This window comes from Massilia sp. Masssp94 (genome assembly GCF_059491305.1).
Genome location: NZ_CP168501.1, coordinates 5465139 through 5578895 on the forward strand (window position 1 = coordinate 5465139; position 113757 = coordinate 5578895).

Here is a 113757-nt window from a genome sequence, read left to right on the forward strand (position 1 = left end):
CTTGATCATCCGTTCGTACTTGACCTCGTCGCGCACCTCGCGCCATTTCGGGTGGTAGCGGTACTGCTTGCGTCCGCGCGCGTCGCGGCCCGTCGCCTGCAGATGGCCGTTGGCCTGGGGGCAGATCCACACGTCCGTCCACGCGGGAGGGATCGCCAGCGACTTGATGCGCTTGAGGGTGGCCTCGTCCTCGACGGGTTCGCCCTTCGCGTCGAGGTAGCGAAAGCCGTCCTTGACCGGCTCGCGCAAGATGCCCGGACGGTCGTCGTGGACGTAGCGCAGGCCCGCGGCCCTGGCGGCGGCAGGCGGATCGGTGTTCGGCACCGGGTCGTGCAAGGCGTGGTCTTCGCTCTTCATCGGGGACTCGTCGTTCGCAGTGAGGCTGCCGCCAGTCTACGCCGGCCTTCGTCGCGCACCGTTCGCGAACTAACGTAGTGCAGGCCCGTTAGAATGGCGCCATGCCCAGCAAATCACCCATCTTCCCCGGCCCGCGCACCGCGCGCGGCATGGTGCTTGCCATCCTGCTGTCCAACGCCGACCAGGCGGGCGCCGAGCCGCTGCGCGGCCGCGTGACGCTGGCCGCCATCGTCCGCGCGCTCAAGCGCAAGTACCACTGGCCGATCGAGACGACGAGCTTCCCGTCCAACGCGCCGGACGGCCGCGCGACGTGGGCCACCGTGTACAGCCTGCCGCCCGACGTCATCGCGAAAGCGCTGGACGGGCGGGGGCGCGACTGGTTGCGCAGCAGCCTGGGAACCGCCGACTAGTCCTGTTGCTCAGTTTTGTTGATACCGCGCCTCCAGCAAGTCGATCTGGCGCAGCAGCCTGCGTGCCGTCTCGTCCGAGATATCCATGCGGCGCGCGAGGCGCAGTACCGTGTCCCGCTCCGCATTCAGCGCGAGCAGCCGGTAGCTGTGCTCCGTGCGCTTGAGTGCCTGTGCGTCGCCATTGCCGCCCGCGGTGTCGGTCGCGTTCAGGCGGTGCCGGTACAGCCGCAGCACGTGGGCCACGGCCCGGTTGTCGTCCTGGCCGTCGGCCTGCTGCGCGCGTTCCAGCGCGGCGATGGCCGCCAGCGTGGCCGCGTGGCGCGCATCGTCCTCGCTGCATTTCGCATCCGGCTCGGCCGGCATCTCCAGGCCGCGCAGCAGGGCGGGCAGCGCGGCGCTGGCGAGCAGCAGCGACACCACGATCACGCTGCTGGCCAGGAAGATCGCCAGGTGACGCGCGGGGAACGGATCGCCGTTCGGCAGCGCGAGCGGCAGGGTCAGCACGCCGGCCATCGTCAGCGCGCCGCGTACGCCCGCCACCGACGTGGCCAGCATCACGCGCAGTTTCGGCTTGAAGACCTGGCGGCCCAGGCGCTTGCGGTTCAGGATCGTCAGCTGCAGCGAAATCCATACCCACGCGAAGCGCAGCAGCACGAGCCCCAGGCTGAACGCGAGCGCGCGGCTGACGAGCCACCACAGATCGTACGGCGTGCCGCCGGCCGGGTGCAGCGCGCCGCGTACGATGTCGGGCAGTTGTTCGCCCAGCAGCACGAACATGGTGCCGTTCAACGTGAATTGCAGGGCATCCCAGATGACGTTGCGGCGGATGCGCGTGCCCGGCGTCGCCCCGCCCGACAATTCCAGGTAGCTCATCGTGATGCCGGCCGCCACGGCCGCGAGGATGCCCGATGCCTCCAGGCGTTCGGCCACGAGGTAGGCGCCGAACGGCGTCAGGAGGTTGATCAGCACCGGGACGCCGTCCTCCTCGCCGAAGCGGCGCTGCAGGATGCCGTGCGCGCGGGTGATGGCGAACGTGATCGCGATGCCGGCCGCGACGCCCGCCAGCGCCACCCACAAGAACGTCAGGCTCGCCTGCGCCAGCGAGAAGTGTCCGGTCACGGCCGCGGCGACGGCGAAGCGGAAGCACACGAGACCACTCGCATCGTTGAGCAGGCTCTCGCCCTCGACGATGTGCATGAGCCGCGGCGGCATCGGCACGCGCGCGGTGATCGACGAGACGGCGACGGGGTCCGTCGGCGCGACGATGGCCGCCAGCGCGAAAGCCACGGCCAGCGGCATCGCGGGGATCATCCAGTGCAGCAGGTAGCCGGCACCGACGACGGTGAACAGCACGAGGCCCAGCGCGAGTTCCAGGATCGTCGCCTTGTCGCGGAACAGGCCGATCTTGGGGATGCGCCAGCCGTCCACGAACAGCAGCGGGGGCAGGAAGAGCAGGAAGAAGATGTCCGGCTCCAGCGCGATGCCATGGCGGAAAACGCCCGAGATGACGGCGCCCGCGGCGACCTGGATCAGCGGCAGGGGCAGGGCGATGGGCAGCACCCGCGCCACGTAGCCGCTGGCGATCACGGCGAGCAGCATCGCCAGGATGACTTCGATGGTCTCCATATCATCTCCTTTCACGGTCGATGATAAGGGATGGTGCGGATGACCACGGTACGGTTGCGCGTGCCTACACGTTCAACCAACCCGCCGTGGCCTGATTATTCGTCGGCAGGCGGGAAAGCGTCGGCCCGGCATCTCGGACAATACAGGTATAAGGTTTGACCGTTGCCCAGTTTAAGCGAGCCGGCACGATACTGCTGGATTGCCCAGATACCCCTGGCGCCGTTCTTGAAGGTGACTTCTCCGCTCGCATAGCAGGGCGACCAGTCGAGCATATGAAAGTAATCGTGTTCTGAGACTTCGCCCGCTTTGCCGATGTACTCGCGGATTTCCTGATCGCTGAGCTTGAAACCAGAGCATTGCGCCGCAGGTTCACCTGCCGCTGGAGAGATCGCGCCGCTGTTCCGACTGGTGACTGCGCTGATCGGCGGAAGATGTGTCTTGCGCATTATTGGTTCGGTACCAGAACCATCGCCCATTGCTATGGACGCGCTTGCCGTCACGGCCAAGAGGAGTGCAGCGACTACCATGATGCGCTTTCGGCTTCCGTCGGGTTCTTGCGGGAGACGACCGGGTGCCGGAAGATTTCACTCATCGGCACGCCGAAAGTCGAGGTGAGCTCGGCGATCAGCCACTGAAGCGACGCGTTTTGCTGTTCATTCACCGTTTCGTAGACTCCCTGCTCGGCCGCGTTCCGACCTTTGCCGGCTACCACGGCACCAACGATCTCAATCCCGATGCTGTCCTCGTTCGAGGGATAACGCTGAGGCGTGGGCTTCGCCATTTCCATCCGGTGTTCGGTCTTTGGACTGAAGTGTTTCAGCGTATGAAGGTCGGTCGGGCTACAACGATGCTCAGCGAGACACCGCGCTCGAAGTCTACCCACATGCCAGGTCTGCCGGAATAACGATGCGGTCTGATGGATCGTTCCATCCTTGTCGATCAAAAAATGAGCGCCGTTCGCGTTTTGCATCGTGTAGCTATTCAAGGTCGAGGCGCCAGACCCGCCGCCGGTCTGGTGAACGATGATCCCATTGACCCGCTGTAAAACGCCGCGCTCGATCAGTGGACGCGGCGCCCGCTGTACACGTGCATTGACGATGTAGCCTTGCGTGTCCACATGGAGCATGAGGTCACCTCATCCTGTCAGGCGGCGGTCTTGTTCGCTGCCAGATCCCATCCGCCGGACGTGTTTCCGCCGGCACCGCCGCCTATTTTCTGCTGGGTGTATTTCTCGGCGATCTTGGCGTAGTGCAGTGTGAACTGGTCAAGCACCAAGCCAGATCCGCCCCAGGATTTTTTACTGCTGGACACCAGCACGCTTTCCAGCATGACCTCGTAATACTTGAGCGCGCCGGAGCCGTCCGCGCGGAAGAATTCGAGCTTGGCTTTCGGGATCGTCTTGCCCTGGGCCGCCAGTTCCATCAGTTTTGGAGAAGCGAGATCAATCGCCTTCGTAATCCGGATCGCATCGAAGACAGCGCGCCCGACTGTGTGGCCTCCAGCGGTCGACACGGTGCCGGCAGTCGGTTGGGTGACACCCCAGTCAACGGCCACGATCTCGATCCATCCCTTGTGCCTGTCGTCGTTCGATTCCCCGTTGACGCCATCAATTTGCAAATAGACATCAGCTGCCATGTTTCTCTCCTCGGTTGCCCATCCGCGATTCTCGACCGGAAGGCACGAGTACATTTATGCGAGATCAGTATTCGCAGATGTTGAGAGAAACCACGTGGCGATAGTTTTGCAGCATCGTAAGATGGGTTTCCCAGTCCATCAACGCGATACGCAGACGCGTTAACGCCGGATGTTCGCCTCGGCGGCCGCGGCGAGGATGTCCGCCAGCTGCATCGTATTCACCGGCTTGACGAGGTAGTGGTCGAACCCGGCCGCCATCGACGTCTCGCGGTCCTGCTGGCGGCCGTAGCCCGTCATCGCGATCAGCGTGGCACCGGCCGCCTGCGGCAGCATGCGCAGGCGCCGCGCCAGTTCGTTGCCGTCGAAGTCGGGCAGGCCGATGTCGAGCAGGCAGACTTCCGGCACGAACGATTTCGCCAGTTCCAGCGCGTCCGTGGCGGAGTACGCGACTTCCACGCGGTGTCCGCCGGAGCGCAGGAACAGCTGCAAGGTGTGGACGGCGTCGACGTTGTCGTCCACGAGCAGGATGCGCAGCGGTACGCCGCCGTCGCGGTGTTCTTCGCCGACGACGGGCGCCGGCGCCAGCACGACGTCCTGCGTGTAGCGGGGCAGGCGTACCGTGAACGTCGAGCCCTTGCCGAGGCCCGCGCTGTAGGCCTTCACTTCGCCGCCGTGCAGCTCGACGAGGCTTTTCACGAGGGCGAGGCCGAGACCGAGGCCGCCCTGCGAGCGGTCCGGCGTGCGCTCGGCCTGCGTGAACAGGTCGAACACGCGTTCGACGAGGACCGGCTCCATGCCGATGCCGTCGTCGGCCACGGTCAGCACGTAGTCGTTGCCGTCCGCGTCCACGCGCAGGTGGATGGTGCCGCCTTCCGGCGTGTACTTGGTTGCGTTGTTGAGCAGGTTCGCACACACCTGCACGAGCCGCTTGTGGTCGCCCTTGACGTACGCGGGCGCGGGCGGCAGCTCGATCACGACGCGGTGGCGCCGCGCCGCGATCAGCGGGCGGATCTGCTCGGCCGCATCGTCGACGACGCGCTTGAAGTCCAGCACCTGCGTCGCCAGCGACACGAGGCCGCGCGTCACGCGCGATACGTCGAGCAGGTCGTCGACGAGGCTCGTCATGTGATCGACCTGGCGCACGATGATGGAACAGGTCTGCGTGATCTGGGCGTTATCGGAGTGCAGCAGCTTGAGCAGGTGTGCGCCCGTGCTGATCGGCGCCAGCGGGTTGCGCAGCTCGTGCGCGAGCATCGCGAGGAATTCGTCCTTGCGCTGGTCGGCGGCGCGCAGTTCGCGCTCGGCCAGCGAGCGGGCCGTTTCTTTCTTCTGCAGCGCGGCCGCCATGCGGTCCAGCGCCTGGGCCAGGTTGCCGATCTCTTCGTGGCCGTAGGCGATGCCGGAGCGGGCTTCCAGGTCGCCGGCCGCGATGCGCTCGGCGGTGCCCATCAGCTTGCGCACGCGCTGGACGATCAGCACGTCGCCCACGAGCCACGCGGCCAGCATGGCGAGCAGCGTGGTCGCCGCAAGGCCCAGCAGGGACATGATCTGGTCGTGGCGCGCGGCGGACAGGATCGTCTCGGTGGGGATGCCGATCGTGACCGTGTAGTCGGTCAGCGCGGGCGCGCCCACGCGCGCGAACGTGTGCAGGCGCTCGACGCCGTCGTCGCCGCGGACCGTCACCGCGCGCTGCCCGGCCGTGTTCAGCGCTTCCTGCATCGCCGGCGACAGCCTGGTGCCGAAGAATCGTTCCGGATCGGGGCGGCGCGAAATGATGGTACCGCGCGCGTCCGCCGTCGCCAGCACGGAACCGGGCGGCAGGTTGATGTCGTTGATGAAGGTGTCGAGCCCTTCCAGGTCCATCGCCGCGAACACGACGGCGAGGACTTTCCCGCTGCGGTCGATGACGGGATAGGTGAGGTTGATCGTGTGCTTCTTGATGACGCGGCCGAACACGTAGTCGCCGGCAATGAACCTGCGTTCCGACATGGCGCGGCGGAAGTGGCTGCGGTCGCCCAGGTTGACGGGGTGAAGCAGCGGGACGGCGCTGCAGGTGACGTCGCCGTTGAGCTGGATGAGGCCGAAGTTGACGAAGCCCTCGTTGCGGTCGAGGACGTCGGACAGCAGCGACGTGCATTTCGCCGTGTCGCCCATCAGGTCCGGGACGCTGGCCAGGTCGACGAGGATCTGGCGCGCACCCTCGATCGACTGGGCTTCGTTGGCGGCCGCCATGCCCGTCAGACGGCGCAGGTTTTCTTCCGATGCCTTGATGGCATGTTCGCGTTCGCGGATCCCGGACAGGATCGTCATCACCGCCAGCGGCGTGATCGCCAGCGCGACCAGCAACATGAGCCGGCTGCGCAGGCTGTTCAGCCGGAAGCGGCTCAAGCCAGATGTCATTTGTCTATCTTCAATCTGCCGCCTTTTGGGCAACAAACGCATTCCCAAATTCGATGATCCTGCGGATGCCTTCGCGCAAGGTCGTCACGTCGTCCGAAATATAGCCGAGCCGGATGTAGCCGGGCACGCCCAGCGCCTCGCCCGGCATGACCGCCACCCTCTGTTCCTCGAGCAACGCTTCGGCAAAGCCGACCGTGTCCAGCGTCAGGCTGCGCACGTCTCCCCACAGGTACGGACCGGAGGCCGGCGCGTGCATGACGATCCAGGGGACCTCGGCAAACAGCCGCACCGCCAGGTCGCGCCGGTCACGGTAGTCCGCCATCATCGCGCGCGGCGCACCGGTCGCGAACGCGACGTGGGCGGCTACCTGCGACAAATGCGGCGCGGCCGCCGTGATCGGGCCTTGCAACGTCTGCATCGCGTTGACCACTTCGGCGGGCGCCAGCGCGAAGCCGACCCGCCAGCCCATCATGGCGTAGCTCTGCGAGGCCGAAAACAGCGTTACCACGCCGATGTTCCGCCAGTCGCACAAGGCCGCCAGGCTGGTGTGTCCGCCATCGAAGATCAGGTGTTCGTAGCTTTCGTCGACGATCACCCGGGCCCCGATGCGCTCCACCCATGCACGAAGGTGTTCCAGTTCCCGGCGAGTGTACACCTTGCCGGTGGGATTGTGCGGGTTATTGATGATGACGATGTCCGGCTTGCCGAGGCCGTCGAGCAGTGCCGGCGTGATTTCCTCAGGGAGATCGGCCAGGATCGTCCGCAGGCCCAATAGTTGTGACGTAGCAACATACGCCGGCCAGTGGGGCTTGAAGATCAGGACGGTGTCGTACGGATCGCTCAACGCATACAGCGCTTCGTACAACCCCTGCTTGGCGCCGTTGGTGACGATGATCTCGTCCGTGCCCGCGTCGATGTCGTTTTCCTTTTTCAGCTTGGCCGCCAGCCGGGTCCGCACGTCCAGTGCACCGACCACGCTCGTGTACGGCATGATCCGTTCGCGCTCGATCGCCGCCGCCACCGCGTCCAGCACCGGCCGCGGCGCCGGGAAGTGCGAGATGGCGATGGAGAAGTCGATCACGGTCTCGCCCTGGCTGCGCAAGGTTTCCACGCGGCCGTGCATGGCGGTGGTGGCGAGCGGGCGGGAGGAAGCAATCCGGGCAGAAATTTTCATTTTTTGTTCTCTTGGGATGGTGTTATTGAAAAGTTATGACGCACGGTGCAACGGCTGGGTGTTGCCTGATTGTACTAAATCGGCAGAACGATGCCGCACTGGTGGAAAATAGCGCGGAGGAAACGGGGGAGCGGCGGGCGCCGCGCGGCGCGGGATTCTGGTACGGTGATTGCAAAGTGAACCATTCGGGAGAACACCATGCAGCAAGCCATCGTACGCACCTTCAAGCACGTGACGGCCGCCGAACTGGCGCGTGCCGAACTGCTGGACGCGGGCATCGCGGCCGACGACGTCGCGATCGACGTCCGCATCGACGAGACCGGTCCCGTGCAGGGCAATTTCACCGTCGGCGATGCGCCCGCGGTGACGGGCAAGACGGCCTATTCGCACACGTACGCACCGGTGGCGCAGGACGACGTGCGCGACTGCCAGGTCACTGTGAACGCCGCCGACGCCGCGCTGGCCGAGCGGGCCGCCGCGATCCTCGACCGGCACGGCGGGCACGATCCCGATCCGGCCCATGCCGCCGCCATCGCCGCCCGCGAGACGCGCCATTGAGTTTGCGCGACAATAAGGCATCGCGGTCCGCGACCGCTTCCAGGAGAGTTCAATGAGTGCCATCCACCTCGACAAGCAGGATGCCCTGCTGATCATCGACATGCAGGTCGACTTCCTGCCCGGCGGGGCGCTCGGCGTGGCGGGCGGCCATGAAGTGGTCGCGCCGATCAACCACCTGATCGAGCTGTACCAGGCACAAGCCCTGCCGATCTTCGCGTCGCGCGACTGGCACCCGCAGGACCACTGCTCGTTCGGGGCCCAGGGCGGGCCGTGGCCGCCGCATTGCGTGGCCGGCACGCCGGGCGCCGCATTCGCGGCCGAGCTGGCGCTGCCCGACGAGGCCATCGTGATTTCGAAGGCCGACACGGCGGCCGTGGACGCCTATTCCGCGTTCGGCGGCACCGACCTCGCGGCGCAGCTGCGCGCGCGCGGTGTGGAGCGCGTGACGGTAGTGGGTCTCGCGACCGATTACTGCGTGCTGAACACCGTCACGGATGCGCTGGAAGAAGGCTTCGACACACTTGTCGTGCCGGAAGCGATGCGCGCCGTCGACGTGAATCCGGGCGACGGCCGCCGCGCGCTCGACCGCATGGTCGCGCGCGGGGCGGTGCCGGTGCGGCTGGGCGAGATCGGGATGGTCGCACTCTCCGTCGCCTGATTCAGACGCCGATGCGCGTGGACGGCGTGGTGCGGCTGTGCGTGAGCGACAGCGGCCCGGGCGTGCCAACTGCCTGATTACGCCGCGCGCAGCAGCACGAGGTGGCCGGCGATGTCGCGGCCGTGATCCTTGCGCAATACCGCGTGCTCCGCCGCGAGGACGTCGAACCCGGCCGCCTGCGCGGTGCGCTGCACGTAATCGAGCGCATGCGCGAACCGGTTCGACGGCTGGAGCGCGTAACCACGATCGTCCTCGTCGAGTGCCTCGCACGACAGCGCGAACAGCCCGCGCGCACGCAGCGCGCGCCGCACCCGCGCGAACAGCGGCGCGAGGTCGCCGAGGTACACGAGCACGTCGGCCGCGACGGCGAGGTCGCACGAGGCGGGGCGCTCCGCCAGCCAGTCGGCGATGTCGGCGCAGGCCAGGTCATCGTACAGGTCCAGTTCCGCCGCCTTGTCCAGCATGCGCTGCGACAGGTCGATGCCGGTGACGTGCCGCGCCAGCGGCCGCAGGAAAGTCGCGCACAGTCCCGTGCCGCAGCCGAGGTCCAGCGCCGCCTGCACGGGTGGCGCGGCCAGGTGCGGGCGGAGCAGGGCGTCCAGCAGCGCCGGCGTGCGGTAGCCGAGGACGTCGACGAGGTGGCGGTCGAACCGGCCGGCATATTGGTCGAACAGGTGTTTCACGTAGTCGGCCGGCGCCGCATCCGGCTGCTCCGCCTCGCCCAGCGCCGCCAGTGAAAACCGGATCTCGTCCGCATCCGCGCCCAGGTCGAGCGCGCGCCGGTACGACGCCACGGCCGCGTCGTGCTGCCCCAGTCCGCGCAGCGTGTTCGCCCGATAGTGTTCGGCCAGCGCGTAGTCGGGCCGCACGGCCAGCGCCTGTTCGTAGCTGTGCAGGGCGCCGGCAAGGTCGCCCGATTTCTTCAGCGCCGCGCCGCGAGCGCACCAGGTGTCGGCCCGCGGGGCCAGCGCGAGCGCGCTGTCGTACGCATCGACGCTGTCCGCGTGGTGGTCCAGCGCCTGCAGTGCATGGCCCAGCGCGACGAAGGCGTCCGCATACGCGGGCCGCATGGCGAGCGCTTGTTCGGCGCTCGCGACGGCATCCGCATGGCGTCCCAGGTCGTGCAGCGCGATGGCGCGGTGGCACCATGCGTCGGCCAGCGCCGGGGCGATGCCGAGGGCGCGTTCGTAGCTGTCCAGGGCGTCGGCCAGGCGGCCGAGCCGGCGCAGCGTGTTGCCGCGGTTGTCCCAGGCGAGCGCATAGCCCGGATCGAGGCGCAGCGCCGCTTCGTAGCTGGCCAGCGCGGCACCGGTGCGGCCGAGATCCTGCAGCGCGGCGCCCAGGTTGCAATGGGCGCGCGCCTGCTGCGGGTCGATCCGCAGCGCTTCCTCGATCAGCGCCACGGCGCGGCCGGGATGCCCGTGCTGGCGCTCGATCACGCCCAGCAGGTGCAGCGCGTCGAACTGGCAAGGGTCGAGGTCCAGCACGCGCCGGTACAAGGCCTGCGCCTGCTCGAGCCGGCCCTGCTGGTGCAGGCGGACGGCCTGGCCCAGCAGGTCGGACGCGTCTTCCACCGTCACCGGATCAGCTCCAGGACAGGTCCGCCTTGGCCAGCGGCAGCTCGCGCACGCGCTTGCCGGTGGCGGCGAAGATGGCATTGCAGACGGCCGGCGCCAGCGGCGGGAACACGGGTTCGCCCAGGCCCGTGACGGGGTAGTCGGTCTTGAGGAAGTGCGTCTCGATCGTGGTCGGCGTGTCCGGCATGCGCAGCAGGGCGTAGTCGTGGAAGTTGCTCTGCACGATGCGGCCCTTGTCGATGTCGAGCGCCGGGTACATCAGCGTGGACAGGCCGTCGATGACGGAGCCCTGCACCTGGTTCTCGGCGCCGGACAGGTTGACGATCTGCGCGCCGATGTCGGCGACGACGACGACGCGGTCCACGCGCAGCCGGCCTTCCTTCGACACCGTCACCTCCGCCACTTCGGCCACGTAGCCGCGGTGGCTGAAGTGGAAGGCGATGCCGGCCCCCTGGCCGCGCGCGAACTTGCGCTGGCCCCAGCCGGATTTTTCGGCGACGGCCTTCAGCACGTTGCGCATGCGGCCCACGTTGTACGGCACGCCGCGCTCGCCCGTACCGGCCACGAGGTCATTGTCGCCGAGGAGGTCGAGGCGGAACGCGAGGGGATCGCGCCCGGCCGCATGGGCCAGTTCGTCGATGAAGCTGTGGAACACCCACGCGAACACGTTGCTGCCCGGCGCGCGCCACGGTCCCATCGGGATGCGGCATTCGAGCGGCGTCTGCTCGATCAGGCAATTGGCGAGCCAGCGGCCCGGGAATTCATCGCCCGACAGGTTGCCGCCGCTGCCCGGCTGCAGCACGCTCGCGCTGCCGCCGTCGCTTTCCTTCTTCTCGACGCGGTTCGCGAACGTGACGAAGTGGTCGTGCCACGCGACGACCTTGCCATGGTCGTCCACGCCGCCGCGCAGGAAGTGGAAGCCGCCGGCGCGGAAGTGGTCGTGCTGCAGGTCGTCCTCGCGCATCCACGTCAGCTTGACGGGCGCCTTCACTTTCTGCGCGATCGCCGCCGCCTCGACGATGAAGTCGGACGACAGCCGGCGCCCGAAGCCGCCGCCGCTGCGTGTGATGTGGAGCAGGATCTTGTCTTTCGGGATGTTGAATGTCGTGGAGACGAGCGCCTGGCCGGCGCCCGGATTCTGCGTGGGCGCCCACAGTTCGAGGGTGCCCTCCCGCGGCTTGAACCACGCCGTGCAGTTCTGCGGTTCCATGCTCGCGTGCGAGATGAACGGGTAGACGTAGTTCGCTTCGACCGTGCGCGCGGCGCCGGCGAGGGCCGCATCGACGTCGCCGTCCTTGCGCATCACGGCGGCGCCGGGTTGCCCGCTCGCGGCCTGCGCGGCGGCGAGGAAGCCGGACCAGCTATGGCGCGCGCCTTCGCCTTCGTCCCACGTCACCTTCAGGTTCTTGCGGGCGCGGAAGGCGTTCCACGTCGAGTCGGCGACGATCGCGACGCCGGGCCGCAGGCCGTTCAGGTTTTCCGTGCCTTCGACGAGGAACGCGGCCTTCACGCCGGGCATGCGCTTGATGGCGTCCAGGTTCGCCTCGACGGGACGGCCGCCCGGCACCGGGCACTTCACGTACGTGGCGTACAGCATGCCGGGCAGGCGCGTGTCGATGCCGAACAGCGGCTGGCCGCTGACGACGAGCGCGTTGTCCACGCCGCCCACGCGCGTGCCGAGCAGGCGATAGGTCGCCGGAACCTTCGGCACGACCTCTTTCGCATCCGGCACGGGCAGCGCGGACGCCGCGTGCACGAGCGCGCCGTAGCCCAGCTTGCGGCCGCTGGCGCCGTGCACGACGGCGCCGTCCGCGGCGCGGCACTCCGCTACCGGCACGTTCCACGTCTGCGCGGCGGCGCGTACGAGCATCGTGCGCGCGGTGGCGCCGAGGCGGTGGAAGTTGTCGTAGTTGGTCGGCGTCGACGTCGAGCCGCCGGCGCCCTGCGACCCGTAGATCGGGTTCAGGTCGCCCTGCACGACACGGACCGATTTCCAGTCGACCTCGAGTTCTTCGGCCAGCACCATCGGCAGCGACGTCTTGATGCCCTGGCCGATTTCCGGCTGCTTGGAGACGAGCGTCACGCGGCCGTCCGTGCCGATGCGGATGAACGCGTTCGGGACGAAGTCGCCCGCCGCGGGTTCTTGCGCCCCGTTGTCGGCCAGCGCCGCGATGGCGCCGCTCGCCTGCACGCCCAGCAGCAGGGCGACGCCCGCCGACTGGCCGAGGAAGCGGCGGCGCGCGGGGGAGGCGGGGCGGCTCATGCTTTCCCCTTGGCGCCGGTCGCGGCAATGTCCGCGGCCCGGTGGATGCCGGCGCGGATACGGACATACGTCGCGCAGCGGCACAGGTTGCCGGCCATCGCGTCGTCGATCTGGGCGTCGGTCGGCTTCGGATGCTGTTTCAGGAGGGCGCAAGCCGTCATGATCTGGCCGGCCTGGCAATAGCCGCATTGCGGCACGTCCAGCTCGGTCCAGGCCTGCTGCAGCGGATGCATGGCGCGGGCATCGAGGCCCTCGATCGTGGTGATGCGGCGCTTGCCGATGCTGCTCACCGGCAATTGGCAGGCGCGGGCCGGCTGGCCGTCCACGTGCACGGTGCAGGCGCCGCAGGCACCGATGCCGCAACCGTATTTCGTGCCGACGAGGCCGAGGGTATCGCGCAGCGCCCACAGCAGCGGGGTATCCGCTTCGACGTTAACGGCCTGGGCCTTGCCGTTGACGTTCAGTGTGTATTTACTCATGTCCTCGTGGGATGGGTTTGGATTGCCAGATCGGAACTGTGCAATGCTAAACCAAACTGCCCCGTCAAGACCAAGGGATTTGATCTTTTACGTGGCAATAGTAGAAACCCGGGGGCTATGACATACTGGAGCGGCCCGATGCGCAGCATCGCACGCCCCATTTACATGCGACGACCGATCACTTTTCCGACCAACCTGCGCAGCCGCCTCGCCGGTGCCGTCGGCGTGCTCGTGCTGGGCGCCACGATGCTCGCCGGCCCGCTGGCCGTGGACGTGGCCGAGCACGACCTGCGCGCCGTGCTGGGCGCGCAGCAGTATGCGTCGCTGTCCGGGGCCGCCGCCTTCCTCGACGACCTGCTGGAAGCGCGGCTGCGCCAGATGGCCGCGCTGGCCGCGGCGATGCCGCTCGACGCCCGCCACGATCCGCGCCGCCTGCAGGCCTGGCTCGCGAACCGCACGGCCGACGTCGGCGACGAGTTCGTCAACATCGCCGTCTTTGCCCGTAGTGGCGAACTGGTGGCGTCGGGCGCTTCCATGCCGACCGCCCAGCCGCTGACGGCCACGGGCCGCCCGTACTTCGAAGAAACGCTGCTGCGCGGCCACGGTATCGTGTCCGATCCGTTCCAGAGCCGCCTGTCGGGCGCGAACATGGTGCTGGTGACGGCGCCCGTGTTCGACGACCACGGCGAGATCGTCTACGTGCTCGCGGGCCGCATCGACCTGCAGCATGCGCGCTTCCTGCGCCAGGTCGACGCCCTGCGGCCGGGCAGCACCGGCTATCTGTTCCTGATGTCGGCCGACGGCACGCTGATCGATTCGCCGGCGAAGGAACGCCAGACCGCGACGGCGCCGCCCGCCGACCAGCCGGGCATCGCGCGCGCCCTGCACGGCTTCGAGGGCTGGCTGATCGGCGGCGACCGCGAAGGTCCCGCCATCGTCACCTATAAACGCCTGGCGACGACCGGCTGGATCCTCGGCGCGCGCTATCCGGAGGAAGAGGCGTTCGCGCCGCTCGCCCGGGTCCGGCGCACCGTGCTGGTCGTGGCGGGCATCCTCGCGCTGGTCGCGGGCCTGCTTGCGTGGTGGCTCGTGCGCCGTGGCCTGCGCCCGCTGGCCGAGTTGCGCCGCAATGTGGCCGCCGTGCGCCACGAGGGCGTCGACAGCGAGGTGCTGGCGCTCGCCCGCAACGACGAGATCGGCGAACTGGGCCGTGCCTTCCACGACCTCGTGCAGGCGCGCGGGCGCGCGGCCGCCCGCATGCGCGCGATCGCCGACAATGTCCCGGCCGTGATCGCCTACGTCGACCGCGACGAGCGCTTCGAATTCACCAACGCCGGCTTCGACCGCATGATCGGATCCGAGCCGGACGTATTCATCGGGCGCACGGTGAGCGAGGCGCTGGGAGAAGCCGGCTACGCGCGCCTGGAACCGCTGATCCGTGCCGCGCTGCGGGGCGAGCACGGCCACGTGGAAGACGTGCGCAGCGACGACGCCAGGCGCCACCAGATGATCGACACGATTCCCGACATCGATGCCGACGGCCGCGTCGCCGGCTTCTTCGTGATGGCGATGGACATCAGCGAGCGCAAGGAAGCGGAACTGGCGCAGGCCGCGAGCGAGCAGCGCCTGCGCCTGATCGCCGACAACCTGCCCGTGCTGATCTGCTACATCGACCGCAACCACCGCCTGGGCTTCGGCAACGCGACGTTCCAGGCGTGGCTGGGCCTGGAACCGGTCCGCCTGCCGGGCATGCATTTGCAGGAAGTGCTGGGCAAGCCGGCCTACGACGCGGCGCGGCCGCGCCTGAAGCAGGCGTTCGAAGGCGTCGGCGCCACGTTCGAGATGCCGCTGCAGGCGCAGGGCCGGCACCGCATCCTGGAATGGACGTTCGTGCCGGACGTGCAGGCGCAGGGCAGGGTGAACGTCGCCGTCGCGGGTGTGTACGCGCTCGCGCACGACATGACGCGGGTGAAGGAGGCGGAAAGCCGGCTCGTGCAGATGGCGCGCTTCGACAGCCTGACCGGCATCGCCAACCGCCGCCTGTTCGGCGAACTGCTGGGCCAGGCGCTGGAACGGGTGCGCCGCCAGCGCCAGGTGATGGGCCTGGCCTACCTGGACATCGACCACTTCAAGGCCATCAACGACACGTGGGGCCACGGCGTCGGCGACGAGGTGCTGAAGGAATTTGCGCAGCGCCTGGCCGCCTGCGTGCGCGTCACGGACACGCCCGCGCGCCTGGCCGGCGACGAGTTCGTCGTCCTGCTGGAAGACGTGAAGGGCGTCGACGAGGCGGAGCGGATCGGCGCCAAGATCGTGGAGGCCATCCGGAAGCCCATTGCGACCGGGGCCGGTCCGCTGGAGGTCACGGCCAGCGTGGGCATCGCGCTCGTGCACGGCGCGGACGGCCCGCTGCCCACGCAGGACCAGGTGCTGGGCTGGGCCGACACGGCGCTGTATGCCGCCAAGCACGGCGGCCGCAACCGCTGCGTCGTGCGCGTGGCGGAGGAGGCGGCCGGCGTGCCGGTGAAGTAATTACTGCGGCGCGGGCTGCGTGGCCACCAGCGTGCGCTGCACCCAGCCGCCGGAGACGTTCTCGCCGTCGATCTTGACGAAGCCGTCGCGCTCTTCGCCGGTGGCGATCGCTTCTTCCGACCGCTTCAACGTCCCCATCACCTTGCTGCCGGCGCGCGGTTCCGTGTACACCTTGACGGTCGCGAGGCGCGCGTACACGCTGGCGCCGGCCGTCACGGGCACGCCCTCGCGGGCGGATGCCTGCGCATTCACCTTGCTGGCCGCGCTGCTGGTACGCACGAGGCTCGGCTCGTTGCGGATGCGCGCCACGATGCGGTTGTAGTTGTCGAGCAGGCTGGCCGCGACCATCTTGCCTTCCGGCGTGTTCGTATAGCCGCCCAGGCGCGAGTAATCGCCGCCGCCCCAGCTCCAGCCGGAAATGCCGAAGTCCGTCTTCGTCGCGACGCCTTCTTCCGCCGCCACCTGGATGCCGGACCGGACGTCCGCGATCAGGAGGCTCGTCTGCGCTTCCTTGAACTTGAGGTTGCCCGCGATGCCGCCCGCGATGCGGCCCAGGCCGCCCAGCAGGCGGCCACCGTAATCCGAGATCGCGCCGCCGATGCCGCCCGTGTTGGCGGCGGCGAACTGCACGTTCGGCGTCATCACGAAGTCGGCCGCCTGCAGCTGGCCCTTGCCGACGTTGCTGCCCGACAGCGTCTCGCCATTCGCGGCGAGCGCGCGTTCCTGCTGCAGATTGGCCATCGCCGCCCCGCGCTCGACCACCTGGAAGCAGTTCGATTGCTGGATCATGATGCGCAGCAGCGCGACTGGCGACCCGAGCCCGTAGCTCTGCAGCGCGTGGGCGCTCTCGCTCTGGGCTTCCGTGACGGCGATGGTGCCGAGCGGGCGGTCGCAGCGCTCGACTTTGGACGTGGTTTCCTGGGCGTGCAGGGAGGTGGCGCCCGCGAGCAGGGCGGCAATGATCGAAATCCGGATTGGCTTCATGACCTTGTAAGTGAACAGTGAGAAGGAAAGCACGCGGAGCGTGCCTTACACCTTTGTTCATTTTACAAGTCTGTATGGGGTTGCAATCTCACCAACTTTCACAGTTCCCCGTTTTTCGGACACAATGGTCAGATACCTGTGGGATAAGTCTCCGGTGGTTCCTCCGCATGCCAGCCGCCGCCCCGATCGAGCGGATGCACGGCCGTCGTGTGGTCGATGTGGATCACGGCATCGAACTGGCGCGCCATGCGGGCGGCAAAATAATGGCTGTGGCGCTCCGTGCGCGGCAGGTAGATGACGCCGATGGCCCGTTCCAGCCGCCGTTCCTCCATCGTGGCGCGCACGTCCTGGTCGATGCCGTCCCGAAGCGGTAGCAGGAAGCGGGGGATGCCCGTCTCGTGCAGCAACTCCTCATAGCTGCCCGGCATGCCCGGCCGGACGCGCTTGTGCTCGGCCGGCGCGTCCCATTCCGAGGCGGCCGTGACGAAGCCGTCGTACGTGGAAAACCCGATCAGCCGGGTCTGTCCATCGTATTCCTTGCGCGCCAGTTCGCCGACGTTCCACTCGCCCATTTCTCCCATTTCTGTCGCGCGCGCGTCGCCGATGTGGGAATTGTGTTCCCAGACGACGATTTTGGACGGCTCGCCATCCTTCGACAGGTGGCGGGCAAGCGCATCCAGGGTCTCCGCCATGTGGCTGTCGCGTAAATTCCATGACGACACGCGGCCCCGGAACATCGTCCGGTAGTATTCCTCGGCATTCTTGACGAGGCGCGCGTTCTGCTCGGCGTAGAAGAACGCTTCCTCGTCGCCGTCCCGGTACATGTAGTCGGCGGCCCGCTGCTGTAGCTGGCGTAACTGCTCGAGGACGCCTTGTTCGCACGACGCGGACAGGTCGAGGCTCGCGGTATAGCCGTAGTGCTGGCTGTCCTCGTGGTAATGGTCGAAGCAGGCGTAACGCTCGCGCGCCTGGCGTGCCGCGTTCGGGTCGACCTGGTCGAGGTAGCGCAGCACTTCCTCCATCGACGTGAACAGGCTGTACAGGTCGAGGCCATAGAAGCCGACCCGCGGTCCGGCCGTCTTCTCGTTGTGATGCCGCAGCCATTGGACGAACGCGGCGACGTCCGTGTTCCGCCACATCCAGTTCGGAAAGCGCTGGAAGCCGGACAGGGCTTCGTCGGCATTGCGGTCATCGCCGCGGCCGCGCACGTAGCGGTTGACGCGGTAGGCGTCCGGCCAGTCCGCCTCGACCGCGACCGCGTGGAAACCCTTGTCCTCGATCAGGCGCTGCGTGATGCGCGCCCGCTCCTCGTAGAACTCGTGGGTGCCGTGCGTCGCCTCGCCCAGCAGCACGAAGCGGGCATCGCCCACGAGGTCGAGCAGGGCGTCGTAGTCGCGGTCGCCGCCCGTCAACGGACGCGCGGCGTTGCGCAGCGCCGAGATGGTGTGCTGCGGGGTCTGCGGCGTCGCCATGACCACCTCAGTGCAGCCAGCGGCTGCTGGTGCGTGGACGAGCGGCATCGCGCGGCACGGCGCCCCGTTCGATGAACGCCTTCATGCGCGCGAGGTCGTCGTCCATCTGCGTCTTCGGATCGGACCCGAGCAGGGTCGCGAGACCGTGGCCGACGACGCCCGCCGGCGGCGCGTACGACATGTGCACGGTGACGCGGGTGCCGCCGCGATGCGGTTCGAACTGGATGGAGCCGCTCTGCGGGATCTCGGCGCCGGCTTCGCTGCGCCACGCCAGGCGGTGCGGCCGGGTCTGCTCGGTGAGCACGGCATTCCATTCGAACTCGCTGCCGCCGGGGCCGCGCACGACCCAGTGCGAGCGGCCGCGGCCGAGGTCGCGCACCTCGACGACGTGGGACATGAAGTGCGGGAAGTTCTCGTAATGGGTCCACAGGTCGTAGACGTCGTCCGGCGCGGCGTCGATGTGGATAGCCTTGCTGAAGTCGATGGTCTGGTCCATGCCGACGCCGCGGCCGCGCAGCATGCCCAGCAGCGGCTGGTTGGTGGCGCCGCGGGCCAGCAGTGCGGCGCCGGCCAGGCCCAGCATCCATGCCAGCGGCGAGCGCCGGCTCAGCGCATACAGGGCCAGCAGGCCGCCGCCGGCCAGGGCGGAATTGCGCGCGGTGGGCGTCCATTCGCCGCCGGGGCCCGCCTGCAGGGTGTCGCGCACCCGGGTGCGGACGTCGTGCGCCATGGCGCGGGCCTTGTCCATGCCGTTGCCGACCTCGTGTCCGCCCCCGTCGGCCGCACTGCCCAGCGCATGCCGTGCCTTGTCCATGCCGCTGCCGACGGCGCCGCTCGCGCGGGCCAGCGTGTCCTTCGCCTTGTCGATGCCGGCGTCGAGCGCTTCGCTTGCCGCGTGCCCCATGCGCTCCAGTGCCGAGCCCGACCTGGCCCCGGCACTGCCGCCACTGTCGGCCATATCGGCCGCGCGGTCGCGCAGCTCGTCGCCGGCGGCGCCGATGCGTTCGCCCGCGCCGCGCCAGACGTTGCCCAGTGCGCTGGACGTGCGCGCGCCCGCGTTGCGCACGGCCGCGGCCGATTGCGCGCGCCGCGCCCCGCCGCGGTCCGGGTCGAGCATGTACATCAGCAGGGCGCCGGCAGCGGCACCGCCGATCCACTTCGCGATTTCATAGCCTGTGTCCGTCGTGTTTTTCATGATTGGCTCCTCCGGTTGGTCTGGCCCTGGCCGCCGCCTCGTCATGCCAGGCGGTGGCCAGCAAATCCTGCACTTCCTCGTCGCTGGTCTGTTCGAATGCGTCGTACCACTGGCCGACGGCGCGGAAGTGGGGCGGGGTCGACAGGCAGACGAGTTCGTCGACGCGTGCCTCGAGCGCGGCCGCCGTGTCGGGCGGCGCGACGGGGATCGCCAGCACCAGCTCGCGCGGACCCAGCCGGCGCGCGACTTCGATGGCGGCCAGCATCGAGGAACCCGTGGCGACGCCGTCGTCGACGAGGATCGCGCTGCGGCCGGCGAGGTCGAGGGGCGGCCGGCCGCCGCGATAGGCGCGCTCGCGCCGCTGCAGTTCGGCCAGCTCGCGCGCCGTCACCGCGTCGACGTCCTGCGCGGTGACGCCCATCAGGCCGGGCACGCCGGGCTGGAGCACGCGGACGCCGCCGCTGCCCACGGCGCCCATCGCGAATTCCTCGTGGCGGGGCATGCCGAGCTTGCGCACGAGCAGGACGTCGAGGGCGATGCCGAGCCGCTGTGCGATGGCGAACCCGACCGGGACGCCGCCGCGCGGCAGTGCCAGCACGATGGCGTCCGGATGCCGGGTATGGGCGGCGAGCCGCTGCGCCAGCAGCCGGCCCGCTTCGGTGCGATTCTTGAAATGACGGATGTCGGCCATGATGCGCACGCTTTCAGAGTCCTTCCCTGATCTCGAACCGGGCGCGGCGTGAGCGCGGTCGCGGGCGGCCCGCGGGCCGTCCGCTCGCGTGCCTCGCCGTGCGGCTCATCGACCCTACTGGATCGTCAGCTGGCGCGCCGTGCCGCCCTGTTTCTTCGGCAGCGAGAGCATCAGGACGCCGTCCTCGAGCCGCGCCTGCGCGCTGGCATCGTCGACTTCGGAGGGCAGCGTGAAGCTGCGCTGGTACTTGCGCGTCGAGCGCTCAGAATACACCACCTGCTCACCCTGGCGCTGTTCGTTTGCCTGCTGACACTCGCCTTCGATGGTGACGCGCTGGCCGTCGATCGAAACGTGCACGTCCTCCTTCTTGACGCCGGGCAGCTCGGCCTTCACCTCGAAGGTTTTGTCCGTCTCGCTGACGTCCAGGCGCGGCATGCCGACGTCCTCGCCGGCCCAGCGCCCCTGGGCGAGCGGCGCGAAGAAGTCCTGGAACATGTTTTCGACCATGCGTCCGAACTGGTCTTCCATGGCGCCGGGACGGAGTGTGGAAAGCGTGGAAAGCGGCGTCGTGCCTCTTCTGATCAGGTTCATGATAGACCTCCCTTTTAAGAATGATGTCCCGCGGCGCGCAGGGCGCCGCAACACCATTTATAGGGCGGTCGAAAAGGGTTTGCAAGAGTCGTCTCGAACCGTGCGCGGGAACCCGGACGGACCTTTGAGGCAGGACAGCAGGCGAACGAAAGCGGGGAATTTTTGCGAAACCGCCCCGGTCAATGACAGTGCGGACCGGGGCAGATGCGGGCGTCAGCCGAGGTTGCGCCGGTGGAAGCGCAGGTGGTCTTCGACGAAGGTGGAGATGAAGTAATAGCCGTGGTCATAGCCCGGATGGCGGCGCAGTTCGAGCGGCTGGCCGACGGCGCGGCAGGCTTCCTCGAACGCCTCCGGGTACAGTTGTTCGGCCAGGAACTTGTCGCCCAGGCCCTGGTCGATCAGGATCCCCTTGGGGAAGGGCGGGGCGCCGGCACAGGCCATCAGCTCGGTCGCATCGTAGACGCGCCACGCGTCGCGATCGGTGCCGAGATAGCCGCCGAACGCCTTCTCGCCCCACGGGCAGCGGGACGGCGCGGCGATGGGGGCGAAGGCCGACACGGAGCGGAACAGGTCGGGGTTGCGCAGCGCCAGCATCAGCGCGCCGTGGCCGCCCATGGAGTGGCCGAAGATGCCCACGCGCGCCGGATCGGCCGGCAAGGTGGCGAGCACCAGTTCGCGCAGTTCGAGGATGTGGCTGTACATGCGGTAGTGGGTCGACCACGGTTCGCGGGTGGCGTCCACGTAGAAACCGGCGCCGGCGCCGAAGTCCCAGTTGTCGGTCTCGCCGGGCACGCCGGCGCCGCGCGGGCTCGTGTCGGGCGCGACCAGGATCAGGCCTTCCTGCGCCGCCACGCGCTGGGCGCCGGCCTTGATCATGAAGGTCTCTTCGGTGCACGTCAGGCCGGCGAGGTAGAACAGGACGGGCAGGCGCTTGCCGCGCGCGCCGGGAGGGAGGTACACGGAAAAACGCATCGGCAGGCCGATGGCGGCGGAATCGTATTTGTAGAAGCGCTGGACGCCGTCGAAACAAACGTGTTCGCTGAGGAGTTCGGGCATGGCTCGGTCCATCGGATGGTTGACTGATCGAAAGCGCAAGTATGCCCGGTCCGCAGGCAGGCCGCCACTGCGCTTCAGATCAGGCCGAGCGCCCCCAGCACGGCGCCGGCAGCGAGCAGCCACAGCAGGTGAATGCGCGTGCGCCAGATGATCAGGCCGCTGACGATCGCGGCGAGCCACAGGGGCCAGTTCGCCAGGACGGCGGACGCGGTCGGGGCACCTGCACCGGCACTCGCACCGGTACCGGCGGAACTGGCCATGATCCAGGCGGTGGACAGCAGCAGCGCGATCACGATGGGCGCCATGCCCTGCTTGAAGGCCCGGACGGCGCGCAGGTCGCGGTTGCGGTGGCCCCAGCGGGCGGCTGTGTACGTGATGATGGTGGACGGCGTCATGATGCCGACCATCGTCACGAGCACGCCGAACAGCGCGGCGGCCGTGCTGCCGGCGTTCATGCCGACGTGCCACCCCATCAGGGCGACGAACAGGACGTTCGGCCCCGGTGCGGCCTGGGCCAGCGCGATGGACTGGTTGAACTGTTCCTGGGTCAGCCAGTGGTGCTGCTCGACGAGGAAGCGGTGCATCTCCGACGACGTCGAGATGGCCCCGCCGACCGACATCAGCGACATCAGGAGGAAATGGCCGAACAAATTGAGCCAGTCGGCCCAGTCCAGCGCGAGGTGCAGGGGCGCCGTCATGATGCGAGCCGGCGGTACGCGAGGACGCAGCCCAGGCCGCCGAGGCCGAACAGCACCCAGGGGAGCGGACATTTGAGGAACGCGACGAGGATGAAGCCGGCCGCCGCGATGGCCAGGCACCAGGACAGGGGCAGCGGGCTTTTCTTCAGCGCGCTCGCCAGGCGCAGGCCGGCCGCGCCGATCAGGCCGGCACAGACGGCGGCCATGCCGTGCAGCGCGCCGGCCACGACGGGGCTGTCGGCGAAGCGGTCGTGCAGCACGGCCAGCCCGATGACGAGGATCAGGGGCACGGTCAGCAGGCCGGCCAGTGCGGCGAGCGCGCCGGCGATGCCGAAATAGCGGCCGCCGATCATCAGTGACAGGTTCACGACGTTCGGTCCGGGCATGATCTGGGCGACGGCCCAGTCTTCGATGAATTCTTCCTGGGTCAGCCAGCGCTTGCGGTCGACGATCTCGCGCTGGACGATGGCCAGCACGCCGCCGAAGCCCTGCAGGGCCAGCAAGGTGAAGGAAATGAACAGGTCGGCGAGGGAGCGGGGGCGGTGGGCGCTTTCGGACGGCGCGGTCGTGCCGGAGGGCGGGGAGCTGGGCGATGCATTCATGCCCCGATTATCGCGCCGCTCCCGGCATCCTGTCCATGTGGCGGTCCGGCGGTCCGGCGGTCCGGCGATCAGCCGCCTCCGATGCCCCGCATCACGCGTCCCGTGCCTTCGCATTCGGGACAGGTCTTGCCGTCGGCCAGCTTGCCGCTGCCGCCGCAGGTTTCGCACAGGTCTTCGCCGGCGCCTGGCGTGCCGGGTTCGGCTTCGTCGCCGGGTTTCAGGTCGGGATCGGGCATTGCGCTCATGGCGTCCTCGTGGTGGTTGGATAGACGAGGCCATTCTAGGCGCAGCGAAAACGGCGCGGCGCGCGCATGCGGCGCGGGTTTGTCATGAGGAATTCACAAACGAATGCCACATTGGATAAAAATTAATCTTGACTTTGGCCAAAGGTGGGAAATACTCGTTAGGCAGCAATCCCTTCAATCCATCAAAGTCAGGAACTGCGATGAACCAAGACACCCTCGAGCTCGAAGACGGTCAGGTGACCGTCCCTTACCAGCGGCGCGATACGCAACAGAAGGATATCGTCGACCTGGGCATTGCGCTCCAGCAGCGCAGCAATACGATGTCGGCCGTGGAATACCTGCGTTCGCAGAACGTCGGCAACGACGTCATCGAACGCGTGCTGACGGAGCCGGGCCGCAGGCGCTCCTGGTGCAGGTAAGGGTGCAGGCAGGCGACAAGCTCGACGGTTATGCACAGTCTTGCTCGCGTGCATCTTGCGAATATTCTCGATTCGTGTGTCACTTGACTTGGTAACTCATTGATTTTGTGAAGATTGAGTTTTGCCCGCGCAACGGGCAAATTGTTGAAACCCGCATTCCTGCTTGGTTTTGGCATGTCAAGAGGGTGTTTTTCCACAAACTTATACACAGTTTTTGTGGATATCTGATCAAGCCTTGTTGAAGAGGCAAGCGAGGCGGGCAGGGCCGTGAGCGGCCGCGTCCGCTGACGCTGGTTTGCTACATTGCCATCTGCGCTTGCATAAAGATACTGGACAAATGTACAGTTGAGCATCTATCCTCAACCGCCATGTCCGTCGCCACCGCCACCCCCGTTTCCCAGCCCGCCGCGCCCGCCGATCCGTTCGCCGGCCTGAATCCCGAGCAGCGCGCCGCCGTCGAGCACGACGTGGGTGCGGGGATGGTCCGGCCGCTGCTGGTGGTCGCGGGCGCCGGCTCGGGCAAGACGAATACGCTGGCGCACCGGGTGGCGAAGCTGATCCTGGCGGGGAGCGACCCGCAGCGCATCCTGCTGCTGACGTTTTCGCGCCGGGCGGCCAATGAAATGGGCCAGCGCGCCGCCGGCGTGCTGCAGCGCGTGCTGGGCATGTCGACGGCCGTGGGCAGCCTGCCGTGGGCCGGCACATTCCACAGCATCGGGGCCCGCCTGCTGCGCGAGTACGCGGGCCGGATCGGGCTGGAAGCCTCGTTCACGATCCACGACCGCGCCGACTCCGAAGACTTGATGGGCCTCGTGCGCCAGGACGTGGGCCTGGGCGCCGCCACCGGCCAGAAACGCTTTCCGCTGAAGGGCACGTGCCTCGCGATCTACTCGCGCGTCGTCAATTCCCGCGAGCCGCTGGCCGACGTGCTGCAGTCGACCTTCCCGTGGTGCAGCGAATGGGAAGAGCAGCTCAAGCGCCTGTTCGGCGCCTACGTCGACGCCAAGCAGGAACAGAACGTCCTCGACTACGACGACCTGCTGCTGTTCTGGGCCGAGATGGCGTCCGATCCGGAACTCGGGCCGGAACTGGGCGCGCTGTTCGACCACGTGCTCGTCGACGAATACCAGGACACGAACCGCCTGCAGGCCGCGATCCTGCAAGGCATGAAGCCGGACGGGCGGGGCGTGATGGTCGTCGGCGACGATGCGCAGTCGATCTATTCGTTCCGCGGCGCGACGGTGCGCAACATCCTCGACTTTCCGAAGCAGTTCGGCGAGCACACGACGATGATTACGCTGGACCGCAACTACCGCTCGACGCAGCCCATCCTCGACGCGTCGAACGCCGTCATCGCCGCCGCGCTGGAACGCCATGCGAAGACCTTGTGGACCGATAAGGTCGCCACCGGCAAGCCGCAGCTCGTGCTGATCCCGGACGAGGCCGAGCAGGCCCGCTGGGTGTGCAACCGCGTGCTGGAACAGCGCGAGGCGGGCATCAAGCTGACGCAGCAGGCCGTGCTGTTCCGCGCCGCCAGCCACAGCGCCGCGCTGGAGCTCGAACTCGTGCGGCGCAATATCCCCTTCGTAAAATTCGGCGGCCTCAAATTCCTGGAAGCGGCGCATATCAAGGACGTGCTCGCCATGCTGCGCTTCGCCCAGAATCCGGCGGGCCGCGTGGCCGGCTTCCGCGTCGTGCAACTGATTCCGGGAATCGGCCCGGCGACGGCGGCCCGCCTGCTCGATGCGGTGGCGGAGGCGCTCGACCCCGTCGCGGCCGTCGACGCGTTTCCCGCGCCTCCGCGCGCGCAAGGGGAGTGGGACCAATTTACCGCGCTGTTCCGCACCCTGCGCACGACGGGCCTGCGCTGGCCGCTGGAAATCGAACTCGTCCGCGACTGGTATCTGCCGCACCTCGAGCGCCTGCACGACGACGCAGTGGTCCGTGCCGCCGACCTCGACCAGCTGGTGGCGCTGGCGGGCGGTTATGGCTCGCGCGAGAACTTTCTCACCGAACTGACGCTCGACCCGCCGGAAGCAACGAGTGACCGCGCCGGCCCGCCGCTGCTGGACGAGGATTATCTGATCCTGTCGACGATCCACTCGTCCAAAGGGCAGGAGTGGAAGGCCGTGCACGTACTGAACGTCGTCGACGGCTGCATCCCGTCCGACATGGCGACGGGCAGCGCGGAGGACATCGAGGAAGAGCGCCGCCTGCTGTACGTGGCGATGACGCGCGCGAAAGAACACCTGCACCTCATCGTCCCGAACCGTTTCTTCATCAAGCAGCAGGCGCAGATGGGCGACCGGCACGTCTATGCGCAGCGCACCCGCTTCGTCACGCCCGTCATGCTCAAGCACTTCGAGGAATGCGTCTGGACGAATGCCGAAACGTTGCATGTGCGCAAACCGATGCCGGACAGCGTGCGAATGATGGTGCGCGAACGGGCCCGCAATGCCTGGAAATGAAAATAACGGCAAGATGACGGCAAAAGTGGGCAGAATCGGAACACTGTGACAAAGTTATCCACGCTGGGTCGATTTTGTAGGAATTTGCCTCATTTCCAGTGCCTGCTTAAAACACGAGCAACCGTAAGTCTTTGATTTAATTGGGTTTAGATTTTGCCCGTTCAATGGGCAGTTTGTTGAAACCCGCACCAATACTGGGCTTCCGGCTTGTCAAGAGGCGCTTGTCCACACAGTTATCCACATTTCTTGTGGATATTAAAATTAATCCAGTCGAATCAATACCTTAGGTCGCGGACTTGATGCGGCATCGAGCATTTTCGGGTCGATTAGGATCAAGTCAACCGAGCGCTGCACGGAGTGCCGCCAGGGCGTCCAGCGCACCCAGCGCCACCCCGACGCCCCGGCCGGGACGCACGTCGGGCTCGCGCGGATTGATCCGCACGAGCGGCGCACCCTGCGCTTCGCACATGTGCCGCACGGAAGGCACGTCCGTGCCGGCCCCCAGTTCGATGACGACGAGGTTCGACACCTGCGCGCGCCAGCGGTCGAGGCGGGCGTACTGCGCTTCGCTGCGGGCGTCCACCCAACGGCCGTCGCCGAACATCAGGATGTTGGGCCGCGCCAGCGCGCCGCAGTGCGGACAACGGGGCAGCGGCGGCGTCATCAGGCAGGTCGCGGGATCGATGAGCGGATCGACGGCATCGGCCGGCCAGATCGCATCGCCGCACGGGCGCGTGCATTGCAGGTGGTGGATCGAACCGTGGCATTCCACGACACGGTCCTGGCCGAAGCCGGCGCGCTGGAACTGCCCGTCGACGTTGCTCGTGAAGACGAAGGCGCCGTGCTTCAGGCGCGCACCGAGGTCGCGCAGGATCGCGAAGCCCGCATGCGGGACCGTGGCGCGATACAGCGCGAGGCGGTGGCCGTAGAAGCCCCAGGCCAGTTCGGGATTGCTGTCGAAGTTGCGCGGATTCGCGATCTCGACGAAGCGGATGCCCAGCGCGGCCAGCGGCGGATAGGCGCGCCAGAAGCCGTGGTCGCTGCGGAAGTCGGGCAGGCCGGAATCGACGCCGATGCCGGCCCCGGCGCCGATCAGGAGACCGTCGGCATCGCGCAGCAGCGCGGCGGCCCGCGCAAGTTCGGCGGCGCTCACGCGGCGTCCCCTTCGTCGATGCGGCGCTGCAGCTGTTCCAGCGCGGCCAGGAAGCGTTCGGCGGCGACGCCCGGCGGCCACGGTTCCCACGGTGCGCAGCCATACACGTCGACCAGCGGATCGTGCGCCAGCACGGCGGAGCGGATCTTCAGCGTCGTGCGCACTTCCTGCGCAGACCAGCCCGCCACGTGCACGGCTTCGCTGGCGGCGGCCAGGCGGTCGGCGCGCTTGTGGAGCTGGTGCTCGGCCGGCGTCCACGCGGGCAGGCGGTAGCGCAGGAACACGGCCTGTTCCAGGCGCCGCGTGAGGGCGCGAAAACCCTCGCCGAGGAACGGCTTGATCGGCGCGACGGCGTCGAAGCCGAGCAGGCCTTCTTCCGCGTCGTGCAACAGCTCGCGCAATTCGACGACGGCGGCGAGCGGCGTGGGCGACGCCGCGCGCCGCAGCAGCATCACGGCGATCGAATGCTGGGCCACGGACAGCGGCAGGGGCCACGCCGAGTGGCCGCCCCAGCGGTAGGTGCGCGCGAGGCCGAGGGCGAGGTCGCTGTCGTCCCAGTCGAACGGTGTCGGATTCAGCAGGTCGAGGCGCTTGCCGGACGGCATGCGGACCCAGGCGCGCATGTCGGGCGCCATGTCAGCGGTGGTATGAAACGGTGGACATGGCCCGATTCTACACGGCCGCGCCGGCCGACCCCGGCCGGATTGACGTGGCCGAACACGGGGCCCCGTTCGCGGTGTAGAGTAGGCTGCGGCCGGGCGGGGGCCCGGCAATCCGGAGTGCGGCTTCATGGGTGAACACGGCAAACGAATCGAGTGCGACGTTCTCGTCGTGGGCGGCGGCATCAACGGCGCCGGCATCGCGCGCGACGCGGCCGGGCGCGGCCTGCGCGTCGTGCTGTGCGAAAAGGACGACCTCGCGCAGCACACGTCGTCCGCGTCGAGCAAGCTGATCCACGGTGGCCTGCGCTATCTGGAGCAATACCATTTCGGGCTCGTGCGCAAGGCGCTGGCGGAGCGCGAAGTGCTGCTCAAGAGCGCGCCGCACATCATCCGGCCGCTGCGCTTCCTGATGCCCCACGCGCCGGGCCAGCGTCCGGCATGGATGATCCGCGCCGGCCTGTTCCTGTACGACCACCTGGCGCGGCGCGACTTCCTGCCGGCGTCAGACACGGTCGCGTTGCGCGAACTCCCGGCCGGTGCCGCGCTGCAGCCCCGCTTCACGCAGGCGTTCGCGTATTCCGATGCGTGGGTCGACGATGCGCGCCTCGTCGTGCTGGCGGCGCTCGATGCGCGCGAACGGGGCGCGACGATCTTCACGCGCACGCGCTGCGCACGGGTGCGGCGCGACGCGAAGCGGTGGGACGCCGACCTGGAGGGTCCGGACGGCACCGCCCACGTGCACGCGCGCTGCCTCGTCAACGCGGCCGGGCCGTGGGCGGGCAGCTTCCTGCAGGCGACGGGTGCCGGCCCGGCACGCCCCCTGCGGCTCGTGAAGGGCAGCCACATCGTCGTGCCGCGCCTGTTCGACGGCGACCAGGCGTTCCTGCTGCAGCAGCCGGACGGCCGCATCGTGTTCGCGCTGCCGTACGAGGGCGCGTTCACCCTGGTGGGCACGACGGACGTCGACCACGACGCGCAGGACGTCGACCGCGTCGCCATCAGCCCCGCGGAGACGGCGTACCTGTGCGACGCCGTGAACCGCTGCTTCGAGCGGCGCATCGGGCCGGACGATGTGGTGTGGAGTTATGCGGGCGTGCGGCCGCTGATCGCGGACGATGGCGGCGGCAGCGCATCGTCCGCCAGCCGCGACTACCGCTTCGAGCACGACACGGCCGGCGGCGCGCCGCTGCTGTCCGTGTTCGGCGGGAAGGTGACGACGTTCCGCAAGCTCGCGGAACAGGCCGTCGACTGGATCGGGCCCGTGCTGGGCCGCCAGGTGCCGGCGTGGACGGCGCATGCCTGCCTGCCGGGCGGCGACCTGTATGGCAAGGAGCCGGTCGCGCGTGCGGTGCTCGAGTACGACGCGTGGGTGCGCACACGCCGCCAGCAATTCGCCTGGCTGCCCGACGGCCTGCTGGCGCGCTATGCCCGCAGCTACGGCACGCGCCTGGCCACGCTGCTGGCGCATTGCCGCGCGCGTGCCGACCTGGGCGAGGAAATCGTGGCCGGCCTGTACGAGGTCGAGGCGGACTACCTCGTGCGCCAGGAATGGGCGATGGCGGCCGACGACATCCTGTGGCGCCGCACGAAGCTGGGCCTGCACGTGGCGCCGGGCGCGGCCCAGCGCCTCGATGCGTGGCTGACGGCGCGGCGCCGCGGCACGGTCGCCGCGCAATAGCGCGCTTTACTGCGCGTTCTTCGCCAGCCAGGCGTCGATCTCGGGCAGGCGCGCCGCGTTCACCTGGATGCGGTCCTTGATGGCCGCGATGGCCGCCTCGACGTCGCCGCGCGAGCTCGGTGCCAGGTTCGCCTGTGCGTACGCGCCCAGTTTGTCGACCATCGCCGGATCCGACGATCCCGTCGCGAGGCGCGCCAGGTAGCGGCTGCGCGAGCTCGCGTCCACGCGGTCGTTGATCTGCGCGAGGTTCGCGATCGCGAAGTCGAACGCCATGTCCGGATAACGCAGCGCCACTTCGGAGATCATCTCGGCGCCGATCGTGAGGCCCGGTTCGTCCGTCAGCGCGAGTTGCAGCGCGCGCATGGCGAGCGCGCGGTCTTCGGTCGCGGCCAGCAGGGTGTAGCGCTGGTCGCGCACGAGCGGCGTCGTCTCGTTGCGCGCGGCTTGCTGCAACTGGTCCCACGTGGCGGCGTCCGCGTGCTGGGCGACGACGCCCATCACCGTCTTGCGCAGCGGTCCCGGCACGGCGCTGGCGTCCGTCGCCAGCGCGGCGTAGCGGCGGCGCGCTTCGGCGATGACGTTGGCGTCGCCGAGGTTGCTCAGCACATTGACCAGCTCTTCGCGCAGGTTGGCGACGGACGACGCTTCGCCCGGCCGCGCAGTCCAGCCGACCTGCGCCATCAGCGGTGCCAGGCGCGCGATCGCGAACGTGTCGAAACGCTTCTGGCGGGTCGCGTCGCCGCCGCGGGCCTGTTCGCGGTAGCGGTTGTGGACGCCGTCGAGCAGTGCGGCGATGCGCGTCCACACGGCCGGATCGGCGCCGGCGGGCGTCGCCTGCACGAGGTCCAGCACGTCGGACGCGGGCTGCAGGCCGGCCTGGCCCAGGGCGCTGCTGTCGGCCAGCAGGCCGATCTGGTCGATCGGCGCCAGGCTGGCGAAGCGCGTGGCCAGCTGGGCGAAATCGGCGGAGGAGTACAGCGTGCGGTAGTAGCCGCTCTGGCCCGCGTTGACGATGACGGCGCCGCAGCCGGGGATCGTGATCGTGCCTTTGCCGCCCGTGACGAGCGTGCTCGCCTGCTTCGTGGTCCCCCTTGTGCTGCCGGCGATCTGCGCGATCACGGGCACGCGCCAGGCCAGTGGCACCTTGTCGGCGCGGTCGCGCGTGAATTCGGCCTGCGTCAGCGCCACCGTGGTCGCATTGTTCCGGCACGCCGGCTCGCCCACCTTGATCAGCGGGACGCCCGGCTGCAACGTGAAATCGTGGGCGATCGCGGTGACGGGCTTGCCGGCCGCCTTCTCGATCTGCTTCCACAGGTCGTCCGACACCGTGTTGCCGTACGCGTGCGCCTTCATGTACGCGCGCACGCCGTTGCGCCACGCGTTCGTGCCCACATACGCTTCCAGCATGCGGATGACGGATTCGCCTTTGGAGTACGTGATCTCGTCGAAGGCCTGGTTGGCCTGTTCGACCGTCTCCACGTGCTGCACGACGGGGTGCGTGCCGGCGACGGAGTCGCGCCGCATCGCGCTTTCGCGCACGCCGACGGCGCCCAGGTGCGTGTTCCATTCCGGATGCAGGCGCGCGGTCGTGCGGCTCTCCATCCACGATGCGAAGCCTTCGTTGAGCCACAGGTCGTCCCACCAGCGCATCGTCACGAGGTCGCCGAACCACTGGTGCGCCATCTCGTGCGCGGCGGTGGCGAAGATCTCTTCGCGGTCGTGCTGCGTGGCGATCGCGGGGTCGAGCAGCAGCGCGTATTCGAACGTGAAGATCGCGCCCCAGTTTTCCATCGCGCTGAAGAACTGGCTGCGGCCCGCGCCGGCCACGTTGTCCAGCTTCGGCAGCGGGTAGCGTACGCCGAAATAATCGTTGTATTCGCGCAGGATGGCCTGCGACGCATCGAGCGCGAACTTCGCCTGCGGCACCGCGCCGCGGCGGGTGACGACGCCGATCTCCGTGCCGTCCACCTTCGCGGCCGCGCGCTCGAAGTCGCCGAGCGCGAAGAACAGCAGGTAGGTCGACATCTTCGGCGTGGTCGCGAAACTCACGCGCTTGCGGCCGTCCGGCAGGGTCTCCGTCTTCGTCGCCGGCATGTTACTGACCGCCATCTGGGCGGCCGGCACGACCACGTCCAGCGCGAAGCTGGCTTTGTACGCGGGCTCGTCCCAGGATGGGATCATGCGGCGCGCGTCCGAGTTCTCGAACTGCGTGTACAGCGCGCGCTGCTGCTTGCCGTCCGCGCCGGGATAGTCCAGCGAGAACAGGCCGACGGCCTGCGTGCCGATCGCGCCCGTGTAGTCCATCGCCAGGCGGTACATGCCGGGTGCGATCGGCTGGGCGAACGTGAACGTGGCGGTCTGGGCATCGTTGTCGACGGCGACCGAGGCTTCGCGTCCGGCGCCGCCGGCCGCCGGTGCCAGCGTCACTTTCGAGAATTTCAGCTCGGCCGCGTTCAGCGTGATCGTGCTGGTGGCCTTGGCCACGTTGATCGTGACGACGGCGCGGGCGCCGAACGAGGCGTTGGCGGCGTCCGGCGTCAGCGCGACCTGGTAATGCGTCGGGACGACGCCGCGCGGCAGTTGCGTGGTGGTGTCGGCGTTCGCCGTCGCGCTTGCGCGGGTAGGCGCGGCGCCGACGTGAAAGGGTGCGGTCGCCAGAGCAAGGGTAAAAGCTGGGGCGACGGCGGCGGAAAGCAGCTTGCGGTGCATGGAAATCCTGTCGTGTATGTATGTCGGACCCGCGCGTGATGTCGGATGGACGCGCGCGGCCAAGCCGGGAATCTACGGTTAAACGGCGCACGCTGTCAAATGAGCAAAAGGACAGGATGCGTTATGATCGGCGGCGCCAATCGAATGAGGAGACGCTGGATGAAACTGTACACGAGCACCCGCGCGCCGAGCCCGCGCCGCGTCCTGATGTTCATGGCCGAGAAGGGCATCACCGACATCGCCACGGTGCAGATCGACCTGGGCAAGGCCGAGCACCGCAGCGAGGCGTTCGCCCAGCTCAATCCGATGGCGCAGGTGCCCGTGCTGGAACTGCCCGACGGGCGCACGCTGGCGGAGACGCGCGCCATCTGTACTTACCTGGAGGGGAAGTATCCGAACCCGAACCTGATGGGCGAGGACTTCGAGGAACGCGCGTTCATCGAGATGATGGACCGCCGCTGCGAGCTGCAGCTGTTCCTGCGCATCGCCAACTGCGTGCGCCACACGCATCCGGGCCTCGCGCCGCTGGAACAGCCGCAGTTTCCCGACTTCGGCGCGGCGCAGGGCGCCAAGGTGCGCGAGACTGCGCGCTGGCTCGACGGCGTGCTGTCGGACCGCGATTTCCTGGCGGGCGAGCGCTTCACGATCGCCGACATCACGGGGTTCTGCGCGCTGGAGTTTGCGCGCGGGCTGATGAAGTTCAGGCCCTCGGACGAGGGGCTGACGAATTTGCAGGCGTGGCGGGACAGGATTGCGGAGCGGCCGAGCGCCCGGATCGTATGAGTCGTCGTTCCCGCGGAAGCGGGAACCCATACTGAGCTTCAGGGTTCGATATCTTTGCGACTTCGGAACCTCAGCATGGATCCCCGCTTTCGCGGGGATGACGCCAGTCTGCTATCCAACCCGCTTGTACCACGGCCGATCCCCCTCGATCGCCTGGTACGTCCCCGCATACGCATCCGACACGGCCAGCGGCCGGTCCAGGCACAGCACGCCGAAGCGCGCGAGGCTGTCGTGGAACAGCCGCAGCACGCGCTGGCGCAGCACGGGCCCGAAGTCGGACAGCGCGCCGCAGCACAGGATCGCCTGGAATTCGTTGAACGACGCATCCGTCACGAGGTTGTACTGCGACCACGTGATGCGCCGGCGCAGCTGCGGCTGCAGGCGCGCCTGGCCGTCGCGCACTTCGAAGTACGTCGACAGCGCGGCATGGCCGCCCCTCGCGGCGTAGCGGGTCTGCGCGGCGTCCAGCTCGGCCACGGGCAGCCACGCGTCCTGCATCTCGGCCACGAGTTCCTCGTTGGCGAGGGTCGCGTGGATGTCCAGCTTGCCCAGCACGCCTTCTTCCGCCAGCACGATGGCGAGACCCCACGCTTCGCCGACGCCCGCGCATTCCGCCAGCCATACGCGCGGCACGGGCCACGCGCGCAGCGACGGCGCCAGCACGGTGCGCAGGCGCTGCGTGTGGCCCGTGTTCTCGAACAGGTCGACGGGCTGCGGCGCCAGCATGCGCAGCAGCGCGGACGCAGCAAGCGGGGCGTGCAATACCTTTTCCTGCAGGCCGGACAAGGTGGCGGCGCCATGACCGCGCATCGCGTCGCCCAGCCGCCGGCGCAGGTACGCCCGGTCGTAGCCGCGGAACTCGTGGCCGTAGCGCTGGAACAGTGCCTCCAGCAGCAGCTCCGTTTCCAGCTCCTCGACCGCCAGCCCGGCCGCGAGGCCGGTCCAGGTATTCGCTACGGACGTCATCAGTGCAACCAGACGCGCATCATCGACAGCAGCTGGGCGACGTCGACCGGCTTGGTGATGTAGTCGGACGCACCCGCGGCGATGCACTTGTCGCGGTCACCCTTCATCGCTTTCGCGGTCAGCGTGATGATCGGCAGCGACTTGAACTTCGGGATGCGGCGGATGGCGCGCATCGTGTCGTAGCCGTCCATCTCCGGCATCATGATGTCCATGAGGACGATCTCGATGGCCGGGTCCTTTTCCAGCACCTCGATGCCGTCGCGGCCGTTCTCGGCGAACAGCACCTGCATCTGCTGGCGCTCCAGCAGCGACGACAGCGCGAAGATGTTGCGCAGGTCATCGTCGACGATGAGGACCTTGCGGCCCGCGAGGCCGCCGTCCGCCGCGTGGATCTCTTCCAGCATGCGGCGCTGCGTCTCCGGCAGGCTGGCCTGCGAGCGGTGCAGGAACAGCGCGGTCTCGTCGAGCAGGCGTTCCGGCGAGCGCGCATCCTTGACGACGATGGTCTTGGCATAGCGCTTCAGCTTCGTGACCTCCTTGCGCGACAGTTCCTGCGCCGTGTAGATCACGATCGGCAGGTCGCGCAACGCTTGCTGCTTGCCGATCTGGTCGAGCAGGTCGAAGCCGGAGATGTCGGGCAGCGTGAGGTCCAGCACCATGCAATCGAAGTGCTGCTGCGCCAGCGCCTCCAGCGCCGCCTTGCCGTCTTCCGCCGTCACGATGCGCACGTCGGAATCGCCGATCAGGCCGACGATCGATTCGCGCTGCGCCATGTCGTCCTCGACGACGAGCAGCGAACGCTTGCCGCCCATGAGGAATTTCTGGATGCGCTTGAATTCTTCCTGCAGCATCTCGCGGCTCACGGGCTTGTTGATGTACGAGATCGCGCCCTGGCGCAGGGCGCGCTCGCGCTCGCGCAGCGACGACATCACGTGCACGGGGATGTGGCGTGTGCTCGGGTCGCGTTTCAGGCGGTCGAGCACCGTGAAGCCGTCGATGTCCGGCAGGTCGATGTCGAGCAGGATCGCGGACGGCAGGTAGTCGCGGGCGAGGGACAGCGCGGAATCGCCGCGGTGCGTGACGATGCTCTTGAAGTTCTTTTCGCGCGCGAATTCGAGCAGCGTCTTGGCGAAACGCTCGTCGTCCTCGACGATCAGCACGGACGGGTCGCCCGGCACGATCAGGCCGCGGTCGTCCAGCATGGCCGCGTATTCGACCAGGCTGTTCGACGGGTCGGGCAGGGTGACGCTGGTGACGGGTTCCGGCTCCACTTCCAGCAGCATCGTGGGTGCCGGCAGGGCCGACGGTTGCGGCTGCGGCGGCGCGAGGCGTGCCGGTTGCGGCTGGCGGGTCTGTTCGTAGTTGATGAAGCCCGCGCGGTTGTACGGCAGGTACAGCGTGAACGTGGAACCGATGTTCACGGTGGACTCCACGCGGATTTCGCCGCCCAGCAGACGCGCCAGTTCGCGCGAGATCGACAGGCCCAGGCCCGTGCCGCCGTATTTGCGGGCGGTGGAGCCGTCGGCCTGCTGGAATGCCTCGAAGATCAGCTGCAGCTTGTCGGCCGGGATGCCGACGCCCGTGTCGCGCACGGAGAACGCCAGCACGGCGTCCGCATGCAGCAGGTGCGGGTGGTCGGCCGTCCAGCCGCTCGTCACGAGGCTGATCGTCAGCGACACGTTGCCGTGGCTCGTGAACTTGAACGCGTTCGACAGCAGGTTCTTCAGGACCTGCTGCAGGCGCGTCGTGTCGGTCATGACCGCGGTCGGCAGGTTGTCCGCCAGCTCCACCGAGAAGCCGAGATGCTTCGCCTCGGCCATGTGGCGGAACGTGCGGTCCACGTAGTTGCGCAGGTTCGAGAAGCGGTATTCCGACACGTCCAGCGTGACCGTACCCGACTCGATCTTCGACAGGTCGAGAATGTCATTAATCAGGGTCAGCAGGTCGGAGCCGGAGCCGTGGATCGTCTTCGCGAATTCGACCTGCTTGGACGACAGGTTGCCTTCCGGGTTGTCGGACAGCTGCTGCGCGAGGATCAGCAGCGAGTTCAACGGCGTGCGCAGCTCGTGCGACATATTGGCCAGGAACTCGGATTTATATTTCGACGACAGCGCCAGCTGCGTGGCCTTTTCTTCCAGCGCCAGCTTCGCCTGTTCCACCTCGCGGTTCTTGCGTTCCACCTCGATGTTCTGCTCGGACAGCAGGCGCGCCTTTTCCGCCAGCTCCTGGTTCGTCTGCTGCAGTTCCTGCGCCAGCGACTGCGACTGGGTCAGCAGCGATTCCGTCCGGCTGTTCGCCTCGATCGTGTTCAGCACGACGCCGATCGATTCCATCAGCTGGTCGAGGAAGGAGAGGTGGGTTTCCGTGAAGCGATCCAGCGACGCGATCTCGATGACGGCCTTGACCTGCTGTTCGAACAGGATCGGCAGCACGACGATGTTCGTCGGCGGCGCGGAACCGAGGCCGGACGACACGACGATGTAGTCACGCGGGACGTCCGTCAGCCAGATGCGGGTCTTCTCCAGCGCGCACTGGCCCACGAGGCCTTCGCCCGGCAGGAACGACGTCGGCAGTTTTCTGCTCGAACGGTAGCCGTACGACGCGATCATGCGCAGGCGCGCGTCGGCTTCCTGCGAATCCATCATGTAGAACACGCCGTGGTGCGCGGAGACCAGCGGCGCCAGCTCGGACAGGATCAGCTTCGTCACGGCCTGCAGGTCGCGCTGGCCCTGCAGCAGTCGGGTGAAGCGCGCCAGGTTGGTCTTCAGCCAGTCCTGCTGCGCGTTCTTCTGCGTCGTCTCCTTCAGGTTGCGGATCATCTCGTTGATGTTGTCCTTCAGGTAGGACACCTCGCCGCGCGCTTCCACCTGGATGGAACGCGAGAGGTCGCCGCGCGTCACCGCCGTCGCCACTTCACCGATCGCGCGCATCTGGTTCGTCAGGTTGGCCGCCAGCTGGTTGACGTTCTCCGTCAAGTCCTTCCACGTACCCGCGACACCGGACACGTTGGCCTGGCCACCCAGCTTGCCCTCGGTACCCACCTCGCGCGCCACGCGGGTCACCTCGGAGGCGAATGACGACAGCTGGTCCACCATCACGTTGATGGTGTCCTTCAGTTCGAGAATCTCGCCCTTCACGTCCACCGTGATCTTCTTCGACAGGTCGCCGCGCGCCACGGCGGTGGTCACCGCCGCGATGTTACGCACCTGGCCCGTCAGGTTCGATGCCATGAAGTTCACGTTATCCGTCAGGTCTTTCCAGGTACCGCCGACGCCCGGCACGTACGCCTGGCCGCCCAGCTTGCCCTCGGTACCCACCTCGCGCGCCACGCGGGTCACCTCCGATGCGAACGAGGACAGCTGGTCCACCATCACGTTGATGGTGTTCTTCAGTTCCAGGATCTCGCCCTTCACGTCCACCGTGATCTTCTTCGACAGGTCGCCGTTCGCCACGGCGGTCGTCACGTCGGCGATGTTACGCACCTGCGCCGTCAGGTTACCCGCCATCGAGTTCACGCCGTCCGTCAGGTCTTTCCACGTACCCGCGACACCCGGCACGTTCGCCTGGCCGCCGAGCTTGCCTTCCGTACCCACTTCACGCGCCACGCGGGTCACCTCGGACGCGAAGGAGTTCAGCTGGTCGACCATCACGTTGATGGTGTTCTTCAGTTCGAGAATCTCGCCCTTCACGTCCACCGTGATCTTCTTCGACAGGTCGCCGTTCGCCACGGCGGTCGTCACGTCCGCGATGTTACGCACCTGGCCCGTGAGGTTACCTGCCATCGAGTTCACGGAGTCCGTCAAGTCCTTCCACGTGCCCGCGACGCCTTTCACCATTGCCTGGCCGCCGAGCTTGCCTTCCGTGCCGACCTCCCTGGCGACGCGGGTCACCTCCGATGCGAACGAGGACAGCTGGTCCACCATCACGTTGATGGTGTTCTTCAGCTCGAGGATCTCGCCCTTCACGTCCACGGTAATCTTTTTACCGAGGTCGCCGTTCGCCACCGCGGTCGTCACGGCCGCGATGTTACGCACCTGGCCCGTGAGGTTGGACGCCATGAAGTTCACGTTGTCGGTCAAGTCCTTCCACGTGCCCGCGACGCCAGGCACGTAGGCCTGGCCGCCGAGCTTGCCTTCCGTACCGACCTCCCTCGCCACGCGGGTCACCTCGGACGCGAAGGAGCGGAGCTGGTCCACCATCACGTTGATGGTGTCCTTCAGCTGCAGGATCTCGCCGCGCACGTCCACCGTGATCTTCTTCGACAAGTCGCCGTTCGCCACGGCGGTGGTCACCTCCGCGATGTTACGCACCTGCGACGTCAGGTTGCCCGCCATCGAGTTCACGGAGTCCGTCAAGTCCTTCCACGTGCCCGCGACGCCGGGGACGTACGCCTGGCCGCCCAGCTTGCCCTCGGTACCGACCTCGCGCGCCACGCGCGTCACCTCGGACGAGAACGACGACAGCTGTTCCACCATCGTGTTCGCGGTCGTCGCCGCGCGCAGGTACTGGCCTTTCAGCGGGTGGCCGTCCACTTCCAGCGCCATCGTCTGCGACAAATCGCCCTTCGCGACGGCGCCGATGACGCGCGCCATTTCCGTCGTCGGGCGCACGAGGTCGTCGATCAGGGTATTGACCGAGCTGATGATGGTGGACCAGCCGCCCACGACGCCGGGCACGGAGGCGCGCTGCGTCAGATGACCTTCGCGGCCCACGACGCGCGACACTTCGGTGACCGCCTCGACCATTTTTTCCTTGGTCTCGATGATGTCGTTCAAGGTATCGGCGATCTTGCCGGACACGCCGGTCCAGTCGGACGGCATGCGCACCGAGAAGTCGCCTTTTTTCAGCGCCATCAGCGTGGACAGCAGCAGCTTGACATCGAGCTGTTCAGCCATGTCGGTCATGTTATTCATTGACTAAAGATCCTCGAAGAGAAAGCGGAAGGGGGCTGGCGCGCATGGTCTTCAGACAACGCGCATTGTTAAATGCTAAGGAAACGCAACGATACACCCGTGTCCGGTCAAGTCAAGCATGCATATGGCCTGACAGACAGGATTGTTACGAATCCACCATAAACTTGCATTTTTGAAATTTTAAATGGACAATTCGCGCGAGGATATTCGAAAGTCGTAAAGACTGGCGCACGATTCGATGGAGGGCGTTGTTCAACATGTATCGGAACGACAACTGATCCAATGTCATGGCTCTGCCATAATGAATAAAAGACCAATTTTTCGTGCTTTTTGGTTACAACTCAACTAGCATAGCGGGGTGTCATTACACCCCATTCAAACAGCGCGAGGCATCCATGAAGACCGTCGATTTAGACGAGTTGTTACATACCGACACCGCGTCCAGTTGGGGCGAAGCGCTGTTCGCCCTCGGCCGCCACTATGGATTCGAGAAGGTCTTGTTCGGCATGTCGGGCTCGCGCCACGCGCGGCTCGAGAACGCATTTATACAGAGCAATTACCCGACAAAATGGCGCGAACGCTATGACGCCGAGCGGTTCGCCTATGTCGATCCCGTCGTCAGCCATTGCCTCGCCACCACCTTGCCGTTGATCTGGCAGCCGGAAATCTTCCGCAGCCCGGCCCAGCGCGCGCTGTATGAAGAAGCGTGCACGTACGGCATCCGCGCCGGCGTGACGTTTCCGATCCATGGTCCGAACGGGGAGTTTGGCCTGCTGAGTTTTGCCGTCGACACGGCGGCGGATAATGCGTTCCTGCGCGACGTCACGAGCATGCTGCCCGATCTGGCGCTGGTGCGGGATTATGCGTACGCGTCGGGCGTGCGTTTCTGTCCGCCGCCTGTGCAGGAGGCGGCGCCGCGCCTGACCCCGCGCGAGCTGGAGGTGCTCAACTGGGTCATGGTGGGCAAATCGTCGTGGGAAATTTCAAAAATCACCGGCTGTTCCGAGGCGACGGTGAACTTCCATATGGGCAATATTCGCCAGAAGTTCAACGTCAACACCCGGCAACAGGCGGTCGTGAGGGCCATCTCGCTGGGGTTGATTACCCCAGAAGATCACCATCGTTGAGCTTGCCGTTGACATAGAGTTTCAACAGCAACGCGACCGGGGCCGGAATGGCCAGGCCCGTTTCGAAGCGGCTGCCGCTGGATTGCGTGACGCCAAATCGGCCCCAGAATTTCTCCTGGCTCTCGCGCTTGCTTATCCGGTATTTTTTCAGATCGCTGATGGAGGGCGCCAGGGATGCGGGCGTTTTCATCATCAGGTTGCCTGCCGACGGTTCCCGCAGGCTTGCTTCGGTAACGAAATCATTAGCCATCGCCGCTCCTCCATGGAAAGATGTGTGAGAAACAAGTATTCCATGCAACATTCATTTAGCGTCCTAGCAACCCTGCTAGTTTCTTATCGAATGTGCCGGTTGCGTTAGCTTGCTAACTGATGGTTACCACCGAAATAGGTCACGTCCAGCGTTTTCTGAGTGCAATTACTTGAGTTTCCTCAAAAGAAAAGCATAGGTCAGCGCCCACATCGTCGCCGTCTGCTCGTTGTTCGCCGCGCCGGCATGGCCGCCCTCCGTGTTTTCCCAGTACAGGACGTCGTGCCCCTGGTCGCGCATCCGCGCCGCCATCTTGCGCGCGTGGCCCGGGTGGACGCGGTCGTCGCGGGTGGACGTCGTGAACAGCACGCGCGGATACTGCTTGTCCGGCGAGACGTTGTGGTACGGCGAGTAGCGGGCAATGTAGTCCCATTCGTCGGGATCGTCGGGGTCGCCGTACTCGCCGATCCACGACGCGCCGGCCAGCAGCTCGTGATAGCGGCGCATGTCCAGCAGCGGCACCTGGCAGGCGACGGCGCCGAACAGGTCCGGCCGCTGCGTCAGGGCCGCGCCCACGAGCAATCCGCCATTGCTGCCACCCATGATGCCCAGGTGGGGCGGGGTCGTGATGCCGCGCCGGATGACGTCCCCGGCGACCGCGAGGAAATCGTCGAACGCCTTTTGCCGGTTTTCCTTCAGCGCCGCCTGGTGCCAGCGCGGCCCGAACTCGCCGCCGCCGCGGATGTTCGCGAGGACATATGCGCCGCCCTGCGCCAGCCATGCCTCGCCCGTCGTGCCGCTGTAGAACGGCGTCAGCGACACTTCGAAGCCGCCGTAGCCGTACAGCAGGGTCGGATGCGTGCCGTCCAGCGGCGCGTCCTTGCGCATCACGACGAAATACGGGACGTGCGTGCCGTCCGGCGACTCCGCCGTGAACTGGCTGACGGCATATGGCGACGCATCGAAGAACGCCGGCATCGACTTCAATAGTTCGCGCCCGTCGCGGCCGGCCTCGATCAGGTACAGGCTGCTCGGCGTGAGGAAGTCGGTCACGGTGAGAAACGCCTGGTCCGAGTCGTACTCGTCGACGGCGGAGACGTGCAGCGCGCCCATGCCGGGTGCGTCGACGTCGCGGCGTTGCCAGTGGCCATCCACGTGCTGCCATTCGATGATCCGGTTCTTGACGTTGTCGAGGATCGTGAGGAAAAGTGCTCCTGGCGTGGCCGCGATGCCGTCCAGCGACGTCGTCGGCGTGGGTTCGAACAGCACGTCGAAATCGCGGCTTCCTGCGAGGAAACGGTCGAACCCGATGGCGAGCAGGGCGCCCTGCGGCCACGTGCGGTCCCCAAGCGTCCAGTCCGAGCGCAGTTCGACGATGAACTGGTCGCGCAGCGCGAACGCGTTCGCGTCCAGCGGTTTGTCGATGGGCTCAAGCTGGCCGCTCGCGGGATCGCGCATGAACAGCTCGCTGCTGTAGAAATCGATCTGGCGCAGCACGAACTGGCGCTCGTGGCCCGGGGTCGGGTCGTGCCAGGCGGAGACGGACAAATCGTCTTCCCGCGCTGCGTAGACGAGCGTGGCCTCACTGAGCGACGTGCCGCGCTTCCACGCCTTGACGATGCGCGGGTAGCCGGATTCGGTCATTGAGTCGGGGCCGAAGTCGGTGGCGACGAACAGCGTGTCCGCGTCGACCCAGCCGACGCTCGACTTCGCTTCCGGCAAGGTGAAGCCGCCGTCGACGAAGGACAGCGTCGCCACGTCGAATTCGCGCACGACGTGGGCATCGCCGCCGCCGCGCGACAGCGAGACGAGGCAGCGCGTGCCGTGCGGCTCCAGGAAGGTCACGCCCGCCCACACCCAGTTCTCGCTTTCAAGGCGGGCGAGGACGTCCAGGTCCAGCACCGTTTCCCAGGCGGGCGCCGGCTTGCGGTACTCGTCCAGCGTCGTGCGGCGCCAGATCCCGCGTTCGTGGTCGGCGTCGCGCCAGAAGTTGTAGAAGCGGCCGGCGTGGTGGCCGGCGTAGGGGATGCGGTCGCGCGAATCGAGGATCGTCTTCAGCCGCGTGCGCAAGGCCGCGTAGCCGGGAAGGGCGGTGAGTTCGCGCTCCGTCTCCGCGTTGCGTTCGGCCACCCAGCCGAGCGCGCGGTCGGAATCGACGTCTTCCAGCCACAACCAGGGGTCGAGATGTCCATTATCCGCTTCACGCATATGCATTCCTTATTGTTGAGCTCGCCATTTCGGCCTGATTCGGACATACTAGCAAACATCTAAAAATTTCCGTACGGCAATTAAGCCATGGGTGACATCACGACGCGCAACACGGGAAAGACGGCCGCGCTTTGGGCCGGCGGGGTCGCATTGGCCCTGCTGGCCGGCGCCGGGCTGTACCTGGGCGCGGCGCACACGGTCGACATCGAGACGCAGGCCCGCTTCGACCACCTGGCGCGCACCGGCCGCCAGCAACTGGCCGGCGCCGTGCATTCGTATGCGGACGTCGTGCGGGGCCTGGCCGGCCTGTTCCAGGCAAGCGGCGCCGTCACGCGGCTGGAATTCCACCGTTACGTCCAGGCGCTGGGCGTGGCCGAGCACTATCCGGCGCTCGAATCGGTCAACTACGCGGCGTACGTGGAGGCGGGCGCGCGCGATGCGTTCGTCGCGGGCGTGCGCGCGGACCGCAGCCTCGACCCGGCCGGCTATCCCGGCTTCACGATCCGGCCCGCCGTGCGGCGTCCCGCGCACACCGTGCTGACTTACCTGGAGCCTTGGCTGGCGGAAAAGGCCGGTGCGGACCTGGCGGGCGGCGCGCCCGCGGTCGCGCAGGCGCTCGAGCGGGCGCGCGACAGCGGCCGCATGACGGCATCCGGCAAGCCCATCGTCGTGGAGCACCCCGTGCGCCATCTCGGCCTGGGCCTGCGCATGCCCGTCTACCGCACGGACGGCGCCGTGCCGCCCGACGTCGCAGGCCGGCGCGCCGCGTATGCGGGCTCCGTCGGCATCGGCTTTTCCGTGCCGGCCCTCGTGCGCGGCGCGCTGCCGGGCGGCGACCAGCCGGTCGCGCTGCAGCTGTATGCCGCCGCCGACAGCCGGGCGGCCGGCCCGCTGCACGTCAACGAGGCGGACAACCTGCTGTACGACGGCGCCGGTGCGGCGCTGAAGAATGCCGGCGACCTGATGGAAACCGTGCTGCCCGTGCGCTTCGACGACAACCTGTGGAAGGCCCGCTTCGTCGCCCGCCGCGCCGACCTCGTCGACGGTTTCGGCCGCGTCTTCCCCTGGCTGGCCGGCGCGGGCGGCTTTGGCGCGACACTCCTCGCGTTTGCGCTGTTCCTGAACCTGGCCCGCTCGCGCAAGACGGCCGTGGACCAGCGCCGGCTGCTCGACCTCGTGCTGGACAACGTCGACGCCTACGTCTACCTGAAGGACCGCGACCGCCGCTACCGCTACGTCAACGCGAAGATGGCCGCCGCCTGCGGCCTGCCGGCGCACGAGATCGTGGGACGGCGCGACCGCGAGGTGATGCCGCCCGCGCAGGCCGACGCGCTGTGGGCGCTGGACCGGCCCGTGCTGGAACTGGGCGAAAAGCGCGCGGTGCAGAACGCCTTTGCCGGCAGCGACGGCGTCCCGCGCCAGTTGTGGAGCGTGAAGGTGCCCGTGCGCTTCGCCGGCGATGGCGACGCCGGGGCGGTGCTGTGCGTGTCGACGGACGTGACGGAACTGCACGCGCTGAAGGCGCAGGCCGACGCGGCGAGCCGCGCCAAGAGCGACTTCCTGTCCAACATGAGCCACGAGATCCGCACGCCGATGAACAGCATCATCGGCATGGCCTACCTGGCCGGGAAGCGCGCGGAAGACCCGAAGCAGCGCGACTACCTGGGCAAGATCCAGCATTCGGCGCAGCACCTGCTGGGCATCATCAACCACATCCTCGACTTTTCCAAGATCGAGGCCGGCAAGGTCGAGCTGGAACTGCGCGACTTCACGTTCGACGCGCTGAAGCGCAACGTCGAGAGCCAGTTGGGCGCGCAGGCGTCGGCGCGCGGCCTCGAACTCGTGTTCGACGTGGCGCCCGAGCTGAAGTGGCCCGTCCGCGGCGATCCGCTGCGGCTGGAACAGGTGCTGCTGAATTTTGTCGGCAACGCCATCAAGTTTTCCGATCACGGCACCATCCAGGTGCGGGCCCGCGTCGAACGGACGGTGGGGGGCGACGTGCTCGTGCGCTTCGAGGTCGAGGATCACGGCATCGGCATCGCGGCGGACGACCTGGCGCAGCTGTTCACGCCGTTCCACCAGGCCGACCCGTCGTCGACGCGCGTGCACGGCGGCACGGGCCTGGGCCTCGTCATCAGCAAGCAGCTGGCGGAGTTGATGGGCGGCGAGGTCGGCGCGACGAGCGTACCGGGGCAGGGCAGCACGTTCTGGTTCACGGCGCGCCTGCAGCCGTTGACGGCCCCGCGTCCCGCGGCGCCGGCGCCGCCGTCGGAACCGGGGGTTCTGGCCGGCTGCACGGTCCTGCTCGTCGAGGACAATGCGTTCAACCAGCTGGTGGCGCGCGAGCTGCTGGAGGATGCCGGCGCGCGCGTCGTCGTCGCGGACGATGGCGCCCAGGCGTTGGACCGGCTGGCGGAAGGGCCTGTCGACTGCGTCCTGATGGACGTGCAGATGCCCGTGATGGACGGCTGCGAGGCCACGCGCCGCATCCGCGCGGATGCCCGGCTGGCCGGCCTGAAAGTGATCGCGATGACGGCGAATGCCGGGATCGAGGACCAGGCCCGCTGCCTGGCGGCCGGCATGGATGAATTCCTGACGAAGCCGGCGGCGCCCGAGATGCTGATTGCGACGATCGCGCGTGCGCTCGGCCGCGGCGTACAGCTGCCGGACGTCCCGGATGCCCCGAGGGTGGTCACGCTGCTCGACCTGGGCGTGCTGTCCGATGCGTTCGGCGGCCAGCCGGAGTGCATGCGCAAATACGCGTTCCTGTTCCTGGACACGGCCCGCGACGGCATGCACGAGATCGACCGCGCGCTGGTGGCGCAGGAGCCGGCCCGGGCGGCGGCCGTGGCGCACCGCCTCAAATCGGCGGCGCGCACGGTCGGGGCGCTGAATTTCGCCAACGTCTGCGGCGACCTGTGCGCCGATCTGGAACGCCAGGTCGAGCCGGCCGCGCTGGGCCAGGCCCGCACGCTGGCGGCCCGGCTGCGCGGCCTGCTGCCGCGGCTCGAACGCCACATCCTCGCCGAACTGGGCGCGCGCCGGCAGGATCACCGGGCCTGAGCTCTACCGCCGGAGCCCCGGAAGTAGTATGCTGCGCGAGTCTCTTCGCCACGTCCCGTCATGCCATCCCCGATCCGCCCCGGCCTCCTCATCCTGCACGGCAACCAGATGGAGCTGTTGCGCGCCGCCGTCTTCGACTGGCTGCGCGACAATCCGCTCGGTCCGCTGGAAGAAGAGATCATGCTCGTCCAGTCGAACGGCGTCGCCGAGTGGCTCAAGATCGCCCTGGCGGAGGAGCTGGGCGTGTGCGCGGCCACGCGCGTGGCGCTGCCGGCCCGCTTCCAGTGGGAAGCCTACCGCGGCATGCTGGGGCCGGAACGGGTGCCGCGCCGTTCGCCGTTCGACAAGGATGCGCTCACGTGGCGCCTCATGCGCCTGCTGCCCGAGCTGCTGGAAAAGGATAAATTCGAACCGCTGCGCCATTTCCTCTCCGACGGCGACGCCGAGCGCCGCCTGCAGCTGGCCGAGCGTCTCGCCGACCTGTACGACCAGTACCAGGTCTACCGCGCCGACTGGCTCACGGATTGGGCCGAAGACCGCGACCAGCTGCGCCGCCCCGGCGGCGAGCCGATCCCGCTGACACCGGACCAGTGCTGGCAGGCGCAGCTCTGGCGCGAGATCCACGCGAGCCTGCCGCCAGAGCGCCGCTGGTCCGGCCGCGCGACGATCCACCAGCAATTCATGGCGGCGGTGACGGAAGACCGCGAACCCGTGCTGCGCCTGCCGCGCCGCGTGATCCTGTTCGGCATGTCGACCCTGCCGTACCAGACGATCCAGGCGATGGCGGGCCTGTCGCGCCACACGCAGGTGCTGATCGCGGTGCCGAACCCGTGCCGGTTCTACTGGGGCGACATCATCGAAGGCCGCGAACTGCTGCGCGCGGCCTATAAACGGCAACAGCACCGCAACGGCAGCGACCTGTCCGAGATCCCCGTCGAGCAGCTGCACGCGCACAGCCATCCGCTGCTCGCGAGCTGGGGACGGCAGGGCCGCGATTTCGTGCGCATGCTCGACGAATTCGACAATGGCGAGGGCGCGCAATTCGGCAACCTGCGCATCGACCTGTTCTCCGACGAAGACGGCGAGACCTTGCTGGGCCAGGTGCAGGCCGCCGTGCGCGACCTGCTGCCGCTCTCGGAGCATCCGCACACGCCGCCGCCGGCGGAAGACCGGTCGATCGAATTCCACATCGCGCACAGCGCCCAGCGCGAAGTCGAAGTGCTGCACGACCAGCTGCTGTCGTGGTTCGCGGAAGAGCGGGAAGGTAACGAGAGAGGCGCCTTGCGCCCGCGCGACGTCGTCGTGATGGTGCCGGACATCGAGACCTTCTCGGCCGCCGTCCACGCCGTGTTCGACCAGCACAAGCGCAGCGATCCGCGCTACATCCCGTTCGAGATCGGGGACGTGAAGGACCGCAGCGTGAATCCGCTGCTCGTGGCGCTGGAATGGCTGCTCCGCCTGCCGCAGCAGCGCTGCCGCCAGAGCGAGGTGCGCGACCTGCTCGACGTGCCCGCGCTGGCCGCCCGCTTCGGCCTGGAGGAAGCCGACCTGCCCATCCTCGGGCACTGGATCGAAGGCGCCAGCGTGCGCTGGGGCCTGGACCAGCGCCACCGCGCGGGACTCGGCCTCGGCTCGGCCGGCGAACAGAATTCCTGGCTGTTCGGCGTACGGCGCATGCTGCTCGGCTATGCGACCGGCCACGGCGCGAGCTTCCGCGACATCGAGCCGTATCCGGAAGTGGGCGGCCTCGATGCCGCGCTGGCGGGCTCGCTGGCGGAACTGGTCGAAGCGCTGCTCGCGTGGCGCGAAGACCTCGACCGCGTCCAGACGCCGATGGAGTGGGGCGATTGCGCCCGCGCGCTGCTGGCCAGGTTCTTCCGCGCGACGAACGAGGAAGACCGCCTGATGCTGCACCAGCTGGAAGAAGCGCTGCAATGCTGGCTGGAGATCTGCGAGAACGCGCTGTTCGACGAACCCGTGCCGCTGGCAGTCCTGCGCGAAGCGTGGCTCGGCCAGCTGGACCAGCCGGCGCTGTCGCACCAGTTCGTGTCCGGCGGCGTCACGTTCTGCACGCTGATGCCGATGCGCGCCGTGCCGTTCCGCGTCGTCTGCCTGCTCGGCATGAACGATGGCGATTTCCCGCGCCGCGGCCACCAGTCCGACTTCGACCTGCTGGCGCTGCCGGGCTTGGGCCGCCCGGGCGACCGCTCGCGCCGCGACGACGACCGCTACCTGATGCTGGAAGCGGTGCTGGCCGCGCGCGACAAACTGTACGTGAGCTGGGTCGGCCGCAACGTGCGCGACAACACGGAGCAGCCGGCGTCCGTGCTCGTGTCGCAGCTGCGCGATTATCTCGCCGCCGGTTGGGACCTCGACCTGGCCGAGCGCACGACGGTGCACGCGCTGCAGCCGTTCTCGCGCCGCTACTTCGAGCGCGGCGGCCTGCTGACGTATGCGGGCGAGTGGCGGTCGGCGCACGGTGCCGACGCTTCCGGTGTCGGCGACGACGTGCTGCCGCCGTTCGAACTGGATGCCGACTACCGGCTCACGCTGGGCGAGCTGGCGAGCTTCCTGCGCCAGCCCGCGCGCTACTTTTTCCGCCGCCGCCTCGGCGTGACGTTCGCGGACCTGGAAGTCGTTGGCGAGGACGAGGAACCGTTCTCGCTCGATGCGCTCGACCGCTACTTCCTGGAAGACACGCTGCTGGACGACAGCGGCACGCCGGAAGCACCGCACGAGGTGCGCCAGGTGCTGGAGACGCGCGCCGCGCGGCTCGCGCGCGAAGGCGTCCTGCCGATCGGCCTCGTGGGCCGGCAATGGCAGCAGCAGCTCGTCGACGACCTCGTGCCCGTGCGCCGCGCCTGGCTCGCGCAGGGCGCGCGCTATCCGAAGCCGGCGCCGAAACTGGTCGTTGGCGTGGAGGCGGGCGGCCTGCGCGTCGACGACTGGATCGACCGGCTGCGCAGCAACGACGAGGACACCGTGTGGCTGCTGCAGATCTCGTCCAAGGTGCTGGACCGCAAGGGCGAGCCGCGCGGCGACAAACTGATCGGCCCGTGGCTGCGCCAGCTGGCCGCCGCCGCGATGGGCGAGCGCGTGGGCGGCGTGCTCGTCGCGCGCGACGCGAGCCTCGCGATGGCGCCGCTGGAACGTGGCCAGGCGCTCGCGCAACTGGAGACGCTGGTGGCGCTGTGGCGCGCCAATCTCGACCGGCCGCTGCCCGTCGCGTGCAAGACGGCGCTCGCGCACTTCTCCGGCGGCGATGCGCGCGAGACGTATGACGGCGGCTTCGAGATCGACGGCGAAGTCACCGACCCGTGCCTCGCGCGCCTGTGGCCGGAATTCGCGCTGCTGCGCGCGGCCGGCGGCTGGCCGCTCGTGGCCGAAGCGTTGTACGGCCCGTTGGTCGCGTGGCTGAAGGACGGCGTGACCGTGACCCGCTTCGACGGAGGCGAGCAATGAGCCAGCTGCTCGACGCCCTGGGCTTCCCGCTGCACGGTTCGCGCCTCATCGAGGCCAGCGCCGGTACGGGTAAAACGTGGACCATCGCCGCGCTGTACCTGCGCCTGGTGCTGGGCCACGGCGGCGACGACGGTTTTGCCCGTCCGCTGATGCCGCCCGAGATCCTCGTCATGACTTTTACGCGCGCCGCCACGCGCGAGCTGTCGAACCGCGTGCGCGAGCGCCTCGTGCAGGCGGCGGCGTGCTTCCGCGGCGAGATCGAGCCGGACGATCCCTATCTGGAAGCGCTGGCCGACGCGTACGACGACGAGGCATCCCGGCTCGTGGCCGCGCACCGGCTGGTGCTCGCGGCCGAGACGATGGACGAGGCGGCGATCTTCACGATCGACGCGTGGTGCCAGCGCATGCTGCGCGAGCACGCGTTCGACAGCGGCAGCCTGTTCGACGAAGAGCTCGTCAGCGACGAGCGCGCGCTGTTCGAGGATGCCGCGCACGACTACTGGCGCCAGCACGTGTACCCGCTGTCCGGCGCGGCGCTGACGAGCCTCCTGTCCTGCTGGAGCGACGTCGACGCGCTGAAACGGACCGTGCGCGAGCTGGTGCAGCGCGCGGGCCGCATCGACGACCGCATCGGCAACCTGGGCGAGCGGCCGCTGGGCGCCGTCATCGCCGAGGCGGAACGCGAGCAGCGCGATGCGTTGAAGCGGCTGAAGGACGGCTGGCAGGCGCGCGCCGATGCGATGGAGTCATGGATCGCGGCGCAGCGCAGCGTGAATCCGAAGGCGTTCAACGGCAACAAGATGCGACCGGATTCGCTGGCGAAAGCGTTCGATGCGCTGCGCGGCTGGGCGGATGACCCGCAAGCCCACTATCCGCAACTCACCGACGCATCGTGGACCCGCCTGACACCCGACGGCATCCTCGACGCGTTCAGCAAGGATTACAGCGCGCCGATCCCCGAGTGCTTCGAGCACACCAAGGCGTTGAAAGAGGGGCTCGACGCCATCGCCCCCGTGTCGCACGCGCTGCTGCGCCACGCCGCCTGCGCCATCGCGCACCGCATGGCGGAGCTGAAGCGCCGCAACCGCCAGTTCGGTTTCGCCGACATGCTGGCGCGCCTGAAGGATGCGCTGGAGGGACCGAACGGCGAAGCGCTACGCCGCCGCATCCTCGACCAGTATCCGGTGGCGATGGTCGATGAATTCCAGGACACGTCGCCCGACCAGTACCGCATCTTCGACCTGCTGTACCGCGTGGCCGACAACGATCCGGCGCGCGGCCTGTTCCTCATCGGCGATCCTAAGCAGTCGATCTACGGCTTCCGCGGCGCCGACATCCACAGCTATCTTTCGGCGCGCCGCGCCACGCACGGCCGCCACTACCAGCTGGGCACGAACTACCGGTCGACGCGCCAGCTCGTCGCCGCCGTCAACCAGCTGTTCCGCCACGCGGAAGGGAATTACGCGGCGGGCGCCTTCCGCTTCCGCAAGGGGGAGGAAAATCCGCTGCCGTTCGACGCCGTCGACGCGGCGGGCCGCAAGCAGCAGCTGGTCGGCGTCGACGGCCCGTTCCAGGCGCTGGCGGTCGGCGTGGCGGAGGTCGAGGACCTGCGCGCGGATGACTACCGCGAATTCTTCGCGCAGCACTGCGCCGAACACATCGTCCGGCTGCTGAACGATCCGCGCGTCGGCTTCGCGGACGATGCCGGGCGGTTTGCCCGCCTGATGCCGGCCGATATCGCGATCCTCGTGCGCGACCGGCGCGAGGCGGCGGCCGTCCGGCGCGCGCTCGTGCAGCGCAAGGTCGCGAGCGTGTACCTGTCCGACCAGGATTCCGTCGTCGAAAGCATTGAAGCGCGCGACGTGCTGCGCTGGTTGCAGGCGGTGGCGAATCCGCTCGACGTCACGCTCGCGCGCGCCGCGTTCGCGACTGCGACGTGCGCGCTGCCGCTGGCGGAACTGGCGCAGCTCGCGAGCGACGAACTGGCGTGGGAAGTCCGCGTCGAACAACTGAAATCGCTGCACCAGGCGTGGCAGCGGCAAGGCGTGCTGGCGATGCTGCGCCGCTTCATCCACGAACTGGGCCTGCCCGCCAAGCTGCTGGCGGCGCCGGGCGGCGAGCGGCGCCTGACGAATTTGCTGCACCTCGCGGAACTGCTGCAGGAAGCGAGCCGCGAACTGGATGGCGAACAGGCGCTGATCCGCTGGTTCGCCGAACAGGTGGAAGGCGTGGGCGAGGGCGGCGACGAAAGAGTGCTGCGGCTGGAGTCGGATGCGGAACTGGTGAAAGTCGTCACGGTGCACAAATCGAAGGGCCTGGAATATCCGCTCGTGTACCTGCCGTTCGCCGTCACCGCGCGCAAGACGGACCGCCGCAACCGCGCATTCTTCGAATACGTGGAAGACGATGGCGAGCGCCGCATCGACCTGGCGCTGTCCGACGCGGCGATGGAAGCCGTCGACCGCGCGCGCCTGGAAGAAGACCTGCGCCTGCTGTACGTCGCGCTGACGCGGGCGCGCCATTTCCTGTGGCTGGGTGTCGCCGCCGTCGCGGCGCGCAGGAAGGGCGAGAACCAGCTGCACGAATCGGCGCTGGGCTATCTGCTGACGGGCGGCGCACCCGTGCCCGCGACCGCCGTGCGCGAGCGCTGGGAACACTTGCGCGGCGACGTCGACGGCATCGAACTCCATGCGCTGGCGAGCCCGGACGGCTGTACGCGGCTGGCAAGGCAGGACGTGCGGCCGGAGCTCGTCGAGCCGCCCCGGTTCGAGGCGCGCTTCGAACGCAACTGGGCCGTGGGCTCCTTCACGTCGCTGACGAAAAACACGGTGGCCGTCGCGCCGCCCACGCGGCCGCAGGAAGAGAATTTGCTGGAGGAAGACGACCCGGGCGTCGTGCCCGTCACGCACAGCGAGGACGCGCCGTGGCACCGCTTCCCGCGCGGCGCCGGCCCCGGTAACTTCCTGCACGAGCAGCTGGAATGGATGGCCAGGGAAGGCTTCGGCCGGGTCGACGATGAAGAGTTCCGCGTCCGCCTCGCGCAGCGCATCCAGCGCGCCGGCTGGGGCAACCGCGTCGACGATGCGCTGGCCTGGCTGCGCATGGTCGCCGTCACGCCGCTGCCGCCCGTCGGCTGCGCGCTGGCGGACCTCGATTCTCCGCTGGCCGAGATGGAATTCTGGTTCCCCAGCCGCCAGCTGGACGTCGCCGCGCTCGACCGCCTGTGCCGCCAGCGCATGCTGGGGAACACACCGCGTCCGATCCTGCCGGAGCGCCAGCTGCACGGCATGCTGAAGGGCTTTACGGACCTCGTGTTCGAATGCCACGGCCGCTACTGGGTGCTGGACTACAAATCGAATGCGCTGGGACCGGGCGACGCCGCGTACACGCAGGCCGCGATGGCGGCCGGCATGGCCGGGCACCGCTACGACATCCAGGGCGCCATCTACATGCTGGCCGTGCACCGCCTGCTGCGCGCGCGCCTCGGCGCCGACTATTCGCCGCACGAGCACCTGGGCGGCGCCGTGTTCCTGTTCCTGCGCGGGATCGGCAACCCGGCCACGCACGGCTGCTACCTGATCGAGCCGGACGTGGAGCTGCTGGACGGCCTCGATCGCCTGCTGGGAAAGGAGACGCATGAAGCCTGACGTCATCGATACCAGCGCCTTTTGGGCCGAGGTGGAGCGCCTGACGGAGGCGGGCGAACTGCGCCGCCTGTCCGGCGTGTTCGCGCGCTTCGTCGCGAGCCTGGGCGAGGCCGCGTGCGCGAAATCGACGCCGCTGCTGCTGGCGGCCCTCGTGCTGTCGGAACTGGAAGGACGGGGTCACAGCTGCCTGCTGCTGGACGACCTGGTGGGCGATCCGGCCGCGCTGCTCGGCTGGGCCGACGAGGATTGGAAGGCGCTGGCGAAGGCCGCGAAACCGCTGCCGCGCGGCGTGAAGGGGTGGATGTCGCAACTGGCCACGTGCGACCAGGTGTGGCGGGTGGGCGATCTCGATTACGACCAGCCGCTCGTGCTGGACGACACGCGGCTGTACCTGCGCCGCTACTGGCGCGACGAGACGCTGGTCGCCACGTGCGTGCGCACGCGTGCGCAGGAGCGCCGCGACGTCGACATCGACCAGGCGCACACGTGGCTGGAAGCGCTGTTCGGCGCCCAGCGTGCGGGCGAGACGCCCGACTGGCAGCGCATCGCCTGCGCCGTCGCCCTGCGGGGCGCGTTCGCCATCATCACGGGCGGCCCGGGCACCGGTAAAACGTACACGGTGGCGCGGCTGCTGGCGCTGCTGTTCGCGACGGCGCCGGACGCCGCGCGCCAGCGCATCGCGCTCGCCGCCCCGACGGGCAAGGCCGCGGCGCGCCTGAAACAGTCGATCGACAAGGCGCTGACCGACCTGGCCGACCGCGTCGGCGGCGCCTTGCCGCTGCGCGAGCTGACGACGCGCATGGGCGCCGCGCGCACGCTGCACAGCCTCCTGGGCGCGCGTCCGGACACGCGCAGCTTCGCGCATCATCGCGGCAATCCGCTCGACGTCGACGTGCTGATCGTCGACGAGGCGTCGATGGTGCACCTGGAGATGATGGCGTCGCTGCTGGACGCGCTGCCCGCCGGCGCCACCTTGATCCTGCTGGGCGACAAGGACCAATTGGCGTCGGTGGAAGCGGGCGCCGTGCTGGGCGACCTGTGCCACGACGCACAGGCCGGGCGCTACGACGCGGACACGCTCGCGTACGTGCGGGCCGCGAGCGGCGAGACGATCCCCGCCGGGTATGAAGGCCATGGCGGCCCGCTCGCCCAGCAGACGGTGATGCTGCGCCACAGCCGCCGCTTCGGCGGCCCGATCGGCAAGCTGGCGCTGGCCGTCAACGCGGGCGACGTCGACGGCGCGGCCGCCGCGCTGCGCGCACCCGACGCGGCCGGCGTGCTGCGCTGGATCGACCACGCGCACCAGCACCACGTGATCCAGCTGGCGAACGAGGGTTATCGCCCGTATCTCGAACTGCTGCGCGCCGGCAGTGCAGGCCATGGAAGCCACGAAGGCTGGGTACGCGCCGTGCTGCAGCGCTTCGAAGCGTTCCGCGTGCTGTGCGCCGTGCGCGAAGGCGAGTGGGGCGTCGAAGGCCTGAACGAGGCCATCGAACTGCGCCTCGCGCAGGCGGGCCTGATCGTGCGCGGCGACTGGTACGTGGGCCGCCCCGTCATGGTCACCCGCAACGACTACCCGACGGGCACGTTCAACGGCGACATCGGCCTCGCGCTGCCGGACCCGGCGCGTCCCGGTTCGCTGCGCGTGTGGTTCCTGGAAGGCGACAACGTGCGCAGCGTGCTGGCCACGCGCCTGCGCCACGTGGAGACGGCGTACGCGATGACGGTCCATAAATCGCAGGGCTCGGAATTCGCGCACACGGTGCTGGCCCTGCCGAAAGAGGGGGGCGCCGTGCTGGCGCGCGAGCTAGTCTATACGGGCATCACGCGCGCGAGCCGCCAGTTCACCCTGACGACGCCGGGGCCGGCCGTGCTGGGCGAAGCCATCCTGCGCCGCACGCACCGGGCGAGCGGATTGCGGGGAATGATCGAGAAATAAGGAGGTGGCATGAGCAACGACTGCACGCACTTTCATCACATCGTGACCCGCGAGGGCAATACCGACGGTTGCGAGGAGTGCCTTCGGATGGGCGACACGTGGGTGCACCTGCGCGTGTGCCTGACGTGCGGCCACGTCGGCTGTTGCGACCAGTCGAAGAACCAGCACGCCACGAAGCACTTCCATGCGACGAACCACCCGGTGATCCGCTCGAAGGAGCCGGGGGAGACGTGGGGCTGGTGCTACGTCGACCGGGTCGTCAAGGATCCGGTGTAGCGGCATGTTTGCGGACGAGCCGGACGACCGTGTTCCACACCCGGGTCGTCGCCGGCACGTCCAGCGTGCGTTCGACGAACGCGTTCGGACTGCCGGCACTGGCGCCGAGCTTGTACGTCAGCGACAGCAGCATCCCGTCATGCCAGCTCACCACGCGCACATCGCCCCTCGGGTTGGATGACGGCAGCGCCACGCCGGCGACAGCGCCCGCATCCGCAAATGCCGCCTCGAACACGGCACGGGTCGGCGCCGGCGGGTGGCCCAGATTAAGATTGCGAAAGAACGCGACAAATTTCGTTGGCATTCCGACATCCTGCCATATCGCAACCTATCGACCAACTCTCAGCACAACCTTTGCTTTCTCAGTGGCAACAATGTTAAAGTTGCGTTCTGGGAATAGTTATCGGGGCATTATCATGTTGATCGTCGCGGGTTTCATCATCGTGCTGCTGGCCGTGTTCGGCGGCTTCGTGCTGCAGGACGGGCACCTTGCCGCGCTGTTCCAGCCCTACGAACTCTTGATGATCTTCGGTGGCGCGCTGGGCGCGTTCGTCATCGCCAACGACCGCAAGGCGATCGGCCTCACGTGGCAGAGCCTGCCGATGCTGTTCCACGGCTCGCGCTACACCCGCGAGCTGTACATGGCGCTGATGGCCCTGATGTTCGACCTGTTGACGAAGGTGCGCCGGGAAGGGCTGATGGCGCTCGAGAACGAGATCGACGCGCCGTACGAAAGCGCCGTCTTCACGAAGTACCGCATCATCCTGCTCGACGATCACCTGATGGAATTCATTACGGACTACCTGCGCCTGATGGTGTCCGGCACGATGAACAGCTACCAGCTGGAAAACCTGATGGACAACGAGATCGCCACGTACCAGGAAGACGCCGACATCCCCGTGCAGGCAATCCACAAGCTGGCCGATGGCATGCCCGCGTTCGGCATCGTCGCCGCGGTGATGGGTGTCGTGCACACGATGGGGTCCATCGGCCGGCCGCCGGCGGAGCTGGGCGGCTTGATCGCGGCCGCGCTCGTGGGGACGTTCCTCGGCATCCTGCTGTCGTACGGCCTCGTCGCGCCGCTCGGGAGCCTGCTGCACCGGCGCCACCAGGAAGTCGTCAAGGCGCTGCAATGTGTAAAAGTGACGCTGCTGGCCTCGATGAACGGCTATGCGCCGACGATCGCCGTGGAATTCGGCCGCAAGGTCATCTCGGCCACGGAGCGCCCGACCTTCGCCGAACTGGAAGGCCATGTGCGCCAGCTGAAGTCGCGCTGAGTTCTCAGTTGCGCGGCAACTCGATCCCCGCCAGCTTCCAGCTCCACAGGCCGTCGCGCCGGAACACGAAGCTGCCGCCGTCGTCCGCCGTGACGGCGAAATGGCGCCAGCCGCGGTAGTGCAGCGCATAATGCGGCTCGTGCTGCGGCGGCTTGTCCCGTGGCGGCTCCGCGGCGGGCGTCCCGGCGTCCCGGGTGGGTTTGCCGATCGATACCTTGCCGTGTTCGACCATGGCGGCGACACCGGCCGGCGACACGATCGCGTCCACGAGCGGATCCGCGACGGCCCGTGCGAAGGCCTGGCCGATCGCGGCGAAGGCATTGGTGTCCGCGTCGCGGGCGATCGACCCGAGCAACTGGCTCTTCACGCTGTCGCGCGGGCAGGAAAGTCGACCTGGGCGGAGACGCCCTCGGCATCATGGCGCTCCACGGCCGCGCGCAGGCGGTTCAGTGTCCACCAGGGGCTGGCGAAGCTCGTGGCGGCCACGACGAGGAGGGCGCCGCCGGCGCCGGCGGCGAGGATTCGGGTACGGTTCATGAGCATCGCAAATGACAAGGCCGGAACAGTCGCCCGGCCCGGCCTTCGGTATTGATATCGGTCGCCCGCTCAGCGATGGCGGCGGTGACGCGTGACGGTCACGTGCTTGTGGCTGCGGCGCGTGGTGCCGCCCGCGGTTGCACGGATGCGCGGACCGCCGGCCGTGGCGCGGATGCGCGGGCCGCGTGCGGAAGCGCGCACGCGCGGGGACCCGTCGGCCGTCGCCACGGCGCGCGTGGCCACGGGGCCGGCGTCGCCCAGCACGTGGCGGCGGATGTTCAGGGCGTCCAGGATGCGGACGGACGAGGCGCCCGCGTTCAGCAGCACCATCGTCGCGTTCTTGCCGGCCGCCTTCACGCGCATGATCAGGCAGCGGCCCGCTTCCTGCGTGTAGCCCGTCTTCGACAGGCCGATGTCCCAGCCCTTGGCGCCAACGAGGCGGTTGGTATTGTGGTATTCGACGTCGCGGCCCTTGATGTTGATCAGGTCCTTCGACGACGTCGTGATGCGGGTGATCTCCGCATAGTTCGATGCCGCGGTCGCCATCTTGACGAGGTCGGCGGCGGTCGAGCGGTTGTTCGGCGAGAGGCCCGTCGGTTCCTCGATGACCGTCTGGGTCATGCCCAGCGCGGCGATCTTGCGCTTGACGGCGGCGCGGAAGGCGTCGATGCCGCCCGGGTACGTGCGGGCCAGCGCGGCGGCGGCGCGGTTGTCCGACGACATCAGGGCCAGCTGCAGCACGTCACGGCGCGGAATGGTGGCGCCGACGGGCACGCGCGACGAGCTGTGCTTCAGCATGTCGACGTCCTGTTTTTCGATCTCGATCGGCTCGTTCATGTCCTGGTGGGCATCGAGCACGACCATGGCGGTCATGAGCTTGGTCAGCGAAGCGATCGGCGCGACGGTGCTGGCGTTCTTTTCGAACAGCACCTTGCCGGTGTCGTCTTCGACCACCAGCACCGATTGCGATCCGAACGGCACGGCGAAGGCCGCTGCACTGGAGATCGTCATCACTACGGCAGCGAGGAATTTTTTGATCATGGATGGTTGTCTGGGTACGGTTAATGGTCGGGCGCCGGACGGCGGCGGAGCATCAAAACGTCGGGTTGGCAGATAGCGACATGCTATGCAGCAACAAAATTGAACGATAGCACCAAAGATTGACACATGTCTATGTCCGTCAGTGAAATATCGAGTCCAACGGCAAGATTCTACAAGAAAAAAAGCCCCGCGTTTCCGCAGGGCCTTCTTTTTGAACAGATTTTTGTGAAATGTCTTATTTCGAGGTGTAAATCTTATCGAATTCTCCACCATCGTCGAAGTGACGTTTCTGCGCGGCACGCCATCCACCGAATACATCATCCACCGTGAACAGCTTGATCGGCTTGTAGTTCGCGGCGAACTGCTTCATGACTTTTTCGTTGCGCACGCGCATATAGTGCTTGGCGCCGATCGCCTGGCCCGTTTCCGAGTACAGGAAGTTGAGGTAGCCCGTCGCCTGCTTGCGGATGCCCTTGCGGTCGACGACCTTGTCCACGACGGCCACCGGCGACTCGGCCAGCACGGAGATGGACGGGTACACGACTTCGAAGTCGTTGCCGAACTCGGCGCGCACGAGGTTCACTTCGTTCTCGAAGGTAACGAGGGCGTCGCCGATCTGGCGCTGCGTGAAGGTGGTCGTGGCGGCGCGGCCGCCGGCGTCCAGCACGGGCACGTTCTTGAAGATCTTGCCGACGAGGTCGCGCGCCTGCGCTTCGTTGCCGCCTTTCTTGATCACCGAGCCCCAGGCCGCCAGGTAGGTATAGCGGCCGTTGCCGGCGGTCTTAGGATTCGGGATGACGACTTTCACGTCCGGCTTGGCGAGGTCGGCCCAGTCCTTGATGCCTTTCGGATTGCCCTTGCGGACCAGGAACACCATGGTCGAGTAATAGGGCGCCGCATTGTCCGGGAATTTCCTGGCCCAGTCCTTCGCGACGAGGCCGCGGTCGGCCAGCATGTCGATGTCGTTGGCCTGGTTCATCGTCACGACGGACGCTTCGAGACCGTCGGCGACGGCGCGGGCCTGCTTGCTGGAGCCGCCATGCGATTGCTTGATCGTGACGGTTTCGCCCGTCGACTTCTTCCATTCGGCGACGAAGGCCGGGTTGATGTCCTTGTACAGCTCGCGTGCCACGTCGTAGGACACGTTCAGCAGTTCCACGCCGGCGGCCTGTGCGGCAAACGGAACCACGGCACTGCCGAGCGCCAGCGCCAGCAGTGCGCGGCGCAGCGAGGAAACGGATGGGATCGCCATATTGTTTTTCCTTGTAAAGACTCTCTAGGGGTGGTCGATGATCCGTTAAAAAATAGCAAAACAAAAGAACATTTTTATCATATGCTTAGACGGCGTATGTGGCATGCATACGCTACGGACCGCTTCAAAGCAGCCGCGTCGCGTTTGGGGTATAGTCCGGCCTTCGCTGAAACATCGTTTTTTCCAGGTTTGATGCTGAAAACAATGGGTATCGAAATTCGCCAGGCAACACCGAATGACGCGCCGGCCGCATGCCGCCTGCTGCGCCATTCGATCGAAGAGGGCTGCGTGCCCGACCACGGCGGCCGTCCCGACATCCTGCAAGCCTGGCTCGGCAACAAGACGACCCAGAACGTGCTGGGCTGGCTGTCGTCGCCCAGCAACTTCGCCGTCGTGGCGGAGCGTGATGGGGACGTGGTTGGCTTCGCACTCCTGAACCAGGCTGGCAAGGTGCCCCTGTGTTATGTCCGCCCGGATCTGTTGCGCCAGGGCGTCGGGCGCGCGCTGCTGCGGGCGCTGGAAACGCAGGCGCGCGCGTGGAACATCAGCAAGGTGCACATGCAGAGCCCGGAGTCGGCCAGCGGTTTCTTCGAGCGCCAGGGCTATGTCAACGCGGGCAAGGACAAGGCCTGTTTCGGCCTCGAATGCGACTTCCTGTGGAAGCAGCTCGATGCTGAAACGGTGCCGGCACGCAAGAGATTTTGCAATTGCAGCCAATGAGCCGCGTCACGCTTTGATCACTGTGTAACATTACGCAACGTGAACTCATCTTCTTTCCTGTTGGCGCTTGCGCTATAGTAGTCGGGTTTCAATGATGAGTTCGTTATGGCTTCCCGTAGAGATTTTCTTCACCACGGCTTGCGCCTGACCGCGCTGGGACTCGTCGCCGTCCCGCTGGTCGATGCGCAGGCAGCCCGTTCCCAGACCGACGCCCCGAGTACGGAGCTGGAACCACCTCCCGATCTGTTCGATGCCCAGGTCGTCGACATCGACTTCTGGGTCAAGCCGCGCACGTTGTCCGTGATCCGTCCGCAAAGCGGCGAACGCGCCAATGTCCTGTACTGGAAGGACGGCGAGGTGATCGATTCCGCCTACCAGGAACTGTGCCATCTGCTGCGCGACGTGAACGGCAAGGCGTCGATCGCCATCGACCCGAAGCTGATCGAGACGCTGTGGGCGTCCCAGGCGTTCGTTGCGCGCTATGGCCTCGAACGGCCGCTGGAGATCCTGTCCGGCTACCGCACCCCCGCGTCCAACAACCGCCTGATCGAACAGGGCGTGCCGGCCGCGCGCCAGTCGCTGCACATGTCGGGCAAGGCGGCGGACGTACGCATCGCCGGCCTCACCGAGGAAGTGCTGGGCGGGCTCGTGAAGAGCTTCCGCAAGGGCGGCGTCGGCTTCTACTACCGCTCCGGCCCGAAAGGCGGCTGGATCCACACGGACACGGGCCTCAACCGTACCTGGAAAGGCTGAGCGGGGCGCGCCGCCGCCGGATTCCCGAACGGATAGGCGGCGCACGCGTTCGCGCGTTTTTGCTATCGTGGTTGTACCAACCTTTCCGCAAGGAGGACATGATGGCAACCATGAACGCACCGACAATGGAACGCCGGCACCTGCCCGAACGACGCGCTGCCGTGCGCGAAGGCACGACCGCGATGTCCGGGATCGACTACGCCGCAATGGCGCTCCTGATCATCGGCGGCCTGAACTGGGCGACGGTGGGCCTGTTCGACGTCGACGTCGTCGCCACGCTGTTCGGTCCGGGCAGCCCGGCCAGCCGTGTCGTGTATGTCGTCGTCGGCCTCGCGGCCCTGTATTCGATCTACACGGCGATCAAGATGAGCCGCCACCATCCCCACTGAACCGATGCGGGTCGGCCTGATTTCCGACACGCACGGCCTGCTGCGGCCCGAGGCGCTCGATTTTCTCGCCGGGTCCGACCATATCGTCCACGGCGGCGACATCGGCAACCCGGAGATCCTTGTGCGCCTGGCGGCCATTGCGCCGCTGACGGTGGTTCGCGGCAACAACGACACCGCGCCGTGGGCGCGCGCGATTCCGGCGACGGCCCGCGTCGACTTCGGGACGGTGGCGCTGTACGCGATCCACGACCTGAAGGCGCTCGACATCGATCCGCGCGCGGCCGGCGTGCGGGTCGTCGTGTCCGGCCACTCGCACAAGCCCGCATGCAGCGAGCGCGACGGCGTGCTGTACGTGAACCCGGGCAGCGCCGGGCGGCGCCGTTTCAGCCTGCCGATCGCGGCCGCCGAGCTGGTCATCGAGGGCGATGCCGTCGCAGTAAAGCTGGTGACGCTCCGCGAAATGCCGTAGCATACGCGCCGTCCTCAAGCCTGATCGATTGCCATATGACGCCTGACACCAACGACACTGAACGTCCCCGTTTCCGCCCCGTCCCGTGGACGTCGCTGGAAACCCCGCAGGACGTCGAACTGTGGATCGAGGAGCACAATCGCACGATGCAGGAGCTCGTCAAGCCGCAGGAGACGGGCGTCGGCGTGCGCTTCCGTCTCGCGCCCGGCGGCGACGTCTACATGCAGACGGCGGCGGATGCCGTCATCCTCGACGTCGAGCCGGACGCCAGCTGGATCGCCCCCCTGATCATGGCCGCGACCGGGGCCGAGCAGCCGGCCGGGTCCATCTGGGTGCTGCCGGACGACAAGCTCGTGCAATTGCTGCTGGGCCTGTCGACGCTGGTCGAGAGCTCGCTGATCGTCACGGGCCACAACTTCGGCAGGCACGGCCGGCGACAGTTTTAGCATATATTTACGACAATATTTCCTTTGCGCGTAGTCAAGATTCGGTGTTAAATCAGCGCTGTCTCGTACGATGAGCTGAGCCGATGCCCACCCGATTTCCGACTGCCACGCGGCGCGCGCTGCTGTTGTCCATGGTTCTCGCGGCCGCCGCGCTGCCGGCCCGCGCGGCTGACTTGCTCGACACCGTCAAGACGCGCGGCACCTTGCGCATCGCGCTGGAAGGCACCTATCCTCCGTTCAATTTCAAGGATCCGAAGACGGGCCAACTGGCCGGCTACGACGTCGACGTCGCGAAGATCGTTTGCGCCAGACTGGGCGTGAAACCGGAATTCGTCACGACGGAGTGGGCCGCCATCCTCGCGGGCCTGGGTGCGGGCAAATACGACATGATCGTCAGCCAGGTCGGCATCACGCCGCGGCGCCAGCAGGCGTTCGATTTCTCCCGGCCTTACACGTATTCGGCGCCGCAACTGATCGTGCGCCGCAACGAGAACACGACGTATCGGAGCCTTGCCGACCTGAAGGGACGCAAGGTCGGCGTGGGGCAGGGCAGCGTGTTCGAGCAGCAGGTGCGCGCCGTGTCCGGCATCGAGGTCAAGAGTTACCCGGCCGCGCCGGAAAACCTGCAGGACCTCGCGTTCGGCCGCATCGACGCGGCCCTCAACGACAGCCTGATGGTGGCCTACCTGCTCAAGAATTCGCAATTGCCCATCCGCGCCGGCGCGCGCGTGGGCGACGTCGAGCGCATGGGCATCGCGCTCCGCAAGGGCAATCCGGCATTCCATGCGGCCGTCGACAAGGCCCTCGATGACGCGCGCGCCGACGGCAGCCTGAAGCAGGCGTCGCTCAAGTGGTTCGGCGTCGACGCGACCCGCGCTCCGTGACCGAACTGTTCGACCTGTTGCGCGAGGCCGCGCCCGTTCGTGACGAAGGAACTGATCTCGGTGACGTTCCGGCCGTTGCCGCTGTACGTGGCGGCGGCCGTCGTGTACTGGCTGCTGAGTTTATTTTTCGAAGCCGTGCAGCGGCGCGCGGAGCGTAATTTCAACCGCGCGCACAAGTAGAAACGGCGCCGCGGCGCCGTTTGTTCGTTACATGTTCGGATAGTTCGGCCCGCCGCCGCCTTCCGGCGTGACCCACACGATGTTCTGCGTCGGGTCCTTGATGTCGCAGGTCTTGCAGTGTACGCAGTTCTGCGCGTTGATCTGCAGGCGATCCTTGCCTTCGTCCGTCTTCACGAATTCGTACACGCCGGCCGGGCAGTATCTCTGTTCCGGACCCGCGAACCTGGCCAGGTTGATCTCGACCGGCACGTTCGGGTTCTTCAGCGTGAGGTGCACGGGCTGGTCTTCCGCGTGGTTCGTGTTCGAGATGAACACGGACGACAGGCGGTCGAAGGTCAGCTTGCCGTCTGGCTTCGGATACGCGATGGGCTTGAAGTCGGACGCCGGGCGCAGGCATTCGTGGTCCGCATGGTTGTGATGCAGCGTCCACGGCGCCTTGCCCTTGAACAGGATCTGGTCGATGCCGGTCATGATCGTACCGACGACGAGGCCCTTGCTCATCCACGGCTTGAAGTTGCGCGCGACGTGCAGTTCCTCGTGCAGCCACGATTGTTCGAACGCGACCGGATAGCTCAGCAGCTCGTCGTGCTGGCGGCCCGCGCCCAGTGCGGCGTAGGCGGCGTCGGCCGCGAGCATGCCCGTCTTGATGGCGGCGTGGCTACCCTTGATGCGGCTCGTGTTGAGGAAGCCCGCGTCGCAGCCGATCAGCGCGCCGCCCGGGAACACCGTCTTCGGCAGCGACTGCAGGCCGCCCGCCGTGATCGCGCGCGCGCCATACGAGATGCGCTTGCCGCCTTCGAAGAAATGGCGGATCGCCGGGTGCGTTTTATAGCGCTGGAATTCCTCGTACGGCGACAGGTACGGGTTCTGGTACGACAGGCCGACGATGAAGCCGACGGCGACCTGGTTGTTTTCCAGGTGGTACAGGAACGAGCCGCCATACGTGTCGTTGTCCAGCGGCCAGCCGGCCGTGTGGACCACGAGGCCCGGCTGGTGCTTGGCAGGATCGATTTCCCACAGCTCCTTGATGCCGATGCCGTAGGTTTGCGGATCCTTGCCCTTGTTCAGGTCGTACTTCGCCATCAGCTGCTTGCCGAGGTGGCCGCGCGAGCCCTCGGCGAACAGCGTGTATTTCGCGTGCAGTTCCATCCCCAGCTGGAACGCGTCGGTCGGCTGGCCGTGGCGGTTGACGCCCATGTTGCCCGTCGCGACGCCCTGCACCGAGCCGTCGTCGTTGTACAGGATTTCGGCGGCCGGGAAACCCGGGAAGATCTCGACGCCCAGCGCTTCCGCCTGCTGGCCCAGCCAGCGCACGACGTTGGCCAGCGAGATCACGTAGTTGCCGTGATTCGTCAACATCTTCGGCATCATGAACGACGGCGTCTGGTAAGCCTTCGTCTCGGAGAGGAACAGCATGCGGTCTTCCGTCACGGGCGTGTTCAGCGGTGCGCCCAATTCCTTCCAGTTCGGGAACAGTTCGTCCAGTGCGCGCGGATCCATCACGGCGCCCGACAGGATGTGCGCGCCCAGCTCGCCGCCTTTTTCCAGCACGCAGACCGACACGTCCTGGCCCTTTTCCGCCGCCAATTGCTTCAGGCGGATCGCGGCCGACAGGCCTGCGGGGCCGCCGCCGACGATGACCACGTCGTATTCCATTGCTTCGCGCGGGCCGTATTCTTCGAGGAGGGAGTTGGTCTGAGTCATGTCTTATGGGAGTTATAAAAATTTAAGCACGAGTGTGCACTTTTTTGCGCTCGTTGGCAACGCCGAGCGCCATTGTAGGGCAACTATTAGACGCGGCAATCTAATCAGTGCGAAATAGGTGAAGTGTGTAATCATTATGACTTCGCAACAGACAAAGTTCGGAGACAGGGGGCGTAACGTGGGGATTGAAGTCAATTTCGAAGGAAAGATCGCGATGGTCACGGGTGCATCCAGCGGGTTGGGTGCGCGGTTCGCCAAGGCGCTGGCCGGTGCCGGGGCCCAGGTCGTGCTCGCATCGCGCCGCATCGAACGCCTGAAGGAATTGCGAGCCGAGATCGAAGCGGACGGCGGTGCGGCGCACGTCGTGGCGCTGGACGTGACGGACCTCGCCAGCATCAAGGCCGCGATCGCCCACGCCGAGACGGAAGCGGGTCCGATCGACATCCTCGTCAACAACTCGGGCGTGTCGACGACGCAGCGCCTGCTCGACGTGAGCGAGGAAGACTACGGCTACGTCATGGACACGAATCTGCGTGGCGCGTTCTTCATGGCCCAGCAGACCGCGAAGCGGATGATCCAGCGCGCGAAGGGCGATCCGAAGAAGCAGCATCGCATCGTCAACATCGCGTCCGTCGCGGGCCTGCGCGTGCTGCCGCAGATCGGCGTGTACTGCATGAGCAAGGCCGGCGTCGTGCAGATGACGAAGGCGATGGCCGTCGAGTGGGGCCGCTACGGCATCAACGTGAACGCCATCTGCCCGGGCTATATCGCCACCGAGATGAACGAGGATTACTTCGACACGGAGCAGGGCAGGAAGCTGATCGAGATGCTGCCGCGCCGCCGCACGGGCAAGCCGGAAGACCTCGACGGCCTGCTGTTGCTGCTCGCCGCGGAGGAAGCCCATTTCATCAACGGCGCCATCATCACGGCCGACGACGGCATGACGGCGCAATGACGGCGTCTCGCCCGCGGCTCCTCTTGATCCACGGCCTGCTGGGTTCGCTGGATTACTTCGAGCCACGGCGCTACCTGCCTGGCGTCGACCTCTTCACGCCCGACCTGATCGGCTACGGCCAGCGCCGCGGCGAAGACGCCCACATCACCCTGGCCGACCAGGCCGCCATGCTGGCCCGCTTCCTGCACGACGAGATCGGCGGTCCCGCCTGGGTGCTGGGCCACAGCGTGGGTGGCATCGCCGCGATGCTGCTGGCCGACCTCGTGCCGGAACTCGTGCGCGGCGTCATCAATGTCGAGGGCAATTTCACGTTGAAGGACGCGTTCTGGACGGGCCGCATCGCCGCCTTGCCCGACGCCGAGTGGGCCGCGGAATACGGCGCGATGGAAGCGGCGCCGGCCGCGTGGCTGGAAAAGAGCGGCATCGAGGCGAGCGACGAGCGCGTCGCGTGGGCGCAGGACATCCTTGCGAACCAGCCGTACACGGCCGTGCAACAGATGGCGCAATCGGTGCTCGACACGACCGGCGCACCGGACTACCTGGGCTGTGTCGGCCGCGTGCTGGCGCGCGCGACGCCGCTGTACCTCGTCGGCGGTGAACAGTCCAGCGCGGGATGGGACGTGCCCGACTGGGTATTGTCGCAGGCGCGCCGCGTCTGCGTGCAGCCGAAGACGGGGCACATGATGATGCTCGAAGATCCGGGGAATTTTTGCCGGATCGTGGAGTCCATCCTCTACGACGAGGGCTGCCTTTCCGGCACCTGAGGCCGTATCATGCCGGCTTTTGGCAACGACGTAGAGCAACGATGAGCAACAAGAAACAGGTTCACACCATGCGCCAGGCGATCCGCTGGGGCGACATGGATGCATTCGGCCACGTGAACAACACGGTGTATTTCCGGTACATGGAGAGCGGGCGCATCGCCTTCCTCGAACAGGCGGCGGGCGACCTCGAGATCAAGGGCGAAGGCCCGGTGATCGTCACGGCCTACTGCAACTTCATCAGGCAGCTGAAGTATCCGGGCGAGATCGAGATCCGCACGTTCGCCGGTCCGGCGGGCCGGTCCAGTTTCGAGGTGACCCACGAGATCCGCATGGTCGATGCGGACGGCAATGCCGACGTCGTGGCCGCGGAGGGCGGCGGCAAGGTCGTCTGGATCGATTTCGCGGCAGAGAAGTCGGTGCCGTTGCCGGCGCGGGTGCGGGAGCTGCTGCCGGAGGGGTGATTGATGCCGGGGGCATCAATCACGAGTCAGCGCGACATCCCGACCAGCTTGTGCACGAGTTCCGACGACGTCGACGCCGAGAACTTGCGCATGAGCTTGGCACGGTGCATCTCCACCGTGCGCGGCGACAAGTCCGTCTCGCGCGCGATCACCTTGCTCGTCTTGCCTTCGACGAGCAGCGCCGCGATCTCGCGTTCGCGCGGGGTCAGCTCGGCCGTCACGGGGCGCTTCTCGCTGACGTCTTCGAACGTCCAGACGCCGGCGCCCAGCGGCTCGGCCGGGTCGAGCGCGCGGCCCGTCACGTGGCACCAGAACAATTCCCCATTTCCTCGCCGCATGATGCGCTCGTCCGAGTAGCGGCCCTTCGCGTTCATGATCGGAATGATGCGGTCGCCCGTGCGCAGGAACTCGTCCATGGTCGGGTAGAGTACCGAGAACGACTGGCCGTCGAGCTGTGTCCGCTGGTAGCCGAACATGGCCGCCAGGGCGTGGTTGCACGACTGGATCACGCGGTTCACCGAAATGCACATGCCGACGGGCGCGTGCTGGAAAATCATCTCGTAATCGATGGCGTATGATGCGTTCATTTGATGGTAGTCGCCGCAGGAGGGCCTTGCCGGTATTTCTACGGTATTGTGCTTAGCAGGGCGCTATTTTATTCTGCAATTCTACTCTGCTGTACAGAACCTCATTATTAAAGGGACGGGTATGAACAAAGTGTATCCTGATGCGCGCTCGGCGCTCGAAGGGGTGGTTGCGGACGGCCAGACGATCGCCGTGGGCGGTTTCGGCCTGTGTGGTATTCCCGAGGCGCTCATCGCCGCGCTGCGCGATTCCGGCGTCAAGGGCCTGACGGCCATCTCGAACAACGCCGGCGTCGACGACTTCGGCCTGGGCCAGCTGCTCACCACGCGCCAGATCAGGAAGATGATCTCGTCCTACGTGGGCGAAAACAAGGAATTCGCGCGCCAGTACCTGGCCGGCGAACTGGAACTGGAATTCACGCCGCAGGGCACGCTGGCCGAGAAGCTGCGCGCCGGCGGCGCCGGCATCCCCGCCTTCTTCACCAAGACCGGCTACGGCACCATCGTCGCGGAAGGCAAGGAAACCCGCGAATTCGACGGCGAGATGTACGTGATGGAACGCTCGCTCGTTCCGGATGTCTCGCTCGTGAAAGCCTGGAAGGCCGACCGCGCCGGCAACCTCGTGTTCCGCAAGACGGCACGCAACTTCAATCCGAACGTGGCCACCGCAGGCAAGGTCTGCATCGTGGAAGTCGAGCAGCTGGTCGAGATCGGCGAGATCGATCCGGACCAGGTGCATACCCCGAGCATCTTCGTGCACCGCATCGTTCACAACCCGACACCGGAAAAGCGCATCGAACAGCGCACCGTGCGTCAAGCATAAGACCAGGGGAGACAGACATGGCATGGACTCGTGATGAAATGGCCGCGCGCGCGGCCAAGGAACTGCAGGACGGTTTTTACGTGAACCTGGGCATCGGCCTGCCCACGCTGGTGGCCAACTACGTCCCGAACGATATCGAAGTGTTCCTGCAGTCGGAAAACGGCTTGCTGGGCATCGGCCCGTTCCCGACCGACGCCGAAGTGGACGCCGACCTGATCAACGCCGGCAAGCAGACCGTCACCGCGCTGCCGGGCGCCGCCTATTTCAGCTCGGCCGATTCGTTCGGCATGATCCGCGGCGGCAAGATCAACCTGGCGATCCTCGGCGCAATGCAGGTATCGGAAAAGGGCGACCTCGCCAACTGGATGATCCCGGGCAAGATGGTCAAGGGCATGGGCGGCGCGATGGACCTCGTGGCCGGCGTCAAGCGTGTCGTCGTCGTGATGGAACATGTGGCGACGGCCAAGGATGGCTCGACGAGCCACAAGATCCTCAAGAAGTGCGATCTGCCGCTGACGGGTGTCGGCGTCGTCGACCGCATCATCACCGACCTGGGCGTCATCGACGTCACCGACACCGGCCTGAAGCTCGTCGAGCTGGCGCCGGGCGTCACCAAGGATGAAGTCGTGGCCGCGACGTCGGCCGAGCTGGACGTCTCCAGCGTGTGATGTCCTTCCGGGCGGCACTGGGGTGCCGCCCGTCATCTCCGTCCTTCAGCGCAGCTCCCACACGTACTGGACCGGTTGCCAGGAAGACACTGGCTGGCCGTTGCGTAGTGCCGGTGCGAACCGGCAGCGGTGCAGGGCGTCGCGGGCCGCCTCGTCCATGCTGGCGTAGCCGCTGGAGCGCAGGATGGTCGAGTCCGTGACGAAGCCGGACGCGTTCACGCGGAAGCTCACCGTGACCGTACCCTCGTGGCCCGCCGCGATGTCGGCCTGCGGGTATTGCGGTTTCTTGCAGCTGGAGAAATCCGCAACCGCGGACCGCGTCAGGCCGGCCGTCGCGGTGGCAATCGGGCCATCCCGGGTCGACAGCGCGTGGGCGCTCGCCGCGCACGCCAGGGCGAGGCCGAGCACGGGAATCGCGGCGCGCCAGTCCAGCGCCTGCGGATCCGGACGGACCAGGCGGCGGATGCGCGCCATCAGGTCGCCGCCGGCCGCGGCCTGGGCCAGGTGGTGCCCCGAAAACTGCAGGCGCTCCAGTTCCGACAGTGCCCGGGCCAGGCGGCGCGGTTCGCCCAGCCGGCGCGCGGCGAAATCGTCGGCGATCTGCTCGCGCTCGTTGCGGATGCGGCGCGAGATCCACCACACGGCCGGGTGATAGAACAGCAGGGCCTCGATCACGTTCTGCACGAGATTGACGAGGTAGTCGTGGCGCCGGACATGGCCCAGCTCATGCGCCAGCAGCGCTTCCAGCAATTGCGGCGGCATGCCCGTCACGAGGGCGGCCGGCACGAGCACGACGGGCCGCCAGAAGCCGGCCGTGACCGGACTCGCCAGTCTGTCGACGATGCGCAGGCGCACGGTGCGGTCGATGCCGCAGCGGGCGGCCAGTTGGGCCAGCCTCGATTGCCACACGCGTTCCGCGGCGCTGCCAGCCTGTGCCGGCGTGGCGCGTCCACCCGTGGCGCGTCGCACCCATACCAGCCCCATCGCCATGCGCAGCCCGAGCGCCGCCGCGCAGGCCGCCCATGCGCCGACGACCCAGTCGAGATGCCGCTGCAGCTGGCCGAGCAGGCCGGCCGCGTCGCGCAGCACCGCCGCCGATGCCGGCGCCAGCGGCAGGGCGTGCGCGGCCTGCGCGTCGTGCCCGGCCTGCAGCATCATGACGAAGTCGGCGGCCGGCCACGCGAAGCACAGCAGCAGCGCGCCGCATGCGACGGCATAACGGCGTTCCGGCCGGGCGTTGCGCAGCGCCACGAGCAGCACTGCCGTCGTGCAGCCGATCAGCGCGCCTTGCCACACGAAGTGCAGCAACGCCCATCCGAGGCTGGGCACGAACGACTGCGACAGCGTGGACGGGAATCTGGTCACCACGTCAGGCAGGTGCGACGGCAGTGGCGCGAGCGGACTCGTCGGCAGCAATACCGATAACAGCCCGGTGACGAGCCCGGCGCTCATTGTTCGTCTCCGTCTTTCAGCAGTTGTTCGATCTCATCGCGCTCCTTTTTCGAGATGCCGCTCTTGAGTGCGGCCAGCACCAGCGCCTTGGCCGACCCGGCGAAGGCGCGCTGCATCAGGTCCTTCAGCAAATTCGTCTGCAGCGATTCCTGCGCGTGGGCCGGTGCGTACACGTGAGACCGTTCGCTCTCGTCGCGGATCAGCAAACCTTTACCGTGCATGATCTGCATCAGGCGGAGCACGGTCGCGTACGTCACCTCCGGACGTTCCTTGACGATGTCTTCGTGAACCCGGCGCGCCGTGGCCGCGCCCAGCGGCCAGAGTACCTGCAGCAGGTCGAGTTCGGCGGGCGTCGGCTTGGGCGGGGCGGGGGATTTGGCCATGGCGGTGTCTCGGAACGTCGTCGATAAATCTAGACTAACTCGTCTAGATCAAGTTGTCTACAAGTTTATTTTCCATGCGCTGGCTTGTTTCCGCAGACCGTCCGGCACTAACATAGAAATCACTGTCTACATAAAAAAGGGAGTGTCCATGCTGAAAACCCGTCTGCGCGCGAGCGCCCTCGTCCTGCTGCTGGCTTCGAGTGGCGCCGGCGCGTCGTCCGTCCCCGATTATCCGTTCGTGCACGTCACCGGGAGTTCGTTCCAGGCCGTCGTACCCGACCTCGCCAGCCTCGATTTCGAGATCGTCGCGCCCGATGCCGACCCGGCCGCGGCGCGCGCCGTCGTCGAGGCGCGCGTGGGCGAGGTGCGCGACCTGGCGCGGCAGTTCGGCATCGAGGCCGACGATGTCGTCGTGCGCGAGGTGCGGCAAGGCATCCGCAAGGAGGAAAAGGCCGCGAACGGCGGGCCGCTGTACGAGCTGCGCTGCGACGTCCACATCAACGTCCGCAACGTCGCCAACTGGGCCGCGCTGGCCGGCGGCCTGCTCGGCAAACCGAACCTCGACGGCTTCGCGTCCGCTTTTGACCGCACCGACATGGACACCATCCACGACGAACTCGTGACCCAGGCCATCCAGGACGCGCGCCGCCAGGCCGAGGTGATGGCGGCCGCGGGCGGACGGCGCGTCGGCGGCCTCATGGGCGCGACGCCGGAAGCGCTGAAGAACCTCAGCACGGCGATGGGCCTGGAACGGGGCGACTTCCGGCGCGACGGCGGTGCGGACCGGGCGCGCGCCCAGGACGTCGATCGCGAGCAATTGCTGGCCGTGCCGGCGCTGAAGCTGCGCCAACCCGTCGATGTCATCTTCCGCCTGGAAAACCTGCCACGCCGCACACACTGACCGCATGAATGCTTGAGGCAGCACAGGCGCCGGACGGGAGCCTTGCGCCGCCGCGACGGTCAAACCCGGCATGACCGCCGACACCGCCGCCGACCGTGCCGCCCGCCGCCGCTTCGCGGCCGAGCTGTGGGGCGTGATGCGCGCCAACCGCGGGCGGGTGGCGGTGTCCATCGTCCTGCTGCTGGCCGCGAAAGTGGCGACGGTGGCCGTGCCGCTGCTGCTCAAGCGCATCATCGACGCGTTTTCGCAGGCGACGCTGCCGGCGCTGCTGCCCTGGTATCTGCTGGTGGGCTATGCGCTGCTGCGCTTCGCGAGCACGCTGTTCAACGAATGGCGCGACCTGCTGTTCGCGCGCGTGACGCTGAGCACGGTCTCGGCGTATGCGGGCAAGACGTTCGCGCACCTGCATGCGCTCGGGCCGCGCTTCCATGCCCGGCGCCAGGTCGGCAGCCTGTTGCCGGACATCGACCGCGGCACCAGCGGCATCGCCTACCTGCTGGGCGTCGGGCTGTTCACGATCGTGCCGACGCTCGTCGAGATCGGCCTCGTGCTCGCCATCATGCTGCGCCGCTATCCGGCGGGCTACGCCGCCATCATCGTCGCGACCTTCCTCCTGTACGCGGGCTTCACGCTCGTGTTCACGGCGCGGCGCGTCGTCTACCAGCGGCGCGTGAACAAGCTCGATTCACGCGCCAAGGGCCAGCTGGCGGACAGCGTGCTGAACTACGATACCGTGAAGTACTTCACGAACGAGGGCCACGAGGCGGCGAAGTTCGCGGCCACGATGGACCGGTGGCGCGACGCGGGTGTCAAGAACCAGCGCGCGCTGTTCCTGCTGCACGTGGGGCAGAGCGGCGTGATTGCGCTGGGCGTCGCCGCCATCATGCTGCTGGCCGGGCAGGACGTCCTGGCGGGCCGGATGCGCGTGGGCGACCTCGTGCTGATCAATGCGTACGCGCTGCAGGTCTGCCTGCCGTTGAACGCCCTCGGCTTCGTGTACCGCGAATCGCGCGACGCATGGGTCAACGCGGAGCGCCTGTTCGCCCTGCTGGGCGAGCAGCCGGAGATGCCGGACCTGCCGGGGCAGCCCGCGCTCGTGCCCGGCGCGGGCGAGGTGGTGTTCGAGCACGTGGGCTTCGACTACGAGCCGGGCCGCACCGCGCTCGACGACGTCAGCCTGCGCATCCCGCCCGGCACCACGCTGGCCGTCGTCGGACGCAGCGGTTCGGGCAAGTCGACGCTGGCGCGGCTGCTGTTGCGTTTCTACGACCCCGACCGGGGACGCATCCTCATCGACGGGCAGGATATCCGCCGCTGCAGCCCCGCCAGCGTGCGCCGCGCGATCGGCGTCGTGCCGCAGGATGCCGCGCTCTTCAACGACACGGTGGCCAGCAACATCGGCTACGCGCGCGCTGGCGCGGGGCGCGAGGAGATCGTGGCGGCGGCGCGGGCGGCGCAACTGCACGAGACGATCGCCGCGCTGCCGGACGGCTACGACAGTCCGGTCGGCGAGCGGGGCGTGAATTTTTCCGGCGGGGAGCGCCAGCGCATCGGCATCGCGCGCGCGATCCTCAAGCAGCCCGTGATCCTCGTGTTCGACGAGGCGACGTCGGCGCTCGATGCCGTGTCCGAACATGCGATCGTGAAGGAGCTGGAGCGCCTGTCGGCGCAGCGCACGACGCTCGTCATCGCGCACCGGCTGTCGACCATCGTGCATGCGCACGCGATCATCGTCATGGACCAGGGCCGCGTCGTGGAGCAGGGCACGCACGAGGAACTGTTGCGGAGGAACGGCGTGTATGCGCGGTTGTGGCTGTTGCAAAAAAAAACGCCGGGCGAACCCGGCGTCTGAACGAGGAATCGTTCCCTGTCCTGGCTTAGGCGGCTTCGCGGACCGGGTGCAGGTCGCCGGTCGCGTCGTCCGGGCTCGGATTCTTCAGCTCGGCGGTCAGGCGCTCTTTGTCCAGCTCGCCTTCCCATTTCGACACGACGACCGTGGCGACACCGTTGCCGATGATGTTGGTCAGCGCGCGGCATTCGCTCATGAATTTGTCGATGCCGAGGATCAGGGTCATGCCGGCCACCGGAATGGTCGGGACGACGGCCAGCGTGGCGGCCAGCGTGATGAAGCCGGCGCCGGTGATGCCCGAGGCACCTTTCGAGGTCAGCATCGCCACGCCCAGGATCGTCAGTTCCTGCGTCAGGGTCAGTTCCGTGTTCGTGGCCTGGGCGACGAACAGGGCGGCCATCGTCATGTAGATGTTGGTGCCGTCCAGGTTGAACGAGTAGCCGGTCGGCACGACGAGGCCCACGACCGATTTCGGGCAACCCATTTTTTCCAGCTTGCGCATCAGGGCCGGCAGGGCGCTTTCCGACGAGCTCGTACCGAGGACGATAAGCAGCTCTTCCTTGATGTAGGCGAGGAAGCGGAAGATCGAGAAGCCGGTCAGGCGGGCGATGGTGCCGAGGACGATGGCGACGAACAGGAAGCAGGTCAGGTAGAACGAACCGACGAGCGAGGCCAGCGGGATCAGCGACTTGACGCCGTATTTGCCGATGGTGAAGGCCATGGCGCCGAATGCACCGATCGGGGCGACTTTCATGATGATGTTCACGACGCCGAAGATGGCGTGCGACATGTCGTCGATGAAGCGGGTCAGCGGACGGCCTCGTTCACCCAGCATCGACAGCGCGAAGCCGAACAGGATCGCGATCAGCAGGACTTGCAGGATTTCCCCTTTGGCGAACGCATCCACGAACGTGTTCGGGATGATGTTCATGAGGAAGTCGGTCGTGGTCAGCGCCTTGGTCTTCTCGGTGTACTGGGCGATCGAGTGCGTGTCCAGTGTGGCCGGGTTGACGTTGAAGCCGGCGCCCGGCTTGATCACGTTGGCGACGAGCAGGCCGATGGCCAGTGCGAACGTCGACACGATCTCGAAGTAGAGCAGCGCCTTGCCGCCGACGCGGCCGACCTTTTTCATGTCCTGCATGCCGGCGATACCGGCGACGACGGTACAGAAAATCACCGGGGCGATGATCATCTTGATCAGTTTGACGAAGCCGTCTCCCAAAGGCTTCATCGCGGTTGCGATGCCCGGATCGTAGATACCCAGCAGGACGCCCACGATAATCGCAAACAATACCTGGACATAAAGGACTTTATAGAATGGTTTTTTCATGGCTAGGCTTCATGCGCTATTAGTAACACCGTCATCATCACGCAAAATATCTGCATCGGCTATTGTGGAAAACCGCAACGCCGCAGCGGATATCAGGAATGCCGATCGGTGAATGACGCTCATTGAATCCCTGGCTGATTCCGGTACACCATTCCGCCCTTCATCACGAATCCCACCTTGCGCAGCGCAGCAATATCCGCCGTCGGATCGCCGTCGACCGCGACGACGTCCGCCAGCATGCCGTTGCGGATCGCGCCCAGGTCCTTGCGGTCGAGGATGCCGGCGGCGACGACCGTCGCGGCGCGCAACGCTTCCGTCGGGCTCATGCCCAGGCGGACCATCCACTCCAGTTCGCGCTCGTTCGTGCCGTGCGCAAACACGCCGACGTCGCTGCCGTTGCCGATGGTCACGCCCAGCTTGCGGGCGAGGCGGAAGGCGCGCTCGGCCTGCTGCATCGCGGGCGTGGGCGCGCCGCCGCGGACGTGGCGCTGGAAGTATTCGCCGATCGCTTCCGGCGCCGTCAACGTGGGCACGTACGCCACCTTGCGTTCCAGCATCAGCCTGAACGTCGCTTCACTGGCGCCGTAGCCGTGTTCGATCGTGTCGACGCCGGCCAGCACGGCCAGGCGGATCGCGTCGTCGCTGCTCGCGTGCGCCGCCACCTTGCGGCCACCGGCGTGCGCGGCCGCGACGATCGCCTTCATTTCCTCGAGCGTGAACGTGGGGCGCGTGCCGCCGTCCGGACCCGTGCGGTAGTCGGCATAGAACTTGATCCAGTCGGCGCCGTGGGCGGCCTGCTCGCGCACGGCCTTCGTCGCCTCGTCCGCGCCCGTCGCCTGCTGGGCGCCGTACGGGATGTCCATGTCCGGCCGATAGCTGCGCTCGGCCGGGCCGTAGCTCGCCGTGGCGACGATGGCGCGCGTGGCGACGAGCAGGCGCGGGCCGGGGATCTGTCCTTCCTCGATGGCGCGCCTGATGCCGACGTCCGCGTAGCCCGCGCCTTCCGTGCCGAGGTCGCGCAATGTCGTGAAGCCGGCCTGCAGGGTGTCGGCCGCGTGGCGCACGGCCAGCGCGACGCGGTAGGCCGGCGCTTCCTTCAGCACCTGGTCGTCCCACGTCGTTTCGTTGTAGGGGTGGAGCAGGACGTGCGAGTGCAGGTCGATGAGCCCCGGGATCAGGGTCTTGCCGGGCAGCGCGATGCGGTCGACGTCGGCGGGGACGGGCAGGGTCGAGGCCGGGCCCACGCCCTGGATGCGGCCCTGCGCGACGAGCACGCTCCAGCCGGCGTGCGGCGCGCCGTCGCCGGTCCAGACTTTATCCGGCGTGAGCAGCACGGGACGCCGGTCGGCGGCGTGCGCGCCCTGCATCGTGCAGCCCAGCAGGGCCAGCGTCGCCAGGAGTGCTCGCATCATGTGTCCTTTCTCGTCGTGTGAAGCGAAAAGGCGATCATAGCCGAGGCGGGACGATCACGCCCGGCAAGGCGCCAGGCGAGGCGGATGTGCCGTACCAGGCCGAGGACGTCATCGAGATCGTGCCCTACGATGCCGATCACGTGTACGTGCGCGCCCACCTCGATTTCTACAACGGCCACATGTGCGACATCGCCGGCATGGGCCGGTATGAACAGGGTGCGTTCGTCTACCACGATCCGGCGCCGTCGCCGCTGCCGGAAGCGCCGCAGTGCGCGTTGCGGGTGCGCGTGGCGCACGGCCAGCTGACGCTCACCGACCGTGCCACGCCCGACGCCGTCTCGAGCTGCCGGGCGTACTGCGGCGTGCGCGGCAGCCTGGAGTATTCGATTGGCCTGGACAAGCGCCGCCCGGTCCGCTACCTGGACCGGCTGAAGGCGTCGCGTGAATACCGGAAGGCGATCGACGACCTGCACGCGACCGAGCCGCGGACGGCGCCCTGACCGGACAGTATCATTCGAGATCCTGCATCGATTGCGCGATACCGGTCTCGACGTCATGCAGGAACGCCGCGCCCTTGGCCGACAGCGCGATGCCGGGCACGGCCAGTTCGACGAGGCAGGCGAGGGCCTGCCGGAACCATTCCATGTCGGTGCCCATCAGCGGCAGCGCGTGGGCGTCGACGAGGTAGTGCACGGCGCGGGCCAGCAGCGCCGTGTCGCGGCCGGCGTTGGCGACGAGCAGCGCGAAGTCGGCCGCTTCGCGTTCGAAGCGGTCGGCCAGCGTTTCGAGGATGTCGCGCGACACCTGCGGCTGGCCTGACGCGAGCACGACGTGCGCGAGTTCCAGGCAGGCGTCGTGCAGGCCCGGAATCTCCAGGGGTTCGTCGATGGGCATTTATTGCGCGACCCAGCCGCCGTCCATGTTCCACGCGACGCCGCGCACCTGGTTCGCGGCCGGGCTGCAGAAGAACACGGCCAGCGCGCCCAGTTCTTCCGGCGTGACGAATTCGCCCGACGGCTGTTTTTCCAGCAGCAGGTTTTTCTTCGCCTGCTCGTTGCTGATGCCCTCGCGCGCGGCGCGGTCGTCGACCTGTTTCTGCACGAGCGGGGTCAGCACCCAGCCCGGGCAGATCGCGTTGGCGGTGACGCCGGTCGGGGCCGTCTCCAGCGCCGTCGATTTCGTCAGGCCGACGAGACCGTGCTTGGCGGCGACGTACGCCGACTTCTGCGCCGATGCAACGAGGCCGTGGGCCGACGCGAGATTGATGATGCGGCCCCAGTTCTTCTGCTTCATGTAGGGCAGCGCGAGGCGCGTGGTGTGGAAGGCCGAGCTGAGGTTGATGGCGATGATCGCATCCCATTTCTCGACGGGGAAATCCTCGACGTTCGCGACGTACTGGATGCCGGCGTTGTTGACGAGGATGTCGACGCCGCCGAATTTCTCAAGCGCGAAGGTCATCATCGCCTGGATCTGGTCCGGCTTGGACATGTCGGCGTTGTGGTAAGCGGTCTGTACGCCGAATTCCTGGCCGATGTCGGTGTACAGCTTTTCGATCTGCTGCGCGTCGCCGAAGCCGTTGAAGACGATGTTGGCGCCTTGCTCGGCCAGCGCGCGGGCGATGCCGAGGCCGATGCCCGAGGTCGAGCCGGTGACGAGTGCAGTCTTGCCGCTTAACATGGTGGATTTCATTCGTTCCTCTTTCTCGTGGACAGTTTCTATGAGAGCCGGGTGGTCCCGGGCCAGACTTGGTAGAATTCTAATCGCTCCACCGGGTAAAATGTTGGCGGCCGCCTGGTCGTTGATGTTTCCGGCGGATGCATGGTGATCGTCGGAACTTTTGAAAATGAGCGAACCGAAGCTGAAATCCGTGCTGTGCAGTTCGCCCGTCGGCCTGCACCGCATGGCATACAAGGAGTGGGGCGACCCCGCCAACACGAACGTGCTCGTCTGCGTGCATGGCGTGACGCGCGTGGCGGACGATTTCGACGCGCTGGCGCGGGCCATGAGCGACCGCTACCGCGTCGTCTGCCCGGACGTCGTCGGCCGCGGCCGGTCCGGCCGGCTGCGCGACCCGGCGCATTACGTCATTCCGCAATACGTGGCCGACATGGTGACCCTGATCGCCCGCGTCACGGCCGGGGATGAAGGCGTCGAGTGGTTCGGCACGTCGATGGGCGGCCTGATCGGCATTGCCCTCGCGTCGCTGCCGGGCAGCCCGGTCCGCCGCATGGTGCTGAACGACATCGGGCCCGTGCTGGACCCGGTGGCGCTGGCGCGCATCGGCGACTACATCGGCCAGGCCATCCGCTTCGCGACCTTCGCGGAAGGGGCCGCGTACGTGCGGACGGTGTCGACGCCGTTCGGGCCGCACAGCGACGCCCAGTGGGACAAGCTGGCGCGCGACGTGCTCGTGCAGCAGCCGGACGGGCAATGGGCGCTGCACTACGACCTCGGGCTCGCGCAGCCGTTCAAGGCCATGACGCCGCAGAAGGTGGCGCAGGACGAGGCGCAGCTGTGGGCCGCGTACGACGCGATCCGCTGCCCCACGCTGCTCGTGCGGGGCGAGCACTCCGACCTGCTGGCGCGCGCGACGGCGGAAGAGATGACGCGGCGCGGACCGAAACCGCGCCTGGCGGAGATCGCGGGCGTGGGCCATGCGCCCACGTTCCTGCAGCCGGAGCAGATCGCGATCGCACGGGAATTTTTGACCGGCTGAGCAAGCCGGAGGTGTTCGGCTCCACGGCCGGGCGAAACGGCCGCAAGGCCTGGTTTTATTACTAGAGAAAAGCATGGAAATCAAACGACTGCACGTAGGCAAACGACTGTCCGAAGTCGCCATCCACAATGGCACGGTGTACCTGGCCGGCCAGGTCGCCAGCGACACGACGCAGGACATCCTCGGCCAGACGCGCGAAGTGCTGGGTCACATCGACCGCCTGCTGGCGGAAGCCGGCAGCGACAAGAGCCGCATCATCTCGACCCAGATCTACATCACCGACATGGCCAACTTCCCGGCCATGAACACCGTGTGGGAAGCGTGGGTCGTGCCGGGCCAGACGCCGCCGCGCGCCACCGTCGAAGCCAAGCTGGCCGATCCGGCCGGCCTGGTCGAAATCGTCGTCGTGGCCGCCCAGGCGTAAGCACACGCGATGGTATCGATTGTCGCGCTCGGCGACGCCACCTCCCAGCTGGTCCATGGCCTCGGCCCCGACGACTGCGCGCGCGTAAAGGGCGCGCTCGACTTCGCGGCCGAGCGCTATGTCGAACGCACGGCCGGCACCGGCCAGAGCGCGTTCGAGTTCTCGCTGGGCGTGGCCGGCACGCTGGCGTTGTTGCGCAGCGATGCCGAGACCCGCATCGCCGGCCTGCTGTTCGAGCTGGCGATCGTGGACCCGGGCGTGGCCGAGGCGCTCGAGGAGCGCTTCGGCAAGGAAGTGGCGGACATGGTGCGCGGCGTGCACCAGCTGATCCGCCTGCGCGACCTGACGGCGGCCCAGGCCCCCGTCGGGCGCGGCAAGAATGCGGCCCAGGAGGCCATGGCGCAGGTCGAAACCCTGCGCAAGATGCTGCTGGCGATGGCCAGCGACATGCGCGTCGTGCTGATCCGCCTCGCCTCGTGCGTGACCACGCTGCGCTACTTCGCGGAGCACAAGCGCTTCGACGACGTCACGCGCAACTACGGCCGCGAGGTGCTCGACCTGTACGCACCGCTCGCCAACCGGCTCGGCATCTTCCAGCTGAAGTGGGAACTGGAAGACCTGTCGTTCCGGATGATGGAGCCGGACACCTATAAACGCATCGCCAAGATGCTCGAAGAGAAGCGCATGCTGCGCGAGAGCTTCGTGGCGTCGTCGATCGAGCGCCTGCAGAAGGAACTCGCGGCCGCCGGCATCGAGGCCGAAGTGTTCGGCCGCCCGAAGCACATCTACAGCATCTGGAAGAAGATGCGCGGCAAGGAGCTCGATTTCTCCGAGCTGTACGACGTGCGCGCGTTCCGCGTGATCGTCGGCGACATCAAGACCTGCTACACGGTGCTGGGCGTCGTCCACAACATCTGGACGCCGATCCCGAAGGAATTCGACGACTACATCTCGCGCCCGAAGGCGAACGGCTACCAGTCGCTGCACACGGTCGTCACCGCGGAGGACGGGCGCCCGCTGGAAGTGCAGATCCGCACGCAGGAGATGCACAACTTCGCCGAGTACGGCGTCGCGGCGCACTGGCGCTACAAGGAAGAAGGCGGCTCGAATTTCAAGAGCCAGGAATACGACGAGAAGATCGCGTGGCTGCGCCAGCTGCTGGCGTGGAAGACGGAAGTCGCGAGCGCCGTCACGGGACAGGAAGAGCTGCAGCGCGAGTGGGTCGAGAAGCTGAAATCGACGACCCTCGACGACCGCATCTTCGTGCTGACGCCGCAGGCGCGCGTGCTCGAGCTGCCGGTGGGCGCGACGCCGATCGACTTCGCCTACCACCTGCACAGCGAGGTGGGCAACCGCTGCCGCGGCGCCAAGATCGACAACGTGATGGTGCCGCTGAATACGCCGCTGAAAAACGGCCAGACGTGCGAGATCATCACCGCGAAGGGGCCGGCCGGCAGCCAGGGGCCGTCGCGCGACTGGCTCAGCCCCGGCTACACGGTCAGCAGCCGCACGCGCTCGAAGATCCGCGCCTGGTTCCACGCGCTGGAACTGGCGGAGACGCTGGCCCACGGCCGCGCGCTCGTCGAAAAGTCGCTGCAGCGCGAAGGCAAGACCGCGGTCAACCTGGATACGCTGGCGCACAAGCTGGGCTTCGCCAAGGTCGACGATTTGTTCATCGCGGTGGGCAAGGAGAAATTCAGCCTGCGCCACGTGGAAGCCGCACTGCACGACGCGGCGCCGGCGGCCCCGATGCCGGACGAAGCCGTCGTCAACAAGAGCCGCGCGTCGAGCGTGGAGCAGGGCGCCAAGTCGGGCGTGCTGGTCGTCGGCACGGAAGGCCTCATGACGCAGCTGGCGCGCTGCTGCAAGCCGGCGCCGCCGGACCCGATCATGGGCTTCGTCACGCGCGGCAAGGGCGTGTCGATCCACCGCGCGAGCTGCAAGAACTTCGCCGAGATGGCCGCGCGCAATCCGGAACGCGTGCTCGAGACGGAATGGGGCACGACGGGCCTGGAGACCGTGTTCCCGGTCGATATCTTCATCCTCGCGGCCGACCGCCAGGGCCTGCTCCGCGACATCTCGGAAGTGCTCGCGATCTCGAAGATCAACGTGATCGGCGTGAACACGCAGAGCAGCAAGGGGACCGCGAAGATGGTGTTCACGGCGGAGATCAGCTCGACCGGGCAGCTGCAGAAGGCGCTTGCGGCGATCGCCGAGGTGAAGGGTGTCCAGGAAGCCCGGAGGACATAGGTGCCCATCACCTCCCTCCTGTACGTCAAGCCGCGCCTCTGGGGCCACCTGGCCGCGCGCTACGTCGCCAGCTGGTGGTCGATGCTGCACCTGGGCGCCGTGGCGCTCGTGATGGCGCTGACGCCGTCCACTTACCACCGCGCCAACCGCCTCGCCACGTCGCGCTACATCTACGCGAGCACCTGGCAGGTGCTGCCCTGGTTCACCGTGCTGACGGCGCTCGTCAGCCTCGTCATCATCCGCATCGTGCTCGTCACGGCGCAGAGCTACGGCCTGTCGCGCTATGCGCTGGAAATGGTCGTGCGCGTGCTCGTGCTGGAACTGCTGCCGCTGTCGGCCGCGATGTTCGCCGCGCTGCGGGCCGGCATGGCCTTCGATGCCGGTGCCATGGGCCTCGCGCGCAGCGGCGTGCCCGCCGGCGAAGCGACGGCCGAGACGTTGCGTCGCCTGCGCCGCGACCTCGTGCCGCAGGTGATCGCCAACGCGTTTTCCGTGCTGAGCCTCGCGATGGTCAGCAGCGTCATCGTGCTCGTGCTGGCGTACCTGAACGTGTACGGCCTGTCGCCATGGGGCCTGCCGGACTACACGCGCACGGTGGGCCGCGTGTTCGACCCGACGGTGACGCTCGGCTTCGTGTTCAAGACGGTGCTGTTCGGGCTCGCGGTGGCGGTGATCCCGAGCGCCGCCATCCTGGAACTGCTGCGCCGTCCGCGCCGCTTGCACACGAACGTGCAGCCGGGCGCGCTGCGGCTGCTGTTCGTGCTGCTGCTGATCGAGGCCAGTTCGCTGGCCGTCAAATACATCTAACGACATTCAAACGATGAGCGACAAAGACACCCCTCCCGACGAACCGAAACACGTGGAAGCGAAGGCGCTGTTCCTGCTCGTGCTGATCGGCGCGCTGATCGTGGCGTTCTTCCTGTACGTGATGTATGCCCGCGGCGTGTTCGAGAAGACGCAGGAACTGGTGCTCGTCGCCGACGATTCCTCGGGCGTCATCCCGGGCATGGACATGACGTTCGCCGGCTTCCCCATCGGGCGCGTGCGCCAGGTGGAGCTGGGCAAGGACGGCAAGGTCAACATCCTCGTCGACATCGCGCAGAACGATGCGAAATGGCTGCGCACGACGAGCGTGTTCACGCTCGAGAGCAGCGTCGTCGGCGAGACGCGGCTGCGCGCGTACAGCGGCGTGCTGACGGATCCGCCGCTGCCGGACCACGCCCAGCGGCCCGTGCTGCGGGGCGACGCGGCGGCCGAGATCCCGCGCCTGATGGCGACGGCGCGTACCTTGCTGGAAAACCTCGAGACGATGACGCGCGCCGATTCCCACATCGGCAACACGCTGGCCAACGTCGATGCGCTGTCCGGCCGCCTGTCCGGCCGCTACGGCGTGCTGGGCACGGCGCTGGGCGGCGACGCGGAGGCGGAAAAGCTGCTGCAGACCCTGCACCGCGTGGACGCGCTGCTCGCGAAGACCGACCAGCGCGTGTTCGGCAAGAAGGGCGTGATGGACGATGCGCAAGGTGCGATCCGCGAATTGAACGGCCTGCTGGCCGACGCGCGCGGGACACTCCAAAAGGCCGACGGCGTGCTGGCCGAGGCGCAGGCCGTCGCGAAGAACGCGCACACGGCCACCGACGACCTGGGCCGGCTGCGCGGCGAGGTCGATGCGAGCCTGCGCAAGGTGAACCGCCTCGTCGACGAGATCAACCGCAAATGGCCGTTCAAGCAGGACACGGAGATCAAGCTGCCATGATGACCAAGCCTCTTATCGCTGCCGCGCTCGTCGTCCTGTCCGGCTGCGCCAGCAAGCCGCAGCCGCCCGCCTGGGAAGGCGATGCGAAGAGTTCCCTGGACGGTTACACGGACGATTTCCTGCGCGGGGACTCTGGCGCCGCCGACGCCGAGTTCGCGCGCGCCCGCCGCGCGAGCGCCAGCACGGGGCGGTTCGACATCGTCGCCCAGGCGGAACTGGTACGCTGCGGCGTGAAGGCGGCGGCGCTCGACTACGAGTGCCCCGGCTTCGCGGCGGTCGCGCACGATGCGACGCCGGCCCAGCGCGCGTATGCCGCCTACCTGGACGGCCGGTGGCAGGGACTGGAAACGAACCTGCTGCCGGAGCAGCACCGCGCCGTCGTCGCGAGCGGCTCGCTGGCCGGCGTCGCCGATCCGCTGGCGCGGCTCGTCGCGGCCGGGGCGCTGCTGAAGGCGGGGCGCATCACGCCCGCGGACATCGGCGCCGCGGTCGACACGGCATCGAGCCAGGGCTGGCGCCGGCCGCTGCTGGCGTGGCTGGGCGTGCAGGAACAGCGTGCCCGCGCGGCAGGCGACACGGCCGCGGCGGAAGGCATCCGCCGCCGCATCGAACTGGCCCAGTAGGCTGGGCACCCCTGTGCCCACGCGTGACGCCAGCATACGGCAAGCATTGGCGTGGGCACGGGACGCCTACCCTACGCGCTGGTCCCCGGCGCCGCTTCCAGGTGCGGGCGAGCGGGCCGCAGCGCCGGCGGCAACTGGTTGTGGATGCGCACGGCCGCGCGCGCCGCCTGGCCCGCCGCCACGGCGATCTGGTTCAGGCCCACGACGACGTCGCCGATCGCGTACAGGCCGGGCACGGTCGTTTGCTGGTGGTCGTCGACGACGATCTCGTCGCACTGCGCCGTGCGCGCGCCCAGCTTCGCGGCGAGGCCCGATCTGGCATTCTCGCCCAGCATCGGGTAGAACACGTCGGCCTCGTGGTCCTGTCCATCTTCCGTGTGCAGCACCGGTTTCATCGATGCGTCCAGCGTGACGGACAGCAGCGGCGAATCGACGATGCGCACGCCGGCCGCGTCGAGGCGGCGCCGGTCGTCAGCGCCCAGCATCGACGGGGAGCCCCGTTCGAACAGGGTGACGTCCGCGCTGAACGTGCGCATGAACAGCGCGTGGCCGACCGGGTTCACGTCGGACGTCGCGACGGCGATGCGCTTGTCGATCACGTCGAAGCCGTCGCACACGGGGCACAGGCGCACGGACCCGAACGCGACGGCCTCGCGCCAGTTCTCGATCGGGAGGCCCGCGTCCGCGACGCCCGTCGCCAGCAGCACCGTGTGGGCGCGGATCTGCACGATGTCATCGATGCCTTCGGGCTGGTAGTCGCCGACGAACAGGCCGTCCTCGATGCGCAGGTCGACGATCTCGCCCGGCATCACGCTGCCGCCGTAGCGCTGCAGCTGCGACGCGAGGTTGCCCAGCAGGATGTGGCCGGGCACGCCTTCGGGAAAGCCGGGATAGTTGTGCGAGACGGGAATCAGGCGCAGGCGGCTGTTGCCCTTGTCGACGAGGGCGACGTTGCGCGTGAAGCGGCGCAGGTAGATGGCGGCGGTGAGGCCGCCCGGGCCGCCGCCCACGATCAGCGTGTCGTAGACGTGTGCGGTGGCGAGTTCGGTGGAGGTAGGCATGTGCCGATTATCCGCAGCGGGACTGCGGCTGGGCTATCGGCGCGTGACCCGAGGCCGGGTCGGAACCCGCTTACAGGGTGTCGGAGCAGTCGCGCAGTTCGGGCTGCAAGGTGACGTGGTCGATGCCGTGCTTGTCGAGCAGCATGATCTTGACCGCGCGCAGCACGTCGGGCCAGGCGTTCAGGTCGTCGATTTCCAGGTGGCCGATCAGCGCGGGTTCTCCTGGCGACATGTCCCACACGTGCAGGTCGTGCACGGAGCGCACGCCCGGAATGCCCGCCAGGTCGGCGCCGATTTTCAGGTAGTCGATCTGGTGCGGCACGCCTTCCATCAGGAAGTGATAGGACTCGCGCAGCACGCTCACGGTCGACTTGAGGATCAGCAGCGACACGAAGATCGACAGGATCGGGTCGATGCGCACCCAGCCGGTGAAATGGATGACGGCGCCCGCGGCGATGGCGGCGATGGAGCCGAGCAGGTCCCCCAGCACATTGACGAGGGCCGCGCGCGTGTTGATGCTCTGCTCGTCGCGCGACAGCACCCACGCGACGGCGATATTGATGCAGGCGCCGATCGCGGCGACGATCAGCACGGTCTTGCCGCCTACGTGCTCCGGATGCGCGAGGCGCTGGACGGCTTCGTAGACGATCCAGCCGACGAGCAGCAGCATCGCGAGGCTGTTCACGAAGGCGGCGAGCGCCTCCGCGCGCACGAAGCCGAACGAATGGCGCGCGGACGGCGGCCGCCGCGCGATCAGCTGGGCCAGCAGGGCGAGGCCAAGGGCGGCGGCGTCGGTGACCATGTGGCCGGCGTCCGAGATCAGTGCGAGCGAATTCGACAGGAAGCCGCTGACGACCTCCACCAGCGCATACAGCAGGGTCAGCCCGAGCGCGATGGCCATCGCCCATTGGCTGCGGCCTTCGATCGTGTGGGCGTGGCGGGCGTCGCCGTCGAGGTGGGCGTGGAGGTGGGCGGAGGAGCCGGCTTGGTCGGACATGAAAGTGAGGGAATCGGAAAACAGGCGGCAGTATACCCGGCGTCCTTGCAGAATAGTGTCCGATCCCCTTATAATAGCGGCATACGGGCGGTTAGTTCAGCTGGTTAGAATACTTGGTCGACATCCAAGGGGTCGCAGATTCGAATTCTGCACCGCCCACCAGAACACCAAAGACAAGCGCGGGGAACTTCGGTTTTCCGCTCTTGTCGTCAGTAAGAGCGAGAAAGGCATAATCGGTTATGACACCGCGAACTACAACGACGTTGTGGGGGAATCGCTAGACGCGGTAGGGTGTCATATTGTCTTTCGCAGCAACTCGACGACACTGAAAGAAACGCGCCTGGTGCGCGTTTTTTTTCGTCCAAAATTTCTTGGTTTCAAACTGCTAATCAACGGGCGCATGGCGCCGATGGAGCTCACAATGTTGAATGTTCGCCTCCCGGACGGCTCGAGCCGTCAATTCGAAGGTCCGGTGACGGTCGCCCAGGTGGCGTCCAGCATCGCCCCGAGCCTGGCCAAGGCCGCGCTGGCCGGCAAGGTCGACGGCAAGGTCGTCGACACGTCGTTCCTGATCGAGAACGACGCCGACCTGGCCATCGTCACGGACAAGGATCCGGAAGGCCTGGACGTCATCCGCCACTCGACCGCCCACCTGCTGGCCTATGCCGTCAAGGAATTGTTCCCGGAAGCGCAGGTCACCATCGGCCCCGTGATCGACAACGGTTTCTACTACGACTTCTCGTACAAGCGCCCGTTCACCCCGGACGACCTGCAAGCCATCGAGAAGAAGATGGCCGAGCTCGCCAAGAAGGATGAGCCGGTCACCCGCAAGGTATTGCCGCGCGACGAAGCCGTGGCGTACTTCAAGTCGATCGGCGAAGACTACAAGGCCGAGATCATCGCATCGATCCCGGCGAACGAGGACGTGTCGCTGTACACCGAAGGCAAGTTCACCGACCTGTGCCGCGGCCCGCACGTGCCGTCGACCGGCAAGCTGAAAGTCTTCAAGCTGATGAAGCTCGCGGGCGCGTACTGGCGCGGCGACTCGAAGAACGAGATGCTGCAGCGTGTCTACGGCACCGCCTGGGCGAAGAAGGAAGACCAGGAGCAATACCTGCACATGCTGGAGGAGGCCGAGAAGCGCGATCACCGCAAGCTGGGCAAGCAGCTGGACTTCTTCCACTTCCAGGACGAGGCGCCGGGCCTGATCTTCTGGCACCCGAAGGGCTGGACCATCTGGCAGCAGATCGAGCAATACATGCGCAAGACCTACCAGGTCACCGGCTACAACGAGGTGAAGGCGCCGCAGATCATCGACGTCACCCTGTGGCAGAAGACCGGTCACTGGGACAATTATCGTGAAAACATGTTCACGACCGAGTCGGAAAACCGCACCTATGCGCTGAAGCCGATGAACTGCCCGGGCCACGTGCAGATCTACAACGCGGGCCTGCGTTCGTACCGCGACCTGCCGCTGCGCTACGGCGAGTTCGGCCAATGCCACCGCAACGAATCGTCGGGCGCGCTGCACGGCCTGATGCGCGTGCGCGGCTTCACCCAGGACGACGGCCACGTGTTCTGCACGGAAGAGCAGATCGCGCCGGAAGTCGTGGCCTTCCATGCCCAGGCGATGAAGGTGTACGAGGACTTCGGCTTCGCGAACATCGACGTCAAGATCGCGCTGCGTCCGGACAACCGCATCGGTTCCGACGAAGTGTGGGACCAGGCCGAAGAAGCGCTGCGTTCCGCGCTGCGCGGCTGCGGCGTGACCTGGACGGAACTGCCGGGCGAGGGCGCGTTCTACGGTCCGAAGATCGAATACCACCTGAAGGATAGCCTCGGCCGTCCGTGGCAGGTCGGCACGATGCAGGTCGACTTCTCGATGCCGGGCCGTCTCGGCGCGGAATATGTCGCGGAAGATAACTCGCGTAAAGTGCCTGTGATGCTGCACCGCGCGATCGTCGGCTCGATGGAGCGCTTCATCGGCATCCTGATCGAGAACTACGCGGGCGCGCTGCCGCTGTGGCTGGCGCCGGTCCAGGTTGCCATCCTGAACATCTCGGATGCGCAGGCCGATTACGTGAAGCAGGTCGAGGCAAAGCTGAAGGCGGCTGGCCTGCGTGTTCACGCTGATTTGCGGAACGAGAAGATTACCTATAAAATTCGGGAGCATTCCGTCCAAAAACTGCCGTACATCCTAGTTGTCGGCGATAAAGAGCGGGATGCCAACACTGTGGCCGTTCGCGCCCGTGGCAATGTCGACCTTGGCGTCATGTCGGTCGATGCGCTGCTGGAACGCCTCCAAGGCGAGGTAGCATCCAAGGCGAAGTAATCAAGCACGCGCCTTGAGACGGCACTATCCATCTTACTTTCAAAGGAAACAACATAGCTACTGACAAGTCGTCACATCGCATCAATGGCGAAATCAACTACCCGGAAATGCGTCTGAACGGGATAGACAACGAGCCGCTGGGCATTGTGAGCCTGGCCGAGGCGTTTCGTCTGGCTGAAGAAGCGAACGTGGACCTGGTGGAAATCGCGCCGACCGCGGTTCCCCCAGTCTGCCGCCTGATGGACTATGGCAAGTTCAAGTATTCGGAGCAGAAGAAGGCGCACGAAGCGAAGCTGAAGCAGAAGATCATCCAGGTCAAGGAAGTCAAGTTCCGTCCGGGTACCGATGAGGGTGACTACAGCATCAAGCTGCGTAACCTGATCAAGTTCCTGGAAGAGGGCGACAAGACCAAGATCACGCTGCGCTTCCGTGGCCGCGAGATGGCTCACCAGGATATCGGTCAGCGCATGCTGGAGCGTCTGCGCGGCGACCTCGAGCCGTATGGCCAGGTCGAGCAGTTTCCAAAGCTGGAAGGTCGCCAGATGATCATGGTGGTCGCGCCGAAGAAGAAGAAGTAATTCTTCGTGCAGTCAAGCCGGGCCAGGCCCGGGCCCGGGGTCGTCCCGCGGCTCGGGCCTGGCCTATTCCGTTTTCGATAACGCGAATGTTTGGTGGGCACCCCGTGCCCACATGGCCAAAACTGTGCTAGAATCTGCGGTTCCCATGTTTGCAAGAACGGGGATGCAAGACTGTAGTGGACCCGCTTCCGCTGCAGAGACAAGTGAAAGCAGGCATCCAAGAGCAGCGTTGCTGCCACCTGCAATCCTGTCACATATGAGGCTGCCTGTAAGAGGGCAGAAGACTATGCCGAAAATGAAAACCAAAAGCTCCGCGAAAAAGCGTTTTCGCGTGCGCCCGGGTGGTACCGTCAAATCGGGTATGGCGTTCAAGCGTCACATCCTGACCAAGAAAACCACCAAGAACAAGCGCCAGCTGCGTGGCACCCGTAACATCAATGCGTCCGACGTCCAAAGCGTCTACCGCATGATGCCGTCGGCCGTTTAATCTCACATCAAACTAAGGAGCTACTATGCCTCGAGTAAAACGTGGGGTTACTGCACGTGCCCGTCACAAGAAGGTTCTTGCGCTTGCCAAAGGTTATCGTGGCCGCCGCAGCAAAGTATTCCGTATTGCCAAGCAAGCAGTCATGCGCGCTGGCCAGTACGCATACCGCGACCGCCGCAACAAGAAGCGCGTTTTCCGCGCACTGTGGATCACCCGTATCAACGCGGCTTCGCGTTCGCACGGCATGACTTACAGCGCATTCATGAACGGCCTGAAGAAAGCCGCGATTGAACTGGACCGTAAAGTCCTGGCCGACATGGCTGTCAACGACAAGCCGGCTTTTGCCGCTATCGTGAACACCGTCAAGGCAAAGCTGGCTGCTTAATCAGCGACAGCAAGAAGTACAGCATCGCGCCGCTCCAGGCGGCCGGTGCGCAAAGGACGGGGCAAAGGTTGAAGGACCGATGCCCTGTTTTTGTTTCTGGCGTCTCCCGCCATCAATAGGAAAAGAATACGCATGAACTCGCTGGAAGAACTCGTCGTCTCGGCCCAGTCTGACTTTGGCGCCGCACAAGACGCTGCCGCGCTGGAAAACGCAAAAGCGAAATACCTGGGCAAGACCGGCCAGGTGACCGAACTGATGAAGGGCCTCGGCAAGCTCGATCCCGAACAGCGCAAGGCGCAGGGCGCCCTGATCAATGCCGCCAAAGAAAAAATCGAACAGGCGTTGACGGCTCGCCGCGAGGATCTCGCCAACGCGCAGTTGATGGCGCGCCTGAACGCCGAAGCGATCGACGTCACGCTGCCGGGCCGCGGCCGCGCCAAGGGCGGCATCCACCCTGTCATGCGGACCTGGGAACGGGTCGAACAGATTTTCCGCTCGATCGGTTTCGACGTGGCCGACGGCCCCGAGATCGAGACCGACTGGACCAATTTCACCGCGCTCAACAGCCCGGAAAACCACCCGGCACGCTCGATGCAGGATACGTTCTACATCGAAGGCAACGACAGCACGGGCAAGCCGCTGCTGCTGCGCACCCACACGAGCCCGATGCAGGTGCGCTATGCCCGCACGCACACGCCGCCGATCAAGGTGATCGCGCCGGGCCGCACGTACCGCGTCGACAGCGACGCCACGCACTCGCCGATGTTCCACCAGGTCGAAGGCCTGTGGATCGGCGAAGACATCAGCTTTGCCGACCTGAAGGGCGTCTACCTGAACTTCGTGAAGGCGTTCTTCGAGACGGACGACCTGCAAGTCCGCTTCCGCCCGTCGTACTTCCCGTTCACGGAGCCGTCGGCCGAGATCGACATCGCGTTCGGCTCCGGTCCGCTGAAGGGCCGCTGGCTGGAAGTGTCGGGCGCCGGCCAGGTGCATCCGACGGTCGTCCGCAATTTCGGACTGGATCCGGAAAAATTCATCGGTTTCGCGTTCGGTTCGGGCCTGGAGCGCCTGACCATGCTGCGCTACGGGATCAACGACCTGCGCCTGTTCTACGAAGGCGATTTGCGTTTCCTGAAGCAGTTCAACTAAGAACACGTCCGATAAATACCAAGGCAAACGAATATGCAATTCTCTGAAAACTGGCTCCGTTCCATGGTCGATCCGAAGTTGAATTCGGACGAACTCGCGCACCTGCTCACGATGTCCGGCCTCGAAGTGGAAGAGGTCGAACCGGTCGCGCCGCCGTTCTCGAATGTCGTCGTGGCGGAAGTCAAGGAAGTGGCCAAGCACCCGAACGCGGACCGCCTGAACGTGTGCCAGGTCGACGTCGGCACCGGCACCCTGCTGAACATCGTCTGCGGCGCGCCGAACGTGCGCGCGGGCATGAAGGCGATCTGCGCCATGGCCGGCGCCGTGCTGCCGCCGGGTCCGGACGGCAAGCCGTTCGAAATCAAGGTCGGCAAGCTGCGCGGGGTGGAATCGCAGGGCATGATGTGCTCGGCAAAAGAACTGAAGATCTCGGAAGAGAGCAGCGGCCTGATGGAGCTGCCGGAAGACGCGCCCATCGGCCAGAACATCCGCGACTACCTCGGCCTGAACGACCTGAAATTCACGATCAAGCTCACGCCGAACAAGGCGGACTGCCTGTCCCTGCTGGGCGTGGCGCGCGAAGTGTCGGCGCTGACCGGCGTGCCGCTGTCGCTGCCGGCCTTCCGCCCGGCGACCGTGAACACGGACGAAGTGCTGCCCGTTAAAATTTCCGCGACCGACCTGTGCGGCCGTTTCGCCGGCCGCGTCATCCGCGGCCTGAACGCGAAGGCGGCGACGCCGGAATGGATGAAGCGCCGCCTCGAGCGCAGCGGCCAGCGTTCCGTGTCGGCCCTCGTCGACATCTCGAACTACGTCATGCTGGAAGTGGGCCGTCCGTCGCACGTGTTTGACCTGGACAAGATCCACGGCGGCATGGACGTGCGCTGGGGCCGCAAGGGCGAAACGCTGAAGCTCCTGAACGGCAACACGGTCGACATCGACGAGTGGATCGGCGTGATCGCCGACGAGAAAGAGCTCGAGTCGCTGGCCGGCATCATGGGCGGCGATGCCACGGCCGTCTCGCTGGCCACCACCAACATCTACCTGGAAGCCGCATTCTGGTGGCCGAACGCCATCCAGGGTCGTGCCCGTCGCTACAATTTCTCGACGGATGCTGCGCACCGCTTCGAACGCGGCGTCGACTATGCGACCGTCCCCGAGCACCTCGAACGCATCACGTCGCTGATCGTCGAGATCTGCGGCACGGCCGACACGAAGGTCGGCCCGATCGACGACCAGGCCCCGAACCTGCCGCAGCGCAAGCCGGTTACCTTGCGTACCGCGCGCGCCGCGAAGGTCATCGGCGTGCCCGTCACGGACGACATGGTTGCCGACATCTTCACGCGCCTGCACCTGCCGTTCGAACGTGAAGAGGGCCTGTTCCACGTGACCGCGCCGTCGTACCGTTTCGACATCGAGATCGAGGAAGACCTGATCGAGGAAGTGGCGCGCGTGTATGGCTTCGAAAACATTCCCACGCTGCCGCCGGTGGCCCCGTCGGCGATGCTGATCGAGCCGGAGAATACCCGCTCGCTGTTTGCGATCCGCCACGAACTGGCCGACCTGGGCTACCAGGAAGTCGTGAACATGAGCTTCGTCGAGCAGCAGTGGGAAACGGATTTCGCGAACAATACCGACCCGATCCGCCTGCAGAACCCGATCGCCAGCCAGCTGAGCGTGATGCGTTCGTCGCTGATCGGCAGCCTCGTCGCCAACGTCCGCTACAACCTGAACCGCAAGGCCGGCCGCGTGCGCGTGTTCGAAGTGGGCGGCGTGTTCCTGCGCAACGCAGAAGCGCAGGACGGTCCGCTGGCCGTCGCCGGCTTCGACCAGCCCAAGCGCGTTGCCGCCATCGCCTACGGCCCGGCCGCGGACGAGCAGTGGGGCCAGCCGACCCGTGCCGTCGATTACTTCGACGTCAAGGGCGACCTGGAAGCGCTGTTCGCACCGCGCGCCGTACGTTTCAGCAAGATCGAACACCCGGCGCTGCACCCGGGCCGCTCGGCCACGGTGGAAGTGGACGGCAAGGTCGTCGGCGTGATCGGCGAGCTGCATCCGCGCTGGCTGCAGAAGTACGACCTGCCGCAGGCCCCGGTGCTGTTCGAGGTGGATGCCGACGCGCTGCGCGCGCGCGCCGTGCCGCGCTACGCCGAGATTTCCAAGTTCCCGGGCGCCACGCGCGACCTCGCACTGGTGGTGAAACAGGACGTGCCGGCCCAGGCGCTGCTCGACGCTTTCCAGTCGGAACTGGAGTCGAACGCGCTTGGCAAACTCGTGCAAGCCGTTGTTTTGTTTGATGAATACCGCGGAAAAGGTTTGGAACAAGATGAAAAAAGTCTTGCTTTCCGCTTTGGCTTGCAAGATACTCAATCGACGCTGCAGGACGATGCGGTCGAGGCCATCATGGCCGCGCTGGCATCCGCGGCGCAACAAAAACACGGCGCAAAACTGCGCGGTTGATAACGAAGGCTACGTGCCTCGAAGGGGTATCGAGCAACCGTCGCGCAGCAGGTTGATCGAGCCCCCACCAAATCCAGAACTTGAAGGTAGGGCTTAAAATTAACAACAACGACGTTGATTCCGCCGTGCTCCAGGAAGCGCTGGCCGCCGACCTGCATCGTGCGATGCTGGTGGCCCGGGTACGGAAGGAAGCGGAAAAGGAGTTGCCGACCCTGACCAAGGCGGAGCTGGCCGAACTGCTGTTCGAGCAGGTCGGTCTGAACAAACGCGAGGCCAAGGACATGGTCGAGACGTTCTTCGACGAGATCCGCAATGCGCTCGAGCGCGGCGAGGCGGTGAAGCTGTCCGGCTTCGGCAACTTCCAGTTGCGCGACAAGCCGCAGCGGCCCGGCCGCAATCCGAAAACCGGGGAAGAAATCCCCATCACGGCGCGCCGCGTCGTGACGTTTCACGCCAGCCAGAAGCTGAAGGCGATGGTCGAAGAGGCCAATCCGGGCAGCCCGCGCAATCCGGACAGCCCCGACGGACCCGATCATCCTTCCCTGGCGCGTGCAGCCTGATAAAGCCGACACGGCTTGTGAGCGATGAACGACCGACCGAACAAGATGGAACCGACCGTGCTGCCGCCGATCCCGGCGAAGCGCTATTTCACGATTGGCGAAGTCAGCGACTTGTGCGGGGTCAAGCCGCATGTGCTCCGCTACTGGGAGCAGGAATTCACCCAGCTTAAACCGGTCAAACGCCGTGGAAATCGCCGTTATTACCAGCACCACGAAGTGCTGTTGATCCGCCGTATCCGCGAACTGCTGTACGAGCAGGGTTTCACCATCAGCGGGGCACGCAACCGCCTCGATGGGCGCGGCCAGCACGAGGCCGACGCGTTGCCGGAAACGCCACCACCACCGGCCACGCCGACCATCGAGCCGGAAGCATTGCGTGCCGAGCTGCACGCGATTCTCGCACTGCTCAAGCACGGTTCGCCGGCAGCCTGAAGCCCCGCCGAGGGCGCAACGGCCGACGCAGCCAGCTCAGGCGTGCGCGCCTGTTGTTCTGCACCCCGGAGGTGCTAAAATGTCACTTGCAGTTTGCTGACTCAAACGCATGACCTGACCGGAGGCGTGAGGGGCCAGCCTCGGCTCTTTCCTGTATCGGGAAAACTTAAGGGAAGACAATGATACGCGTTGCCATTTGTGACGATCACCAGATAGTTCGAGCAGGTTTCAAACAGATTTTTTCGTCGTCGGGCGAGTTCGAAGTCGTGGCCGAAGGCGCGACAGGACGCGAGGCCCTCGACATCGCACGCCGCGAGATCTGCGACGTGCTGTTGCTGGATATCGCCATGCCGGACCAGAGCGGCATCGATATCCTGCGCACCATTCGACAGGGCCAGCCCAATCTGCCGGTCCTGATCCTGTCCGGCTATCCGGCCCAGCAGTATGCGCTGAACCTGTTCAAGATGGGTGCCAACGGCTACCTGAACAAGGAATGCGACGCGGACGAACTCAAGACGGCCGTCCGCACCGTGTACCAGGGGCGCCGCTACGTCAGCTCGCAGGTCGGCGAATTGCTGGCCCAGAGTTTCGATCGCGATCCGAACACCGCGCTGCATACGGAATTGTCGGACCGCGAATTCCAGGTGTTCCTTCGCCTGGCCAAGGGCGCGACCGTGTCCGACATCGGCAATGCCCTGTCGCTGTCGATCAAGACGGTCTCGACTTACCGTACTCGCATCATGGAAAAGATGGGTCTGCAGTCGAACAGCGACCTGACGTACTACGCCATGAAGAACAATCTGCTCGACTGAGCAGGGTAGGCCGAAAGCCATGGGGATTCCGCGTCTTTCGGCCTGCAACTGTTTTAGCAATTTGTCATTTGCTATGCAGAATTGTTAATTGCGCGTCGTCATCGCGCCACATTTCCTCGTCCGCAAGCCTAATCGAGCTCCATGGCAACTTTTCCCGGTCTATAATGACTCGGACAGGCCAAGCTGCGAAAGGAACGACCGAGGATGTTTTTCACCACCGACCCCAAGTTCAGGCCGGTTCGCAGCCTTCCGTTGTACCAGACCCTGCTGTGTGTCGTGTGCGTCCTGATCCTGGTCCTCAACGGCGTAAGCCTGGTCCGCAACCTGGACGGGCTCAAGACTGCCAACGCGCGTCAGGCGCAGGCCGATCGTGTGACGGCCAAACTGCAATACCTGAACCTGCTCGTGACCGATGCGGAAAGCGGTCTGCGCGGCTATTACCTGTCCGGTTCCGATACCTACCTGGGCCCGCTGCGCACGGCGGAGCGTGAACTGGACGGCCAGTTCAACAGCCTCAAGACGCTGCTGGCCGACAATCCCTCCCAGCTGAAGAATCTCGTCCAGCTGCAGAATCTCGTCGTCCGGCGCATCAACCTGATGAACCAGGGCCTGGAAGTCTATCGCCACGGCGGCCTCGCGGACATCGTCGCCATCGCGCAGACACAGGAAGACAAGACCCACATGGACGAGATCCGGCTGCAGGTGGTGATCATGACGGGCGAACAGAACGAGACGCTGGCCGCGCGCAGCGCCGTCTTCTACGACCGCTACCGCCTGGCCGCGTTGCGCGGCCTCGGCATCAACGTGGCAGCACTCGTCACCCTTGTCCTGTTCTACAACCTGATCCGCCGCAGCTTCCGCGCGCGCCTGAATGCCGAGCGGGCCCTGCAACAAACCAATGACCACCTGGAATCGCTCGTCGCGGAACGCACGGAGCAGTTGTCCGTGCTGTCGCGCCATTTGATCCGCGTGTCGGAAGAAGAAAAAGCGAAGCTGGCGCGCGAACTGCACGACGAGATGGGCGCCAACCTGACGGCCATCGGCATGCACCTTGCGTCGGTCACGGACCGGATCAAGACCACGCACCCGGACCATGCGGAGACGCTGGGCCGCGCCCGTGGCGTGCTCGTCGAGACGGTCGAACTGAAGCGCCGCATCGTGGAAGACCTGCGTCCGAGCCTGCTCGACAACCTCGGCCTGTCCGCTGCCCTGGAGAGTTATTGCGAAGATTTCGGCCGCACGACGGGCGTGGATTGCGAGGCGCTCATCGAGGGCGACATCGACAGTGCCGGTTCTGCGCAGTCGATCGCGCTGTTCCGCATCGCACAGGAGTCGCTGAACAACGTCGCCAAATACGCCCAGGCGCGCCACGTCATCGTGCACCTGGCGCGCGAAGGCGAGGCGTACACGCTCGAGGTCAGCGACGACGGTGTCGGGATTCCGCCCGACGCGATGCGCCGTCCGAAATCGCACGGCCTCCTGGGGATGCGCGAACGGGCGTTGCTGCTGGGAGGGACATTGCGGGTGGATCGCGGCGTGAACGGGATCGGGACCTCGGTTCACGCCATCATTCCGGTGACGGCGCCAGGGGAGACCGACGCCGGCGGGACCGCGTCAGGCGGTGCCCTGGATATCTCGGCGCTGGCCGTGGCGCCTTCGGCAGATCCGACTGGCGCAGTGCCAGCGGAGGCGGCCGACCTGGCCGAACGTCAATTACACAATCATCTACGTGCTGCCCAGGCCCAGTCGCCGCTGGCGACGTCGGGCCGGGACGCGGTGCCGCTCATGCGCGCGACACGTCCATCAGCAGACGGTCATACTCGCTTTTAGCGACCTTGTAGCACTCGCCGGCGTAGTCTTCCAGGCCCTGGCGGTTCAGCACGGTGATGTTGCCGCGGCGGTACTGGATCAGGCCCTCGTCCTGCAGCTTGCCGGCGGCAGCGGTGATGCTTTCGCGGCGCACGCCCAGCATGATCGAGATGAGTTCCTGGGTAACCTTCAGTTCATTGCTCGGCGAACGGTCCAGGCGGTCCAGCAGCCAGCGGCACAGTTTCTGTTCGATCGAGCTGTGGCGGCCGCCAACGGCGTTCTGGGCCATCTGGGCGAACAGCGCGTTCGTGTAGCGCATCAGCAGCTGGGGCAGGGCGCCGCCCTTGTTGAAGGCGTCGCGCAGGAATTGGGTTTTCAGGCGGTAGCCGTAGCCGGCGCTCTGGACGACGGCGCTGCAGGTCGCGCGCTCGCCCATGAACAGCGATACGCCGACGGCACCTTCATGGCCGACCACGGCGATTTCCGTCGTGGCGCCGTCTTCCATCACGTACAGGAGGGAGACGATGGCGGTGGTGGGGAAGTACACGTATTCCAGCTTGCTGCCATATTCGAACAGTTCCTTGCCGAAGGGCAGCGGAACCAGTTCCAGGTGCTCGAACAGGGTTTCCAGGTCTTGGCGCGGCAGGGCCGCGAGCAACTCGTTTTGTTGGGTGCCGCTGTAGCTGACAACCGGGCGGGCGGCCAGTTTGATTTCTTCGCTGGTCGAGGGAATCTGATTCACCGATTGCGCCTTTTTCTGGGCGGCGTTACCGAGTTGGGCGTTATTCATTTTGTCCTCGTTATCTCTGACATACATCACTGGGGCGATTGCTTGGATGGGTTTCCTCATCGCGATGTGTGTACATTAATGCCATAGTCTCTTGCCGAACATAAGACTAGCTGTCGCCCCCATGTAGGCTCTATGCATGATGTTATGTAAGCCCAGTCCTACTAGAGAGAAACTTTCAGTAGAGGGCTTTTTTTGTAACTTCGACAATGGTTTGGCGGCATTAAAACGTTTCGATGGCCGGCCTTTTTTGCCATTCCGGCCACATCCATACGCCCGTCGCGGCCGCTCAGATTGCTCGCCATCACATGCCGCGCCCGACTGTTCCTACATGGGGCGCGTGCGGTGCGCCGGGAATTGGTTCACACAAGGTACGCTGGACCCGGTAAAATCGAGAGTTTTGCAAGCGCCCCAGGGCGAGACCATGTCCAACGAAATCGACGCAACCACCACCGACATCCAGGAAGCCGCGGTAACCGGCAAGCCCGCAGCCACGATCGCGCGCGAAGTCGCGCGCCGCCGCACCTTCGGCATCATTTCCCACCCCGACGCCGGTAAAACGACGCTCACCGAAAAGCTGCTGCTGTTCTCGGGCGCGATCCAGCTCGCAGGCACCGTCAAGGGCCGCAAGAGCGGCCGCCATGCGACGTCGGACTGGATGGACATCGAAAAGCAGCGCGGCATCTCGGTCGCGTCGTCGGTGATGCAGTTCGAGTTCCGCGACCACGTCATCAACCTCCTCGACACCCCGGGCCACCAGGACTTTTCGGAAGACACGTACCGCGTGCTGACGGCCGTCGACTCGGCGCTGATGGTGATCGACGCCGCGAAGGGCGTGGAAGAACAGACGATCAAGCTGCTGGACGTCTGCCGCATGCGCGACACGCCGATCGTCACCTTCATGAACAAGCTCGACCGCGAAACCCGCGACCCGCTCGAGCTGCTCGACGAAGTGGAGTCGGTGCTGAAGATCGAATGCGCGCCGGTGACCTGGCCGATCGGCATGGGCAAGAACTTCCGCGGCGTGTACCACCTGCTGAACGACGAAGTCATGCTGTTCAAGGCGGGCGAAGAGAAGGCCGACGGCGCCTACGAGATCATCAAGGGCATCGACAACCCGCGCCTCACCGAGATGTTCCCGCTCGAGATGGAACAGCTCAAGATGGAAGTGGAGCTGGTGCACGGCGCCTCGCATCCGTTCGACCTGGAGCGCTTCCTGTCCGGCGTGCAGACCCCCGTGTTCTTCGGCTCCGCCATCAACAACTTCGGCGTGCGCGAGATCCTGTCGGCCCTCGTCGAATGGGCGCCGGGCCCGCGCGAGCGCGATGCGACCGTGCGCGCCGTGCGCCCGGACGAGCAGCCGTTCTCCGGCTTCGTCTTCAAGATCCAGGCCAACATGGACCCGGCACACCGCGACCGCATCGCGTTCCTGCGCGTGTGTTCCGGCCGCTTCGAGAAGGGCATGAAGGTCAAGCACCTGCGCCTGGGCCGCGAAGTGAAACTGTCGTCCGTCGTGACGTTCATGGCGTCGAGCCGCGAACAGGTCGAAGAGGCTTACGCGGGCGACATCATCGGCCTGCCGAACCACGGCAACATGCAGATCGGCGACAGCTTCTCGGAAGGCGAGCTGCTGACGTTCACCGGCATCCCGTACTTCGCGCCGGAGCTGTTCCGCACGGTGCGTATCCGCAATCCGCTCAAGACCAAGCAGCTCCACAAGGGCCTGCAGCAGCTGGGCGAAGAGGGCGCCGTGCAGGTGTTCAAGCCGGTGATGGGCAGCGACCTGATTCTCGGCGCTGTCGGCGTGCTGCAGTTCGAGGTCGTCGCGAGCCGCCTGCTGAACGAATACGGCGTCGACGCCGTGTTCGAGGGCGCGAGCATCAGCAGCGCGCGCTGGGTGTCGAGCGACGACAAGAAGGCCCTGTCCGACTTCGAGACGCAGCTGGCGCACAACGTCGCCTACGATGCGGCCGGCAACCTGGCCTACCTCGCCACGTCCGGCGTCAACCTGCGCCTCACGCAGGAGCGCTGGCCGAAGCTGCAGTTCCACGCGACGCGCGAACACGCCGCGAAGCTGGACTGATGCGGCATGCGTTGATCGTCACGCCTCCGGCCTGGCGATCAACGCCTCCACGATACTCCCCACGTAGCACACGGCGAACACGATCCCGGCCAGCGTCACGCTGAACGGCGTGGGCGCATTCGCCAGCTGCGCCTCGATCGCCGCCGGATCCATCGCCATCTTCCCGCTCAACAGCTGGTCGGCGACCGTGTTCGCCTGGTCCAGCGCAAAATTGAAATACAGGATCGCGGCGATGGCGGCCGGCGCCAGGAACAGCAGCGCGCGCGTGCGCCGCCCCAGGTAGTACTGGCCCACGCCGGGAAACACCAGGGCCGACAGCAATGCGCCCACATTCTTACGTCTCATCCTGTTCCTCTCACGTTGGCGGGCTTGAGCCAACACAATGGCCAACCCCGGGGTCGGCGTACATTCATTTAATGCACGCCGGAAATACTGCCAGCCAGGAGGAGACCATGACCCATTCATTCCCCCTCGAACTCGTCAATCGGACGACGTCCTGACATGCTGGCCCGTCTGCGCATCGGTCCCAAGCTGCTGCTGGCGCCCGGCGTCGTGCTGCTGCTGCTCGTGCTGCTGTCCTGCGGCAGCTACTACGCGATGGTACGCCAGAATGCGTCGCTCGACAGCATCGTGCAGCGCCGGGCGGCCAACATGCGCGCGGCGGCGGAGCTGTCCGCGGCGGCGCGCAGCGCGCATGCCCAGGCGTACCAGGTCCTGACCTGGATCAGCGGCAGCTTTCCGCACTTCCGCGTCGACCCGCTCGCACTCGATCTGCGGGCCCGGCACGGCGGGGTCGAGCGCGACCTCGCCCAGCTGGCGCGCCTGACGGCAGACAGCCCGGAAGAACAGCGCTACGTCGAACAGGCCCGCGCCGCCTGGGCGCAATACGTGCCGGCCGTGCGCGACGTGATCGAGATCGCGCGCATCGACCAGTCGATCAGCGCCAATGCGATGGTCAAGGCGGAGCGCGCGTTCGCCGTCGTCGCCCAGCGGCTGGCGGAGCTGTCGCGGCGCGAGCAGGCCCTGTCCGAGCAGGCGTCGCGCGATGCGGCCGACGATTTTCGCCTGATCGCGGTGCTGATGCCGGTGGTGATCGTCCTGTCGATCGCGGCCTCGCTGGCGATCACGATGGCGGTGCGGCGCGCGCTGCTGGCCGATATCGGTGCGATCGGCGCGGCCGCCCATGGTCTCGCCAGCGGCGACCTGACGATCCGCGCGCGGACCTATGCGGACGACGAAATCGGCCAGACGGCACGGCTGCTCGACGCCGGCATCCGCGGCCTGAACCGCCAGTTGCGCACCGTGCTCGAGTCGGCCCGCGCGATCGGCGAGGCGTCGCGCGAGATCACGCTGGGCCGTGCCGGCATGCCGCCGCGCGCGCACGTGCGCGACGCGCTGGACCGCACGACGGCGTCGATGCAGGCGCTGGCGACGGCGCTCGACGACAGCGCCGCCGGCGCGCACGCGGCGGGTGAACTGGTGGCGCGTGCAGGTGTCGCGGCGGACGAGGGCGGCGCGCTCGCGCACCGCCTGGTGACGACGATGGAACAGGTGCGGCGCGCGGCCGTGCGCATGGACCGCATCGGCGCGGCCATCGAGACCACGCTGGCACGCACGGGCGACGCCGACGGCGGTGCCCGCGAAGCACGCGCCCTGGCCCGGCGCGCCCAGCGCGCGGCACGCGAGGCGCGCACGCTCGCGCGCGAGACCGTGGCCGCGCTCGACGATGGCGGCGCCTGCGCGGTCGAAGCCGGCGCGACGATGGCGAGCCTGGCGGGCGCCGTGGAAGACATGGCCGGCATCGTCGACACGATCGGCAGCACGGGCACGCAACGCGCGCGCGAGCTGGCCGGCGCGGCCCAGGCGATCGTGCGCATGGACGAACTCACGCAACAGGGTTCGCGCATGGTGGAAGAAGCGGCGCTGGCCGCGCGCGCGCTGCAGCAGCAGGCGCTGGGCCTGGCGCGCACGGTGGCCGTGTTCCGGCTCGACGAGGCCGTGCAGGGCTCCAATGAAACGGCCCCGCCAGGGACGCATATGCTGCGTCCCGGCAGGGCCGGGCGTTCTTACCTCCGGCTGGCATCCAGCCGGGGCAAGAATCGCTGAATACCGCGGCGTTACGCGTGGGCGGAGGCCGCCCATCCTACGTAGGGCGGGCATTCGAGGCCGGGGGCCTCAAATGAATCGTGCCCGCGCGGCAGGTCACTCGTAGTCTTCGATGGGTGCGCAGCCGCAGAACAGGTTACGGTCGCCATACGCGTTGTCCGCGCGGCCGACCGGCGGCCAGTACTTCTTCTTGCGCAGCGACGGCACCGGGAAGGCGGCCACTTCGCGCGAATAGGTGTGCTGCCAGTCGTCCGACGTGACGACTTCCGCGGTGTGCGGCGCGCCCTTCAGCGGGTTGTCCATGCGGTCGTACTCGCCGCGCTCCACTTTCACGATCTCCGCGTGGATGCAGATCATCGCTTCGATGAAGCGGTCCAGCTCCGCCTTCGATTCCGACTCGGTCGGCTCGATCATCAGCGTGCCCGGCACCGGGAAGCTCATGGTCGGCGCGTGGAAGCCGAAGTCCATCAGGCGCTTGGCCACGTCTTCGTTGCTGATGCCGGTGGCATCCTGCAGCGGGCGCAGGTCGATGATGCACTCGTGCGCGACGAGGCCGTCGTGGCCCGTGTACAGCACCGGGTAGTGCGGCGCCAGGCGGCGCGCGATGTAGTTGGCGTTCAGGATCGCCGTCTCCGTCGCCGCCGTCAGGCCATCCGCGCCCATCATCGCGATGTACATCCACGAGATCGGCAGGATCGATGCCGAGCCGTAGGCGGCCGAGCTGACGGCGCCGATGCCGGCTTCGTTCCGCTGGTAACCCGTCGAGGCCTGGTTCGGCAGGAACGGCACGAGGTGTTCGGCCACGGCCACCGGACCGACGCCGGGACCGCCGCCGCCGTGCGGGATGCAGAAGGTCTTGTGCAGGTTCAGGTGGCTGACGTCGCCGCCGAACAGGCCCGGACCGGCGACGCCCACCAGCGCGTTCATGTTGGCGCCGTCGACATACACCTGGCCGCCGTGCGCGTGCACGATCTCGCACAGTTCCTTGATGCCTTCCTCGAACACGCCGTGCGTGGACGGGTAGGTGACCATGACGCACGCCAGGTTGGCGCTGTGTTCCTCGGCCTTCTTCTTCAGGTCGGCGAGGTCCACGTTGCCGTTGGCGTCGCACGCGGTCACGACGACCTTCATGCCCACCATGTTGGCCGACGCCGGGTTGGTGCCGTGCGCCGACGACGGGATCAGGCAGATGTTGCGGTGGCCTTCGCCGCGCGACTGGTGGTACTTCTGGATGATCAGCAGGCCCGCGTACTCGCCCTGCGAGCCGGCGTTCGGCTGCAGCGACACGCCGGCGTAGCCCGTGACGGCGCACAGCATCGCTTCCAGCTGGCCGATCATCTCGCGGTAGCCGACGGTCTGCTCATCCGGCGCGAACGGGTGGATGTTCGAGAATTCCGGCCACGTCACCGGGATCATCTCGGACGTCGCGTTCAGCTTCATCGTGCACGAACCCAGCGGAATCATCGTGCGGTCGAGCGCCAGGTCCTTGTCGGCCAGCGCGCGCAGGTAGCGCAGCATCTCGTGCTCGGCGTGGTAGCGGTTGAACGTCGGGTGCGTCAGGTAGGCGCTCGTGCGGGCCAGCGCGGCCGGGTAGGCGTCCTGCGCGTCCTTGTCCAGCGTGTCGAAATCGACGTCGGCGCCGCCGAAGATTTGCACCAGCAGGGCGATGTCGTCGCGGCCTATCGTCTCGTCCAGCGAGATGCCCACGTGGCGCGCATCGATGCGGCGCAGGTTGACGCCGTGGTCGTTGGCCACGCGGTGGATGTCGTCGGCGTTGTCGGCGATGACGGTGATCGTGTCGAAATACGATTCATTGGCCAGCTGGAAGCCGAGGCCCTTCAGCGCGGTGGCGAGGATGCCGGTGTAGCGGTGCACGCGGCGGGCGATCTGTTCCAGGCCTTGCGGGCCGTGGTAGACGGCGTACATCGAGGCCATCACGGCCAGCAGGACCTGCGCCGTGCAGATGTTCGACGTCGCTTTTTCGCGGCGGATGTGCTGCTCGCGCGTCTGCAGCGCGAGGCGGAACGCGGGGTTGCCCTGGGCGTCGATGGTGACGCCGGCGAGGCGGCCCGCCATGCTGCGCTTGTACTCGTCGCGCGTGGCCAGGTAGCCCGCGTGCGGGCCGCCGAAGCCGAGCGGCACGCCGAAGCGCTGGCTATTGCCGACGACGACGTCGGCGCCCCATTCGCCCGGCGGCGCGAGGACGGTCAGCGCCAGCAGGTCGGCCGCGACGACGACCATCGCGCCTGCAGCATGCAGCTTCTCGACGGCGGCGCGGTAGTCGCGCACGTCGCCGTTCACGCCCGGGTATTGCAGCAGGACGCCGAAGCAGGATTCGGCGAGGTTCCCGATCTCGGCGGCGGCGACGGTGCGCACCTCGACGCCGATCGGCAGCGCGCGGGTCTGCACCACTTCCAGCGTCTGCGGCAGCACGTCGTCGGCGACGTAGAACACTTTCGATTGCGACTTGCCGACGCGCTGGATCAGCGTCATGGCCTCGGCCGCGGCCGTGCCTTCGTCCAGCATCGACGCGTTGGCGATGCCCATGCCGGTCAGGTCGGTGATGACCTGCTGGAAGTTCAGGATGGCTTCCAGGCGGCCCTGCGAGATCTCCGGCTGGTATGGCGTGTACGCGGTGTACCAGGCCGGGTTTTCGAAGATGTTGCGCAGGATGACGGGCGGCGTGTGGGTGCCGTAGTAGCCCTGGCCGATCAGCGACTTCATGACCTTGTTCTGCGCCGCGATGCCTTTCAGCTTCGCGAGTGCGGCCTGCTCGGGCAGCGGCTCGAAGAACTGGCCCAGGTCCAGCTTGTCCTTGCGGCGGATGTTGGCGGGAACGACGGCGTCGATCAGCTCGGCACGCGAGGCGTAGCCGAGGACGGACAGCATGGCCGCCTGTTCGGATGCGGACGGGCCGATGTGGCGCGGGATGAAGCCATCGCGTGCTTCGAGTTGGGTCAGGCTGGTGCGGGTCATGATGGGAGACGAAATGAAAGAATCGGCGCGTGAGGTACCACTCCGTCGCCCCCGCGCAGGCGGGGGCCCAAGTTCAGCGTGCGCGGCAGCTCGAACTTGGATTCCCGCCTCCGCGGGAATGACGGTCAATCAAATCAGCCTTCGGTGGCCTTGCCGTAAGCAGCCGCATCCAGCAGGCCATTGACGGCGGCCGGATCCGACGGCTGCAGCTTGAACAGCCACGCATCGTAGGCGTTCGCGTTGATCGAGTCCGGCGCGTCGGCCGTGGCCTGGTTCACCGCGGTGACGGTGCCCGAGACCGGGGCGTAGATGTCGCTGGCCGCCTTGACGGACTCGACGACGGCGGCGTCATCGCCGGCGGTGAAGGCCTTGCCGACCTGCGGCAGTTCGACGAACACGATGTCGCCCAGGGCGTCCTGCGCGTATTCGGTGATGCCCACGGTCAGGGTGCCGTCGGCCTCCTGGCGGACCCACTCGTGGGACTCGGTGTACTTCAGGTCGGCTGGGATGTTCATGTGCGTAACTCCGTAGTGATGGATGGTGCGGTAAGTATAGTGTTGTTTGTTCAGGAAGCGAGGATCTTGCCGTTACGCACGAACGGCAGTTTGACGACGGATGCCGCCAGTTTCTTGTCGCGGATTTCCACGTGGACCGTGTCGCCGATCGCGACGTCGACCGGCACGCGCGCGAGCGCGATCGCCTGCTGCATCGACGGGCTGAACGTGCCGCTCGTGATTTCGCCGGCATTGCCGGATGCGGCCACGACTTTCTGGTGGGCGCGCAGGATGCCGCCTTTTTCGCGCAGGATCAGGCCGACGAATTGCTGCGTCTGGCCGTTTTTCCGCAGGGCGGATTTGCCGATGAAGTCGCGCTCGGCGTTGAGGTCGACGGTCCAGGCGAGGCCGGCGTCCAGCGGCGAGACGTTGTCGTCCATGTCCTGGCCGTACAGATTCATGCCCGCTTCCAGGCGCAGCGTGTCGCGCGCGCCGAGGCCGGCCGGCTTGACGCCGGCGGCGGCGAGGGCGTTCCACAGCGCCTCGACCTGGCTGGCCGGCACGCCGATCTCGAAACCGTCTTCGCCCGTGTAGCCGGTGCGCGCGACCATCAGTTCGCCGAACGGGGTGTCGTGCACGATCACGGCGTTGAACGGCTTCAGGCCTTCCGACGGGGCCTGCGTCTGCGGCACGACCTGCCACGTTTTCGCGCGGGCGTTCGGGCCCTGCACGGCGACGAGGGCGATGCCGTCGGCGCTCAGGTCGGCGCGGCGCGGGGTGATCGTCAGGCCGCTATTGGTGGCGTCGTTCTGCTGGCTGATCCAGGCGACGTCCTTCTCGGCCGTGCCGGCGTTGACGACGAGGCGGAACCAGTCTTCGGCGAAGTAGTAGACGATCAGGTCGTCGATGACGCCGCCCTGCGGGTTCAGCATGCACGAGTACAGGGCCTTGCCCGGTGCCTGCAGCTTGTCGACGTTGTTGGCCAGCAGGCCGCGCAGGAAGGCGCGCACGTTCGCGCCTTTCAGGTCGACCACGCACATGTGCGACACGTCGAACATGCCGGCATCGCCGCGCACGGCATTGTGTTCTTCGATCTGGGAGCCGTAGTTGACGGGCATGTCCCAGCCGCCGAAGTCGACCATCTTGGCGCCGGCGGCACGGTGTACGGAATTGAGCGGGGTCGCTTTGAGCGTCATGGATCGTTCCTCGGCAGAAAATGGGTTCGCGCACGCGGATGCCCGCATGCTCTCGCACCCCTCTGTCCTCGGTACCTGAGAGATAGCGACAAGGTGTTGTCGCCTGCCCCTTCGGTGGGCCTGTGAAGGCCGCTCTCCAGAGTTGGTCCACTGCGCGTTGCGCAGCAGCCCCTGACCGGTCCGGTTGCCTGAGAGTTTTTGGGTAATGCCCCTTCGGCGGCAGCCTGCGCTGCGCTCTCCCGGTCAAGACTGCGAAGTCTATGTCAGTGGTGACGGGAAGTCAATCGGCCGGGGAGGGCTCACACGATTGCCATGAGGCACCACGGACATGCGGACGTGTTTTGTTACACTTGCTCTACGACCTTTCTGACGGAAGAGACCCACTATGAGCGAAGATCCTGGAAAACAGAAAGTAGGGTGGTTCACCCTGTCCGGCGACGTGAACAGCGACATGGTGCATCGTGTCTTCGAGGCGGTGGCCGGCATGAACGACGACGGCATCGAGACGGCGCACATCCTCCTGCAGTCGAACGGGGGCTATGTCAGCGACGGCCTGTGCCTGTACAACTTCCTGGCCAATGCCCCCGTCAATTGCGTCATGTACAACGGCGGCGCTGTCGCGTCGATCGCGGTGATCCTGTTCCTGTCGGGCCAGCAGCGCTATGCGAGCGAGACAGCGCGCTTCATGATCCACAAGTCGCATGCGACAGCTTCGCCCGGCTCGCGTCCGGATGCGCTGAACATCATCGTCGAGGGCCTGCGCGCCGACGATGCGCGCACGGAATCCATCCTGCGCAAGCACATCGAGCTGACGCCCGAACAGTGGGGCATCCACCAGTACGGCGACCTGCACCTGAACGCGCGCGACGCCAAGGCGGCGGGCATGATCGACGAGGTGCGCGATTTCGCGCCGCCCAAGGGCTCGTACCTGCGCAACATCTGATGAACAAAGAGCCTGTCGCGGTCGTCCCGCGCCAGGCTCTTTCGACCTTCCGGAAAGCGCTGCAATCAGCGCTTGCTGTCGTTCTTGTGGCTTTGACGGCCAGCCTCGGCATGCTGCTCCGGGGTGCCGCCGCGGGTGCCGCCCGAGCCGCCCGAACGCGAGCCCGAACCGGAGCCCGACTGCTTGTTGCCGTCGTTCTTGTGGCTTTGCTGACCAGCCTTGACGTGTTGTTCGTGGGAGCCGCCCTGGTTACCCGAGCGCGAAGAATTCTTGTTCGAAGCCATGATCATTCCTTTCGATAGTGGAGATGTCCTGCTTACCGAAGCGATTTCGGTATTGCAATGATGCGAGCGCGACAATTGAACGGGTATCGGATCACCTCTTGACCACTTGTAGGACTACAGGCATTACGCTAGCAATAATTTTCTTCGCTAACACGTATTTTGCATATTCTTATTCGCCGGCAATCGTGTCTTGCGACGCAGCATAGCGTTTTTGGTCGTTCGATGGTCTCTTCAATAGCATAAGCATTTTCCTGAACGTGGCGCTGGCCGATCGATTTTAATTGCCACTTGGAAATTATGTGCCACAATAGAAGAACCATGTCTTCCAGCCCCGTCCAGACCCCGGCCGCCCGCAAGGCCGCGTCGTCGCAGCAGGCGACGCTGGATGCGCTCGCCGGTATCGCAGACACCTGGGTCAAGGAGCAACTGGCGGCGATGACGGCCCGCATGGCCGCGGCACTGGGCGACCTGACCCGTCACAATGGCGACCCGCAGGACGTCCAGCGGCGCGTGAAGGCGGCCCGCCTGCTGAAGGACAATGCATACGCCTTCTTCCACCTGGCATCCGGCGCGACCGCCCTGGCGGTGCGGCGCGAGCTCGACCGCCTGGCGCCGCGGGCCGCGCCGATGCGCATGACGGCGGCGTCGCTCGACCTCGTGCCGCTGGAAGAGGTCGACAGCCGCCTCGCACTGGGCGCGCTGGCCCGTCCCTTCGACATCCGGTACGCCGACCCGCTCGCCACGCTGGCCGTCCGCCTCGGCATGCTGCTCGGACGCGGCGTGCTGCGTGCGGACAGCAATCCCTTCCGTCCCGAGATCTTCCTCGGCGCGATCGACGAGGCGTGGCGTGAATTCGAACCGGAAACGGATGCCCATGGCCTGATCCAGCCCCTGCTGCGGCCGGACATCGTGTTCGACCTCGCCCCGCTGTACGACTCCCTCGTCGCCGCGCTGCGCAAGGAGGGCCAGCCGGGTTCCGTGGGTGCTTACCGCATCCAGAAGACGGATGGCGGCGCCGCCGCGAAGGCGGCCCGCGCCGGCCAGCGCGCCACCCTTGCGGAGCAGTTGCGCAAGCTGTTCGGCGACGATGGCGGCGAGGATGGCGTCCCGCTGATTCCCGACCTGCCCACGTTGCCGTCCAGCGGCGGCGGCTGGCGGCCGAGCGGAGCGGGGACGTTCGCGGCGACGCCGGTCAAGGACCAGGCCGCACAACCGGCGGCTGGCTTCAGCGCCGCGTCCGGTGCGGCAGCCCAACCCGGCGCCGGCTTCGCAGCGGGAACGGGGCAGGCCGAGTCCGGCTGGTCGGCCGCCCTGCAAGGCATGCTGGCGCAATCCGGCGGCACGGCGCCGCTGATGGACCTGCTGGCGCGCATCGAGCGGGCGCCGGTGCAAGGAACGCAAGCAGCCGCCACGCCGCATAACGTGTTCTACCTGCCGCGCCTGAAGCAGAGCCTGCCCCAGGGCAGCCTGCCGCGCCGCGACGAACGTACGCTGGACCTGCTGTCGCGTGTGTTCGAGACCGTGTTGCTGGACGATAGTATCCCGCCGCGCACGCGCGAACTGCTGCAACTCCTGCAGGTTCCCGTGCTGAAGGCCGCTCTGCTCGACAACAATTTCTTCTTCGAGCAAGACCATCCGGCGCGCCGCCTCGTCGACCTGATGTCGCGCGTCGGCTGGGAGCAGAGAGACGATGCGGACGACCCGCTGTTCCAGGCGATGCGGCGCAGCGTCGCGCGCGTGGGCGAGGCGCGGCCGGAGGCGTTCGCGAATGCCGTCGCCGAGCTGGAAGCGGGTATCGCCGCCGACGAGTCGGCCCAGGTAGCCGCGCTCGCCGCACCGGTCGCCAGCGCGCTGAAACGGGAAAAGCACGAGGTCGCGGCGCGCCAGGCCCGCGACGCCATCGCCCTGCGGGTGCAGGCCGGCGACGTCAACGAGGTCGTCAGCGGCTTCCTCGAGCAGCGCTGGACGACCGTGCTGACGTTCGCGTGGACGATCGAGGATGCGCGCCCGGGCGCCGTCGACAACGCCACCCGGGCCATGGACGACCTGATCTGGAGCGTCAAGCCAAAGGCCACGCCGGAGCAGCGCAAGGCCCTGATCGCCCGGCTGCCGCGCCTGCTGCAGACGCTGAACAAGTGGCTCGATGCGATCAAGTGGCAGGACGCCGAGCGCCTGCAATTCTTCGCCCGCCTGGCCGAATACCACGCGGCGATCGTGCGCGCACCCATCGAGCTGTCGCCGGAGCGCCAGCTGGAACTGGCCACGCAGGCGGCCCAGCAGGATGCGCTGCGCAAGGTCGAGATGGAAAACGCGGCCGCGGAACAGGCGGCGGCGCGGGTGGCCGAGGTGTCCGCCGTCGACGGCCTGGAGCGCGGCATGTGGCTGGAATTCCGCACGGGCGAAGGCGCGCGCAAGGTCAAGCTGGCGTGGGTGAGCCCGCTGCGCACGCTGTTCATCTTCTCCGGCGCCGGGCGGCGCGAAGCGTTCTCGCTGCCGGCCGACAAGCTGGCCGCGGTCCTGAACGACGGCGGCGCGCGCGTGCTCGCCATCGACGGCGTCGTCGGGCAGGTGCTCTCCGACGCAATGGCCCAAGGGGCCGTCAACGATTCGAATATATCGGCCGTTGCCCTACGTGTTGGTATCGGTCACGTGACCGGGTTATAGTCGAGCGTCGTCATCCATCACCGAATCCAACATGCTCTGGTGGTCCCATCTCTCGGCGCTGGGCGGCCTCAACGTCACGGCGCTGCTCGCCGTCGGCGTGGCGGCCTGGCTCGTCGGCGCGCGCTGCTGGCGGCTGGCGCTCGTCTGGTGCGCCGTGTTCGGCGGTGCCATGCTCGTGGCGGCCGCGAGCCAGGTGGCGTTCATCGGCTGGGGCATCGGGATCCGGTCGTTGTCGTTCACCGGCTGTTCCGGCCATGCGGCCCGGGCCGCAGCCGTGTTTCCCGTCGCCTTGTTCCTGCTGGTGGAGCGCGGTTCGCCGCGCCTGCGCCGGGGTGCGGTGGCCGTGGGCGGCCTGCTCGCCGTCGCGGTGGCGCTGGCCCGGGTGCAGGTCGGCGCCCATTCGGCCAGCGAAGCCCTGTCCGGTTGCGTACTCGGCCTGGGGGCGGCCGCGCTGTTCCTCGCGCGCGCGCGCGCCGCGCAGGACTGCTCGCCGCAGCCGCTGCTGGTGGGCCTGCTCGCGGCGACGATCCTGTTGCCGCGCGCCGATCCCGCCTACTCCCACCAATGGCTGACGGCCGTCGCGCTGAAACTGTCCGGGCGCGACCGGGTCTACCTGCGTAACGACTGGCAGCCGGCGCAGGGGCCGTACGTCCCGCCATGCGCCCGGGACCGGCTCCGTTTTGCCGTCCTCTGCACCTGAACCCGCGCGCACGACGGCTAAAACTTGGCCGAAAAGCAAGGCGCAGATGGTATGATGCAGCCTTTATCGACTTCTCCCCCTACCGTAAGCGAACGTGCGTCTATCCTCCATCAAATTGTCGGGATTTAAGTCTTTCGTCGATCCCACCAATTTCCAGGTGCCGGGGCAGCTGGTCGGCGTGGTCGGCCCGAACGGATGCGGCAAATCGAACATCATCGATGCCGTACGGTGGGTGCTGGGCGAATCGAAAGCGTCCGAGCTGCGCGGCGAATCGATGCAGGACGTGATCTTCAACGGATCCACCAACCGCAAGCCGGCCGGGCGCGCGTCCGTCGAACTCGTGTTCGACAACACTGCCGGCAAGGCGGCCGGGCAGTGGGGCCAGTACGCCGAGATCGCCGTCAAGCGCACGCTCACGCGCGACGGCACGTCGACCTATTACATCAACGGCCAGCCCGTGCGCCGGCGCGACATCCAGGACATCTTCCTCGGCACGGGCTTGGGGCCGCGCGCCTACGCCATCATCGGCCAGGGCATGATCTCGCGCATCATCGAATCGCGCCCGGAAGAGCTGCGCGTGTTTCTCGAGGAGGCGGCCGGCGTCTCGAAGTACAAGGAGCGCCGGCGCGAGACGGAAAACCGGCTGTCGGACACGCGCGAGAACCTGCTGCGCGTCGAGGACATCCTGCGCGAGCTGAACGCGAATCTCGAAAAGCTGGAGGCGCAGGCCGCCGTCGCCAACCGTTTCCACCAGCTGCAGGCCGACCAGGAAGAGAAGCAGAAACTGCTCTGGCTCCTGCGCCGCAACGAGGCCAGGGCCGAGCAGCTGCGCTGGTTCCAGGAGATGGAGCAGGCGCAGACCGGACTCGAATCCCAGAACGCGCAGCTGCGCAACCTGGAGCTCGAGCTGGAACGCATGCGCCAGGCGCACTACGAGACGGGCGACCGCCTGCACGTGGCGCAGGGCGCGCTGTACCAGACCAATTCCGAGATCGGCAGCCTGGAAGCGCAGATCAAGTTCGTCGTCGAGTCGCGCACGCGCCTGCAGAACCAGATCGGCACGCTCACGGCCCAGCGCGAGCAGTGGCTGAACCAGGCGGGCGAGACGCAGGAGCAGATCGAGGAAGCCGAGTTCCGCCTGGAAGAACTGGCGGCGCGCGTGGAAGGCGCGCAGATCGCGGCGGAGGCGCAGAACGAACGCCTGCCCGACCTGGAAGCCGCGTGGCGCGACGCGCAGAACAGGTCGACCGAATCGCGCGCCCGCATCATGCAGATCCAGCAGCGCATCGAGCTGTCGTCCGCGCACCAGCGCAATGCGTCGAACATCCTCGCGAGCCTGGCCACGCGGCGCGAGCGCCTGCAGCAGGAGCGCGGCGGACTCAATCTGCCGGACGCCGGCCACCTCGACAACCTGCGCATGCAGCTGGAGGAAAAGCAGCTGCAGCTGGAAGAACAGAACCTGATGCTGGAAGAGGCGGCGAGCCGCCAGGAAGCCGTCGAGCAGGAGCGGCGCGACGCGCATGCGCAGGTCCAGCAGGAGACCGCCTCCAACGCCAGGCTGGAAGCGCGCTTGACCGCGCTGCGCCAGCTGCAGGAACGCGTGCAGACGCAAGGTAAAGTCCAGCCGTGGCTGCAGAAGCACGAACTGGATAAACTGCCGCGCCTGTGGCAGAAGCTCGACATCGAGACGGGCTGGGAAACGGCGCTGGAATCCGTGCTGCGCGAGCGCACGGGCGCGCTGGAAGTGTCGAACCTCGACTGGGCGCGCGGCTTCTTCGGCGATGCGCCGCCGGCCCGCATGGCGCTGTATTCGCCGGCACCGGGCAGCGCGGGCGCGCAGGATCATCACGGCCTGAAACCGTTCGCGAGTCTCCTCAAGCTGAACGACCCGGGCCTGCGCGGCCTGCTGGACGACTGGCTGACCGGCGTCTACGCGGCCGACGATCCGGGCACGGCGCTTGCGCAGCGTGGGAGGCTCCCACAGGGCGGCTGCTTCGTCACGCCGCAGGGCCACATGGTCACCGCATCGAGCGTGCGCTTCTACGCGGCGGACGCCGAGCAGGACGGCGTGCTCGCGCGCCAGCACGAGATCGACAATACGGCCAAGCAGTTGCGCGCGCAGGCGCTGCTGCTGGACGAGGCCCGCACGCGCGCCACGCGCGCCGACGCGGCGGTCTCCGACCTGCAGCGCCGCCTGCAGGACGGCCGCCAGAAAGTCGCGACCCTGCAGCGCGACGTGCATGCGCTGCAGATCGACGTCGTCAAGCAGGCCGAGGTCGAGGCCCGCTTCAACCAGAGGAGCGGCCAGATCGCGGCGGACCTCGACGAGATCGCCGCGCAGGAAGCGGAGCAGCGCCAGGCGAAGGCCGAGGCGGAAGCGCAGTTCGAAGAGCTGGACATGGAACTCGCCGAACTGCAGGGCGCGCACGAAGACGGCCAGGTCGAGTTCCAGGAACAGGAGCGGATCCTTGCCGAAGCGCGCAACCGCCTGCGCGACCTGGAACGCGCGGCGCAGGAAGCCGTGTTCGCGGAAAAG

Annotated in this window: 99 protein-coding genes, 1 tRNA gene and 2 riboswitches (2 of these 102 running past the window's edge); of the genes, 53 read left to right on the forward strand and 47 right to left on the reverse strand. The window is 66.9% G+C overall.

Annotation, left to right across the window (positions count from 1 at the left end):
* Window positions 1-357 carry the 5' end (the start) of a DNA topoisomerase IB gene (locus ACEN9G_RS24320; RefSeq protein WP_413345095.1) on the reverse strand. 771 nt of this gene lie to the left of the window's left edge, so the window shows 357 of its 1128 coding nt (coding positions 1-357); the start codon lies at window positions 355-357; its stop codon lies beyond the left edge, outside the window.
* A gap of 101 nt (window positions 358-458) precedes the next feature.
* Here ACEN9G_RS24320 and ACEN9G_RS24325 point away from each other — a divergent pair, with 101 nt between their 5' ends.
* Window positions 459-767, forward strand: a complete 309-nt coding sequence (locus ACEN9G_RS24325) for a hypothetical protein (RefSeq protein WP_413385101.1) — start codon at window positions 459-461, stop codon at window positions 765-767.
* Window positions 768-776: 9 nt separating this feature from the next.
* Here ACEN9G_RS24325 and ACEN9G_RS24330 read toward each other — a convergent pair whose 3' ends face one another.
* The 6 genes from ACEN9G_RS24330 to ACEN9G_RS24355 form a co-directional block, all read right to left on the reverse strand.
* Complete coding sequence (locus ACEN9G_RS24330) at window positions 777-2393, reverse strand: Na+/H+ antiporter (RefSeq protein ID WP_440967851.1); 1617 nt, start codon at window positions 2391-2393, stop codon at window positions 777-779.
* Between the two features lie 95 nt (window positions 2394-2488).
* Window positions 2489-2920 (reverse strand): hypothetical protein, encoded by a 432-nt coding sequence (locus tag ACEN9G_RS24335; protein ID WP_483127089.1) that lies wholly within the window; start codon window positions 2918-2920, stop codon window positions 2489-2491.
* Entirely contained in the window at window positions 2914-3519 is a 606-nt protein-coding gene (locus ACEN9G_RS24340) for a peptidoglycan recognition protein family protein (RefSeq protein ID WP_413343932.1), read from the reverse strand. The genes ACEN9G_RS24335 and ACEN9G_RS24340 overlap by 7 nt, the downstream gene beginning before the upstream one ends.
* A 17-nt stretch (window positions 3520-3536) precedes the next feature.
* The gene (locus ACEN9G_RS24345) at window positions 3537-4028 is read right to left on the reverse strand and encodes an Hcp family type VI secretion system effector (RefSeq protein WP_413343930.1); all 492 of its coding nucleotides are present in this window, start codon (window positions 4026-4028) and stop codon (window positions 3537-3539) included.
* Between the two features lie 159 nt (window positions 4029-4187).
* Entirely contained in the window at window positions 4188-6428 is a 2241-nt protein-coding gene (locus ACEN9G_RS24350) for a hybrid sensor histidine kinase/response regulator (RefSeq protein ID WP_483127090.1), read from the reverse strand.
* 10 nt (window positions 6429-6438) lie between these two features.
* Entirely contained in the window at window positions 6439-7602 is a 1164-nt protein-coding gene (locus tag ACEN9G_RS24355; RefSeq protein WP_413345396.1) for a pyridoxal phosphate-dependent aminotransferase, read from the reverse strand.
* Between the two features lie 198 nt (window positions 7603-7800).
* Here ACEN9G_RS24355 and ACEN9G_RS24360 point away from each other — a divergent pair, with 198 nt between their 5' ends.
* Both ACEN9G_RS24360 and ACEN9G_RS24365 read left to right on the forward strand, forming a co-directional pair.
* Window positions 7801-8160, forward strand: a complete 360-nt coding sequence (locus ACEN9G_RS24360) for a hypothetical protein (RefSeq protein ID WP_483127091.1) — start codon at window positions 7801-7803, stop codon at window positions 8158-8160.
* A 52-nt stretch (window positions 8161-8212) separates the two neighbouring features.
* On the forward strand, window positions 8213-8818 hold the full coding sequence (locus ACEN9G_RS24365; RefSeq protein ID WP_483127092.1) for an isochorismatase family protein: 606 nt from the start codon (window positions 8213-8215) through the stop codon (window positions 8816-8818).
* Window positions 8819-8895: 77 nt separating this feature from the next.
* Here ACEN9G_RS24365 and ACEN9G_RS24370 read toward each other — a convergent pair whose 3' ends face one another.
* Genes ACEN9G_RS24370 through ACEN9G_RS24380 form a run of 3 tightly spaced genes read right to left on the reverse strand, consistent with a single transcriptional unit; the run spans window position 8896 to window position 13137 of the window.
* Entirely contained in the window at window positions 8896-10398 is a 1503-nt protein-coding gene (locus ACEN9G_RS24370; RefSeq protein ID WP_483127093.1) for a tetratricopeptide repeat protein, read from the reverse strand.
* A 4-nt stretch (window positions 10399-10402) separates the two neighbouring features.
* Window positions 10403-12658, reverse strand: coding sequence for a xanthine dehydrogenase family protein molybdopterin-binding subunit (locus ACEN9G_RS24375; RefSeq protein ID WP_483127094.1), 2256 nt, complete (start codon window positions 12656-12658; stop codon window positions 10403-10405).
* The gene (locus ACEN9G_RS24380; RefSeq protein WP_413346465.1) at window positions 12655-13137 is read right to left on the reverse strand and encodes a (2Fe-2S)-binding protein; all 483 of its coding nucleotides are present in this window, start codon (window positions 13135-13137) and stop codon (window positions 12655-12657) included. Before ACEN9G_RS24380 ends, ACEN9G_RS24375 begins: the two co-directional genes overlap by 4 nt.
* A gap of 165 nt (window positions 13138-13302) precedes the next feature.
* On the opposite strand from ACEN9G_RS24380, the gene ACEN9G_RS24385 reads away from it, so the two are divergent.
* Window positions 13303-15669: a sensor domain-containing diguanylate cyclase gene (locus tag ACEN9G_RS24385; protein WP_483127095.1), complete on the forward strand. Its 2367-nt coding sequence runs from the start codon at window positions 13303-13305 to the stop codon at window positions 15667-15669.
* Here ACEN9G_RS24385 and ACEN9G_RS24390 read toward each other — a convergent pair whose 3' ends face one another.
* The 9 genes from ACEN9G_RS24390 to ACEN9G_RS24430 form a co-directional block, all read right to left on the reverse strand.
* Window positions 15670-16653, reverse strand: a complete 984-nt coding sequence (locus tag ACEN9G_RS24390; protein WP_413343696.1) for a CsgG/HfaB family protein — start codon at window positions 16651-16653, stop codon at window positions 15670-15672.
* A gap of 128 nt (window positions 16654-16781) precedes the next feature.
* A complete protein-coding gene (locus ACEN9G_RS24395; protein ID WP_413343695.1) occupies window positions 16782-18125 on the reverse strand; it encodes an erythromycin esterase family protein in 1344 nt (447 codons plus the stop codon).
* 7 nt (window positions 18126-18132) lie between these two features.
* A complete protein-coding gene (locus ACEN9G_RS24400; protein WP_483127096.1) occupies window positions 18133-19320 on the reverse strand; it encodes an SRPBCC family protein in 1188 nt (395 codons plus the stop codon).
* Window positions 19292-20011, reverse strand: a complete 720-nt coding sequence (locus ACEN9G_RS24405) for a phosphoribosyltransferase (RefSeq protein WP_483127097.1) — start codon at window positions 20009-20011, stop codon at window positions 19292-19294. Before ACEN9G_RS24405 ends, ACEN9G_RS24400 begins: the two co-directional genes overlap by 29 nt.
* A gap of 114 nt (window positions 20012-20125) precedes the next feature.
* Window positions 20126-20602, reverse strand: a complete 477-nt coding sequence (locus tag ACEN9G_RS24410) for an Hsp20/alpha crystallin family protein (protein WP_413341933.1) — start codon at window positions 20600-20602, stop codon at window positions 20126-20128.
* Window positions 20603-20815: 213 nt separating this feature from the next.
* Window positions 20816-21658, reverse strand: coding sequence for an S-formylglutathione hydrolase (gene fghA, locus ACEN9G_RS24415; RefSeq protein WP_413341931.1), 843 nt, complete (start codon window positions 21656-21658; stop codon window positions 20816-20818).
* 74 nt (window positions 21659-21732) lie between these two features.
* Complete coding sequence (locus tag ACEN9G_RS24420) at window positions 21733-22356, reverse strand: chromate transporter (protein ID WP_413341930.1); 624 nt, start codon at window positions 22354-22356, stop codon at window positions 21733-21735.
* Window positions 22353-22958 carry a chromate transporter gene (locus ACEN9G_RS24425; protein WP_413341928.1) on the reverse strand — a complete coding sequence of 202 codons (606 nt, stop codon included), beginning with the start codon at window positions 22956-22958 and terminating at the stop codon, window positions 22353-22355. Before ACEN9G_RS24425 ends, ACEN9G_RS24420 begins: the two co-directional genes overlap by 4 nt.
* A 68-nt stretch (window positions 22959-23026) precedes the next feature.
* Window positions 23027-23203: a hypothetical protein gene (locus tag ACEN9G_RS24430; RefSeq protein ID WP_181158672.1), complete on the reverse strand. Its 177-nt coding sequence runs from the start codon at window positions 23201-23203 to the stop codon at window positions 23027-23029.
* Between the two features lie 200 nt (window positions 23204-23403).
* Here ACEN9G_RS24430 and ACEN9G_RS24435 point away from each other — a divergent pair, with 200 nt between their 5' ends.
* A complete protein-coding gene (locus ACEN9G_RS24435; RefSeq protein ID WP_413341926.1) occupies window positions 23404-23622 on the forward strand; it encodes a hypothetical protein in 219 nt (72 codons plus the stop codon).
* 368 nt (window positions 23623-23990) lie between these two features.
* Entirely contained in the window at window positions 23991-26090 is a 2100-nt protein-coding gene (locus ACEN9G_RS24440) for an ATP-dependent helicase (RefSeq protein WP_413341924.1), read from the forward strand.
* Window positions 26091-26427: 337 nt separating this feature from the next.
* Here ACEN9G_RS24440 and ACEN9G_RS24445 read toward each other — a convergent pair whose 3' ends face one another.
* Both ACEN9G_RS24445 and ACEN9G_RS24450 read right to left on the reverse strand, forming a co-directional pair.
* A complete protein-coding gene (locus tag ACEN9G_RS24445; protein WP_483127098.1) occupies window positions 26428-27243 on the reverse strand; it encodes an SIR2 family NAD-dependent protein deacylase in 816 nt (271 codons plus the stop codon).
* Window positions 27240-27866, reverse strand: a complete 627-nt coding sequence (locus tag ACEN9G_RS24450; protein WP_483127099.1) for a phosphohydrolase — start codon at window positions 27864-27866, stop codon at window positions 27240-27242. The genes ACEN9G_RS24445 and ACEN9G_RS24450 overlap by 4 nt, the downstream gene beginning before the upstream one ends.
* A gap of 166 nt (window positions 27867-28032) precedes the next feature.
* On the opposite strand from ACEN9G_RS24450, the gene glpD reads away from it, so the two are divergent.
* A complete protein-coding gene (glpD, locus tag ACEN9G_RS24455; protein ID WP_483127100.1) occupies window positions 28033-29583 on the forward strand; it encodes a glycerol-3-phosphate dehydrogenase in 1551 nt (516 codons plus the stop codon).
* A 6-nt stretch (window positions 29584-29589) separates the two neighbouring features.
* Here glpD and ACEN9G_RS24460 read toward each other — a convergent pair whose 3' ends face one another.
* Window positions 29590-32292, reverse strand: a complete 2703-nt coding sequence (locus tag ACEN9G_RS24460; protein WP_483127101.1) for a M1 family metallopeptidase — start codon at window positions 32290-32292, stop codon at window positions 29590-29592.
* Between the two features lie 159 nt (window positions 32293-32451).
* Here ACEN9G_RS24460 and ACEN9G_RS24465 point away from each other — a divergent pair, with 159 nt between their 5' ends.
* Window positions 32452-33075 (forward strand): glutathione S-transferase family protein, encoded by a 624-nt coding sequence (locus ACEN9G_RS24465; protein ID WP_413340177.1) that lies wholly within the window; start codon window positions 32452-32454, stop codon window positions 33073-33075.
* Between the two features lie 111 nt (window positions 33076-33186).
* Here the strand turns inward: ACEN9G_RS24465 and ACEN9G_RS24470 are convergent, their stop codons facing one another.
* Both ACEN9G_RS24470 and ACEN9G_RS24475 read right to left on the reverse strand, forming a co-directional pair.
* Window positions 33187-34041: a CheR family methyltransferase gene (locus ACEN9G_RS24470; protein WP_413340175.1), complete on the reverse strand. Its 855-nt coding sequence runs from the start codon at window positions 34039-34041 to the stop codon at window positions 33187-33189.
* Window positions 34041-38954 (reverse strand): response regulator, encoded by a 4914-nt coding sequence (locus ACEN9G_RS24475; protein WP_413340173.1) that lies wholly within the window; start codon window positions 38952-38954, stop codon window positions 34041-34043. Before ACEN9G_RS24475 ends, ACEN9G_RS24470 begins: the two co-directional genes overlap by 1 nt.
* Window positions 38955-39349: 395 nt before the next feature.
* Between ACEN9G_RS24475 and ACEN9G_RS24480 the strand changes: the two genes are divergently transcribed.
* Window positions 39350-40081, forward strand: coding sequence for a helix-turn-helix transcriptional regulator (locus tag ACEN9G_RS24480; protein WP_413340171.1), 732 nt, complete (start codon window positions 39350-39352; stop codon window positions 40079-40081).
* On the opposite strand, the gene ACEN9G_RS24485 is transcribed toward ACEN9G_RS24480, so the two are convergent.
* Both ACEN9G_RS24485 and ACEN9G_RS24490 read right to left on the reverse strand, forming a co-directional pair.
* Window positions 40056-40274 carry a helix-turn-helix domain-containing protein gene (locus tag ACEN9G_RS24485; protein WP_219845242.1) on the reverse strand — a complete coding sequence of 73 codons (219 nt, stop codon included), beginning with the start codon at window positions 40272-40274 and terminating at the stop codon, window positions 40056-40058. The two genes, ACEN9G_RS24480 and ACEN9G_RS24485, sit on opposite strands and share 26 nt — an antisense overlap.
* A 222-nt stretch (window positions 40275-40496) precedes the next feature.
* Window positions 40497-42536, reverse strand: a complete 2040-nt coding sequence (locus ACEN9G_RS24490) for a prolyl oligopeptidase family serine peptidase (protein ID WP_413340170.1) — start codon at window positions 42534-42536, stop codon at window positions 40497-40499.
* 87 nt (window positions 42537-42623) lie between these two features.
* Between ACEN9G_RS24490 and ACEN9G_RS24495 the strand changes: the two genes are divergently transcribed.
* The 5 genes from ACEN9G_RS24495 to ACEN9G_RS24515 are packed head-to-tail and all read left to right on the forward strand — an operon-like array spanning window position 42624 to window position 54923.
* A complete protein-coding gene (locus ACEN9G_RS24495; protein ID WP_483127102.1) occupies window positions 42624-45599 on the forward strand; it encodes a CHASE domain-containing protein in 2976 nt (991 codons plus the stop codon).
* Window positions 45600-45659: 60 nt separating this feature from the next.
* On the forward strand, window positions 45660-49061 hold the full coding sequence (gene recC / locus ACEN9G_RS24500) for an exodeoxyribonuclease V subunit gamma (protein WP_483127103.1): 3402 nt from the start codon (window positions 45660-45662) through the stop codon (window positions 49059-49061).
* Window positions 49058-52708, forward strand: a complete 3651-nt coding sequence (recB, locus tag ACEN9G_RS24505; protein ID WP_413344004.1) for an exodeoxyribonuclease V subunit beta — start codon at window positions 49058-49060, stop codon at window positions 52706-52708. The genes recC and recB overlap by 4 nt, the downstream gene beginning before the upstream one ends.
* The gene (gene recD / locus ACEN9G_RS24510) at window positions 52698-54647 is read left to right on the forward strand and encodes an exodeoxyribonuclease V subunit alpha (protein WP_483127104.1); all 1950 of its coding nucleotides are present in this window, start codon (window positions 52698-52700) and stop codon (window positions 54645-54647) included. Before recB ends, recD begins: the two co-directional genes overlap by 11 nt.
* A gap of 9 nt (window positions 54648-54656) precedes the next feature.
* Window positions 54657-54923: a UBP-type zinc finger domain-containing protein gene (locus ACEN9G_RS24515; protein WP_413345004.1), complete on the forward strand. Its 267-nt coding sequence runs from the start codon at window positions 54657-54659 to the stop codon at window positions 54921-54923.
* Here the strand turns inward: ACEN9G_RS24515 and ACEN9G_RS24520 are convergent.
* On the reverse strand, window positions 54907-55227 hold the full coding sequence (locus ACEN9G_RS24520; protein ID WP_413345006.1) for a hypothetical protein: 321 nt from the start codon (window positions 55225-55227) through the stop codon (window positions 54907-54909). The genes ACEN9G_RS24515 and ACEN9G_RS24520 overlap by 17 nt on opposite strands.
* 112 nt (window positions 55228-55339) lie before the next feature.
* Here ACEN9G_RS24520 and motA point away from each other — a divergent pair, with 112 nt between their 5' ends.
* Window positions 55340-56200 carry a flagellar motor stator protein MotA gene (gene motA, locus ACEN9G_RS24525; RefSeq protein ID WP_413345008.1) on the forward strand — a complete coding sequence of 287 codons (861 nt, stop codon included), beginning with the start codon at window positions 55340-55342 and terminating at the stop codon, window positions 56198-56200.
* Window positions 56201-56204: 4 nt separating this feature from the next.
* Here motA and ACEN9G_RS24530 read toward each other — a convergent pair whose 3' ends face one another.
* From ACEN9G_RS24530 to ACEN9G_RS24545, 4 genes are all read right to left on the reverse strand, one after another.
* Entirely contained in the window at window positions 56205-56567 is a 363-nt protein-coding gene (locus tag ACEN9G_RS24530; protein WP_413345010.1) for a DUF2939 domain-containing protein, read from the reverse strand.
* Entirely contained in the window at window positions 56564-56737 is a 174-nt protein-coding gene (locus ACEN9G_RS24535; protein ID WP_483127105.1) for a DUF2939 domain-containing protein, read from the reverse strand. The genes ACEN9G_RS24530 and ACEN9G_RS24535 overlap by 4 nt, the downstream gene beginning before the upstream one ends.
* A gap of 69 nt (window positions 56738-56806) precedes the next feature.
* A complete protein-coding gene (locus tag ACEN9G_RS24540; RefSeq protein ID WP_483127106.1) occupies window positions 56807-57778 on the reverse strand; it encodes a serine hydrolase in 972 nt (323 codons plus the stop codon).
* 235 nt (window positions 57779-58013) lie between these two features.
* Window positions 58014-59030, reverse strand: coding sequence for a sulfate ABC transporter substrate-binding protein (locus ACEN9G_RS24545; protein WP_413340330.1), 1017 nt, complete (start codon window positions 59028-59030; stop codon window positions 58014-58016).
* 204 nt (window positions 59031-59234) lie between these two features.
* Between ACEN9G_RS24545 and ACEN9G_RS24550 the strand changes: the two genes are divergently transcribed.
* From ACEN9G_RS24550 to ACEN9G_RS24580, 7 genes are all read left to right on the forward strand, one after another.
* Window positions 59235-59750, forward strand: a complete 516-nt coding sequence (locus ACEN9G_RS24550; protein WP_413340328.1) for a GNAT family N-acetyltransferase — start codon at window positions 59235-59237, stop codon at window positions 59748-59750.
* A 105-nt stretch (window positions 59751-59855) separates the two neighbouring features.
* On the forward strand, window positions 59856-60503 hold the full coding sequence (locus tag ACEN9G_RS24555; RefSeq protein WP_413340326.1) for a YcbK family protein: 648 nt from the start codon (window positions 59856-59858) through the stop codon (window positions 60501-60503).
* A gap of 110 nt (window positions 60504-60613) precedes the next feature.
* Window positions 60614-60892, forward strand: coding sequence for a DUF378 domain-containing protein (locus tag ACEN9G_RS24560; protein ID WP_413385176.1), 279 nt, complete (start codon window positions 60614-60616; stop codon window positions 60890-60892).
* Window positions 60893-60896: 4 nt separating this feature from the next.
* On the forward strand, window positions 60897-61361 hold the full coding sequence (locus ACEN9G_RS24565; protein ID WP_413340322.1) for a metallophosphoesterase family protein: 465 nt from the start codon (window positions 60897-60899) through the stop codon (window positions 61359-61361).
* A gap of 35 nt (window positions 61362-61396) precedes the next feature.
* Window positions 61397-61807 carry a hypothetical protein gene (locus tag ACEN9G_RS24570; protein ID WP_036228373.1) on the forward strand — a complete coding sequence of 137 codons (411 nt, stop codon included), beginning with the start codon at window positions 61397-61399 and terminating at the stop codon, window positions 61805-61807.
* Between the two features lie 83 nt (window positions 61808-61890).
* Window positions 61891-62691, forward strand: a complete 801-nt coding sequence (locus ACEN9G_RS24575; RefSeq protein ID WP_413340320.1) for a transporter substrate-binding domain-containing protein — start codon at window positions 61891-61893, stop codon at window positions 62689-62691.
* A gap of 39 nt (window positions 62692-62730) precedes the next feature.
* Window positions 62731-62871, forward strand: a complete 141-nt coding sequence (locus ACEN9G_RS24580) for an ABC transporter permease family protein (RefSeq protein ID WP_413340318.1) — start codon at window positions 62731-62733, stop codon at window positions 62869-62871.
* 27 nt (window positions 62872-62898) lie between these two features.
* Here ACEN9G_RS24580 and ACEN9G_RS24585 read toward each other — a convergent pair whose 3' ends face one another.
* Complete coding sequence (locus ACEN9G_RS24585; RefSeq protein WP_413340316.1) at window positions 62899-64575, reverse strand: electron transfer flavoprotein-ubiquinone oxidoreductase; 1677 nt, start codon at window positions 64573-64575, stop codon at window positions 62899-62901.
* A gap of 214 nt (window positions 64576-64789) precedes the next feature.
* Here ACEN9G_RS24585 and ACEN9G_RS24590 point away from each other — a divergent pair, with 214 nt between their 5' ends.
* Genes ACEN9G_RS24590 through ACEN9G_RS24600 form a run of 3 tightly spaced genes read left to right on the forward strand, consistent with a single transcriptional unit; the run spans window position 64790 to window position 66755 of the window.
* Entirely contained in the window at window positions 64790-65530 is a 741-nt protein-coding gene (locus ACEN9G_RS24590) for an SDR family oxidoreductase (RefSeq protein WP_495605462.1), read from the forward strand.
* A complete protein-coding gene (locus ACEN9G_RS24595) occupies window positions 65527-66294 on the forward strand; it encodes an alpha/beta fold hydrolase (protein WP_413340312.1) in 768 nt (255 codons plus the stop codon). The genes ACEN9G_RS24590 and ACEN9G_RS24595 overlap by 4 nt, the downstream gene beginning before the upstream one ends.
* 41 nt (window positions 66295-66335) lie before the next feature.
* Window positions 66336-66755: an acyl-CoA thioesterase gene (locus ACEN9G_RS24600; RefSeq protein ID WP_413340311.1), complete on the forward strand. Its 420-nt coding sequence runs from the start codon at window positions 66336-66338 to the stop codon at window positions 66753-66755.
* Window positions 66756-66781: 26 nt separating this feature from the next.
* Here ACEN9G_RS24600 and ACEN9G_RS24605 read toward each other — a convergent pair whose 3' ends face one another.
* Window positions 66782-67342: a PAS and helix-turn-helix domain-containing protein gene (locus ACEN9G_RS24605; RefSeq protein ID WP_036228456.1), complete on the reverse strand. Its 561-nt coding sequence runs from the start codon at window positions 67340-67342 to the stop codon at window positions 66782-66784.
* 121 nt (window positions 67343-67463) lie between these two features.
* Between ACEN9G_RS24605 and ACEN9G_RS24610 the strand changes: the two genes are divergently transcribed.
* Entirely contained in the window at window positions 67464-68162 is a 699-nt protein-coding gene (locus ACEN9G_RS24610; protein WP_413340309.1) for a CoA transferase subunit A, read from the forward strand.
* Window positions 68163-68179: 17 nt separating this feature from the next.
* On the forward strand, window positions 68180-68830 hold the full coding sequence (locus ACEN9G_RS24615; protein WP_413340307.1) for a 3-oxoacid CoA-transferase subunit B: 651 nt from the start codon (window positions 68180-68182) through the stop codon (window positions 68828-68830).
* A gap of 45 nt (window positions 68831-68875) precedes the next feature.
* Here ACEN9G_RS24615 and ACEN9G_RS24620 read toward each other — a convergent pair whose 3' ends face one another.
* Together ACEN9G_RS24620 and ACEN9G_RS24625 are read right to left on the reverse strand one after the other, a co-directional pair.
* Window positions 68876-70282, reverse strand: coding sequence for a M56 family metallopeptidase (locus ACEN9G_RS24620; RefSeq protein WP_483127107.1), 1407 nt, complete (start codon window positions 70280-70282; stop codon window positions 68876-68878).
* The gene (locus ACEN9G_RS24625; RefSeq protein WP_413345941.1) at window positions 70279-70665 is read right to left on the reverse strand and encodes a BlaI/MecI/CopY family transcriptional regulator; all 387 of its coding nucleotides are present in this window, start codon (window positions 70663-70665) and stop codon (window positions 70279-70281) included. Before ACEN9G_RS24625 ends, ACEN9G_RS24620 begins: the two co-directional genes overlap by 4 nt.
* A 148-nt stretch (window positions 70666-70813) precedes the next feature.
* On the opposite strand from ACEN9G_RS24625, the gene ACEN9G_RS24630 reads away from it, so the two are divergent.
* Together ACEN9G_RS24630 and ACEN9G_RS24635 are read left to right on the forward strand one after the other, a co-directional pair.
* Window positions 70814-71566, forward strand: coding sequence for an SIMPL domain-containing protein (locus tag ACEN9G_RS24630; RefSeq protein ID WP_483127108.1), 753 nt, complete (start codon window positions 70814-70816; stop codon window positions 71564-71566).
* A gap of 70 nt (window positions 71567-71636) precedes the next feature.
* Window positions 71637-73418 (forward strand): ABCB family ABC transporter ATP-binding protein/permease, encoded by a 1782-nt coding sequence (locus ACEN9G_RS24635; protein ID WP_413344404.1) that lies wholly within the window; start codon window positions 71637-71639, stop codon window positions 73416-73418.
* 25 nt (window positions 73419-73443) lie between these two features.
* On the opposite strand, the gene ACEN9G_RS24640 is transcribed toward ACEN9G_RS24635, so the two are convergent.
* Entirely contained in the window at window positions 73444-74745 is a 1302-nt protein-coding gene (locus ACEN9G_RS24640; RefSeq protein ID WP_056135387.1) for a dicarboxylate/amino acid:cation symporter, read from the reverse strand.
* Between the two features lie 119 nt (window positions 74746-74864).
* The gene (locus ACEN9G_RS24645) at window positions 74865-76157 is read right to left on the reverse strand and encodes a metal-dependent hydrolase family protein (RefSeq protein ID WP_483127109.1); all 1293 of its coding nucleotides are present in this window, start codon (window positions 76155-76157) and stop codon (window positions 74865-74867) included.
* Window positions 76158-76174: 17 nt separating this feature from the next.
* Between ACEN9G_RS24645 and ACEN9G_RS24650 the strand changes: the two genes are divergently transcribed.
* A complete protein-coding gene (locus ACEN9G_RS24650) occupies window positions 76175-76657 on the forward strand; it encodes a hypothetical protein (protein ID WP_483127110.1) in 483 nt (160 codons plus the stop codon).
* A 10-nt stretch (window positions 76658-76667) separates the two neighbouring features.
* Here ACEN9G_RS24650 and ACEN9G_RS24655 read toward each other — a convergent pair whose 3' ends face one another.
* Window positions 76668-77051 (reverse strand): hypothetical protein, encoded by a 384-nt coding sequence (locus ACEN9G_RS24655; RefSeq protein ID WP_413342067.1) that lies wholly within the window; start codon window positions 77049-77051, stop codon window positions 76668-76670.
* Window positions 77052-77846 (reverse strand): 3-hydroxybutyrate dehydrogenase, encoded by a 795-nt coding sequence (locus ACEN9G_RS24660; RefSeq protein ID WP_056135375.1) that lies wholly within the window; start codon window positions 77844-77846, stop codon window positions 77052-77054. It lies immediately after the preceding gene.
* 154 nt (window positions 77847-78000) lie between these two features.
* On the opposite strand from ACEN9G_RS24660, the gene ACEN9G_RS24665 reads away from it, so the two are divergent.
* The 6 genes from ACEN9G_RS24665 to ACEN9G_RS24690 all read left to right on the forward strand — a co-directional run bounded on the left by ACEN9G_RS24665 (window position 78001) and on the right by ACEN9G_RS24690 (window position 83926).
* A complete protein-coding gene (locus ACEN9G_RS24665) occupies window positions 78001-78873 on the forward strand; it encodes an alpha/beta fold hydrolase (RefSeq protein ID WP_413342065.1) in 873 nt (290 codons plus the stop codon).
* Between the two features lie 73 nt (window positions 78874-78946).
* Window positions 78947-79297, forward strand: a complete 351-nt coding sequence (locus tag ACEN9G_RS24670) for a RidA family protein (protein ID WP_036228482.1) — start codon at window positions 78947-78949, stop codon at window positions 79295-79297.
* A 9-nt stretch (window positions 79298-79306) separates the two neighbouring features.
* Window positions 79307-81547 (forward strand): RelA/SpoT family protein, encoded by a 2241-nt coding sequence (locus tag ACEN9G_RS24675; protein ID WP_413342063.1) that lies wholly within the window; start codon window positions 79307-79309, stop codon window positions 81545-81547.
* 81 nt (window positions 81548-81628) lie between these two features.
* Window positions 81629-82354, forward strand: coding sequence for an ABC transporter permease (locus tag ACEN9G_RS24680; RefSeq protein WP_413342073.1), 726 nt, complete (start codon window positions 81629-81631; stop codon window positions 82352-82354).
* A gap of 13 nt (window positions 82355-82367) precedes the next feature.
* On the forward strand, window positions 82368-83303 hold the full coding sequence (locus ACEN9G_RS24685; protein ID WP_413342062.1) for an MlaD family protein: 936 nt from the start codon (window positions 82368-82370) through the stop codon (window positions 83301-83303).
* The gene (locus ACEN9G_RS24690) at window positions 83303-83926 is read left to right on the forward strand and encodes a hypothetical protein (protein WP_483127111.1); all 624 of its coding nucleotides are present in this window, start codon (window positions 83303-83305) and stop codon (window positions 83924-83926) included. Before ACEN9G_RS24685 ends, ACEN9G_RS24690 begins: the two co-directional genes overlap by 1 nt.
* Before the next feature lie 71 nt (window positions 83927-83997).
* On the opposite strand, the gene ACEN9G_RS24695 is transcribed toward ACEN9G_RS24690, so the two are convergent.
* Entirely contained in the window at window positions 83998-84987 is a 990-nt protein-coding gene (locus tag ACEN9G_RS24695; RefSeq protein WP_483127112.1) for an NAD(P)/FAD-dependent oxidoreductase, read from the reverse strand.
* Between the two features lie 70 nt (window positions 84988-85057).
* Window positions 85058-85984 carry a cation diffusion facilitator family transporter gene (locus ACEN9G_RS24700; RefSeq protein ID WP_413338898.1) on the reverse strand — a complete coding sequence of 309 codons (927 nt, stop codon included), beginning with the start codon at window positions 85982-85984 and terminating at the stop codon, window positions 85058-85060.
* Window positions 85985-86069: 85 nt separating this feature from the next.
* On the opposite strand from ACEN9G_RS24700, the gene ACEN9G_RS24705 reads away from it, so the two are divergent.
* The 11 genes from ACEN9G_RS24705 (at window position 86070) to ACEN9G_RS24755 (ending at window position 97009) form a co-directional block, all read left to right on the forward strand.
* A tRNA-Val gene (locus tag ACEN9G_RS24705) sits at window positions 86070-86146 on the forward strand.
* Between the two features lie 259 nt (window positions 86147-86405).
* Complete coding sequence (gene thrS / locus ACEN9G_RS24710; RefSeq protein WP_413338900.1) at window positions 86406-88316, forward strand: threonine--tRNA ligase; 1911 nt, start codon at window positions 86406-86408, stop codon at window positions 88314-88316.
* Window positions 88317-88423: 107 nt separating this feature from the next.
* Complete coding sequence (gene infC / locus ACEN9G_RS24715) at window positions 88424-88894, forward strand: translation initiation factor IF-3 (RefSeq protein WP_495605463.1); 471 nt, start codon at window positions 88424-88426, stop codon at window positions 88892-88894.
* A 286-nt stretch (window positions 88895-89180) separates the two neighbouring features.
* Window positions 89181-89381, forward strand: coding sequence for a 50S ribosomal protein L35 (gene rpmI, locus ACEN9G_RS24720; RefSeq protein ID WP_036228503.1), 201 nt, complete (start codon window positions 89181-89183; stop codon window positions 89379-89381).
* Window positions 89382-89406: 25 nt separating this feature from the next.
* Window positions 89407-89766, forward strand: coding sequence for a 50S ribosomal protein L20 (gene rplT / locus ACEN9G_RS24725; protein WP_056135339.1), 360 nt, complete (start codon window positions 89407-89409; stop codon window positions 89764-89766).
* 132 nt (window positions 89767-89898) lie between these two features.
* On the forward strand, window positions 89899-90915 hold the full coding sequence (gene pheS, locus ACEN9G_RS24730) for a phenylalanine--tRNA ligase subunit alpha (RefSeq protein ID WP_036228506.1): 1017 nt from the start codon (window positions 89899-89901) through the stop codon (window positions 90913-90915).
* A 33-nt stretch (window positions 90916-90948) separates the two neighbouring features.
* On the forward strand, window positions 90949-93375 hold the full coding sequence (gene pheT, locus ACEN9G_RS24735) for a phenylalanine--tRNA ligase subunit beta (protein ID WP_413338903.1): 2427 nt from the start codon (window positions 90949-90951) through the stop codon (window positions 93373-93375).
* 164 nt (window positions 93376-93539) lie between these two features.
* Window positions 93540-93935, forward strand: a complete 396-nt coding sequence (locus ACEN9G_RS24740) for an integration host factor subunit alpha (protein WP_056135976.1) — start codon at window positions 93540-93542, stop codon at window positions 93933-93935.
* A gap of 24 nt (window positions 93936-93959) precedes the next feature.
* Window positions 93960-94367, forward strand: a complete 408-nt coding sequence (locus ACEN9G_RS24745) for a MerR family transcriptional regulator (RefSeq protein WP_413338905.1) — start codon at window positions 93960-93962, stop codon at window positions 94365-94367.
* A gap of 179 nt (window positions 94368-94546) precedes the next feature.
* Window positions 94547-95179 carry a response regulator gene (locus tag ACEN9G_RS24750; RefSeq protein ID WP_036228513.1) on the forward strand — a complete coding sequence of 211 codons (633 nt, stop codon included), beginning with the start codon at window positions 94547-94549 and terminating at the stop codon, window positions 95177-95179.
* Between the two features lie 204 nt (window positions 95180-95383).
* Complete coding sequence (locus ACEN9G_RS24755) at window positions 95384-97009, forward strand: CHASE3 domain-containing protein (RefSeq protein WP_413338908.1); 1626 nt, start codon at window positions 95384-95386, stop codon at window positions 97007-97009.
* On the opposite strand, the gene ACEN9G_RS24760 is transcribed toward ACEN9G_RS24755, so the two are convergent.
* On the reverse strand, window positions 96963-97778 hold the full coding sequence (locus ACEN9G_RS24760) for a Crp/Fnr family transcriptional regulator (RefSeq protein ID WP_056135328.1): 816 nt from the start codon (window positions 97776-97778) through the stop codon (window positions 96963-96965). The genes ACEN9G_RS24755 and ACEN9G_RS24760 overlap by 47 nt on opposite strands.
* Before the next feature lie 421 nt (window positions 97779-98199).
* Between ACEN9G_RS24760 and ACEN9G_RS24765 the strand changes: the two genes are divergently transcribed.
* On the forward strand, window positions 98200-99858 hold the full coding sequence (locus ACEN9G_RS24765) for a peptide chain release factor 3 (protein WP_413338910.1): 1659 nt from the start codon (window positions 98200-98202) through the stop codon (window positions 99856-99858).
* Window positions 99859-99876: 18 nt separating this feature from the next.
* Here the strand turns inward: ACEN9G_RS24765 and ACEN9G_RS24770 are convergent, their stop codons facing one another.
* Window positions 99877-100203, reverse strand: coding sequence for a hypothetical protein (locus ACEN9G_RS24770; protein WP_413338912.1), 327 nt, complete (start codon window positions 100201-100203; stop codon window positions 99877-99879).
* Between the two features lie 156 nt (window positions 100204-100359).
* On the opposite strand from ACEN9G_RS24770, the gene ACEN9G_RS24775 reads away from it, so the two are divergent.
* Window positions 100360-101964 (forward strand): MCP four helix bundle domain-containing protein, encoded by a 1605-nt coding sequence (locus tag ACEN9G_RS24775; RefSeq protein ID WP_413674707.1) that lies wholly within the window; start codon window positions 100360-100362, stop codon window positions 101962-101964.
* 96 nt (window positions 101965-102060) lie between these two features.
* Here the strand turns inward: ACEN9G_RS24775 and gcvP are convergent, their stop codons facing one another.
* The 3 genes from gcvP to gcvT form a co-directional block, all read right to left on the reverse strand.
* Entirely contained in the window at window positions 102061-104940 is a 2880-nt protein-coding gene (gene gcvP / locus ACEN9G_RS24780) for an aminomethyl-transferring glycine dehydrogenase (RefSeq protein ID WP_413674708.1), read from the reverse strand.
* Between the two features lie 134 nt (window positions 104941-105074).
* On the reverse strand, window positions 105075-105455 hold the full coding sequence (gene gcvH, locus ACEN9G_RS24785; protein ID WP_036228522.1) for a glycine cleavage system protein GcvH: 381 nt from the start codon (window positions 105453-105455) through the stop codon (window positions 105075-105077).
* Window positions 105456-105505: 50 nt separating this feature from the next.
* Window positions 105506-106630, reverse strand: coding sequence for a glycine cleavage system aminomethyltransferase GcvT (gene gcvT / locus ACEN9G_RS24790; RefSeq protein WP_413344330.1), 1125 nt, complete (start codon window positions 106628-106630; stop codon window positions 105506-105508).
* A 52-nt stretch (window positions 106631-106682) separates the two neighbouring features.
* A riboswitch (glycine riboswitch) is annotated at window positions 106683-106780 on the reverse strand.
* Between the two features lie 16 nt (window positions 106781-106796).
* Window positions 106797-106882, reverse strand: a riboswitch (glycine riboswitch).
* Window positions 106883-107015: 133 nt separating this feature from the next.
* Between gcvT and ACEN9G_RS24795 the strand changes: the two genes are divergently transcribed.
* Window positions 107016-107573 carry an ATP-dependent Clp protease proteolytic subunit gene (locus ACEN9G_RS24795; RefSeq protein ID WP_413344332.1) on the forward strand — a complete coding sequence of 186 codons (558 nt, stop codon included), beginning with the start codon at window positions 107016-107018 and terminating at the stop codon, window positions 107571-107573.
* Between the two features lie 65 nt (window positions 107574-107638).
* On the opposite strand, the gene ACEN9G_RS24800 is transcribed toward ACEN9G_RS24795, so the two are convergent.
* Window positions 107639-107857 (reverse strand): hypothetical protein, encoded by a 219-nt coding sequence (locus ACEN9G_RS24800; protein WP_413344334.1) that lies wholly within the window; start codon window positions 107855-107857, stop codon window positions 107639-107641.
* 318 nt (window positions 107858-108175) lie between these two features.
* On the opposite strand from ACEN9G_RS24800, the gene ACEN9G_RS24805 reads away from it, so the two are divergent.
* From ACEN9G_RS24805 to smc, 3 genes are all read left to right on the forward strand, one after another.
* A complete protein-coding gene (locus tag ACEN9G_RS24805) occupies window positions 108176-110521 on the forward strand; it encodes a DUF1631 family protein (RefSeq protein ID WP_413674709.1) in 2346 nt (781 codons plus the stop codon).
* A 31-nt stretch (window positions 110522-110552) separates the two neighbouring features.
* The gene (locus ACEN9G_RS24810) at window positions 110553-111221 is read left to right on the forward strand and encodes a phosphatase PAP2 family protein (RefSeq protein WP_413674710.1); all 669 of its coding nucleotides are present in this window, start codon (window positions 110553-110555) and stop codon (window positions 111219-111221) included.
* Between the two features lie 94 nt (window positions 111222-111315).
* A protein-coding gene (smc, locus tag ACEN9G_RS24815; protein ID WP_413674711.1) for a chromosome segregation protein SMC crosses the window boundary here: on the forward strand, window positions 111316-113757 show its 5' portion. It continues 1083 nt past the right edge of the window; only the first 2442 of its 3525 coding nucleotides appear in the window; its start codon is at window positions 111316-111318; the stop codon falls past the right edge of the window.

Coding starts and splice junctions, on each gene's coding strand:
- ACEN9G_RS24375 (WP_483127094.1), bottom strand. CDS start 12,658: ATGAGCCGCCCCGCCTCCCCCGCGCGCCGCCGCTTCCTCGGCCAGTCG.
- ACEN9G_RS24610 (WP_413340309.1), top strand. CDS start 67,464: ATGAACAAAGTGTATCCTGATGCGCGCTCGGCGCTCGAAGGGGTGGTT.
- ACEN9G_RS24685 (WP_413342062.1), top strand. CDS start 82,368: ATGAGCGACAAAGACACCCCTCCCGACGAACCGAAACACGTGGAAGCG.
- ACEN9G_RS24435 (WP_413341926.1), top strand. CDS start 23,404: ATGAACCAAGACACCCTCGAGCTCGAAGACGGTCAGGTGACCGTCCCT.
- ACEN9G_RS24805 (WP_413674709.1), top strand. CDS start 108,176: ATGTCTTCCAGCCCCGTCCAGACCCCGGCCGCCCGCAAGGCCGCGTCG.
- glpD (WP_483127100.1), top strand. CDS start 28,033: ATGGGTGAACACGGCAAACGAATCGAGTGCGACGTTCTCGTCGTGGGC.
- ACEN9G_RS24655 (WP_413342067.1), bottom strand. CDS start 77,051: ATGCCCATCGACGAACCCCTGGAGATTCCGGGCCTGCACGACGCCTGC.
- motA (WP_413345008.1), top strand. CDS start 55,340: ATGTTGATCGTCGCGGGTTTCATCATCGTGCTGCTGGCCGTGTTCGGC.
- recB (WP_413344004.1), top strand. CDS start 49,058: ATGAGCCAGCTGCTCGACGCCCTGGGCTTCCCGCTGCACGGTTCGCGC.
- gcvP (WP_413674708.1), bottom strand. CDS start 104,940: ATGACCCGCACCAGCCTGACCCAACTCGAAGCACGCGATGGCTTCATC.
- ACEN9G_RS24350 (WP_483127090.1), bottom strand. CDS start 6,428: ATGACATCTGGCTTGAGCCGCTTCCGGCTGAACAGCCTGCGCAGCCGG.
- ACEN9G_RS24645 (WP_483127109.1), bottom strand. CDS start 76,157: ATGATGCGAGCACTCCTGGCGACGCTGGCCCTGCTGGGCTGCACGATG.
- ACEN9G_RS24585 (WP_413340316.1), bottom strand. CDS start 64,575: ATGACTCAGACCAACTCCCTCCTCGAAGAATACGGCCCGCGCGAAGCA.
- ACEN9G_RS24690 (WP_483127111.1), top strand. CDS start 83,303: ATGACCAAGCCTCTTATCGCTGCCGCGCTCGTCGTCCTGTCCGGCTGC.
- ACEN9G_RS24775 (WP_413674707.1), top strand. CDS start 100,360: ATGCTGGCCCGTCTGCGCATCGGTCCCAAGCTGCTGCTGGCGCCCGGC.
- rpmI (WP_036228503.1), top strand. CDS start 89,181: ATGCCGAAAATGAAAACCAAAAGCTCCGCGAAAAAGCGTTTTCGCGTG.
- ACEN9G_RS24460 (WP_483127101.1), bottom strand. CDS start 32,292: ATGCACCGCAAGCTGCTTTCCGCCGCCGTCGCCCCAGCTTTTACCCTT.
- ACEN9G_RS24520 (WP_413345006.1), bottom strand. CDS start 55,227: ATGCCAACGAAATTTGTCGCGTTCTTTCGCAATCTTAATCTGGGCCAC.
- ACEN9G_RS24635 (WP_413344404.1), top strand. CDS start 71,637: ATGACCGCCGACACCGCCGCCGACCGTGCCGCCCGCCGCCGCTTCGCG.
- ACEN9G_RS24565 (WP_413340322.1), top strand. CDS start 60,897: ATGCGGGTCGGCCTGATTTCCGACACGCACGGCCTGCTGCGGCCCGAG.
- rplT (WP_056135339.1), top strand. CDS start 89,407: ATGCCTCGAGTAAAACGTGGGGTTACTGCACGTGCCCGTCACAAGAAG.
- ACEN9G_RS24515 (WP_413345004.1), top strand. CDS start 54,657: ATGAGCAACGACTGCACGCACTTTCATCACATCGTGACCCGCGAGGGC.
- ACEN9G_RS24700 (WP_413338898.1), bottom strand. CDS start 85,984: ATGTCCGACCAAGCCGGCTCCTCCGCCCACCTCCACGCCCACCTCGAC.
- ACEN9G_RS24485 (WP_219845242.1), bottom strand. CDS start 40,274: ATGATGAAAACGCCCGCATCCCTGGCGCCCTCCATCAGCGATCTGAAA.
- recD (WP_483127104.1), top strand. CDS start 52,698: ATGAAGCCTGACGTCATCGATACCAGCGCCTTTTGGGCCGAGGTGGAG.
- ACEN9G_RS24425 (WP_413341928.1), bottom strand. CDS start 22,958: ATGAATGCATCGCCCAGCTCCCCGCCCTCCGGCACGACCGCGCCGTCC.
- ACEN9G_RS24590 (WP_495605462.1), top strand. CDS start 64,790: ATGGTCACGGGTGCATCCAGCGGGTTGGGTGCGCGGTTCGCCAAGGCG.
- ACEN9G_RS24355 (WP_413345396.1), bottom strand. CDS start 7,602: ATGAAAATTTCTGCCCGGATTGCTTCCTCCCGCCCGCTCGCCACCACC.
- ACEN9G_RS24795 (WP_413344332.1), top strand. CDS start 107,016: ATGAGCGAAGATCCTGGAAAACAGAAAGTAGGGTGGTTCACCCTGTCC.
- recC (WP_483127103.1), top strand. CDS start 45,660: ATGCCATCCCCGATCCGCCCCGGCCTCCTCATCCTGCACGGCAACCAG.
- ACEN9G_RS24765 (WP_413338910.1), top strand. CDS start 98,200: ATGTCCAACGAAATCGACGCAACCACCACCGACATCCAGGAAGCCGCG.
- ACEN9G_RS24475 (WP_413340173.1), bottom strand. CDS start 38,954: ATGAATAACATGACCGACATGGCTGAACAGCTCGATGTCAAGCTGCTG.
- ACEN9G_RS24625 (WP_413345941.1), bottom strand. CDS start 70,665: ATGGCCAAATCCCCCGCCCCGCCCAAGCCGACGCCCGCCGAACTCGAC.
- ACEN9G_RS24465 (WP_413340177.1), top strand. CDS start 32,452: ATGAAACTGTACACGAGCACCCGCGCGCCGAGCCCGCGCCGCGTCCTG.
- ACEN9G_RS24680 (WP_413342073.1), top strand. CDS start 81,629: ATGCTGCACCTGGGCGCCGTGGCGCTCGTGATGGCGCTGACGCCGTCC.
- ACEN9G_RS24490 (WP_413340170.1), bottom strand. CDS start 42,536: ATGCGTGAAGCGGATAATGGACATCTCGACCCCTGGTTGTGGCTGGAA.
- ACEN9G_RS24760 (WP_056135328.1), bottom strand. CDS start 97,778: ATGAATAACGCCCAACTCGGTAACGCCGCCCAGAAAAAGGCGCAATCG.
- ACEN9G_RS24595 (WP_413340312.1), top strand. CDS start 65,527: ATGACGGCGTCTCGCCCGCGGCTCCTCTTGATCCACGGCCTGCTGGGT.
- gcvT (WP_413344330.1), bottom strand. CDS start 106,630: ATGACGCTCAAAGCGACCCCGCTCAATTCCGTACACCGTGCCGCCGGC.
- ACEN9G_RS24615 (WP_413340307.1), top strand. CDS start 68,180: ATGGCATGGACTCGTGATGAAATGGCCGCGCGCGCGGCCAAGGAACTG.
- ACEN9G_RS24440 (WP_413341924.1), top strand. CDS start 23,991: ATGTCCGTCGCCACCGCCACCCCCGTTTCCCAGCCCGCCGCGCCCGCC.
- ACEN9G_RS24755 (WP_413338908.1), top strand. CDS start 95,384: ATGTTTTTCACCACCGACCCCAAGTTCAGGCCGGTTCGCAGCCTTCCG.
- ACEN9G_RS24340 (WP_413343932.1), bottom strand. CDS start 3,519: ATGCTCCATGTGGACACGCAAGGCTACATCGTCAATGCACGTGTACAG.
- ACEN9G_RS24410 (WP_413341933.1), bottom strand. CDS start 20,602: ATGAACCTGATCAGAAGAGGCACGACGCCGCTTTCCACGCTTTCCACA.
- ACEN9G_RS24555 (WP_413340326.1), top strand. CDS start 59,856: ATGGCTTCCCGTAGAGATTTTCTTCACCACGGCTTGCGCCTGACCGCG.
- ACEN9G_RS24600 (WP_413340311.1), top strand. CDS start 66,336: ATGAGCAACAAGAAACAGGTTCACACCATGCGCCAGGCGATCCGCTGG.
- ACEN9G_RS24365 (WP_483127092.1), top strand. CDS start 8,213: ATGAGTGCCATCCACCTCGACAAGCAGGATGCCCTGCTGATCATCGAC.
- ACEN9G_RS24540 (WP_483127106.1), bottom strand. CDS start 57,778: ATGATCAAAAAATTCCTCGCTGCCGTAGTGATGACGATCTCCAGTGCA.
- ACEN9G_RS24660 (WP_056135375.1), bottom strand. CDS start 77,846: ATGAAATCCACCATGTTAAGCGGCAAGACTGCACTCGTCACCGGCTCG.
- ACEN9G_RS24400 (WP_483127096.1), bottom strand. CDS start 19,320: ATGAAAAACACGACGGACACAGGCTATGAAATCGCGAAGTGGATCGGC.
- ACEN9G_RS24630 (WP_483127108.1), top strand. CDS start 70,814: ATGCTGAAAACCCGTCTGCGCGCGAGCGCCCTCGTCCTGCTGCTGGCT.
- ACEN9G_RS24750 (WP_036228513.1), top strand. CDS start 94,547: ATGATACGCGTTGCCATTTGTGACGATCACCAGATAGTTCGAGCAGGT.
- fghA (WP_413341931.1), bottom strand. CDS start 21,658: ATGCCCGAACTCCTCAGCGAACACGTTTGTTTCGACGGCGTCCAGCGC.
- ACEN9G_RS24620 (WP_483127107.1), bottom strand. CDS start 70,282: ATGAGCGCCGGGCTCGTCACCGGGCTGTTATCGGTATTGCTGCCGACG.
- ACEN9G_RS24360 (WP_483127091.1), top strand. CDS start 7,801: ATGCAGCAAGCCATCGTACGCACCTTCAAGCACGTGACGGCCGCCGAA.
- ACEN9G_RS24535 (WP_483127105.1), bottom strand. CDS start 56,737: ATGAACCGTACCCGAATCCTCGCCGCCGGCGCCGGCGGCGCCCTCCTC.
- ACEN9G_RS24695 (WP_483127112.1), bottom strand. CDS start 84,987: ATGCCTACCTCCACCGAACTCGCCACCGCACACGTCTACGACACGCTG.
- ACEN9G_RS24575 (WP_413340320.1), top strand. CDS start 61,891: ATGCCCACCCGATTTCCGACTGCCACGCGGCGCGCGCTGCTGTTGTCC.
- ACEN9G_RS24495 (WP_483127102.1), top strand. CDS start 42,624: ATGGGTGACATCACGACGCGCAACACGGGAAAGACGGCCGCGCTTTGG.
- ACEN9G_RS24395 (WP_413343695.1), bottom strand. CDS start 18,125: ATGGCGACGCCGCAGACCCCGCAGCACACCATCTCGGCGCTGCGCAAC.
- gcvH (WP_036228522.1), bottom strand. CDS start 105,455: ATGAACATCCCAGCCGACCTGAAGTACACCGAGTCCCACGAGTGGGTC.
- ACEN9G_RS24745 (WP_413338905.1), top strand. CDS start 93,960: ATGAACGACCGACCGAACAAGATGGAACCGACCGTGCTGCCGCCGATC.
- ACEN9G_RS24740 (WP_056135976.1), top strand. CDS start 93,540: ATGCTGGTGGCCCGGGTACGGAAGGAAGCGGAAAAGGAGTTGCCGACC.
- ACEN9G_RS24545 (WP_413340330.1), bottom strand. CDS start 59,030: ATGGCGATCCCATCCGTTTCCTCGCTGCGCCGCGCACTGCTGGCGCTG.
- ACEN9G_RS24325 (WP_413385101.1), top strand. CDS start 459: ATGCCCAGCAAATCACCCATCTTCCCCGGCCCGCGCACCGCGCGCGGC.
- ACEN9G_RS24670 (WP_036228482.1), top strand. CDS start 78,947: ATGGAAATCAAACGACTGCACGTAGGCAAACGACTGTCCGAAGTCGCC.
- ACEN9G_RS24675 (WP_413342063.1), top strand. CDS start 79,307: ATGGTATCGATTGTCGCGCTCGGCGACGCCACCTCCCAGCTGGTCCAT.
- ACEN9G_RS24380 (WP_413346465.1), bottom strand. CDS start 13,137: ATGAGTAAATACACACTGAACGTCAACGGCAAGGCCCAGGCCGTTAAC.
- ACEN9G_RS24770 (WP_413338912.1), bottom strand. CDS start 100,203: ATGAGACGTAAGAATGTGGGCGCATTGCTGTCGGCCCTGGTGTTTCCC.
- ACEN9G_RS24605 (WP_036228456.1), bottom strand. CDS start 67,342: ATGAACGCATCATACGCCATCGATTACGAGATGATTTTCCAGCACGCG.
- ACEN9G_RS24560 (WP_413385176.1), top strand. CDS start 60,614: ATGAACGCACCGACAATGGAACGCCGGCACCTGCCCGAACGACGCGCT.
- ACEN9G_RS24405 (WP_483127097.1), bottom strand. CDS start 20,011: ATGGCCGACATCCGTCATTTCAAGAATCGCACCGAAGCGGGCCGGCTG.
- ACEN9G_RS24550 (WP_413340328.1), top strand. CDS start 59,235: ATGGGTATCGAAATTCGCCAGGCAACACCGAATGACGCGCCGGCCGCA.
- ACEN9G_RS24570 (WP_036228373.1), top strand. CDS start 61,397: ATGACGCCTGACACCAACGACACTGAACGTCCCCGTTTCCGCCCCGTC.
- ACEN9G_RS24330 (WP_440967851.1), bottom strand. CDS start 2,393: ATGGAGACCATCGAAGTCATCCTGGCGATGCTGCTCGCCGTGATCGCC.
- ACEN9G_RS24480 (WP_413340171.1), top strand. CDS start 39,350: ATGAAGACCGTCGATTTAGACGAGTTGTTACATACCGACACCGCGTCC.
- ACEN9G_RS24665 (WP_413342065.1), top strand. CDS start 78,001: ATGAGCGAACCGAAGCTGAAATCCGTGCTGTGCAGTTCGCCCGTCGGC.
- ACEN9G_RS24390 (WP_413343696.1), bottom strand. CDS start 16,653: ATGAAGCCAATCCGGATTTCGATCATTGCCGCCCTGCTCGCGGGCGCC.
- ACEN9G_RS24420 (WP_413341930.1), bottom strand. CDS start 22,356: ATGACGGCGCCCCTGCACCTCGCGCTGGACTGGGCCGACTGGCTCAAT.
- ACEN9G_RS24430 (WP_181158672.1), bottom strand. CDS start 23,203: ATGAGCGCAATGCCCGATCCCGACCTGAAACCCGGCGACGAAGCCGAA.
- pheT (WP_413338903.1), top strand. CDS start 90,949: ATGCAATTCTCTGAAAACTGGCTCCGTTCCATGGTCGATCCGAAGTTG.
- ACEN9G_RS24800 (WP_413344334.1), bottom strand. CDS start 107,857: ATGGCTTCGAACAAGAATTCTTCGCGCTCGGGTAACCAGGGCGGCTCC.
- ACEN9G_RS24810 (WP_413674710.1), top strand. CDS start 110,553: ATGCTCTGGTGGTCCCATCTCTCGGCGCTGGGCGGCCTCAACGTCACG.
- ACEN9G_RS24345 (WP_413343930.1), bottom strand. CDS start 4,028: ATGGCAGCTGATGTCTATTTGCAAATTGATGGCGTCAACGGGGAATCG.
- ACEN9G_RS24450 (WP_483127099.1), bottom strand. CDS start 27,866: ATGCGCGCCTGGGTCCGCATGCCGTCCGGCAAGCGCCTCGACCTGCTG.
- thrS (WP_413338900.1), top strand. CDS start 86,406: ATGTTGAATGTTCGCCTCCCGGACGGCTCGAGCCGTCAATTCGAAGGT.
- infC (WP_495605463.1), top strand. CDS start 88,424: ATGCGTCTGAACGGGATAGACAACGAGCCGCTGGGCATTGTGAGCCTG.
- ACEN9G_RS24470 (WP_413340175.1), bottom strand. CDS start 34,041: ATGACGTCCGTAGCGAATACCTGGACCGGCCTCGCGGCCGGGCTGGCG.
- ACEN9G_RS24385 (WP_483127095.1), top strand. CDS start 13,303: ATGCGACGACCGATCACTTTTCCGACCAACCTGCGCAGCCGCCTCGCC.
- ACEN9G_RS24640 (WP_056135387.1), bottom strand. CDS start 74,745: ATGAAAAAACCATTCTATAAAGTCCTTTATGTCCAGGTATTGTTTGCG.
- pheS (WP_036228506.1), top strand. CDS start 89,899: ATGAACTCGCTGGAAGAACTCGTCGTCTCGGCCCAGTCTGACTTTGGC.
- ACEN9G_RS24335 (WP_483127089.1), bottom strand. CDS start 2,920: ATGGTAGTCGCTGCACTCCTCTTGGCCGTGACGGCAAGCGCGTCCATA.